96 protein-coding genes and 1 tRNA gene (2 of these 97 only partly in view) are annotated in these 115,343 nt (G+C 45.7%); 36 read left to right on the forward strand and 61 right to left on the reverse strand.

Annotation, left to right across the window (positions count from 1 at the left end):
• The 4 genes from AACS90_RS08505 to AACS90_RS08520 form a co-directional block, all read right to left on the reverse strand.
• Positions 1-336 carry the start of a UvrD-helicase domain-containing protein gene (locus AACS90_RS08505; protein WP_099120281.1) on the reverse strand. It extends 1,635 nt beyond the left edge of the window, so 336 of the gene's 1,971 nt are visible here — the first part of the coding sequence; its start codon is at positions 334-336; its stop codon lies off the left edge, out of view.
• A complete protein-coding gene (locus AACS90_RS08510; RefSeq protein ID WP_099120282.1) occupies positions 329-2,071 on the reverse strand; it encodes a DEAD/DEAH box helicase in 1,743 nt (580 codons plus the stop codon). Before AACS90_RS08510 ends, AACS90_RS08505 begins: the two co-directional genes overlap by 8 nt.
• A 257-nt stretch (positions 2,072-2,328) precedes the next feature.
• Positions 2,329-3,681, reverse strand: a complete 1,353-nt coding sequence (gene gorA, locus AACS90_RS08515) for a glutathione-disulfide reductase (protein ID WP_099120283.1) — start codon at positions 3,679-3,681, stop codon at positions 2,329-2,331.
• A gap of 165 nt (positions 3,682-3,846) precedes the next feature.
• The gene (locus tag AACS90_RS08520) at positions 3,847-4,689 is read right to left on the reverse strand and encodes a 23S rRNA (adenine(2030)-N(6))-methyltransferase RlmJ (RefSeq protein ID WP_099109429.1); all 843 of its coding nucleotides are present in this window, start codon (positions 4,687-4,689) and stop codon (positions 3,847-3,849) included.
• A gap of 211 nt (positions 4,690-4,900) precedes the next feature.
• On the opposite strand from AACS90_RS08520, the gene AACS90_RS08525 reads away from it, so the two are divergent.
• Entirely contained in the window at positions 4,901-5,257 is a 357-nt protein-coding gene (locus tag AACS90_RS08525) for a DUF1090 family protein (protein WP_099120284.1), read from the forward strand.
• A 38-nt stretch (positions 5,258-5,295) separates the two neighbouring features.
• Here AACS90_RS08525 and AACS90_RS08530 read toward each other — a convergent pair whose 3' ends face one another.
• The 3 genes from AACS90_RS08530 to AACS90_RS08540 all read right to left on the reverse strand — a co-directional run bounded on the left by AACS90_RS08530 (position 5,296) and on the right by AACS90_RS08540 (position 7,714).
• The gene (locus tag AACS90_RS08530) at positions 5,296-5,841 is read right to left on the reverse strand and encodes a hypothetical protein (RefSeq protein ID WP_241538164.1); all 546 of its coding nucleotides are present in this window, start codon (positions 5,839-5,841) and stop codon (positions 5,296-5,298) included.
• A gap of 613 nt (positions 5,842-6,454) precedes the next feature.
• On the reverse strand, positions 6,455-6,811 hold the full coding sequence (locus AACS90_RS08535; protein ID WP_099120286.1) for a hypothetical protein: 357 nt from the start codon (positions 6,809-6,811) through the stop codon (positions 6,455-6,457).
• A 39-nt stretch (positions 6,812-6,850) separates the two neighbouring features.
• The gene (locus AACS90_RS08540; RefSeq protein ID WP_099120287.1) at positions 6,851-7,714 is read right to left on the reverse strand and encodes an NAD(P)H-hydrate dehydratase; all 864 of its coding nucleotides are present in this window, start codon (positions 7,712-7,714) and stop codon (positions 6,851-6,853) included.
• 218 nt (positions 7,715-7,932) lie between these two features.
• On the opposite strand from AACS90_RS08540, the gene AACS90_RS08545 reads away from it, so the two are divergent.
• Entirely contained in the window at positions 7,933-8,136 is a 204-nt protein-coding gene (locus AACS90_RS08545) for a SymE family type I addiction module toxin (RefSeq protein WP_099120288.1), read from the forward strand.
• A gap of 123 nt (positions 8,137-8,259) precedes the next feature.
• Here the strand turns inward: AACS90_RS08545 and AACS90_RS08550 are convergent, their stop codons facing one another.
• On the reverse strand, positions 8,260-8,712 hold the full coding sequence (locus AACS90_RS08550; protein ID WP_099120289.1) for a hypothetical protein: 453 nt from the start codon (positions 8,710-8,712) through the stop codon (positions 8,260-8,262).
• Positions 8,713-8,723: 11 nt separating this feature from the next.
• The gene (locus tag AACS90_RS08555; RefSeq protein ID WP_099120290.1) at positions 8,724-9,839 is read right to left on the reverse strand and encodes an RHS repeat-associated core domain-containing protein; all 1,116 of its coding nucleotides are present in this window, start codon (positions 9,837-9,839) and stop codon (positions 8,724-8,726) included.
• 460 nt (positions 9,840-10,299) lie between these two features.
• Here AACS90_RS08555 and AACS90_RS08560 point away from each other — a divergent pair, with 460 nt between their 5' ends.
• Positions 10,300-10,488, forward strand: a complete 189-nt coding sequence (locus AACS90_RS08560; protein ID WP_153043633.1) for a hypothetical protein — start codon at positions 10,300-10,302, stop codon at positions 10,486-10,488.
• Between the two features lie 263 nt (positions 10,489-10,751).
• Here the strand turns inward: AACS90_RS08560 and AACS90_RS08565 are convergent, their stop codons facing one another.
• From AACS90_RS08565 to AACS90_RS08575, 3 genes are all read right to left on the reverse strand, one after another.
• On the reverse strand, positions 10,752-10,955 hold the full coding sequence (locus AACS90_RS08565; RefSeq protein WP_339373614.1) for a hypothetical protein: 204 nt from the start codon (positions 10,953-10,955) through the stop codon (positions 10,752-10,754).
• A 16-nt stretch (positions 10,956-10,971) separates the two neighbouring features.
• Complete coding sequence (gene xerC, locus AACS90_RS08570; RefSeq protein WP_099120293.1) at positions 10,972-11,997, reverse strand: site-specific tyrosine recombinase XerC; 1,026 nt, start codon at positions 11,995-11,997, stop codon at positions 10,972-10,974.
• 232 nt (positions 11,998-12,229) lie between these two features.
• A complete protein-coding gene (locus AACS90_RS08575; RefSeq protein ID WP_099120294.1) occupies positions 12,230-14,953 on the reverse strand; it encodes a CHC2 zinc finger domain-containing protein in 2,724 nt (907 codons plus the stop codon).
• A gap of 130 nt (positions 14,954-15,083) precedes the next feature.
• Between AACS90_RS08575 and AACS90_RS08580 the strand changes: the two genes are divergently transcribed.
• Both AACS90_RS08580 and AACS90_RS08585 read left to right on the forward strand, forming a co-directional pair.
• Positions 15,084-15,425 (forward strand): helix-turn-helix domain-containing protein, encoded by a 342-nt coding sequence (locus AACS90_RS08580; protein ID WP_305847165.1) that lies wholly within the window; start codon positions 15,084-15,086, stop codon positions 15,423-15,425.
• A 75-nt stretch (positions 15,426-15,500) separates the two neighbouring features.
• Positions 15,501-15,821 carry a SymE family type I addiction module toxin gene (locus AACS90_RS08585; RefSeq protein WP_099120296.1) on the forward strand — a complete coding sequence of 107 codons (321 nt, stop codon included), beginning with the start codon at positions 15,501-15,503 and terminating at the stop codon, positions 15,819-15,821.
• 78 nt (positions 15,822-15,899) lie between these two features.
• Here AACS90_RS08585 and AACS90_RS08590 read toward each other — a convergent pair whose 3' ends face one another.
• From AACS90_RS08590 to tssB, 19 genes are all read right to left on the reverse strand, one after another.
• Entirely contained in the window at positions 15,900-16,301 is a 402-nt protein-coding gene (locus AACS90_RS08590; protein ID WP_099120297.1) for an immunity 22 family protein, read from the reverse strand.
• Positions 16,298-20,941, reverse strand: a complete 4,644-nt coding sequence (locus AACS90_RS08595) for an RHS repeat-associated core domain-containing protein (protein WP_241538165.1) — start codon at positions 20,939-20,941, stop codon at positions 16,298-16,300. The genes AACS90_RS08590 and AACS90_RS08595 overlap by 4 nt, the downstream gene beginning before the upstream one ends.
• 13 nt (positions 20,942-20,954) lie before the next feature.
• Positions 20,955-21,374, reverse strand: coding sequence for a DUF1795 domain-containing protein (locus AACS90_RS08600; protein WP_099120298.1), 420 nt, complete (start codon positions 21,372-21,374; stop codon positions 20,955-20,957).
• Between the two features lie 54 nt (positions 21,375-21,428).
• The gene (locus AACS90_RS08605) at positions 21,429-23,546 is read right to left on the reverse strand and encodes a type VI secretion system Vgr family protein (protein WP_099120299.1); all 2,118 of its coding nucleotides are present in this window, start codon (positions 23,544-23,546) and stop codon (positions 21,429-21,431) included.
• Between the two features lie 26 nt (positions 23,547-23,572).
• Entirely contained in the window at positions 23,573-24,934 is a 1,362-nt protein-coding gene (locus AACS90_RS08610; protein ID WP_099120300.1) for a VasL domain-containing protein, read from the reverse strand.
• 78 nt (positions 24,935-25,012) lie between these two features.
• Entirely contained in the window at positions 25,013-28,546 is a 3,534-nt protein-coding gene (tssM, locus tag AACS90_RS08615; protein WP_193757124.1) for a type VI secretion system membrane subunit TssM, read from the reverse strand.
• Between the two features lie 68 nt (positions 28,547-28,614).
• Positions 28,615-30,093, reverse strand: coding sequence for a type VI secretion system protein TssA (gene tssA / locus AACS90_RS08620; RefSeq protein ID WP_099120302.1), 1,479 nt, complete (start codon positions 30,091-30,093; stop codon positions 28,615-28,617).
• A gap of 5 nt (positions 30,094-30,098) precedes the next feature.
• Positions 30,099-30,788 (reverse strand): type VI secretion system-associated protein VasI, encoded by a 690-nt coding sequence (gene vasI, locus AACS90_RS08625; RefSeq protein WP_099109461.1) that lies wholly within the window; start codon positions 30,786-30,788, stop codon positions 30,099-30,101.
• Positions 30,785-31,579, reverse strand: coding sequence for a Fis family transcriptional regulator (locus AACS90_RS08630; protein WP_099120303.1), 795 nt, complete (start codon positions 31,577-31,579; stop codon positions 30,785-30,787). The genes vasI and AACS90_RS08630 overlap by 4 nt, the downstream gene beginning before the upstream one ends.
• On the reverse strand, positions 31,579-34,296 hold the full coding sequence (tssH, locus tag AACS90_RS08635; RefSeq protein ID WP_099120304.1) for a type VI secretion system ATPase TssH: 2,718 nt from the start codon (positions 34,294-34,296) through the stop codon (positions 31,579-31,581). Before tssH ends, AACS90_RS08630 begins: the two co-directional genes overlap by 1 nt.
• A 9-nt stretch (positions 34,297-34,305) precedes the next feature.
• A complete protein-coding gene (gene icmH / locus AACS90_RS08640) occupies positions 34,306-35,085 on the reverse strand; it encodes a type IVB secretion system protein IcmH/DotU (RefSeq protein WP_099120305.1) in 780 nt (259 codons plus the stop codon).
• Positions 35,086-35,100: 15 nt separating this feature from the next.
• Entirely contained in the window at positions 35,101-36,453 is a 1,353-nt protein-coding gene (tssK, locus tag AACS90_RS08645; protein ID WP_099120306.1) for a type VI secretion system baseplate subunit TssK, read from the reverse strand.
• Positions 36,454-36,455: 2 nt separating this feature from the next.
• Positions 36,456-37,013 carry a type VI secretion system lipoprotein TssJ gene (gene tssJ / locus AACS90_RS08650; protein ID WP_099109466.1) on the reverse strand — a complete coding sequence of 186 codons (558 nt, stop codon included), beginning with the start codon at positions 37,011-37,013 and terminating at the stop codon, positions 36,456-36,458.
• A complete protein-coding gene (gene tagH / locus AACS90_RS08655; protein WP_099120307.1) occupies positions 36,997-38,292 on the reverse strand; it encodes a type VI secretion system-associated FHA domain protein TagH in 1,296 nt (431 codons plus the stop codon). Before tagH ends, tssJ begins: the two co-directional genes overlap by 17 nt.
• Before the next feature lie 5 nt (positions 38,293-38,297).
• Positions 38,298-39,350, reverse strand: a complete 1,053-nt coding sequence (gene tssG, locus AACS90_RS08660; protein WP_099120308.1) for a type VI secretion system baseplate subunit TssG — start codon at positions 39,348-39,350, stop codon at positions 38,298-38,300.
• Positions 39,314-41,149, reverse strand: coding sequence for a type VI secretion system baseplate subunit TssF (gene tssF / locus AACS90_RS08665; protein WP_099120309.1), 1,836 nt, complete (start codon positions 41,147-41,149; stop codon positions 39,314-39,316). Before tssF ends, tssG begins: the two co-directional genes overlap by 37 nt.
• Positions 41,150-41,590, reverse strand: a complete 441-nt coding sequence (gene tssE / locus AACS90_RS08670) for a type VI secretion system baseplate subunit TssE (RefSeq protein WP_099109470.1) — start codon at positions 41,588-41,590, stop codon at positions 41,150-41,152.
• A 2-nt stretch (positions 41,591-41,592) separates the two neighbouring features.
• Entirely contained in the window at positions 41,593-43,071 is a 1,479-nt protein-coding gene (gene tssC, locus AACS90_RS08675) for a type VI secretion system contractile sheath large subunit (protein WP_099109471.1), read from the reverse strand.
• Between the two features lie 19 nt (positions 43,072-43,090).
• On the reverse strand, positions 43,091-43,588 hold the full coding sequence (gene tssB / locus AACS90_RS08680; protein ID WP_099120310.1) for a type VI secretion system contractile sheath small subunit: 498 nt from the start codon (positions 43,586-43,588) through the stop codon (positions 43,091-43,093).
• A 932-nt stretch (positions 43,589-44,520) separates the two neighbouring features.
• On the opposite strand from tssB, the gene AACS90_RS08685 reads away from it, so the two are divergent.
• From AACS90_RS08685 to AACS90_RS08725, 9 genes are all read left to right on the forward strand, one after another.
• Positions 44,521-45,039, forward strand: coding sequence for an Hcp family type VI secretion system effector (locus AACS90_RS08685; RefSeq protein ID WP_086954674.1), 519 nt, complete (start codon positions 44,521-44,523; stop codon positions 45,037-45,039).
• Between the two features lie 586 nt (positions 45,040-45,625).
• Complete coding sequence (locus AACS90_RS08690; protein WP_099120311.1) at positions 45,626-47,299, forward strand: ShlB/FhaC/HecB family hemolysin secretion/activation protein; 1,674 nt, start codon at positions 45,626-45,628, stop codon at positions 47,297-47,299.
• Between the two features lie 100 nt (positions 47,300-47,399).
• Positions 47,400-51,815, forward strand: a complete 4,416-nt coding sequence (locus tag AACS90_RS08695) for a hemagglutinin repeat-containing protein (RefSeq protein WP_099120312.1) — start codon at positions 47,400-47,402, stop codon at positions 51,813-51,815.
• 242 nt (positions 51,816-52,057) lie between these two features.
• Complete coding sequence (locus AACS90_RS08700; protein ID WP_099120313.1) at positions 52,058-52,615, forward strand: hypothetical protein; 558 nt, start codon at positions 52,058-52,060, stop codon at positions 52,613-52,615.
• A gap of 53 nt (positions 52,616-52,668) precedes the next feature.
• On the forward strand, positions 52,669-53,640 hold the full coding sequence (gene yhjD, locus AACS90_RS08705) for an inner membrane protein YhjD (protein ID WP_099120314.1): 972 nt from the start codon (positions 52,669-52,671) through the stop codon (positions 53,638-53,640).
• Positions 53,641-53,695: 55 nt separating this feature from the next.
• Positions 53,696-53,902: a 2-hydroxymuconate tautomerase family protein gene (locus tag AACS90_RS08710; RefSeq protein ID WP_099109478.1), complete on the forward strand. Its 207-nt coding sequence runs from the start codon at positions 53,696-53,698 to the stop codon at positions 53,900-53,902.
• A gap of 132 nt (positions 53,903-54,034) precedes the next feature.
• Entirely contained in the window at positions 54,035-54,532 is a 498-nt protein-coding gene (locus AACS90_RS08715; RefSeq protein WP_099120315.1) for a CPCC family cysteine-rich protein, read from the forward strand.
• A 470-nt stretch (positions 54,533-55,002) separates the two neighbouring features.
• The gene (locus tag AACS90_RS08720) at positions 55,003-55,362 is read left to right on the forward strand and encodes a hypothetical protein (RefSeq protein ID WP_099120316.1); all 360 of its coding nucleotides are present in this window, start codon (positions 55,003-55,005) and stop codon (positions 55,360-55,362) included.
• A 111-nt stretch (positions 55,363-55,473) separates the two neighbouring features.
• Positions 55,474-56,205, forward strand: a complete 732-nt coding sequence (locus AACS90_RS08725; RefSeq protein ID WP_099120317.1) for a hypothetical protein — start codon at positions 55,474-55,476, stop codon at positions 56,203-56,205.
• A gap of 98 nt (positions 56,206-56,303) precedes the next feature.
• Here the strand turns inward: AACS90_RS08725 and AACS90_RS08730 are convergent, their stop codons facing one another.
• From AACS90_RS08730 to dppA, 7 genes are all read right to left on the reverse strand, one after another.
• Positions 56,304-57,773, reverse strand: a complete 1,470-nt coding sequence (locus AACS90_RS08730) for an insulinase family protein (protein ID WP_099120318.1) — start codon at positions 57,771-57,773, stop codon at positions 56,304-56,306.
• A 93-nt stretch (positions 57,774-57,866) separates the two neighbouring features.
• On the reverse strand, positions 57,867-58,568 hold the full coding sequence (locus tag AACS90_RS08735) for a HAMP domain-containing protein (RefSeq protein ID WP_099120319.1): 702 nt from the start codon (positions 58,566-58,568) through the stop codon (positions 57,867-57,869).
• Between the two features lie 315 nt (positions 58,569-58,883).
• The gene (gene dppF, locus AACS90_RS08740) at positions 58,884-59,909 is read right to left on the reverse strand and encodes a dipeptide ABC transporter ATP-binding subunit DppF (RefSeq protein ID WP_099120460.1); all 1,026 of its coding nucleotides are present in this window, start codon (positions 59,907-59,909) and stop codon (positions 58,884-58,886) included.
• Between the two features lie 17 nt (positions 59,910-59,926).
• Entirely contained in the window at positions 59,927-60,907 is a 981-nt protein-coding gene (gene dppD, locus AACS90_RS08745; protein WP_099120320.1) for a dipeptide ABC transporter ATP-binding protein, read from the reverse strand.
• Between the two features lie 9 nt (positions 60,908-60,916).
• Complete coding sequence (dppC, locus tag AACS90_RS08750; protein WP_099120321.1) at positions 60,917-61,840, reverse strand: dipeptide ABC transporter permease DppC; 924 nt, start codon at positions 61,838-61,840, stop codon at positions 60,917-60,919.
• Between the two features lie 10 nt (positions 61,841-61,850).
• Positions 61,851-62,870 (reverse strand): dipeptide ABC transporter permease DppB, encoded by a 1,020-nt coding sequence (gene dppB / locus AACS90_RS08755; RefSeq protein WP_099120322.1) that lies wholly within the window; start codon positions 62,868-62,870, stop codon positions 61,851-61,853.
• Between the two features lie 140 nt (positions 62,871-63,010).
• On the reverse strand, positions 63,011-64,621 hold the full coding sequence (gene dppA, locus AACS90_RS08760; protein ID WP_099120323.1) for a dipeptide ABC transporter periplasmic-binding protein DppA: 1,611 nt from the start codon (positions 64,619-64,621) through the stop codon (positions 63,011-63,013).
• Positions 64,622-65,161: 540 nt separating this feature from the next.
• Between dppA and AACS90_RS08765 the strand changes: the two genes are divergently transcribed.
• Positions 65,162-65,395 carry a type II toxin-antitoxin system Phd/YefM family antitoxin gene (locus tag AACS90_RS08765; RefSeq protein WP_193757114.1) on the forward strand — a complete coding sequence of 78 codons (234 nt, stop codon included), beginning with the start codon at positions 65,162-65,164 and terminating at the stop codon, positions 65,393-65,395.
• A complete protein-coding gene (locus AACS90_RS08770) occupies positions 65,392-65,778 on the forward strand; it encodes a type II toxin-antitoxin system VapC family toxin (protein ID WP_099120324.1) in 387 nt (128 codons plus the stop codon). The genes AACS90_RS08765 and AACS90_RS08770 overlap by 4 nt, the downstream gene beginning before the upstream one ends.
• Before the next feature lie 75 nt (positions 65,779-65,853).
• Here the strand turns inward: AACS90_RS08770 and AACS90_RS08775 are convergent.
• The 3 genes from AACS90_RS08775 to glyQ form a co-directional block, all read right to left on the reverse strand.
• A tRNA-Pro gene (locus tag AACS90_RS08775) sits at positions 65,854-65,930 on the reverse strand.
• 191 nt (positions 65,931-66,121) lie between these two features.
• The gene (gene glyS / locus AACS90_RS08780) at positions 66,122-68,191 is read right to left on the reverse strand and encodes a glycine--tRNA ligase subunit beta (protein WP_099120325.1); all 2,070 of its coding nucleotides are present in this window, start codon (positions 68,189-68,191) and stop codon (positions 66,122-66,124) included.
• A 9-nt stretch (positions 68,192-68,200) separates the two neighbouring features.
• Positions 68,201-69,124, reverse strand: a complete 924-nt coding sequence (glyQ, locus tag AACS90_RS08785; RefSeq protein WP_099120326.1) for a glycine--tRNA ligase subunit alpha — start codon at positions 69,122-69,124, stop codon at positions 68,201-68,203.
• A 335-nt stretch (positions 69,125-69,459) separates the two neighbouring features.
• Here glyQ and AACS90_RS08790 point away from each other — a divergent pair, with 335 nt between their 5' ends.
• From AACS90_RS08790 to AACS90_RS08800, 3 genes are all read left to right on the forward strand, one after another.
• Complete coding sequence (locus AACS90_RS08790; protein ID WP_099120327.1) at positions 69,460-70,023, forward strand: DNA-3-methyladenine glycosylase I; 564 nt, start codon at positions 69,460-69,462, stop codon at positions 70,021-70,023.
• A 156-nt stretch (positions 70,024-70,179) separates the two neighbouring features.
• Positions 70,180-71,436, forward strand: a complete 1,257-nt coding sequence (locus AACS90_RS08795) for a valine--pyruvate transaminase (RefSeq protein WP_099120328.1) — start codon at positions 70,180-70,182, stop codon at positions 71,434-71,436.
• Positions 71,437-72,170: 734 nt separating this feature from the next.
• Complete coding sequence (locus AACS90_RS08800) at positions 72,171-72,521, forward strand: YceK/YidQ family lipoprotein (protein ID WP_193757126.1); 351 nt, start codon at positions 72,171-72,173, stop codon at positions 72,519-72,521.
• 58 nt (positions 72,522-72,579) lie between these two features.
• Here AACS90_RS08800 and AACS90_RS08805 read toward each other — a convergent pair whose 3' ends face one another.
• Positions 72,580-73,875, reverse strand: a complete 1,296-nt coding sequence (locus tag AACS90_RS08805) for a DUF3748 domain-containing protein (protein ID WP_099120330.1) — start codon at positions 73,873-73,875, stop codon at positions 72,580-72,582.
• A gap of 136 nt (positions 73,876-74,011) precedes the next feature.
• On the opposite strand from AACS90_RS08805, the gene AACS90_RS08810 reads away from it, so the two are divergent.
• Positions 74,012-74,629 (forward strand): trimeric intracellular cation channel family protein, encoded by a 618-nt coding sequence (locus tag AACS90_RS08810; protein WP_099120331.1) that lies wholly within the window; start codon positions 74,012-74,014, stop codon positions 74,627-74,629.
• A 97-nt stretch (positions 74,630-74,726) separates the two neighbouring features.
• Here AACS90_RS08810 and ligB read toward each other — a convergent pair whose 3' ends face one another.
• Positions 74,727-76,400, reverse strand: a complete 1,674-nt coding sequence (gene ligB / locus AACS90_RS08815; RefSeq protein ID WP_099120332.1) for an NAD-dependent DNA ligase LigB — start codon at positions 76,398-76,400, stop codon at positions 74,727-74,729.
• Between the two features lie 306 nt (positions 76,401-76,706).
• On the opposite strand from ligB, the gene gmk reads away from it, so the two are divergent.
• The 5 genes from gmk to recG are packed head-to-tail and all read left to right on the forward strand — an operon-like array spanning position 76,707 to position 82,684.
• The gene (gene gmk, locus AACS90_RS08820) at positions 76,707-77,330 is read left to right on the forward strand and encodes a guanylate kinase (RefSeq protein ID WP_099120333.1); all 624 of its coding nucleotides are present in this window, start codon (positions 76,707-76,709) and stop codon (positions 77,328-77,330) included.
• Between the two features lie 54 nt (positions 77,331-77,384).
• On the forward strand, positions 77,385-77,660 hold the full coding sequence (gene rpoZ / locus AACS90_RS08825) for a DNA-directed RNA polymerase subunit omega (protein WP_086954696.1): 276 nt from the start codon (positions 77,385-77,387) through the stop codon (positions 77,658-77,660).
• Between the two features lie 18 nt (positions 77,661-77,678).
• Positions 77,679-79,835, forward strand: a complete 2,157-nt coding sequence (spoT, locus tag AACS90_RS08830) for a bifunctional GTP diphosphokinase/guanosine-3',5'-bis pyrophosphate 3'-pyrophosphohydrolase (RefSeq protein ID WP_099120334.1) — start codon at positions 77,679-77,681, stop codon at positions 79,833-79,835.
• A 5-nt stretch (positions 79,836-79,840) separates the two neighbouring features.
• The gene (gene trmH / locus AACS90_RS08835; RefSeq protein WP_099120335.1) at positions 79,841-80,548 is read left to right on the forward strand and encodes a tRNA (guanosine(18)-2'-O)-methyltransferase TrmH; all 708 of its coding nucleotides are present in this window, start codon (positions 79,841-79,843) and stop codon (positions 80,546-80,548) included.
• Between the two features lie 54 nt (positions 80,549-80,602).
• Entirely contained in the window at positions 80,603-82,684 is a 2,082-nt protein-coding gene (recG, locus tag AACS90_RS08840; RefSeq protein ID WP_099120336.1) for an ATP-dependent DNA helicase RecG, read from the forward strand.
• An 86-nt stretch (positions 82,685-82,770) separates the two neighbouring features.
• Here the strand turns inward: recG and gltS are convergent, their stop codons facing one another.
• Positions 82,771-83,982: a sodium/glutamate symporter gene (gene gltS / locus AACS90_RS08845; protein ID WP_099120337.1), complete on the reverse strand. Its 1,212-nt coding sequence runs from the start codon at positions 83,980-83,982 to the stop codon at positions 82,771-82,773.
• A 239-nt stretch (positions 83,983-84,221) separates the two neighbouring features.
• On the opposite strand from gltS, the gene AACS90_RS08850 reads away from it, so the two are divergent.
• Together AACS90_RS08850 and AACS90_RS08855 are read left to right on the forward strand one after the other, a co-directional pair.
• Positions 84,222-85,607 carry a nucleobase:cation symporter-2 family protein gene (locus tag AACS90_RS08850; protein WP_099120338.1) on the forward strand — a complete coding sequence of 462 codons (1,386 nt, stop codon included), beginning with the start codon at positions 84,222-84,224 and terminating at the stop codon, positions 85,605-85,607.
• Between the two features lie 227 nt (positions 85,608-85,834).
• Positions 85,835-87,610 (forward strand): AsmA family protein, encoded by a 1,776-nt coding sequence (locus AACS90_RS08855; RefSeq protein WP_193757115.1) that lies wholly within the window; start codon positions 85,835-85,837, stop codon positions 87,608-87,610.
• 53 nt (positions 87,611-87,663) lie between these two features.
• On the opposite strand, the gene fabY is transcribed toward AACS90_RS08855, so the two are convergent.
• From fabY to typA, 4 genes are all read right to left on the reverse strand, one after another.
• Positions 87,664-88,581 (reverse strand): fatty acid biosynthesis protein FabY, encoded by a 918-nt coding sequence (fabY, locus tag AACS90_RS08860; protein WP_099120339.1) that lies wholly within the window; start codon positions 88,579-88,581, stop codon positions 87,664-87,666.
• A gap of 81 nt (positions 88,582-88,662) precedes the next feature.
• Complete coding sequence (gene dtd / locus AACS90_RS08865) at positions 88,663-89,100, reverse strand: D-aminoacyl-tRNA deacylase (RefSeq protein ID WP_099109503.1); 438 nt, start codon at positions 89,098-89,100, stop codon at positions 88,663-88,665.
• 249 nt (positions 89,101-89,349) lie between these two features.
• Entirely contained in the window at positions 89,350-89,967 is a 618-nt protein-coding gene (gene yihX / locus AACS90_RS08870; RefSeq protein WP_099120341.1) for a glucose-1-phosphatase, read from the reverse strand.
• Between the two features lie 240 nt (positions 89,968-90,207).
• Positions 90,208-92,031 (reverse strand): ribosome-dependent GTPase TypA, encoded by a 1,824-nt coding sequence (gene typA, locus AACS90_RS08875; RefSeq protein WP_099120342.1) that lies wholly within the window; start codon positions 92,029-92,031, stop codon positions 90,208-90,210.
• A 565-nt stretch (positions 92,032-92,596) separates the two neighbouring features.
• Between typA and glnA the strand changes: the two genes are divergently transcribed.
• From glnA to AACS90_RS08895, 4 genes are all read left to right on the forward strand, one after another.
• A complete protein-coding gene (gene glnA, locus AACS90_RS08880) occupies positions 92,597-94,006 on the forward strand; it encodes a glutamate--ammonia ligase (RefSeq protein WP_099120343.1) in 1,410 nt (469 codons plus the stop codon).
• Positions 94,007-94,180: 174 nt separating this feature from the next.
• Positions 94,181-95,230, forward strand: a complete 1,050-nt coding sequence (glnL, locus tag AACS90_RS08885) for a nitrogen regulation protein NR(II) (RefSeq protein WP_193757116.1) — start codon at positions 94,181-94,183, stop codon at positions 95,228-95,230.
• An 8-nt stretch (positions 95,231-95,238) separates the two neighbouring features.
• Entirely contained in the window at positions 95,239-96,669 is a 1,431-nt protein-coding gene (gene glnG, locus AACS90_RS08890) for a nitrogen regulation protein NR(I) (protein WP_099120345.1), read from the forward strand.
• A gap of 170 nt (positions 96,670-96,839) precedes the next feature.
• The gene (locus AACS90_RS08895; RefSeq protein ID WP_099120346.1) at positions 96,840-97,517 is read left to right on the forward strand and encodes a hypothetical protein; all 678 of its coding nucleotides are present in this window, start codon (positions 96,840-96,842) and stop codon (positions 97,515-97,517) included.
• A 104-nt stretch (positions 97,518-97,621) separates the two neighbouring features.
• Here the strand turns inward: AACS90_RS08895 and hemN are convergent, their stop codons facing one another.
• Entirely contained in the window at positions 97,622-98,995 is a 1,374-nt protein-coding gene (hemN, locus tag AACS90_RS08900) for an oxygen-independent coproporphyrinogen III oxidase (RefSeq protein ID WP_099120347.1), read from the reverse strand.
• A gap of 283 nt (positions 98,996-99,278) precedes the next feature.
• Complete coding sequence (gene yihI, locus AACS90_RS08905; RefSeq protein WP_099120462.1) at positions 99,279-99,794, reverse strand: Der GTPase-activating protein YihI; 516 nt, start codon at positions 99,792-99,794, stop codon at positions 99,279-99,281.
• Positions 99,795-99,941: 147 nt separating this feature from the next.
• On the opposite strand from yihI, the gene AACS90_RS08910 reads away from it, so the two are divergent.
• Positions 99,942-101,408, forward strand: a complete 1,467-nt coding sequence (locus AACS90_RS08910; RefSeq protein WP_099120348.1) for a glycosyltransferase family 39 protein — start codon at positions 99,942-99,944, stop codon at positions 101,406-101,408.
• Positions 101,409-101,509: 101 nt separating this feature from the next.
• Here AACS90_RS08910 and AACS90_RS08915 read toward each other — a convergent pair whose 3' ends face one another.
• Together AACS90_RS08915 and AACS90_RS08920 are read right to left on the reverse strand one after the other, a co-directional pair.
• Positions 101,510-102,844: an NCS2 family permease gene (locus AACS90_RS08915; RefSeq protein WP_099120349.1), complete on the reverse strand. Its 1,335-nt coding sequence runs from the start codon at positions 102,842-102,844 to the stop codon at positions 101,510-101,512.
• Positions 102,845-103,007: 163 nt separating this feature from the next.
• Positions 103,008-103,559, reverse strand: a complete 552-nt coding sequence (locus AACS90_RS08920; protein WP_099120350.1) for a TetR/AcrR family transcriptional regulator — start codon at positions 103,557-103,559, stop codon at positions 103,008-103,010.
• A gap of 105 nt (positions 103,560-103,664) precedes the next feature.
• Between AACS90_RS08920 and AACS90_RS08925 the strand changes: the two genes are divergently transcribed.
• The 3 genes from AACS90_RS08925 to AACS90_RS08935 all read left to right on the forward strand — a co-directional run bounded on the left by AACS90_RS08925 (position 103,665) and on the right by AACS90_RS08935 (position 107,237).
• Positions 103,665-105,158 (forward strand): MFS transporter, encoded by a 1,494-nt coding sequence (locus AACS90_RS08925; protein ID WP_099120351.1) that lies wholly within the window; start codon positions 103,665-103,667, stop codon positions 105,156-105,158.
• Positions 105,159-105,535: 377 nt separating this feature from the next.
• On the forward strand, positions 105,536-106,651 hold the full coding sequence (locus AACS90_RS08930; protein WP_193757117.1) for an acyltransferase family protein: 1,116 nt from the start codon (positions 105,536-105,538) through the stop codon (positions 106,649-106,651).
• A gap of 199 nt (positions 106,652-106,850) precedes the next feature.
• Positions 106,851-107,237 carry a cupin domain-containing protein gene (locus AACS90_RS08935; RefSeq protein ID WP_099120353.1) on the forward strand — a complete coding sequence of 129 codons (387 nt, stop codon included), beginning with the start codon at positions 106,851-106,853 and terminating at the stop codon, positions 107,235-107,237.
• On the opposite strand, the gene AACS90_RS08940 is transcribed toward AACS90_RS08935, so the two are convergent.
• Positions 107,238-107,927, reverse strand: a complete 690-nt coding sequence (locus tag AACS90_RS08940; RefSeq protein ID WP_099120354.1) for a helix-turn-helix transcriptional regulator — start codon at positions 107,925-107,927, stop codon at positions 107,238-107,240. It lies immediately after the preceding gene.
• Between the two features lie 197 nt (positions 107,928-108,124).
• Between AACS90_RS08940 and AACS90_RS08945 the strand changes: the two genes are divergently transcribed.
• Positions 108,125-108,988 (forward strand): alpha/beta hydrolase family protein, encoded by an 864-nt coding sequence (locus AACS90_RS08945; protein WP_099120355.1) that lies wholly within the window; start codon positions 108,125-108,127, stop codon positions 108,986-108,988.
• A 66-nt stretch (positions 108,989-109,054) separates the two neighbouring features.
• Here AACS90_RS08945 and AACS90_RS08950 read toward each other — a convergent pair whose 3' ends face one another.
• The 8 genes from AACS90_RS08950 to pstS form a co-directional block, all read right to left on the reverse strand.
• The gene (locus AACS90_RS08950) at positions 109,055-109,828 is read right to left on the reverse strand and encodes an amino acid ABC transporter permease (protein WP_241538166.1); all 774 of its coding nucleotides are present in this window, start codon (positions 109,826-109,828) and stop codon (positions 109,055-109,057) included.
• Between the two features lies 1 nt (position 109,829).
• Entirely contained in the window at positions 109,830-110,567 is a 738-nt protein-coding gene (locus AACS90_RS08955) for an amino acid ABC transporter permease (protein ID WP_099120356.1), read from the reverse strand.
• 200 nt (positions 110,568-110,767) lie between these two features.
• Complete coding sequence (locus AACS90_RS08960) at positions 110,768-111,628, reverse strand: ABC transporter substrate-binding protein (protein ID WP_099120357.1); 861 nt, start codon at positions 111,626-111,628, stop codon at positions 110,768-110,770.
• A 110-nt stretch (positions 111,629-111,738) separates the two neighbouring features.
• Positions 111,739-112,455, reverse strand: coding sequence for a phosphate signaling complex protein PhoU (gene phoU / locus AACS90_RS08965; protein ID WP_099120358.1), 717 nt, complete (start codon positions 112,453-112,455; stop codon positions 111,739-111,741).
• Between the two features lie 26 nt (positions 112,456-112,481).
• Positions 112,482-113,261: a phosphate ABC transporter ATP-binding protein PstB gene (gene pstB / locus AACS90_RS08970; RefSeq protein ID WP_099120359.1), complete on the reverse strand. Its 780-nt coding sequence runs from the start codon at positions 113,259-113,261 to the stop codon at positions 112,482-112,484.
• Positions 113,262-113,282: 21 nt separating this feature from the next.
• Entirely contained in the window at positions 113,283-114,197 is a 915-nt protein-coding gene (pstA, locus tag AACS90_RS08975; RefSeq protein WP_099120360.1) for a phosphate ABC transporter permease PstA, read from the reverse strand.
• 5 nt (positions 114,198-114,202) lie between these two features.
• Entirely contained in the window at positions 114,203-115,177 is a 975-nt protein-coding gene (pstC, locus tag AACS90_RS08980; RefSeq protein ID WP_371635093.1) for a phosphate ABC transporter permease PstC, read from the reverse strand.
• A 30-nt stretch (positions 115,178-115,207) separates the two neighbouring features.
• Positions 115,208-115,343 carry the final stretch of a phosphate ABC transporter substrate-binding protein PstS gene (gene pstS, locus AACS90_RS08985; RefSeq protein ID WP_099120361.1) on the reverse strand. 905 nt of this gene lie beyond the right edge of the window, so the window shows 136 of its 1,041 coding nt (coding positions 906-1,041); its start codon lies beyond the right edge, outside the window — the gene reads right to left on this strand; it ends in the stop codon at positions 115,208-115,210.

A 115,343-nucleotide genomic window follows, 5' to 3' on the forward strand; every position in this document is an offset into this window, starting at 1 on the left:
AATAAGCTCTATGTAAGTAGGCCAATTATCACCATCAGGAATCGATTCATCCAGTTCTTCTACAACAGCCAAGTATTTAATATTTGAAGCCATTTTAGATTCTAACTTATTGTTAAAACTAATGACCTTATCTAACTCACTCAGTGTCGGCCGTCTAGCATGCCAGCCAATAAATACCCAGCTATAAACTGGTCCTTCGACAACGATAGGAGCAACTTTGATGTGGTCTAACAATGGCTCTCGGATAAAAAATTCTTCATTCAATCTTGCAAATACTTTTTTAAAATGTCGCCTAATTTTACGCTCTAACCCTGTAATAGTATCTATATTAGCCATTATTCATCTGTTCCACATAATAACCGTGACAAATCAAAGAGCGATAGTCCTCTATATTTTTACGTAGCTCTTCATCATCTGTTTCAGAAAGGAAATATTCCGGTAAGTCAGGACCAACCAGGATCAATTTTGTCTGGGCTCGTGTAATCGCTACATTTAACCGTTCTGGCTGAAAGAAAAATGATGCAATAGCACTAATATACTGTGGGTCTGAAGAACAAAGAGAAATAATCATCATCTCTCGCTCTTGCCCTTGCATTCTCTCTACTGTATCCGTCACGATTGATTTGGATGCAAAAATTCCTAGTTTATTGGCCAAACATGATTTTAATATCTTCGCATGACTACGAAATGGAGTAACAACACCGATCTCTTCTGCACTTAACCCAGCTTCAATTGTAATTCCAATTAATTCAGCAACTAACTTAGCCTCTGCTAGATTTGCACTTTTAGCATTGATGCCGGGAGTTTTTATAAAAACAAACGGGTGTTTACTGGATAATATATCCATATATTTTTGAGGCTGATGCGGAAGGTTGAAAATACTCTTATTTATTGCTCGCTCAGATGTCAACTTTCCGTTGTAATAACAATTACTGGGCCACTCTGTAAGTTCCTGAGACATACGATACGTTTGATCAAGAAGAGTCGAAACCTCTTGATTTTTCGATATCATTCGTGAAAACGCTGAACAATCCGATAGCACAGATTCGGATAAGATTACAGGCGGCAATTGCTTGTGGTCACCAACAAAGACAAACCTTCTTCCTTTTCTCATTGCTATTAATGCAAGTGGCAAAGTTATCTGGCTCGCTTCATCAAAAATAATAGTGTCAAAATCATATTCCTCTAATCGTTGGCTACACGTAGCAAATGGCGTTGCCCCAATAACGTAGCCCGAATCAGGCATTTCTTTCCAATTAGATGCATATTCATGATGGCCTACAGTATTACTCAATGCTTTCGTCCCACCCTTTCCACATACTTTTATAACAGGGATATTTTCTTCAGCAATTTTATTTAGAGCATTATTGATCGCCATATGAGTATGTGAAGTCATAAATACTCTTTGACCAGACTCCACTAATAGTTTAGCTATGATACTAATTACTTTAGTTTTTCCTGTTCCCGGTGGACCCTGAATACAAGCTAAATACTTAGCTGCAACACCTTTCCCTACAGCATCACTTTGTTGCTCATTTAATTTTCGCTCTTGTGCATAATCCGCCGCATCGTCATAGTCATTTTCGAAAATGAAATCTGTATTTAGTTGTCCAGATAATAGTGGCAAGATAATTTCTCGTCCAAATTTAGACTCAGTAATTTCATCCAGAGCTTTGTCATAGAAAGGTGTTAAATCCATAGAATCCGGATCCGCGTAACAACCGCCCAATATTTCGGATAGCATTTCTTCGTTTAATTTATCAACTCGCAGTAACCAACTGTTATCATTTTCTGCTTCAATCGTGGCTTGCTGGATATGCCTATTAATATGAGCTTCACCAAGATGTAAACAAAGCATATCTCCTTCACGAAATCGGGAGTCATTGTTTCCTAGAACAACTTCAAGATAATTACTGTCAACTTGTTTAACAGATTTTATGATTTGCGTTTCACCTTTACTCAGCTTCTCATGTAGAGTCTTTACCCAAGTTTCCATTAATTTTTCAAGGTTAGCTTCACGTTCTGCATATACAAATTCTTTGAGTTCTTTTAAAACTGATTTGAGCTCCATCTAATAACCATCGATATGTATATAAGGAGAAATTTATAATATTCATCTAAACTAGTGGTTCGAAGATAAAGTTTAGAGCACTATCACGTCAATTAGTCCTTTAATAAGCTGATAGTTACGTCACGATTCCACTAATAGGAAACCTCATAAATATGAAAGCAGGAGTTGAAACACCAATAAAAAAGGCCAGATACTATTCTGGCCTTAATTGAGTGTCTTCTATAATTTAAAAATACGAAAAAGACTTTTGCGACTATCTATCTCATCGTAACAAACTCTTCCGCCGCAGTCGGATGAATAGCCACTGTATTATCAAAGTCTTTTTTCGTCGCTCCCATTTTCAGGGCAACGGCAAAGCCTTGCAGGATTTCATCCATACCAAAGCCTATTCCATGAATACCGACAATCTTCTCATTTTCACCAGCACAAACTAGTTTCATACGGCATGGCTGACGGTGCTGCGTCACTGCGGTATACATTGCGGTAAAGGACGAAGTATAAACTTTAACCTGATCATCACCGTATTGAGCTTTTGCCTGTGGCTCCGTCAGGCCGATTGTACCGATTGGCGGATGGCTGAAGACCACTGTTGGCACATTGGTATAATCCAGATGTTCATCCGGCTTATTGTTAAACAGACGCTCTGATAAACGGCGACCTGCCGCTACCGCAACGGGTGTCAGCTCTACAGCACCTGTATTATCGCCCACAGCATAAATACCTTTTACATTGGTATTCTGATACTTATCAACCTGAATATAGCCTGATTCATTCAATGCCACACCAGAAGCGGACAAATTCAGATTATCTGTCGCAGGCTCGCGCCCAATCGCCCAAATCAGAGTATCAACCGTCTGTTCTCTGCCATCCTGTAATTGCAAAGTCAGGCTGCCATCAGCATTTTTTATCACAGCCTTTGGTACAGCTTCCGTATGCAGAGTCGGCCCTTCATTGTTGATAACTTCCAGCAACGTATTTACGATCAACGGATCAAAAGAACGTAATGGTGCATGTTTGCGTACAAACAGGTGCGTTTCACTACCTAATGCATTCAAAACACCGGCAATTTCCACCGCAATATAACCCGCACCGACGACAGCAACACGCTTAGGCATTTCATCCAGCTCAAAAAAGCCATCCGAGTCAATACCGTATTCCGCACCGGGAATAGCCGGATTTTTAGGGCGGCCGCCAGTCGCAATCAATATATGATCTGCGGTAATTATTTCGCCGTTCACTTCAACAGTCTTTGCATCAACAAAACGGGCAAAACCCTGAATAACATCAACATTATTGTTACCCAGCACACGCTCATACGAAGAATGGATACGGTCAATATAGGATGTACGGCTGGCAATCAGTTTTTTCCAGTCAAAACGATTGATAGTGGCATCAAAACCATAATCAGAGCCATATTGATGAATAGATTCCGCAATCTGGGCAGCGTGCCACATCACTTTCTTCGGTACACAACCCACATTAACACATGTTCCACCCAGTGCTTTAGCTTCAATAAGGGCACATTTCTGCCCATACATGGCCGCACGGTTAATGGAGGCAATACCACCGCTGCCGCCACCAATTGCAATATAATCGTAATGTTTACTCATCTTAGGCACTTCCGTCTAATCAATTAACCTACTGACTACAATTTAATCGTAACGTATATTATGACAAAAAGTTATCATTATGCATGATGATTGTGGCTTTCGTTGTCATAGGCTAGAGCTATCAAATTGATGCTCCATGCTGCAATATCACGCTGAAAAATAGTCTTATTCCGGTACAATCCACTCTACTGAGTTATGCCCTGTGCCTTCAGGGATCAGTACCTGCTGTAACCAAGGCAGCACAGCTTTCATCTGCTGTTCCAGCTTCCACGGCGGGTTGATCACAATCATGCCAGATGCTGTCATACCGCGCTGATCACTATCCGGACGCACGCCAAGCTCAATCTGCAAAATTTTGCGGATCCCGGTTTTTTCCAAATCTTTAACTAAGCGCTTAATCTGCTGGCGGAGCACAACCGGATACCACAACGCATAAGTACCCGTCGCAAAACGTTTGTACCCTTCCAGAATGCCCTTAACCACATTCTGATAATCCGATTTCAGCTCATAAGGAGGGTCTATCAGCACCAACCCACGGCGAGTTTTAGGAGGTAATTTTGATTTCAGCTGTTGATAGCCATCTTCACGCAGAACACGGGCGCGTCTGTCACGGGAAAACTCACTACGCAATAAAGGAAAATCACTTGGATGCAGTTCACTCAGGTTAAGTTCATCATATTCGCGCAATAAATGACGGGCAATTAATGGAGAGCCGGGGTAATAGCGCAAAACACCATGCTGGTTCAGAGCCTTTACAACTTTCATATAGCCTGACAATTCTTGAGGAATATCATCACGCTGCCAAATACGGGCAATCCCTTCCAGATACTCGCCAGTACGTTCAGCATGTTCGCCACTGAGCTGATAACGACCTGCGCCTGCGTGGGTATCCAGATAAAGGAAAGGCTTCTCTTTTTCCTTAAGTGACTCAATGATAAGGCTTTGGACAGTGTGTTTTAGCACATCAGCATGATTGCCTGCATGGAAGCTATGACGATAACTAAGCATTCGATTTTCAAACCCCGGGAGAGAAATATTGATAACTTGCCTGATGGCTGATCAGACAACAAAAAAGCATTATGCCTCATTCTCGCGAAAAAAGATAAAAGCCTCCATTTTGCCCCTCGTCAGTTGTAACTAACGTCTAATTTTCAGGAACAAATCCCGATCAGCATATAAAATTTTGAATAAGCATTTCAAATCAGACTAGGAATAGTTCATGACGTCGAAAACTATGCTCTTGGCTGTATTAGTCGTTTTCAGTATGAATATTGCCTATGCAAAACCAACTAAAGCGGAGTGCGAAAACAAACAGAAAACATTAGAGAAACAGCTCCAATATGCAAAAAATGACATGGATGAAAGATTAATTTCCGGGTTAACCAGAACACTGGAAAGCCTGAATTCAGCCTGCGAGTGGGAAAGACGCCTGAAAGTTGCACAAGAGCAACATTCCAAACCGCAAAATAATCCCACCTCTGCTGCTAAGCCTGCATCCCAAAAAAGTTCACAAGCCCGTTCAGAACAAAAAGGAAAAAATAAAATTAAAAAAGTGCAGGCCAAAAAGAAGAAGTAGACCTGCACTGAAGCACCAACCAATAGCCGGATATATATTTACAAATTTTTCTCTTTCACCTGCTGTGAATTAGAAGGCGATAACTTATAGTAGACTTTATCGTCATCTGTGAGTGGTTTATTCTCAATCTTCATTGAAAGGATCGCATTATCTTTGGAGATCGCATAATAGTTGAAATAATTTTCTTTACCATCATAAGGATACTGAAAGTCTGGTTTCAATAGTTTTTTTTCATAAGATCTTATATAGGGATCATATTCATCTTCATAAACTACCTGTTTGTTTCTGACAAAGATAATCTTATAAAAAAGACTAGCTTTTCCTTTAAATGCAGCTCCAATAATATCCTCAATATCCTGATGCCCCATCCCTTTATCAATAATATACATTTTATCCCAATCAAAAGGGGCGATTTTATTCATATCAATTAGACAAGCAGTGTTTTTCTGGCAATGTCTATCAGCATAATCGATAATACCCAATTTACTGTTATTATATGATAAAGAAAAAAAGAAAACGACAACACCCAATATTAACGAAAGTGCAACAATATTATTCTTGTTGATAACGTGGAAAAGCATCATTCCCCCTTCATAACCAAATCAGATATGAGAAAACAGTTTTTAAATTCCTATTTTTATAATCAACCAGTTAAATTTATATATAAATCTCATCGTAGCATCACAATTCCATAATTAATCTCATTTATTGATAAAAGTAGTAAAAACATTCCTATCTGCTCTCAATCAGCAGCTTTTTTAGTAAATGCATAATGATGTTATCAGGATCTAACTTTATTTGTGGATATGGATCCACATCACTCATAGTAAGCGACTACGCCACACTGCTATTTCATGTTTTCACTGAGGATTGAATAAAGTCACCAACCTCTTTTTTTATTATTTTCAGCATAAAAAGCACTATGCAGGGGGTGCTTTATGCAAGGGAATAGTATATTAAGTTTACTGACAATTTTTTAGGTTTCAAATAGAAAAATTTGATAAACAAATCATAAATGAGACGAATTGTCGCTAATATAATTTAGTGGTAACCCTTAATCCGTTAATTTGATTATACTTTTTAGTTAGGGGGTTCTCAAAAAACCATTATACAAAACAAAAGTAATAAGCAACATCACAAATTAAACTTATGATGTTTATAATATACATTAACCATCATAGTTAATAACACCAAAAATCAATAATTAAATACACCTTCCTCTGAAAAAACCAACTTTCCATTTTTTGAAATATATAAAATACCTTGTTGGAAAATGGTATATTTCATATTTTTATTAGTAAAACTATATCCATAGAAAGAACAGCTCCCTGTGTCACAATCTCTATTCATAGTGTGTCCTTTTATTGTCAGTGAAGTATGATCTTTCTTATTTGTTATAACAGACTCCACATCCTCGCAACTTACATATCCTTCAGGGCAAAAACTATAAATAGCAACGTGATAAGTCTTTGTCTCAAAAATAGTTGCATCATCTGCAAATGATACCTGTGAAAATATGAAGAGCATAAAAGCTAACAGTATTGATTTCATCATTGTCACCCGCTCCTTAATAGTCAGTTTTTAATTCAGCCATCATGTATCGTGATTAGTTATTTGGTTTCTTATTTTTCTGACATAATCAATAATCTCATGGGCTGTCAGACCTATCGGACCGATACCATCCGCAACCAGCATATCAGCCGCTTTACCATGTAACCAAACCCCTGCTCGTACCGCTTCCTCAAATGGAATACCCTGAGCCAGCAGACTACCGATAATACCGGAAAGTACATCCCCACTACCAGCAGTCGCCAAGCCACTATTCCCTGTTTCATTTACCCACGTTCGCCCATCCGGTGCAGCAATTACGGTACGATGACCTTTAAGTACCACCCAGCAACCATATCGGGCACTCAAGGCTAGTGCCGAACCCAGCCTGTCAGACTGGATAGATTGAGAGTCTGTCTGTAACAGCCTTGATGCTTCTTTCGCATGAGGAGTAATAACAGTTTTGTCCGAAAGCGCAATTTTGCTTGGAAATTTTGCCAAAATATTTAAACCATCAGCATCAACCAGTACTTTTTCACCTTGATGGATATAGTTGATCATTTTCTGTATAAAACGAACCGCCTCAGCAGAAGTCCCTAACCCACAACCAATTACCCACGCAGATGGCAGTTCGCCTTCAAAAAGCTGGCTTGCTTTATTCAATATCAATTCCGGTACAGTATCTATCAGTTGGACAGCAAGGGGCTCCTGATTAAAACCGATAATAACCTTCCCACACCCGCTCTTTAATGCAGCTGTACCAGAAAGAACACAAGCGCCGCTCATGGTTTCAGCCCCGCCGATAATATTCAGAGTCCCGAAAGTACCTTTGTGACTATCTTCAGGCCTAGGTAATATTAGTGTTGGAAACCAGCCAGATACTTGCTTTTTTTCATCCTGAGTTATCATTCATGCACCTCTCAATTTTATGTTCACTTGTTGACTCTCGACCCAATGTAATTGTATGAACAAATAGCTCTTGTTATCTGCTATTTTTAATGAGTGTAATGTGATTGATATCCATTTTTCAGAGGGAAACAGAGCATCTTTTGCCTGATGTGCTGGGTTTGAGGAAATGTTTTATGAGTGAAACGCAGGGAAAAGGCTAGAAATGTGTTCGAAACTTCTTGACCGCAACAAAAGATCAATGGCTTAAGCAGGCCGGGTTCGATGTTGGTGGCACCCTCACCGTCAAGATTATGGACGGCTGTCTGGTGCTCATTCCTGACAGCGACGATACCCGCAATATCAGGCAACAATACGAACGCCAGCAAGATCAGCTCAGTGAGATTAAGCTGCGGATGCTAATTGGGGATTATCAGGCGAGATAGAAAATTTTATTTCAAAAAACCGGAAGTTCAATGGCATACTTCCGGTCTAATAATAAAAATAGTAAATGGGAACAGCTTATTTTAATTTAGTAATTCACTAAAATATTTCGCTTGATCTCATTTTCAATCATCGTCAATACCCAACAGTTCATAGAATTCCCGATAATCAACATCATCACTCGATATCCACGGTATATGTGAAGGCTTTTGCATCGGATTCTCAAGAAACTCCATAACAAGAATATGGGCTTCATTCAAATTGACACAACTACCTAATGGAACCAAGTTCTCATCATGTGCATCGATAAATTTATTAATTAGGTCAGGGTTAGCTAAAGCAAAATACCCATCCTGACCATTAATATTATATGACATCGAGACAGTTGAATTATCAAAACAATATATATACGCCAACTTGAAAAGGCCTTTATCAGGAGATTGATAACATATGTATCCTTCAGGTAATTGTTTCCACAAAGAAACATCCCCAGACAAAAATAATTTATCAAACTGCTCGATTGAGGGTGAATCATAAATCTGGCGGCTACCAGGGTATCTAATTTCAAATCCTTCCATCTTATTAATCTCTATTTTGCATGCAAAACTACTGAAGCACCATTTTTGGAGAATAGCTTCATTTGCTCAATGCCCATTTCTTTCATCAAGGCAGGTAAAAAACGTTCACAATGACCACAAGTCTGTCGATCAACATACATCGTGATTTCTTTTGGCATTACACCACCGGACTTTTCATAAGCTCGCATTAAGGCATGCCCTTCAGCATGGAAAGCTGAGGTTCCTTTCTCATCTTTAGATAAATAGTCAATCTTTTCATTCCATTTTTTACCTAATGCTTTATCCTTTTTTATCAATGTCCCAGAGTTTACACCAAATATCCGGCGGCCATTCATTTCAAAAAAGGCAACCGTCCCCATGTTATCTCCCGGAGTTGGTATATGATCCCCTAAAGGTTCCATCTTGTTTTTCGAGCGCCTGAAACGATCGACTATTTTCCATGGATCTTCACACCCAGCCAAACCCAGCGGATCAACCGCTTTGGTCGGGTTGCCAACATAAGCATACGGCTTTTCACCTCCAGCCAGACCAATCGGATCAGGCGTCAGATAACAACTGGCAACAGGCGAGTAATACCTGTGCCGATTGTAGACCAGCCCGCTCTCTTCATCCAGCCATTGACCGGCGAACTTCAGGCTCGGATTTAATTCGGGATTTTCCCCCAACACCCCCAGACGCAGCCCGTACAGGCTCTGCGGCGGCTGTCGCCAGACCCGGTGCCCGGCTTCATCAAATAAGGCCAGCGGCTCCCCGGTCGGGGCACACACGGCATACTGCGTCTGCACTTTTCCGGCAATCAGTTCATGGCGGTTTTCCGGGTTCAGGCTAAAAAACTGCACCTGCTGGGCCAGCAACTGCCAGCCCTCGAACACCAGATGACGAATACTGTACAAGCGATTGTGCCGGTACTCGCGGATTTCCGCCGGCACATCGCCGTCCCACAGGTAAGTGGTGCGCTGGCCTGACTGTTCACACGCTTTCTCGGTGCGCCGCCCAAAGGCATCATAGCGATAATCCCATTGCTGGCCGCCCGGCGTCTGTACCCCGGTAAGCTGGTTCTGGCTGTTCCAGCGGAACTTGGTCAGCTGCGGGCGGTGGCCTGCCTGCCAGAGCTGCATCGCGGTCATCCGCCCCGCATCATCATACTCCAACAGATGCTGGCCGAGCTGGCGTAACCGGTGCCCTTTCTGGTACAGCCGCTCCCCGTCTATCTCGTTGAGGCCATCCTCAGACGGGTCCGGGTGCAGTCATACTTTTTTACGTGATTTTTACCTTGATTATCAGCTTATTAAAGAACTGTTTTTACCCGTTTCGCCCACCGCCGCGAACTGAAAACGCCGAGGTGCGTTTTTGCCCTGTGACCACCGTCAGCCGTTGTGCAGTATAGCGTCACTTTTTCTTTGTGATGGGCTGGACAGATTGATTTTGTGAGGCTTTTCACTTCTGGCAACGGGCGAACGCCGACCAACTTGTTTGGGCGGTGGGCGCACGTTCTGCGGGAGCGGGTGGCAGAGAACCCGCAAGCGGCGCATTGCGACGCTCTCAGGCACTGAAGCTCAGGATCTAGCTCGGTTTTGATGATGATGCTTGACTCAAGGGAAGCCCCCCGCGGGGGCTGCACGGGGCGGAGATGGCGAGCACGGTAACGAGCAAGGAGCACAGCGACTGCGAGCCGGGCGCAGCCAGTGCAGCGGGGGCGGGGCGGGGGAGGTAAACCAGCGGAGGCCGCAGGCCGACCTGCCTTCAGGGGGTGTTAGCCTGAGCCACTCATGGTAACTGAAGTAATTTGGCAATATGTAGGTATGTTGCACGGTTAGTTTGATGATGAACACTGGCAGCATGTGGGAACGCTGCACGGTTTATTTGATAATGCGCTCTGTTGCCATGAATAACAGCGTTTTGGCTGATATTTGACAATATGTAGGTATGTTGCACGGTATTTGCCGATGACTGGCTCCGGTGCTGACAGCAGAAGGCGCAGCCTTGTGCGGCGGCACCCCTGCGAGGCTGAACAGCGGGGGCGCCAGACATAATGTGTATTATACGCTGCGAACCGCTGTACGGTGTTGATTCGGGGAGCGGAGCCGCCCGGTGAGTGGCGTATAATTCCCCGACATTATGTTGAGTGGACTTTGGACGGCCTGCACATTCTTAACGGGGACACGACAGCACAGGCCGGCCATTGCCCACGTACCCCCGCAGACACTGAGGCTGACGGGCAGTCCGGCACGGTCTGCCCCCACGCCGATCCCAGCAGACTCAACGGGGATTATCGGGCTGTCCGGTATACCGGGGTTTCGGTTGGCTATCCGGGGTTTTTGTCTCCGTGCCCGAGGGTTCCTGCTCAGCCGGATGGGTCTGCTGGTGCACGGTCTTTAAGTGTCCGATAGCGACCCGCGTATAAATCTGGGTGGTCTCCAGCCGTTCATGCCCCAGTATCGCTTGTATGTGCCGGGTGTCGGCGCCGTTGTCCAGCATTTGGGTGGCCATCGAATGGCGGAACAGGTGACAGGCGCCGGGTTTGTCGAGCTGCGCCTGCTCACGGATAACCCGGCCGACCAGTTGGCTTAAGTAGTCACACGACAGGCCGCGCCCCCGGTCGGAGATAAACAGGTAGCCACTGTCCCGACTCGCCGCCAGTCGCGGGCGGACCTGCATCAGATAGCGTTTCAGCCAGTCCAGCGCCCGGCTGCCGATAGGCACCACCCGGTCTTTCTGCCCCTTGCCCTGACGCACACAGAGCACCCCGCGCCCCCGGTCAATGTCCCCCAGACGCAGGTTCGCCAGTTCCATCCGGCGAATGCCGCTGCTCCAGAGCACTTCCAGCATCACCCGGTTGCGGAAGCCGTGCAGCGTCCCGCTGTCCAGACTAGCGAGCACCTGCCCGATTTCAGCCACATTCATCACCTGTGCGGGCAGGCGCTTTTCTTTTTTCGGCAGCACGAGCTGTTCCGCCGGATTGTATAAAATCTGGTGGCGGTGCAGCAGCGCACGGAACCACAACCGCAGGGCATTGAGCCGTTCACGCTGACCGTTGTTGCGGTAAGGCTGCCCGTCTGCTTTGCGGTAAGCACGCAGGTAACGCTGCCAGCTTTCCAGCACCGACAGCGAGACCTGTGGCGCGGTGCGGATTGCCCGTTGTTCGCACCAGTCCACGAACGGCACTAAATAGGCACGGTAGGCCACCCGGGTCTGCGGGCTTTTCCCCTGTGCGGTCAGGGTGTCCAGCCAGTTATCCAGTTGCTGGCGTAAGGTCATTACGGTGAAGTCCTGCGCATTTGGCATCAGTCAGCTCCTTGTATTTTTTTACGGGAAAGCAAAGCGATAACAGTACGATGTGATGGGCTTGTCTTCAGTGGCCGGAACAGTGATTTTGCTTTCTTCCCAACTTGCGAGCGATAAACCCTGTCTGGCTGCTGCCTTAAGCCTGATTTCAGATCCCCAACTTGGCACCAACTTGAACCCAACTTGGGGGCAACTTACGATAATTTCAGTCCAACTTGCGAACATCATAGCGTTATGTGAGCGCGACATTGGGCGTATCAGGAATATCAATCAGGCCACACAGATAGTGGCCTTCCGCGCTGTCGCCGTCCCAGAGCAGTTCGTACTGCAACAGATGTCCCCGACTGCCGCCGTGTACCAGCAGGTATTCCATCTCACTCAGTCGCTGGCAATGGACCTTGAGCTGGTTATCACTCCAGTGGGTAAAGTCACGGATATCCCGCCGGGTAAAGCGCACTTCACGCAACGTTCTTTGTTCGCTCACGGCCCTGTCTTGCGCCATCTGCTGTATCAGCAGCAGTAACTTGCGGGTCTGTGGCGGCATTTCGTCGAGCGTCCGGCCTAAGATTTCATGCGCAAGCTGGTTGGCTAATTTGATATCGTCTTTGCTGACTTCGATATATTCAAGCCGCTTGCCACGATGCTCAGCGGTTTTGATGTCCCGCTGGTGCTGGTGCAGCAACGCGATACTCTGGATCAACGTCAGATATTTCATATGGTCACGGCGGGTGCGGGTTTTGTCTGACATAAAGGTGAGCTGGCTGGCATACGGATTGACCACATTCAGCGGCTTAAGCAACCGCTGGGCGTTCTGGTGCAACGTGGTGAGATAGTCCCGTTCGTTCTCAGCCAGCAGGCCTTCGAGCGTTTGCTTCTGACGTTGCAATGTATGGATCGCTTCCGTCTGTTCGCGGGATTCATTGACCGTCAGCACCAGACAGCGGTTCAGCAGCTCTTCATCCACATCAATGGCGGTCGTGGTCAACATCAGCATCACCGGGCCTTTGACGGTGTAGCTTTTGGTGACCAGATTTCCGGTCGCTTCGTCTTTGCCCGTGCTCGCCATCGTTAACTCGCCGTCTGACTGCAACAGCTTCAGCGCATAGGCCGCCTGCCGCACCCCCTCTTCTTCGGCAATGGCGAGGATTTTATGCTGGAGATTGGTTTCACCGAGGTAAAACAGGCTCTGGCCGGTCATGGCGCTGTACTGGATACGTTCTTCTTCGGGGATCAGGTTCAGGACGGCATCCATCAGGCTGCTCTTGCCGGCGGCGCTGCTGCTCTGGATCAGGACGGCTAAGGGTTTAGGCAACTTACGACTCACCGCCGCCAGATACCCCGCTAACAGATTGGTCGATTCACCAACGACACCACAGGCGGCTAAATCAGTGACGATACGACTGACCAGCGTCGGATCTCGCAGCAGTGCTCGTGCCGCTTCCCGCTCCGCGTCGGTCAGCGCAGGCGTGGCCGCTGACGGGGTTTTCGCCTGCGGCTGCCACTGCTCCACCGCCAGTAAGACTTGCCCCAATGCCCGCCGGATATCCCCCTCCACCAGTCCCAGCTCGGTCGCCGCCTGCCTCGCATAACTGTTCCGGCTGCGGGCACTCATCAGATCAACCCCATCCGCGAACAGCACCCCGCTTTGCCTGTCCAGCACCTGCGCATTGAGTTTCAGGGCGGCGGCACCGGCTTTGAGGGCGCTCATGCCCCGCAGACACCATTGCAGTGTGCCGACCGAGATCAGCAGTTCGCCATGGTCGCCGGGTTCACAGACCACCCCCGGTGTGGTGTTGGGCACGGTTTCAGCCACTAAAGCAGAAGCCGATTCGGGCACCGTGACGGGTTCAGTCGCAACTCTGTCGGCCACATCCTGCATCGGCACCGCACTGTCAAGCAGCAGGCCGAAGGCGACTTCCGGCTCCGCCACCTGACATAGATACCCATTAGCATCCATTTCCGGTGGGAACATCACCCGCAACGGGGTGATCCCTTTGGCGGCCAGCGCTTCTGCCAGTTTCACCGCCGCCGCATTACCGGCGCTGTCATTGTCGAAGGCGATCAGTACCTGCTTAATGCCGTAGTGTTCAAAAGCCTGCCAGTGGTCAGCCGTGACCCCGTTCACCCCGTAAGCGGCGGTGACATGGCGATGACCGGCAACCCAGAACGACAGCGCATCAATCAGCGATTCACACAGGATCAGGCTTTTCGAGGCTACCAGTGCCGCTTCATTCCAGACGCCGTGATGTGCCCCCGGCAGGTAACTATGCTTCGGTGTGCCTGCCCGCAAGCGGTCAATGATTTTGCGGCCATACATTTCCTGCACCTCGCCATTGAGACCGATCACCGGAACGACCAGCGAGCCGCTGAAGTGTTCATGCCCGCTCTCGCGCATTAACCCCACCGCCTGAAGCCGGGCACGGATCTCAGCACCTGCTTTGATTTTTTTCTCCGGCAAACGATAGCCGAGTGTGCGGTTGGCAAAGCCGAGCTTAAAGTGGCTGACCAGCTCAGGATGATCAAGGCGGCGTTTTTTCAGGTACTGATGGGCTTCCGGCGCATTCAGCAACGTCTGGTGATAGAACTCAACCACCCGTAATAACAGCGCCTGTTGCCCGACCGCATCACGGATCAACTCCGAGGAATCAACCAGCGGCTCCACCGCCGGATTACTGCCGAGCATCGCCCGCAACCGTTCACAGGCATGGCGCAGACTTAAATTCTCAGTCTTCATCACCCAGTCCAGCACCGATCCGCCTGCATCGCAGCCAAAACAGTGATAGAGATTTTTCGACGGCGTGATCACCATCGACGGTGTTTTTTCCTGATGGAACGGGCACAACACGATCATATCTTTACCGCGCGGGATCAACTTCCTCCCCTGCTGCTCAAGGACGACGACTAAAGGAACCGCGGCTTTCAGGTGCTGCAACTCTGATTCGGGAATGCGAGCCATATCATGATCTCCATAAAACACGTCAAGAATCCATTGCTCTTTTATTTAGTATCCGATAGGATACCAATATAAAGCAAGCACTTTTTAGGGGGATAGAATGGCGGCAAATTTCTCTGACTGGTTTAACTCAATGAGTATTGCTCACAGACTCATCACCCTGCGTAAGCAAAAAGGCCTATCACAACAGGCATTGGCGGACGCTATCGGCATTCATGTGACACAGGTAAAACGCTATGAAGGCGGGATTTCGTTACCATCACTGGAAGCGATTAAGAAGATAGCGCAGACACTGCGGGTCACTACGGATTCATTAATCTTTGAAGAAGATGAGCTACAGCCTGATAGCGATTTGGCTCTACAGTTTCAGGCGATCAGCAACATGCAGCCGGAACAGCGGCAGGTGATCAAAGAGCTGCTGGAAGGGATGATTATTAAGTATGAAGCGGAACGCTGGTCTTCCAAGATGAAGTAAAACACCTAACGCAGCGTATTCGGGCGGGCACCCGAATACGTTGCTCACCACAAGCAACTGACAAGGAGTTGAATGATGGCTAAGGCGCATTCTAAGCAAAACCGCGCGGTAAATAAAGCCGCCAAAACAGAACGTTATTACACCGTGGGATACGTGCCGCAAAACGACAAGGCCAATTCCCCGCCTGCGATCCACCTGAAAGGGCAGTGGCTTAAGCAGGCCGGATTTGAGATTGGTGGCACCCTCACCGTCAAGATTATGGACGGCTGTCTGGTGCTCATTCCTGATAGTGATGATACCCGCACCATCAGGCAACAGTACCAGCGCCAGCAAAACCAGCTCAGTGAGATTAAACTGCGGATGCGGGAACTGATTGGGGACTATCAGGCAGAATGATGATAAAAAAGCCGGAAGATCACAGGGATCTTTCCGGCTTTAGTTTTAGATATAAGATATCAATTTATTATAAATAAACTAATCACCCTCAAATAATCCTATATATTTTAATCCATTGTATTGTTCTTTATATGGAGGGTATATGTGTAGTTCTGAATCCTGATACCAAAAGATAGCATTGGCTTCTTTTATTCCTAATCTGTCACATATGTCTTTTATTGATTGAAATTCATCTTGATCAACAGCAGCATCAACTAAAATTTCATCTATAGAGACACTTTCATCGCGGCGTGGAATTATTCCTATAAAATCCTCATCGTACCATTGAAGACCAACATCTTTACAAAACTGACAAAGTTTATAATTAGGATCATCAAAATTACCTTCAACAGAATAATCTAGCTCAAAATATTTTATATATTCGTCTTCAGAGGAAAAATTATTTCCAATCCATAAATGTACTCTATTTTCAATTGTCATTTTCCACACTTCCCACTATATATCATATGTTTACGATGATGCCTGACCATTATTTTCTTAGCGTCAAATTTACTTTTAGCATTTTTCAGGTCTGCAATTAATTTATTATGAAAATGCCTACCTGCTCTACTTCCATGATGCCCGCCGTCTGGTACAGGATTTCCTTTGGCGTCTGTTACATTGGTGAACGTAATTTTATCTGTATCTACAACATATTTTTTTAGTTCTTCTGCTGTAAAACCTAATTCTTTTGCTTTAGCGGCTAAAGAAACAGGAAACATCTCATGCTTTCCTCCATCCCCCCTCAAAGCGGCAGAAACAGATTTTTTATTATCAATAATGTCTTGAACTGAAGCGTTATTAAACCACTCATTAAACTTACCAAAGTCCCATTCAGCCCATCCTAAAGGGTCAATCTGCCTTGTAGGATTATGAACGTAAGCATAAGGATTTTCACCCCCCAATAACCCAATGGGATCCGGCGTCAGATACTGCCCCGCCACCGGCGAGTAATACCGGAACCGGTTGTAGACCAGCCCGCTCTCTTCATCCAGCCACTGACCGGCAAACATCAAGCCCGGGTTCAATTCGGCATTTTCCCCCAACACCCCCAGACGTAGCCCGTACAGGCTTTGCGGCGGCTGGCGCCAGACCCGGTGCCCGGCGGTATCGAACAACGCCAGCGGTTCGCCCGTGGGGGCACAGACCGCGTACTGCGTCTGCACTTTTCCGGCCATCAGTTCATGGCGGTTTTCCGGGTTCAGGCTAAAAAACTGCACCTGCTGTGCCAGCAACTGCCAGCCATCAAACACCAAATGGCGGATGCTGTACAGCCGGTTGTGCCGGTATTCCCGGATTTCCGCCGGCACATCGCCATCCCACAGGTAGGTGGTGCGCAGGCCTGACCGTTCACACGCTTTTTCCGTTCGCCGCCCGAAGGCATCATAGCGGTAGTCCCACTGCTGGCCGCCCGGCGTCTGCACCCCAATCAGCTGGTTCTGGCTGTTCCAGCGGAACTTGGTCAGCTGCGGGCGATGGCCTTCCTGCCAGAGCTGCATGGCGGTCATGCGCCCCGCATCGTCATACTCAAACAGGTGCTGCCCAAGCTGACGTAACCGGTGGCCTTTCTGGTACAGCCGTTCCCCGTCTATCTCGTTGAGGCCATCAAAACGGCGAGAAGGATAGCCAGAAGCATCATACTGATAATGCTCTCGCAGCCGTTCGCCTTCACTGACGGAGGTTACTTGTCCATTACCGTTGACAACATAACGCAAACATTCCCGCTCATCATTCGCTGCCACCAGATTCAGTGCAGCATCATAGCGATATTCTCTGTCCAATCCAGCTAGCGTTGGCTGGGGAATATCTGCCACCTCATGAGCTTCAAAGAATTCGGTATTACGCCCAGCACGTTGTGTGGTCAGCTGCCCCATCAAGGAGTGTTCTTGGTGCAGGATAAAGCCTTTGTTCGAGGAGCGGCGGCATTCATTCGCCTCCACATCCCGTTCAATGTTCAGGTGATGATCACCGCTTATCCTGAGCCGTTTCAGTTCTCCGGCCTTGTTGACCCCCATCTCAGTCTGCCATTCCTGCCCATCCTGCACTAACACAATGCGCTGATGAGTAAAGGCATCAGGATACTCATGACTGATTTGCCCGTACGCCTGATATTCCTTCACGAGTCGTCCCTGCTCGTCATATTCAAAGCGCAGGGGGGTGGTACCCAGTGCTGCTACTTCCAGCAGCCTTCCCATCGGATCATAGCACCATGTTGTAGTACCTTCCGGAGTTTCCATCTCCGTCAGTTTACCATTATCATCATATAGATAGCGGGTTATTTGCCCTAGAGCATCGCGCTTCTCCGTGCAGTTGCCGTTACCATCATAAGCGTAATGCCACTGAGTATCTGAGTAATCAGTCTCTGTTATCACCCGCCCATCGGCATCTAATGTATAACGGTAGCGTTCACCCAGCGGATTAATCACTTCAATCAATTGTAGGCTATTTTTGTCGTAGCGATACTCCCAGCGGTGACCTTCACCATCTACCCGTGCCACAGGCAGGTCAAAGGGGCCGTATTCCAAATTCCACGCAACTCCACGTGCATCTGTCCACGTTGTTAGATTGCCGTGGCGATCATGGCGTAAGCGCTCTCGGCTGCTGTTGGGACGGTGACTCAGGGATATACGGTGGTGACGATCATATTCCCAACTCCACTGTGCCCCACCGCCTGTTTTGAGGTGCTGTAACCGATCCTGACGGTCATATCCCAGTGTCAGATTGCGGTTATCTTCGTCGAACAAGACACTTAGCCTGTGATTGGTATCATATTCCTGAGTACGTTTGCGTCCATCACTGTCTTCAATGGCAGTTACTAGCCCAAACTCATTACGGGTCAGCGTCGTCTCACTACCATCCGGTGCAACAAAGCGTGCGGGCTGGCCTTGGTCATCGTAATGTTGCATCCATTTCTGACCAGATGGTGCCATGACTTGTACCAGCCGATCCCGCTCATCATAGTCATATTCCCACTTGGCTCCCATTGCATCGGTGAAAGCCGTCACCAGCCCAGTATCCGCCAGATACTCCAGCGTAAAAGTCTGGCCTTCCGGTAGGATCTTACGCGTTAGGTTACCCCAATTATCGTATTCATAACGGGTGATGTAGCCACAGGGGGAGATTTCCTTGGTAACCAATTGCTCTGCATTGTAGTGCCAAGTAGTAACATACCCGTCCGGATCAATAACCCGGGTGATCCCCGGCTCATATTCAAATCGTCCCGGATAATAACCGCCGCTGCCCACGGTATAAATACAACGTCCCTGCGCATCATACTGATACTCGACTGCAGTTTGGTCACCATCCGACCAACGACTGATAAGCCCCTGCTCATTGTATTCATAGAACAGATGAAAATGCTGAGTACTGTCAGCATCTGCCAACCAACCGTTGTCATGGTAGCCATAGCGTACCATTACTTCATCCTGTTCGTTATCACTGCGGCGTATCTCTTTCAGCTTACCGTCTTCACGATACAGCAGCATCAGCTCAGGGCCGTCACTGTGAGTAACACTGACCAAACGATTTTCGTTACTATAGTGGAACTGGATCTGGTTACCGTATACATCTTTCAAGGCACCCAGTTGCCATTGAATCCCACCTTCTTCGGTCGGTACCGGTACAGTAAAGTGCTGACTAACCGGATTGTTACGTTCCTGCAAACAAAATCCTGCCCCCTCGCGACTTAGCATGAAGGCCGGATGCTCTGGATTTCGGCTACGCTGTTCATGAGGCATCAGAACAAAGTAAAGGCATGCGCCTTCAGTAGTGCGTATGGCTATCTGATCACTATTAACTATTGCACTACCAGAAAAAGTGTCAGTCCAGTTTTCACCCAATAACCCTCGTTCACCCGGTGACCAACTGCGCATAAAAGTGAGTGGAATGGTTTGCCCCAATTCGATATCAATGCGCTGGTCAAACAACATGCCGGTTGTTACATCAATAGGGTCTTTACAGAAGAAACGCTTGGTGGCCTCTAGATAACGTTTTGCACCCTGTGTCTCATTGTAACCGCGCCTCGCACTCTGATAGCGTTCGGATAAGTTATTTTTGACTGACTTTCCTGCTGTCGTGGCTCCTTTTTTTGTGCCATTCAATACCTTAGCTGAACCATTTTTCATGCTACGTCCGGCATTGCTGATACGGTTTCCAGCCTGCTTGACACGATTTTTGGCGTTTGCAGCCACCTGTTTTACATGATTTTTTGCCGCACTAGCTGCTACTTTTGCTCCAGCTTTAGCCCCTTTTGCCGCACTTTGAGCGGCCCATTTAGGGTTTTTGACCGCTTTTTGTGCCCACGCTTTCGCGTTCTTCGCTGCAAGTTTAGCTCCAGCCACTACCGCCTTCGCATCACGGACAGTGTTTTTAGCCTCTTTCACTGCCAGCCTGAATAGCGCTTTTCGTCCTCCTTTGGTCATCAGCTTTAAGCCGGCTTTCAGCAGACCCCGCTGGGGCGGCACTATAAACTCTACCGCCACCAGCAGTGCTCTTTGCCAGGGCGAGAACTCTTCTTCTACTTCTATGTAAGTGCCCTGCCCGGATCCAATAAGAACGGTACTCGCACCGCCCTTTATGGTCGCCCCGCACACCAATTTATCCCCCTCGCGTGCTGCAGCCTGACTGTTGATAAACACGGTTTCGCTACCTTGTGCAATCAACACTCTGAGATGTTTACTGCAACCTGATGTATCAACTTCAGCACGAGCCGCGTCTTTTCCCTCGATTTTGACGTTTTCTGATCCCGACGTCAGCACCCCATCCGGAGAACAGACGCTATCGCACATTCGTGTCACAGCAGCGCTTGCACTGGCGATAGTTCCGGCCATTTTTGCAACAAGATAACCACCGACGAGTAAACCGCCGATCGGCCCTAACAAAAGACCAACAGCCCCGATAACCGCAGCCGCAATAAGGGCACCGGCGACGACTCCCGCTAATGCGGCCAGAAAACTGCTATGCTGGATTGGGTCACCGATACGGGCCGCTTTCGGTCCATTGCCGCCCTTGGCTGATGCAGTGCCAGCTCGAACTGCCGCCATCCGAGCGGCTCGAACAGCCGCTCCTTCCAATAGTCCCATGGCTGACCCCCTGTCAGACAGCGTTAAAACTGCTCACCACTTGCAGCAGAGTATTACGCCGACTTTCGTTAAACGGCTGCGTTGACGTCAAATTAAAAGCCAACAATTGATCTCCCCGAATTTGTAACACCACGATCTGGTGCATCTCTCCTTCCGGGCTCTGCCAATGGTAATCCAGCCGCCATGCCAGCTCGCCGCTCAGTTCCATTTGCGAACGACCCTGCTCCTGATACCCCGGTAAGTGAGTGACAAATTGACTCAGTGTCTCTTCATAAAAACTGGCATGATCGACTCCTTCAGGCACCGGCGTACGGTTAATCACTAGATTCGCTCCGCTTTCGTCGGGCAGGACAAACACATGCATTGACTCATCTCGCCAGTCAGCTGGGATCATCAGGGTGCCTTCTTTCATTGGGTAAGCTTGTGCGTTCATGGAGTTTCCTTTTTCTCTTTATTTATTAGTGATAATAGCGGGGTAAATCCACCGTTAATTCAATGTGATAAGCGTGCCATTGATAAACACCCCTTCGGCATTCATCAAAATCGTGTTGTTGTTAAAGGCCAGCGCGATCCCTTCAGTATCCAGCTGAATCTGACTGCTCCCAACCATCAGGGTGATCGCATTAGTCGCTTTATAAAACTGAGTTCCCGGCTCTTCCCCTTTCGTTCCTTCCGTCACAACAACAACCGAACTGGCTTCTGTACTACGAGTCTGGCAAACTTCTTCCGACAGATTGCCTTCTTCCACCCTTTTAGCATCATGGCCTTTCTGAATCGTCAGCGTCCTATTGCCCTTTTCCACTACCAGACTCTGGTTGTCTTTCACCAGCGTGCTCATATCTTTCTGCGCATGCATAGAAAGCAGTTCACTGCCTTTTGCATCTTCAAACAGCAGTTCGTTATAGCCTTCACCTTTGTGGGTTTTGGAGCGGAATGCCATCTGGGTTTTACTGCCCGGTAGGCCGCCCGGCGGGATGTTGCTGGCGTGGTAGGTACGACCGGTGACGATGGGCTGATCCGGGTCGCCGTGCAGGAAGTCCACGACGACTTCCTGTCCGATGCGCGGGATCGCCAGCATTCCCCAGCCCTGTCCTGCCCACGGTTGGGTCACCCTGATCCAGCAAGAGCTTTGATCGTCGCTGCGTCCGTAACGATCCCACGGGAACTGGAGGCGAATGCGACCGTATTGGTCACAGAAGATTTCTTCCCCTGCCGGGCCGACGACTTTGGCAATCTGCGGGCCGTCAATCACGGGTTTTGGTAATGGAGTCGGACGCCAGCTCTGGTTGTGACGGATAAAGTGGAAGTGACTGTGCAGGGTTGTACCCGTATCGCCAGTTGCTGTTTCCCGTGCTTGCGGCTGGCTACCTGAATGGCTCGCCCCCACAACCTGCCACGGTTGGTTAAGATCAGGACGCGGGTGGTTATACAGAGTGAATAAACGGCCCGGCTGGATGGCGATAGCGTTGCCACTGCCCTGTCCCATCACGGCATCGTTACGCAGAGCTTCAAGACGGTAGCGGGTAAAGGCTTCACCGTGTGTTTCATCTTTAAAACGACCGGGATAGTCATAATGCTCGTAATACATCTCCTGTAAGGTGTCTTCCTTCATCTCTGCCCGGAATTCAGCAGGCCATGCCGGGTTTTTGAAGGTGTAGTCTTTCAGTTGCACCTGTGCCGGTCGTACCTGTGCGCTACATGTCAGGCTGCCAATAGCAGGTTCTCCAATGGTGCTGACTCCACCGGGCTGATAAGGAAGGACGATGCCCGGCGGTACAGAACCGGCATCATCAGCAAAGACCAGCGTATTACGGCCATTACCGCACTCGAAGAAGTAGAAAATGCCTTCTTCTGCGGTTAAGCGCTGTAGAAAATTAAAGTCACTTTCCTGATATTGAACACAGAATTCGCGCTCAGGGTGAGGATGACGCAGGCTGAATATAACGTCACGGATACCGTGCTCTTTCAGGATGGTGGTGATAATGGTCTGAATATCTAACTGCTGGAAAATGCGCGAGTTCTGTCTCAGTGTCGTGCGCCACAGGTCAGGGCGGATACTCATCTGGTAAGTGGTCTGGTGCAACCCGGTATCACCCTGCTCGAAGCGGGAAACGATCCCTGTAATACTGCGTTGTTCAACGCCATCCTGCAAAATGGTCAGCGTGGCGGTGCGATCCAGCACTGTCGGAAAGTCGATAGCTGGATCGGCACTCGCCAGTCCGACACTCAGACTGAATGGCTGGGAAAAACTTTCATTCAGTGCGAAATCGGTGACAACAAAAGTCTGCGGCGGTAATCCTCCGGCGGTTAACGTAAATTGCAGGCCACTGGGGTCACTGCCTCCGCCACCCAGTAATGCGCTGGCTTGTTGCAAGGCTTTAGCCGCTGCGTTATGACCACTTGCTGCCTGCTTAGCTAATCCCTGACCACCTGATGTTCCCTGTCCGCCGGTAATTCCCTGAGTATGCGGAAGAGCCTGACCACTACTTTGTCCGCTACCCCCCAACATGCCCGCAGCTTGCTTGGCCATTTGAGCGGCCTGTTGCCCCTGTTGCACAAGGGCCTGTCCTTTCTGCAATTTAGCTATGCTCTTCTTAATTGACATGATATGTCTCCCTGATTGTTCGCCACTTACATGTTTGTATGTTTGGTGGCACGGTCACGCTGTTCAGTTACATGACGCAGGCGGTCATAACGGCCGAGCAGCGCGTTAAAACGGTCATCAATTTCTTTCATCAGCACAGGAGAAACAGCTTCGCCTTTTTCCGCATGAACATTCAGTTGGCGCAGCAACTCCTCCAGCGGAACTTCGCTGCCGTGGTTGCGCTGAATGTCATAAATGGCGGTTTTGAGGTAAGAAAGGGTGAAGCTGCCACGCGTGCGTTCCTGCAACAGAATTTTGTCTGCCAGTTGCTGGAGTTGATCGCGGGTGCTGTACCAGCTGCCTTTTAACGGCACGCTGTCGATGCGGATGGTCATCTGCTGTTGCCAATTACGGGTAGCGTTAACTTGTTCCGCTAATTGTGGCCACTGTTTTTCTGCTGTTGCGGTCAGTGTTCGTGCAGCATCCCATGTTGCCAGTGGAGGCGTTTCCGCCAGGCGATCAAGCTGGGATGCGTAGTTTGCCAGTGTCGGCTGATACAACCATGCCAGCCGTGAACCCGTGGGCTGTTCTGTTATGGCGTTCAGTTGCTGTTGCAGAGGTTTATAGAATAAGAGCCAGCTCCCTATCAGCACCAACAATCCCAGAAATGCCCCAATGCCAAAGCCCTGCCATGCGGTCAGCCCGCGTTGTGGCTGTTCTGGAAACTGTACTCTGACCCGTTGCTGGCTTTCTTCCGGTGCAATTTCGGGTTGCGGCTGTGGTGGCGGGGAAGGTGGTGGCGTTTCCGGCTCAGATTCAGATTTAGACAGGTAAACCAACGGCGGCATTTTCACCGGCTGTTGTGCGGGTTTCGCAGCCTGACGCGGCTTCTCCAGTTTTTTCGCTGCATTCTGGAAGAACCACAGCAGGTTTTCTACTCTCGGCAAACGTTTCAAATCAGATTGTTGTAGCTGATCAATGATGAGCTGAAGTGCCCGCTCGGCGCGATAAATCATCCGTAGATCGCTGGCGGCAAAATCCAGCTGACGCAGGACACTCCCCGTCCGGGTGTGGAACCATTCCAGCAAATCAGTGCGTACCTGTGGTTGTGACGGCCACAAGGCATCCCATTCACTGACGATAACTCCTGCCAGCAGTTCACAGCCTTCAGTAAATCCAGCCAGACCATTCAGATGCATTCGGGCTAAGGTGTAATAAATCGCTGTCTGTAAATCGACGCCGTTGGTTTTGAACAAGGTCAACGACAGGGATTCCACCAGCATCCAGTTGACTTCTGGTTGTGATGGATGGCTGGTTTTGTTGATTTCGTCACGGATAACAGCGAATTCTGGCAGGTTCAGCGGGCTGCCTCCCGCCCGGATAATGAGGTTTTCAGGGTGTCCGCTCATATCTTTTTTCTCCTTAAAAAAACCCCTGCCCGAAGGCAGGGGAAGGTTTTACTTTCAAAACTAACCCACACCTTCGCCTCAATAGAGTGTGTCCGGTAGTTTGAAATGACTGAACAGCCCACCGGCAAATGGGTTGTCTGATTCGTCCACGTAGATGCGATAGGTCATCTCGCCGCCATCCACGCTGAAGCGCACATCAAAAGAACCGGATTGAATGTTGGTCAGTTTGCCGCTGTTAATCAGCCGCAATTGTGCCCACGGTCCCATATAGCTGATAGAGCGCGGAGCCAGATTACTTCTGTCCGGCATCAGGGTCAGCTTGCTTTCTGTGCCTGCACGCATCGAGTTCGGCCATATCAGACGTGCAACGTTGCTGCGTCCGTGGGTGTAATCCACCAGCTGTCCATCAAGGTTCAGCAAGGCGCGGCGTTTGTTACCGGTCAGGCTGACTGGCTCAATGGCAAACTGTGTGCCCAGCCCGTTCTGTGGTGAGAAGAAAGTGGCACGGATACGATTAGCATTTTCCAGCTGTTTCAGCACATCCGGACGGATAAGCGTACGACCGTCAGTACCCATCGTCAGTTTGTGTTCCACAAATGGTTTCAGGCTCTGTTTGTAGAAGGCATCAAGTGTGCCGTCCGGGCGGAAGAATCGCTCAAACTCGCTTAGCGGGACTTCTTCTTTAGCATTAGGATTGAACGGATAACGGCCTGCCAGATAGGTGTTGTACTGTTTAACAACCGTATCCTGCCATTCCACTTCCAGCGAGCGGACAGCTTCCATCATGACGACGCGCCACGCCTGATTCGCCAGTTCTCCGACCCAGCGATTCAGGGGTTCAGGCAGGTTTTTCGCCATCTGCTGGACTTCAAAAATCGCATCGCTGTTATTCTTATCCAGACGCATCTGCACAGCCTGAAGTGCTGATTTACCCGGTGTTGGTGAGTTTTGGATAGACAGCAGATAACGATGCAGTGCCATCAGTTTCTGGTAGACGCTTTGCAGCGTACTGCCTTTATCACCATGTTCGATCAATACGCCGGTTTCCTGGGCAAAACCACGGCTGATATCAGTCAGGAGTGTGTAATCCTGCTTATCTAACAACGCCTTTCTTTCCGTATTACTCAATGAGCTATCGAGCATCGGAGGGTTGGTGTTATCACTCAGGATTTGTAACGCACGTTTGATAGGCTGCTCACCGCTAATCACCTGTTCAATGGCATTGATAGCCTGTGGTAAATCCTCAAAGTCACGGATTTCGAGGTTATTCATTGCGGCACGCCATGTTGCGGTGTAATCCGCCAGATACAGCTCCGTGATTTCGCGCTCGATACGCTCCCGATCCGGTTCACTGTAATTGTCTTTACGTGGTGCCGATTCAGGTTCTTTGTACAGACCTTTATTCTTCGCTAAGTTCAGTACCCAGCTATCCATTCCGGTCAGCTCGACCAACTCGCCGCTCTGCTGAATAAAGTAGTCCGTCAGACCCTGACGGGTCAGGAACTGAGGTACCACCAATCGTTTTTCGTTACTGGCGACAAATACGCTGTCAAAACTCGGGCCAATCTGATCACGCAGGTTGATAGGTGCTGGCAGAGTATCCTGAGCCTTGATACGCAGGTTTTGGTAAACACGCTGTTTGACGGAGAGCTTGCTCAGCTCCAGCTGTGCTTCCCGGATAGGTTTCGCAAACGGCGCAAAACTATCAATCGCTTCCTGATCACCGGCATCACGTTTCTCTTTCCAGTCGGTACGATCCAGTGCGTAATTCAGATGGCTCAGCAGCGCATCCTGTACATCACGCTGACCGTAGAAGGCTTTACTCCAGCGCTCACGCATATACTGTGCAACCAGCCCTGCATTACGTTTGCTTTTATCTTCCATCATGCGCATCACACGCAGGATTTCGAGTTTTTCCTCACTACCGGCAGGTGCTTGATTCAGGTCATCCAGCAGTACGTGCATCAGGGATGGCAGGAATTTTTGCTCCAGCAGATTCAGGTAAGTGTTTTCCACTTTTTTCCCTACCAGACCGCCCTGATATAACCCCATATCTGTCAGGAAAGATTTTTTCTCATGGTAGTTACCGTAAGCCAGTGTTGCGTCACGGATCGGGTTCAACAGTGGCAACTGGAGGCTACCGTAATTGTCATCCCCTGTCGGAGCCGGTACGGAGAGGAATTTTTTCGCCTCTGCCAGTACTTCTTCTCCGGCACGGTAGTTTTTCTGATAGAAGTAATGCCAGCCACCCCACATTGCCAGTACGACCAGCGCACTCATGGTGGAGAAGGTGTATAACTGGCGACGGTTGCGACTCAGCCAGATACGGTTTTCAGCAGCCAGATTCGGCTCCGCCAGTAACACGTCTTCGAACAGGGTCTGGGTAAAGAAAGGCAGAGTGTCTCCCGCAGGCCATGTCGGAAATGCCTGGGAACCGAGGTGATATTGCGCCGAGGCCGACTGAGTGAACATGTCATCCATCTGCCCGACCTGATGGGCGGAAGTCAGGTACACACCGCGCAGCATTGGGCGGTGGTTTTCATCGTTGTACAGAATGTCTTCCAGCATCTGTACGATATAGCTGTACAGCCCCTGAATCTGACGGGTAAAACTGAACAGGGCGCTACGCTGATTAGCATCAACGCCGTTCAGCATCATATCCGGCATGGCTCCGTTCAGGTTGTTCATCCACTGTTGCCAGAACTGTTCCAGCTCACTGCGCCACGCTTTTTCGTCGCGATTGTTGAGGCTGAAAGTGACACCCAGAATTTGGTCACGCAGTTTGCGATCCAGTGACTGATACATCGCTTCAAAACCGTGCAACAAGTCAATCTTGGTCATCACCAGATAGATAGGCAACTGGCTGTGGAAAGTCAGGCGAATTTCCTGCAAACGATGGTGAATTTCCCGCACGTAACGCTCACGCTGTTCGCGGTTATCCGTCATCAGACGCAGGGTATCCACGGTCAGAATGATCCCGTTAAGCGGCTGACGCTGGCGGTTTTCTGACAGCCAGTTCAGCAGGGCTTCCCACAGACGACTGTTGATCTGAGGTTTGTCACTGTTCAGCGGAACAGGCTGGTCGATCAGGCGGCCTTTCGGGTCGATGATGACGGCTTTTTCGCCCAGCCAGCAACGTAATAACAGGGAGATATCCCCATCCTGACGCAAATATTCCGGCGCCGCGATTTCAGACAGCTTATAACCTTCTTTGATCAGCGAGGTTTTACCGCTCAACTGGCTGCCGATCACCATGTACCACGGGCGTTCGTATAAATAGTTGTAAGAATCCAGATGGCGCTGTAACTGAGATTTCCAGTGGTCAAGGTAACGATCCTGATATTCAATATCCATGCGAACTGGATCAACCACTTTTAATTCAACATCAAGGTTCAGTTTTTCAAGCTGACGCAGACGACGCCACGCTTTCACACCGATCCAGCCCAGTACTCCCATAATGATGAGGGCTGTCGCCAGCCAGCGGGCGGCAAGGCTTTCCAGCGGATAATCCTCACGGATTTTCAGGTCAGGCCCCCACCACCAGACTGCGATAAGCAGTACGCAGGGAATAAGCGCCAGAATGAGCGCTATCGCTGCCTTAAAACGCGGCATGGATTTAAATTTTCCCACCGCCGGCAGCACCGATTTCAATTGAGCGATTGATGACAAAGAGGGCCATTTCATAGGTTAACGCTCCTGTTTGAAGCAGTATCCTTATCAAGCGAAGGGATTTTTTCAGCGCCTGTTTTTTCAGCGCCTATCTTTTCAATTAACTGCGTCAGCAGGCTGGGTTCCCATTGGGTCAGTAACATGTGTTGTCCCGTGTGTAACAAGTTCCGGTAATGCTGTTGTGCCAGTGCTGTCATGCCCGCTTCTTCAAGCAGTTGAGCATTGAGCAACTGACCATAGAATTGATCACGAGGCTCCGTGAGCTGCTGCTGATGCTCTTCCAGCATTTTCAGGGCGGCTTCCAGCCCCTGTTGCTGGAAACATTGCCAGATGGCTTCCTGATCAGCAGAAACCGAACCGCCTCCCGTTGATGAAGAAGGTTCAGGTGCCAGCCAGTCCAGAGTCTCTGAAGAAATAAACGGACTCATGTCAGAAAAACTTAACGTTTTTAACACGGGCAGCCGTTCCAGAAACGCATTCAGTTCGTGGCGAATGGACTGGGCAACATTCTTGTAGCCCAGTTGTGCTGCTGCCTGAGCTGCAATGGCATGACCATCCAGCCAATAAGGAGCAAGCGCCAGACTCTGTTCAATTTGCACCAGCAGTTTGTTATCTGCGGTCGGCAGCCTTGCCAGATAATCGGCTGTGCGATCCGCTGAGGTTGGTGCCAGCGGTGTCTTTCCCGCATTCGCCATCGGCGCTGTGGTGATGGTGTGCCAGACAGCATGGCGGCGCAGACAATAACCGACCGGTGATTCCGGGTAGCGTTCACAAAGCAGATCAGAAACCGTCATCAGGGTCTGTTTCCACGCCTTATCACTGGAACTGTTAACGTCTACTTCCGGCATCGGCGCAACCGCATTTTCCTGCGTAGTTCCCTGAGAAGATTGCGGTTCAGCCGGAGTCTGAGATGTTGCCGCTGCGACAGGCTGTGAAGGTGCTGTTCCGGCTTCTGGCTGACGGTTATAGCGGGTGCGCAGCTGGTCGATTTCTTTTGCCAGCTCCGGCTCACTGCTATGCCAGCACTGTGCAAGATGGGCCAGTACTCCCTGCGCATCATCCCGCTGACCTTTACTGGATTTCTCGGTAAAACTCATCTGGGCAGAATCAAAGCGCTTGATCACCTGCTGCGCAAGACGGCGCTTCAACACAGGTTTATTCGGCCATGCTTTTTCCCAGTAGTTTTTTACGTATTCCGTCAGCAACTCCATCGCCAAAAGCAGTTCAGCCGGCTGACCGGCATGTTGCAGAGTACGCAACAAATGCACCATCAGCCGGAAGTCCTTACTGGTTTCGCTGAAAAGTTGCAGTGCCTGCCGCTGGATCTCTTCAACATCCAGCGAACCGTGTGACAGCGAGCCGAATTTAATCATCTCGCCATCGATAAATTCCCATGAGGGATCATTGTCTCCCAGTGCTTTACCTGTCTGTTCGTCGGACAGCGGGGCCAGCAGAGAGCCGAACCAGTCAAATTGTGTTCTGATGTCCATGTCGATTACCAACGACAGGCTTCGCGCAATGGTTTCGCGGCCTGCTCCAACTGAGAAATGTTAAAAGTGATCTGACTGCCTTGTTCTGGGGTGATGGTCATATGTTCGCTGCCCATTAAGCGTTTGATTTCATCAATCCCCGGCAGACCACGGCTGGATTCCCATAAGTAACCACTCTCCCGCAGGAACCATTCGGTTTTGAACAGAGTTTTGTTCGTCGTGACAGTCACCGCGCCGGATTCCGCAGGCTTAGGCAAAGCAACCTGCAAACGGGTGATGCGGTCAATACAGCTGAGCATCAGAACAGGGCGCGGAGGGGGAACCCCAACAGCGGGGGTTGTCAGAATGATCCGGGTTGTGCCGTTTTCTCCCCGCGAGACAATGAAGCCAGTCGAATGGTCAGTTCGCTGCATCTCCTGCTCCATCGCCTGTCGCCACATAGGCCCCATATTTTCCAGCGTAACTGGCACAGTACCGATTTTAAGGTTATCGAATTCCCGGTCATAACATGCCAGTCGGATAAGAGGGGAGCGCTCAAAGCGACATTTTTGCAGCTCATCCAATTGTTTTTCCTGTTGTAAAACCACTTCCTGTGGTTTGGACGCTGCGGTTTTCTGTGCTTCTGCTATCTCCGCAAGTGTGGGACTGCCTGCCAATGACACCAGTAATGAACTGATAATTAAAGAAATATTCATAATCTACACCCGTATTTAGCCAGTTTGTAAACCAACGTCCGCTGGGCGATTCCCAGACTTTGCGCGATCAGTCTGGTATCGTTGCCAAACTGGCGCTGACGTTGAACTAACACGGCACTTTCAAATTCTTCTATGGCCTTTGGCAGATTATCGATGTGACTGTAATCCACGGAGATACTGCCTGCTCCTGCGTTTTTGGATTCACTCAGGGAAGCAAGCAGTTCATCCAGTTGTTTTTCTTTTTGACGCTGAACCTGAAATACCTGACGGATTTGACGTAATTGCCCACGCAGCTGTTCGAGTTCCTGCAACTTTTTAAGTCGGTGCTGCATAACGTGGCAATAAATGCCGAACATGTTTTCATTGTTAGTAAAATAACTGACATTTTCGGCAAAAATGGCAATAACACCGCAGGCCTGCCCGTTGCAGTCAAACAGTGGAATGCCATACAGCCCGCAGTTATGCGGTAACTCGGCAATGAATGTACGGAAGTGAGGATCGTCAATGCGCGCACCGTGATTCAGGGAATCCCACACTGTGGGCGTTCCCTTGCGCATTACCTGTATCAGCGGGTTATTGACGTCATCAATATCCAGATACAATCGGCGTGAGCTGATTTCATCAGGTTCTGGCAAATTACAGCATTCCAGCCTGTTTTCATGGATGTTGAGCAAGAAAACCAACAGGGCATCAAAACGCGAGTTTTGGCTCACCAGCAAAAAGTGGTCAACCAGTTGTTCAATAGTGTCATCTTCCAATAACGCTAACGCGCTTTTCAGCCGCTGTTTCATTATTCTGCCTCCTCAACCTCTGCCTGAAACTCATGTTCTGCTACGGTTAAACGAATGGCACTGATCGCGGTGCCTGCGGCCATTTTCTGCAACAGCAGTAATGAAACCGGCGGTAACAGCGCGCCATCAATAATCGACTCCAGCATACGGGCACCGTTTTCAGCGCGGGTAGCGCGCAGCAGGATCTCTTCTGATACGTCATCGCTGATGGTGACTTCGGCGTTGAAGCGTTGAGTCAGCAGTTTATCCAGTCGGGCCAGTTTGCCCTGAATGATGGTTTTCAGTGTTTCATGGCCCAGTGGCAGATAAGGGATCACTTCCATACGTGCCAGCAATGCCGGTTTGAAGAAGGCGGCCAGTTCAGGATAAAGCTGATCGTTGATCTGCTCAGGCTGCTCGGCATAATCCACAATGGTCTGGTAACCCAGATTGGAGGTCAGGAAGAACACAACGTTTTTACAGTCGATGATGCGCCCTTCACCGTCTGCCAGTTCACCTTTATCAAAGGCCTGATAGAACAGGTTCAGTACGTCCGGGTGCGCTTTTTCCACTTCATCCAGCAGAACGACGGAATAAGGTTTCTGACGAATTGCTTCGGTCAGTACACCGCCTTCGCCATAACCCACATAACCCGGAGGAGAACCGATCAGGCGTGAAACGGTGTGTTTCTCCTGAAACTCCGACATATTGATGGTGGTGAGGTACTGACGGCCACCAAACATCAGTTCGGAAATTTGCAGTACAGTTTCGGTTTTACCGACACCACTTGGCCCTACCAGCAGGAAGGCACCCAGAGGACGACCCGGACGGCGTAAATCAGCACGGGCAGTCAACAGATGTTTATGCAGGCACTGAATGGCAACATCCTGACCTTTAATGCTCTGCCCCAGATGAACAGGCAACTCAGTCACAATTGACAGCTCGCTCTGTGACAGGCGGTTCAGCGGAACGCCCGTCCATTCAGCGATAACACCGGCAATCTGAGTTTTGTCGACATGTGGGGAAACCAATGTTTGTTTTTTCTGAAGTTCTGCCAGCTGTTCATTGAGTTCAGCCAGTTTTTCGATCAGAGATTTCACATCAGCCGGTTCAGTGACCGTTTCTTCCTGTACTTCTTCTTGCTCAGTCGCATCATGTTCTGAGTTGTCAGAAACTTCATCCGCAGCCTGTTTTTCTCTATCGGCATTCTGACTGGCTTCTTTATCATCAGACAGAAGCTGACTGCGCAGTTCGATTATCTGCTTCACCAGTTCCTGCTGCTGTTGCCAGTCGCTTTCCAGAGCGGTCAGCTGTTCCTGAGTTTCCTGCTGCTGGTTTTGCAGTTCTTCCAGTCGTTCTGAATGCTCGTTCAGACCCATCCGCTGCTCTCTTTCCAGCACGTCGATTTCCATCTGCATCTGATGCAGTTCGGTTGTCAGTGAGGAGATCTGGCGTGGTGGCGATGTCAGGTTAATGGCTACGCGGGCACAGGCGGTATCCAGTACGTCAATGGCTTTATCCGGTAGCTGGCGGCCGGAGAGATAACGGTCACTCAGTACCGCCGAGGCTTTCAGTGCTTCATCATCAATCAGGACACCGTGTGCCTGCTCGTAAATGGCTCGCAGGCCACGCATGATGACAGTCGCTTCTTCCGCACTTGGTTCAGAAACTTTGACCAGCTGGAAACGACGGGACAGAGCCGCATCTTTTTCGAAGTATTTTTTGTACTCGCTCCATGTGGTCGCGGCGATGGTTTTCAGTTCGCCACGTGCCAGTGCAGGTTTCAGCAGGTTGGAGATATCCAGTCCGCCAGCCTGATTACCTGCGCCAATCAGCGTATGGGCTTCATCGATAAACAGAATGATCGGTTTTGGTGATTGAATCACTTCAGCCATAATGCCTTTGAAGCGTTTTTCAAACTCACCTTTAACTGCCGCACCAGCCTGCAATGCCCCCAGATCCAGTGTCATTAATTCACTGTTACGCAGTTTTTCCGGAACGCGATCGTTGATGATGCGCAGTGCCAGACCTTCAATCAAAGCACTTTTACCGACACCTGCCTCACCCACCACAATCGGGTTGTTCTTACGGCGACGGCAGAGAATGTCGATCATCAGGTCAATTTCATTATCACGGCACAGTACCGGATCGAGTTTGCCCTGACGCGCCTGCTCCGTCATATTCTGGGTAAAACGGGCCAGCAGGCTGTCGCTGTTTGCCGGATGAACGCCCTGCCCTTCTTTATCATCGGTACTGAAAGGCTGTTCGGCAGAGCCATTTGTCCATTCAGCGAAATTCTGACGCAGCAGCTCACGGTTAATACCCGCCAGCAGGCGCGCAGACTGCGGAGCCAGATAACGCAGCGGGCTGAACAATAATGCGATCAGCAGTACACCACTGCGCAGTTCGGTATGCTGCATTTCAGTGGAAGCCAGCAGCCAGCTATCCTGCAACCATTCCACCAGCATCGGGGAGAAGTTAGGGTAAGTCTGTACAATCGACTGATGATGAGTCATCACCTGATCGAGTTGTTCTTTCAGCAGATCTTTATCGATCTCTGCTTTGTTCAGGATCAGACGCACGTCACTGAGTGGTGTTTCGATCATCTGAAGCAGCAGTTGAGCCACAGTAATCTCTGGCTGTTGCTGACTGACGCAGGATGCCGCCGCCGCTTCCAGTGCATGGCGGGTCATCGGGTTTAAACGGTTTACAAGAGTGGGCAGATCAATCTGAATCATGGCGACTTCCTATCTTAATAATTTATTTAGCTGCTCTAATATGTACTGGGTCTGATCACCGAGGCGTATGGCATAAAAACTATAAATAGCAATCAGCAGACCTATGCCTATCGCAAACAGATGTTTGATCTTCCAACGCCGGATCAGGCGATAACTTGCATCGCGCTCGTTGACGTTGACATACAGCGTGGTCGGCGGAGCATCTCCACGCAATGAGTGAAGCTGTTGCTGCAAGCGGCGGAACAGGCGATCAAAGTCATCACTTTTCTGGGTGCTGACTTTGTAACGCCCGCGGTAGCCAAGACAGAGGCAGAGGTAAATAAACTCCAGCAGATGCTGGTAGCGCTGAGCCTCTCCCATCAGGCGTTCAAGCAATACAAAGACTTTTTCTCCCCCCCATGTTTCATTGTGGAAGTGCACCAACAGTGATTGCTTCAACCAGCCATTCTGGCTATTCCAGCCGTGCCCCAATGCGGTTTCATCAATGAAGGTGCACAGTACGTAACGGAATGAAACAATCGCACCGGGTTCATAGCCCTTGGTTTGCAGAAGCTGCTCAATAGCACGAATGTCAGTAACAACCTGTTGGTAAAGCTTATCTGGCAGCGCCTGATCACTCATGTCCTGCAAACGCAAAACCATCCCCAGTAAAGGGGTGGCGGCATCGATCATCGGGTTGAGGCTTTCACCACGCAACGGGAGCTGGTACTGGCGCTGAAACGTTTTCAGTGTTTCAGCCTGTTTTTCAAATTTTTCCAGTGACGGACTGTCAACATTGATATCACTCATGCCTAATCCTCATAACTAGTCCTTACCGCCCCTGATAGCCCAGAGCTGCATATCCAGGTCAGGGAAATCCCCTGAGACGTGGAATGCAATGGAGTTACCCTGTTGGATCTCTTTCCATGCCGGGCTCTTCTGATCCAGACGGAAGTAGGTATATCCGGAGTGATATGGCAACTGACGAGGAGCTGCGGACAGTGCAATCAGTGGTACACCCGGCAACTGGACGCTGACCAGATCGCGGATACGCTCCATTGAGGTGACTTTGGTCTGCTGGACGAACTGACGACGCAGCTGTTCCTGCGGAGTGCTGGCGCTGATCGCCAGAACAAATTCAGCTTTGCGCAGCAGGTCGTTATCGTGCAGCGTGGCAACGCGAATTCCACCTTCGTTCTGTTTCAGGGCAATCGATGTTGCGCGCGGTGTCAGAACAACGTTCAGTGCATCACGGATGGCATGCATGGCATCCTGAAAGGTATCGGTCAGGTTATTGTGGTCATAGGCCAGAATATTGCCCGGCAGACGGCTCGCATCGGTAAAGGTTCTCAGCTCACCGCAGGTCTGGATCAGCTGGGTGTACAGATGCAGCGGATGCAGAACGCTTTGCTTAGCATAATGGTTGTACAGCGGCTGAACGCGGTTCAACAGCTGGAGCATCATAAACTCAGCCACATCTGCAATCCCCTGCTGGCCCGGCGAACCGATACGCTTCGCTAATGTTCTTGAGCGCTCTGTCAGCAGACCATCGATTTCCACCATGAAGCGCTTGAGTTTGTCAGCAACGAAAATGGACAGGCAGGTCGGGATAAATTCATTATCCAGCACGATAGTGCCATCTTTCTGTTTTTCTTTAATGCGGCACAGCGGAATCGCGGTGTAAGCACTCATATCCTCAGAGCCCTGCATCAAGACTGGTGTCAGCTGAGCAAGATTCAGGATGGAAGAGTCACCGCCTTTGGTATGTAAGTCACGGACATCACCCGGCAGCTCGCGATAACGCACTGCGCTCTGGGTTTCAGCATCCCGATCAGCCACTTCACGAATGGTGTCGCTCGACATGGGTAATGCCAGATAGATATCCTTACTTTTCAGGTCATTGATGTTTTCGATATCCAGCGGTTTTGGCAACAGATCCTGACTGGGTGCTGCGAATATTGTGCCGTCCGGCATAATACCGCTGGCTTCGGTAATACCGATGCGCCCCAGCTTGAGCAAATCATCATTGATGCTCATGGAGCTGAAACCATGACCGTATGCTGTCAGTACAGAGACGAGGCTGTGGGCCAGATAATCATTATGTTTTTGTTGTTGTTGGAAATGCTGTGGCTTGATGAATAATCCTTCGTGCCAAATCACCCGATTCTTTCCTGGCATGATTACTCCTCCTCCTCTTTTCTAAGTTCGACGTCGTTATTTCTGACATGCACCAAGATGTTGTAATGGCGTCCCATGTCTTTTACCCGGATGATCTTTTTCCATTCAGACTGATTGACATCTGCATAGTGGACGATGACACCGATATAACGGTTTTTCTTTTCTAATGTGATCACTTCCAGCGGCTTGTATTGCCCCGGCAGCAGGGTGTAATCCTGATGATCGATGTAGTTTTTCCCCAGCGCCTTTTCGAGTTTGTCACTTTCAAGCTGGTCATAATCGGCAGCCAGAAAACGTGAATCCTCACTGAGATAAACCAGATTCATCTCAACAGGTGCCGGTTCACCACTTTCATTGGGGTTAATGTTGGGTTCAGCCAGTAACGTGATATTGGCAACAGAAGCCTGATCACTCGGCCTTCCTACCGGCGTGGAAGGATCCCAGATGACCTGACCGACTTTTTTGGTTGCGTTCCATGCACTGCTACAGCCGTTCAGTAACATCGCTGACAGTAATAAAATCCCTACCGACCATATGCGCTGACTACCGGAACGTTTCATCACTGGCGTCCTCTAAGCCCTGACGCAATGCGCGGTCATAAGCCTGCTCGTACACCTCACGGAAGAGCTTTTCAAACCCCTGCTGGCGGCTGGAAGCTAATTCACGGTAGTAGTTGGTATACATTTCCCACGCCCATGAAGCATCTTTGTTTCTGGCGTCACTGCTGCGGCGATAGTGTGAAAACCGGCGGAGCAACTGCTCAGGAGAAAAGGCTTCCAGCATGGTATCCAGCGCCGCAGAGATCGCTTCCCGGTTGGCCTGATAATGCAGTTGCAGGTTATGCAGGCTTTCTGCGACAGCAGCGGGAGCTGACAGGTGAACCGGGCTTTTCTGCTCGGAGAACATCACCTGCATCGTGGTGTCGTAATCCATATTCAGGCGCAGTGGGTTGTCTTCGATCGGACGAAGTTGCTTATCACGCAGCCCGTGCTGTTCACGCTGGAGAGCCAGTAATCCTTCGATTGCCGCTTTCATGGTTTTACCCATTTCCTGCAAGAAATCGTTGGCCTGCTGCGTGTCGTGCAGAGGCAACTGCGTATCCAGCCCGCGCATCAAAGGCGTAATCGCGACATGGTCAACATCCATATCTTCATAGTGCTGCTCGGAAACGATATCCGGTAAATCAAGGAACTCCTGATCCATAACACTGCCTCGGTTATCAGAAATAGGGTTAGCAAATGGAGGGGATTGATAATGATCCGGAGGCAGAAGCTGCTCGGTATCATCAGCGTCAACCTGCTGTTTCAATGTGGTCAGGCTTTCACTGTCCAGTACCCGGAGAGGGTCATCGCTGAAACGGTGCATCACCGTCGGAGCAACGCTGTCATCTTTGGCAAATGCAGACTTTTGCAGCGACACACCTTCCATCATGGCATCCAGCGGGTTGCTGTAACTGGAAACCAGCGATTCAGGTGATACCGTCGAAGGATCGACCCGATCTGACTCAGAGAAGCTGATGTGGATCTTGATCGACAACTTGCCGACTTTAATCTGATCGCCCTGCTGTAAACGGATCAGGCTGGACTGCGGTGTTAATGTGGCATTATTGATCTGCACGGCATCAGACAGCACTTGCAGGCAGAATGCACCATCACGCCACTGAATAGAGAATTGTGACGGGTGGATATTGCCCTGACTGTCCTGAACAGACCACAGGTGACTTTCACTGCTGCCGACCGTACCGCCCTGTGGCGAAAACTGGCAGCTGGCGGCTCGGCCACTCTCCAGTTGCTCACTGTTGATAACCCGCAATGAAAGGGTTGGTTGATGTTTTTCCATAGTCGTTATTCCATAACTGAAATTGTGACAGAGGGTTTCTTTTCCGGCTCACCGAGAAAACTGGTCCATCCCAGATGGTTATGCTGTTGTGCCCCCAGAACCATGCCGCCAACCTGATTTTCCGCCAGCCCGAGACGCAGCTCCCACGCAAACTGACTACGCATGACGAAGGAAATGAACATGACTAACGGGAGATAGTTTTTTCCGTCCGGCAGGAATGACAGGAACCGATCACGGGGCAGATTGTTGATACTGAGCAGGAATTTCCCGCTGTAGTCCCCGATCCATGAACCGATGGTGAAGTTTTGTCCTAATACTGACAGCTCGGTATCACCAATCGTTTGCCCCTTATTGGTGCCACCCAGACGATTTTGTTGATCAACCGGGATCGTGACTTTTCTGAACTGCCAGCCGTGCAGGGTGACATCCTGTAAGTCAAAACAGTGGGAAACCAGGCTGCATATCACTTCCGGTGAGCGGCCGGGACTTGCCAGCAACCCGGCATAGGCCAGCATTTTGCTGTGATTGATATTCAGCATCCGACGGTTAACGTCACTGCCTAACCCCACCAGCGAGAACATGCGCTGGGAAAAACCGTCTTCCCCGCCTTTCTTAAAGCAGATGTAATAGCGGTACTTCCGCCAAATCTGGTGCAGGAGCGTGATTAAACGATGGTTAAACAGGTTGAGAAAATCCGTCAGCCGGTTTTCACCCTGAGCGTCTTCCCATGCCAGTGAATCCAGGTAATAACCCGGCATCGGGGACTGGCTGCCATGTAGCCCCATAAAAGAGACTTCCAGCTCAAAATACCCCTGTTTGGACTGCGTCAGTGAAACCACATCACGGGTAGGAAATGCCAGACTAGCGCTGGATTTGAAGCGGACAGATTCACGTTCAGGCCGATCCGTCTCTCCGGTTTTTTCCCACGCTACCGCCAGCTGATTGAGCAGCTCAACCAACTGGTAAAAGTTGTAGCGCGAGATGTCCAATTCCAGCGCTTTGGCAGGACTCTGCGCTGTGATTACATCAACGAGTGTTGACCTATCTGTACCGGCCATTCATAACATTCCTGATTATCTAGATTGATTACCTTCAACATATGAAAAGCGTTGACGCTGGCATACAGTGAGAAAAACCGTGACAAAATCGTACTGAACAAATAAAGCTCACCTTCTGAGCTGAATGCCTGCTGCCGGATATACAAAGTAGAGCGCAAACCACGTACCGGCTGGCCCCGGAACAGACGATCCGTCGGCTCTGTCTCGATTTTTTCAATAGCATCAAGCCGTTTCTGTGATGATCGTTTAGACTGTCGGTTGTGAATACTCGGGAAATCGTAAGTACGCAGCACCTGTTTCAGTGCATCTCTATCCAGCAGTGACATGTAGTTCAGCGACATGTTCGACAACAGCGACCAGTGCAGTCCGCCGTCCAACAACGGGTAAAGCGGCACGGACGGGCGTGTGATATTGCGGAATGTCGCAAATGACGGGCTGCCGATAGACGGGTAATTAATGTCTCCGACACGGAGTTCCAGCGGCAATTCACGGTTGGTACACGTCAGGCTGACGGAAACATTCTCTTTCAGTCTGAGCCGCAGCAGATCAGATTCATCACCACGGACAAATGAGATGAAATGTTCCAGCCCTCTGCGGAAAGGTGACTCTTTCACCCGCAGACGGTAGTAACGCATTGAGCGTTCATCTTCGTTATCAATCTGGTGATTGAAACTTTCAAACGGGGTATAAACCCGCTCACCGACACGTGCCCGGCTGCGCTCACCATTCTCTCCCGTCAGCCAGCTTTCTACGCCGTCGATAGAGAAAATATCGTAGTTATCCGGGAAGCTATAACTGGCCTTCAGCGGGTATTCCGTCTGGCTACCATTAAGTTCAATCGCTTCGCTGTCCATCGGGAACAAATTAATCGCCGGTGTACAGTGCAAACGGAAAGTGTCATGGCGGATCTTAGCTTCGGGTGGCAGTGCCTGAGAAAAATGTAAATTCAGTTTGAAATCTTTTGTCTTGAGATCTTCAGGCAGTTCCGGCAAACCCTTCACGTCAAAAAACAGGAAGCTTTCCGCAAAACAGAAATATTCCTGCAAAATGCGATAACCCATGTAAGCATTTTTAGGGTAAGGCAGCAGTGCATCTTCCCGCTCAAACCCAACCGGTACAAAGTCAAAATCCGGCAAAGGGATCACCTTATCACCGATCACCAGTTCCGCTTTTCTGAAGTAGTAACAGAGCCAGAAATAGAGTTGCGAAGTGGTATAGTCATCACCACTGAGGTAAAAGCGTAATTTATCCAGTTCCAGTTCATGGAGATTCAGTTCCGTTTTTGAGGCAAAGTTCAGGCCAATGATCCCCTGCTCATTACTGTTATTAACGGAAATATCCTGAATAGAAAGTGGGAAAAGCCAGACATCACGGCATAAGGTGAAAGTACAGCGGCTGTGATCATCCCTTTTGCCATTCGACTGCTTTTCATTCGAGTAAATATCATCATGAGCTGCCAGCGCATTACTCATAATCTGTGTGCCACGTTTAACCTGTGTCGCTTTTGTCACCACACTCTCATCAGGGGTATATTCGATGATGGTCATGCTGGGAGTCGGACGCAGATAATTAGGCCAAAGCATATTAAGCAGGCCATGAGTCAGTTCAGGGAACTGATCATCAATTTTTGCCCGCAGATTGCCTGTCAGGAATGCAAAACCTTCAAGCAAACGCTCAACGTCAGGATCTGAGCCTTGTTCAGACAGAAAAGCGGCAAGATGAGGACGCTCAACTGCGGCTTCTTTCCCCAGTTGTCGCAAATAGTTCAGCTCATCTCTGAAATATTTTTCAAATGACATTTATTGAGTTCGCTCCAGGCAATAGCGCCGGTTGTTGTCCAACTGGATGCTGAATTCCACAACATCGTTGATATCATCCAGGGAAACTTCCGCACTGATATGAAAGCTCAATAACAACGGATCTGACTCATCATTGATGGCGCTGACTGACACCGCTGATATTCTGGGCTCATAATTTCTGATGCACTCTTCTATCGCCCATTCGATACTTTGCTTGAAATCCACTGAGGTTGCAGTTGCGTCATTAAGGTCAATGACACCCAGTTCAATGGCACTCTGGCAGGCACCAGGGCGCGAATTAAGCACTTCATTCAAATGTTTCTTTATAGAATCAAGCAGAGCACGCATCCTTGACTGACGGGAAGAGCCGGAGCTCTTCCCTTGAATGCGCTCGAACAGACTGGCAGAGCTGCCTCTGTTCCAACTGTACAGCGCAGCCATGATTATTCCTTATCCAAACGTCCGACCAGCGACAGTTCGAAACTCGCACCCATGTATTTGAAGTGTGGGCGAACCTGCATCGCAACCTGATACCAGCCTGGATCGCCTTCAACGTCCAGAACCTTGATTTCAGCAGCACGCAGTGGGCGACGGCTACGAACGTCAGTTGGTGGGTTTTCCTGATCAGCAATGTACTGTTTCAGCCACATGTTCAGTTCACGTTCCAGATCCTGACGCTCTTTCCAAGAGCCGATCTGCTCACGCTGCAACACTTTGATGTAGTGAGCCAGACGGTTGATGATGAACATGTATGGCAGCTGAGTACCCAGCTTGTAGTTAGTTTCCGCAATGTTGCCTTCACGGGTGTTCGGGAACACTTTTGGTTTCTGCACAGAGTTTGCAGAGAAGAATGCTGCGTTATCGCTGCCCTTACGCATGGTCAGGGTGATAAAGCCTTCTTCTGCCAGTTCAAATTCACGGCGGTCAGTGATCAGAACTTCTGTTGGGATCTTCGCCTGTACCTGACCCATCGCTTCATACAGATGAACCGGCAGATCATTCACCGCACCACCACTTTGTGGACCGATGATATTCGGGCACCAGCGGTATTTAGCGAAGCTGTCTGTCAGGCAGCTTGCCAGCAGATAAGCGGTGTTACCCCACAGATAGTGCTCGTGGTCACGGCTGACATTTTCCTGATAGTTGAAGTTTTTGATTGGGTTTTCAACGGAGGAATATGGCAGACGCAGCAGGAAACGAGGTGCAGTCAGACCCAGATAACGGGAATCTTCAGATTCACGCAGTGCACGCCATTTGGTGTGTGAAGGGCCTTCGAAGACAGATTTCAGATCTTTGATAGCTGGCAGATCAGTAAACTGGTTCACACCGAAGAATTCAGGTGAAACAGAGGAGAGGAATGGAGAGTGAGCCATTGCTCCCACTGAGCTGACATACTGCATCAGTTTGATATCAGGCGTAGTGTTGTTGAAAGCGTAGTTACCGATGACAGCAGCAACAGGCTCACCACCGAACTGGCCGTAACCTGTAGAGTAAACATGCTTATAGAAACCGGACTGAATAATTTCTGGAGAGAACTCGAAGTCTTCCAGCAATTCGTCTTTAGTCGCATGGATGATGTTGATTTTGATGTTTTCACGGAAATCAGTGCGATCAACCAGCATTTTCAGTGAGCGCCAGGAAGATTCCAGCTCCTGAAATTGCTTAGCGTGCATGATTTCATCCATCTGCTCACTCAGCTTTTTATCAAGCTCGACAATCATTTTATCAACGAGGAGCTTATTGATAGGTTCTTCGTTAGAACCTGTATCCAGAATGCTGCCGATAAAAGCGGCAACACCCTGTTTTGCAATGTAGTAGCCGTCATTTTCAGGAGTCATTCTCGCTTGAGACATAATTTCATCAAGCAGAGAAGTGGTTGCGCCAGAAGCAAGTGCTGTGCTGTTTTCTTCGTGCTGAGCCATTTAGAATTCCTTTAACGAGTTATTTTTTATTGATGATTTCAAGTTCTTTCAGGAGTTGTTCACGAACGGATTCATCATCCAGCAGTGACTGCAGGCGAGCGCGAAATGCGGGGATATTTCCCAGAGGGCCTTTTAATGCAACTAATGCTTCACGTAGTTCCAGAAGTTTATTCAGCTCTGGTACTTTCTTGGCGATATTATCCGGTGAGAAATCACTTAGGGATTTTATTTCCAGATTAACTGGTAAATCTTCTTCACTTTTTTCATCGAGGCGATTAGGGACGTTAAAAGTCAGGTTGATATTCGCCTCATTCATTACGGCATTGAAGTTATTTTTATTAACAGAAACTGTTGGTCTTTCTTCAATTGGCGTATCTTCTGTTTTGCCTTTCAGGTCACCTACAACCAGAAGATTCAGTGGTAATTCAACTTCTGCTGTCTGATCACCGGTATTTGGAACATATTTAATATTAATTCTTTCTTTAGGAGCTACGCTACCAGGACTATTTTTACTCATATTTCAACCCTTTGGCTAATACAACCATGAACTGTCTAACAACCCATTATTGGTAAGATAATAATTACAATGTTATCCATATAACAAATACAGCAGAGCTTCCTAAAAAATAGGCATAGGAAAACAACTGTATTTGCAGACATAAGTAGACTTTTATATATCACCATATAGATAAATATAAGAAAGACTCTAACCAGTCGTGGAAATAACATCGATATAAAAAATCGTCAATAGTGAGTTTGACACTTTATTTTTTTGATGTAAAGCCAAAACACTAATTGATAACACCCTCTATTCTGGCTTTTAATACTTTTATTGTAGTTCTTGAAAATTTATAATTATTTTTCTCTTACTAAATAGATAAAAGTTTGGTTTTACTCTTTATAGGTGTATATAGACCGATTACCTATCAATTGTATAAAAAGAAATATTTTTCGTATGTTATGAATAAAATATAATCACCAAATTAGTGACCTTAGATTATCATAAAGTTCATTTTTTATTTCATTCCGATTAATTATCCCCCATAAAAACCCTTTCTGAATTCATTTTTTTGACACCCGTCACACTTTATTAATGATCATGAAAAATAAATAATTTAAAAATAAAAAATCATTATTTATCAATCTATTATAAAAAGCGAAAACTTGGAGATTAAATTTCACACAGGAATATAAGCTTACCGTTTATAAAAAATCAGCCATAAATCTCATAACAGCAATGATTATAAAATTTTTATTTGTCATTGAATTTAAGCTCGTCTTGCAATTTATAAATAACTTTGCATCAGAGAAATTCGGCCTTATTATTCGCTCCGAGTGTTCGGCATCGCTAATTTTATTTCATTTAGTGGGCATCATTTAGTGAATGGAATAATCACGCAAGGAATGAGCACTTACACTTATATTGGTAAATTTTTATAGGATATTCATATGCCAACTCCATGTTATATTTCCATCAATGGAAAAACTCAGGGTCACATTACTGCTGGCGCATTTACCGCTGAGTCAGTAGGTAATATCTTTGTTCAGGGCCATGAAGACGAAATGCTGGTTCAGGAATTTGACCACATCGTTACTGTTCCGACTGACCCACAGTCAGGCCAGCCTTCTGGTCAACGTGCACATAAGCCATTCCGCTTCACTGTTGCACTGAACAAAGCCGTTCCACTGATGTACAACGCACTGGCTTCCGGTGAAATGTTACCTACAGTAGAACTGAAGTGGTACCGTACTTCTATCGAAGGCAAACAAGAGCACTTCTTCTCTACTAAACTGGTAGACGCAACTATCGTTGACATCGACTGCAAAATGCCACACTGCCAGGATCCAGCAAAAGCTGAATTCACTCAGTTGGTTCGTGTTTCTCTGGCTTACCGTAAAATCGAGTGGGAACACACTACTGCTGGTACTTCTGGTGCTGACGACTGGCGTGCGCCAATTGTTGCTTAAGATCTTATTTATCAGATTTTAGATAATAAGTTTTAAGTAATAAATATTCAGCCAATGGGTATTATCCATTGGCTGAATTATATTCCCCAAATGAACCCCCTCCTGTTAATTTGATTTAAATCTCCTTTTTCTCATTTATATTTTATTTTTTGCTTTTTTCTGCAAGAAAGATTTTTAAATAGTGATTGTTTTTATAATAAATAAAAATATATAAATTAATAATTGCATGACTTATTAATAACCAATGTCACTTTCTGTCGAACCTATCTTTATAAAAAACAGTCTATATCCCCCTCATTAATTATTTGAAATTTTAGTTAATTCTCACCACTAATTTGAGTTAATTCCAAACCACCCAACAAAACATAACCAAAATGGGTTATGGTAAATAATTAAGTTAAATATATAACTATAAATAATCAAATGGAACGAACGACAACCAGTAATCAGAGCAAAATAAAATAATTTATATGCTTTAATGATTAATTAGTAAACCAGAATAACTATATATACCTAAGGGTTTTTCAGAAATAACCAGAAAGACGAAAGGTATGCGCAACTCAACCATAGCCATTTGGGTGCTACGATGTTCAAAAGGACGGCAGTTTTTATTTTATTATCTGTATCCCTTCAGGCCAGCGCACTGCCAGAAGCACCTGATGCTGTATTATCTATAGACGAAGCCAGAAGAACCTTACAGGATAGTTCACGGGAAATAGATCAGCTCATTGAACAGCGTCGCTACCGGGGATTTATCGAACGCTCTGATACCCTTTCACCCGAAACAGTTTCCCCAGTGCTAACTGAAGCCCCCGCATGTCTGGATATCAGCGGAGTGTATCTTCAGGGCATTACCCTGCTTTCTCTGGCGGAACTGGATACACTCAGTGCGCTGCCGGAACAGTGTATTACCAGCAATGACATTAATAGACTGACAGCAGAAATCACTAATCTGTATATCGCCAAAGGCTACATTACTGCCCGGGTGCAATTCATTCCCCCTAGTTATAATAGGGAGTTAGGGCTCAGTGTCATTGAAGGTTTCGTCGAAGCCATCGAAGGTGGTGACCGCTGGGTTAATAGCCGGATGTTATTCCCCGGGCTTATTAATCAGCCACTCAACCTGAATCAGCTGGATCAAGGGCTGGATCAGTCAAATCGTCTGCAATCGAATAAAACAACACTCGATATTCTGCCCGGCACAGTAAGCGGCGGCTCTATCGTCAGGCTGCATAACCGGCATTCCACACCGTGGCATCTCTCTGCAATAACGGATAACTACGGGCAAAAAAGTACAGGTAAATGGATCAGCAGACTGAATGCCAGCTTTGACAGTCCACTCGGGCTATCAGATTTTGTCAGCGTCAATGGAGTCAGCACCATTGATAAACCCAGCACCCAATATAATCGGGCGGCGACATTGTTCTATTCGCTGCCTTATGGTGCTGTCACTTTCAGCGGTTTTACCAGCTATTCCCAATATAAAAATCAGCTAAAGTTGCAACGCAACTCATTCAAACTGAGCGGAAACTCTCAGCAATCCGGTATGCGCATAGACTGGCTCTTTCACCGCAGTCAGTCACAGATTTCGACGCTCAACACTCAATTCGTTTACAAGGATTCCAACACCTATTTCAATGAATCCAAATTCAACGTCAGTAGTCAGAAACTAGCGGTGCTATCACTGGGAATAAGCCACTTACAAATTATTCCAAATGGACTTATCACTTTTGACACCGGCATTGAGCAGGGAACACCGTGGCTCGGTGCCCAGACAGCCACTCATAACCTGAATGAGCGATTCACCAAAGGAAAGCTGTCTGTCAATTTACACCAGAATTTCAAACTGTTTACTGTGCCATACCGCCTTAGCAGCCAGTTTTATACCCAATACAGCCCAAATGGACTCCCGGGCGTTGAGTGGCTCAATATTACCGATCGCAATGCGGTACGCGGGTTCAGCAAAAATACTCTCTCCGCTGATAACGGCTGGTATCTGAGAAACACCTTATCTTACGCAATACCGTTGCCTGAAAGTTCACTGACTTTGCGTGTCGGAGCCGATGTCGGCCAGGTTAAAAGCCATAACCGGCAGGAAGCATCGTGGAGCAGCAACGCAGGGGTCAGTGTCGGAGCGGCCTTACGCCATCAACACTTTCTGGCGGATATTGAGGTGAGCCGTGGCAAAACATTATCTCATCAGGACAGGGATAAAAGTGAGCCTATACAGCTATTAACCCGCTTTTCTTATTTATTTTAACCACCTGAATAATAACTATTTTTAACCGCAGCCAATCAGGGAGAACTTCTCCCCGGGATGCTGCACATTCACATGACAGAAAGTAAATAGAGGTAATAGTATGAAAAGAAAAATATTCAGATTATCTCCTACGGGAAAACTTGCGGCATCAATGGCGATAATTCTGGCTACCTGTTCAACCAGCTTTGCCAGTGGCATCACTCCCGGTGGTGATGCAGCTCATCGGCCGGACGTCAGCATTGCTGAAACAGGCGCCACGGTAATCAATATCGTGGCGCCTTCCGAATCAGGGCTATCACATAACCAGTATCAGGATTTTAACGTCAACCAAATGGGGGCGGTGTTAAATAACTCACTGGCTAATGGACAGTCAGAATTAGCCGGACAATTATCGGCTAACAGTAATTTGAACGGACAGGCCGCCAGCGTCATTCTGAATGAAGTGATCAGCCGTAACCCTTCACTCTTACTCGGCAAACAGGAAGTTTTCGGCATGGCTGCCGACTATATACTGGCAAACCCCAACGGTATTACCTGTAACGGCTGCGGCTTTATCAACACCAATCAGGCTTCTCTGGTGGTCGGCAATCCGTTGGTTGAGAATGGCATTCTGCAAGGGTTCAATAACTTCAACAATAAAAATGCCCTGAATATCAGAAATGCCGGTCTGACTCATAATGATGTCCTGAACCTTATCGCGCCCCGCATCGATATCAGAGGAAGAGTTATCACACCCAAATCGCTCAATATTACCACCGGAAATAACCAGATTGCCGCAGATGGCAGAATATTGGATTCAAGACAGCCTGGTGCTGGAGCGCTCGACAGCTATTACTTCGGTAGTATGCAGGCAGGGCGTATCCGTCTGGTGAATACCGCAGAAGGCAGTGGCGTCAATCTACGGGGCAGGATGCAAGCCGGTGACGATATTTATATTGCCTCCCACGGTGATGTGGAATTAGAAGCGGCAAACTTGCAGGGCGGCGATATCACATTACAGGGCAAAAACTTGCGGGCGCAGGGATACCTCAACCGATCATCATTACAAAAAACAGGAGAAGGTAATCACCAAAGTACTTTTAGCGGTGCACATACCTCTCAGGAACAGATTAATGAGTCCATTGCCCGTACTCAATTGACCGGTAAAAACATCACACTGGTTGCCCGCAAAGATAATCAGATAATGGCAACCGATATTGATGGGGATAACATCAAACTGACTGGCGCTAATCTGAAACTGAACGGTCAGCAGCTACACCAACGTGATCAAAACACCGATAACAACTGGCAGTTATCCTGGCAGAAGGATGTCACCAATGAGAGTGAAAAGTATCAGTATGAAGGCAATACTCTCAATGCACGGAACAATGTTCACCTGACAGCCAGTGAAGGCAATGCAGAAATATTGGGCAGTAAAGTCACCGCAGGCAACCAGATTTCAGTTTCTGCTAAGCAGGATGTAAAACTGGCTGGTTTAGTCGAATCAGAAAGAAAACTCGAAAAGGGTTACAGAAAGAACGATGGAATGGGATTACAAACCGGCGATTGGGCAACTATCGACACAACCCAAAGACTTGTCAGCAGTGAACTGAATGCAGGCGGCGATTTAGGAATCAACGCGGGTGCCAATGCTGAAATTATCGGCTCTAAAGTACATTCAGGCAAAAACATGATTGTTTCGGCGGGGCAACAGACAAAAGTAACTGTGCAATCCCTCGTTGATGACCATGTGATTGAGAAAAATAAGCGTAAGTGGGGTGGACTTGCCGGTGGCAGCAACAAAGACAACCACGATAAAGTAGAAACACACCATGCTTCTGATCTCAGCGCAGACGGGCATTTACTGCTGAGTGGAATAGATGGCGTCACCATTACTGGCAGCAAGGTAAAAGCTCGACAGGGTGCCTATGTTGAAGCTAATGACGGTGACTTAACCATCGATAACTCCGTCAGTAATACCTATAAAAAAGTGGATGAAAGAAAAGGTACCATCTTTAACATCACCAAAAATTCCAATCAGGAACAAACAAACCAGCAAACCAGCACCGGTAGCCAGTTAATCTCTGATGCTGACCTGAAATTAATCAGTGATAAAGATATCAATGTCATCGGCAGTCTGGCGAAAAGTGCTGGAGAGCTGAACATCAATACATCCGGCAATATCAACGTGCTTGCCTATGGTGAACAAAGTGAACACCAACAGGAGAAAAACAACCTTGACTGGCAGTATTACGCTCATGACACAAAAGACAAACAATACCGTGCGGGCGCAGGTTTTGAGCATACCCTTGATAACCAAAAAAACCATACCACCACACAGCAGCAAGCTGAGTTAAATGGCCGCACAATTACCATTAATTCAGGTAAAAATGTCACTATTGATGGTGGCAGAGTGGTAACAACGCAGGGTGATGCCAGAATTGCAGGTAACAACATTGCTCTGACAGCAGCAGAAAACAGAACAGCTACCGATAACTCTCAGGCTAAAGTGCGTGGCGGTGTCTTTGCCACTGGTGGTATGGATAAATTCGGCGGTGGGGTTGAAGGTGGTTATTCTGATAATGGTCATTCCCGGAACCGCACTACTGTGGTGGTTTCAGAAGCACGAATTAATGGCAACCTTGAACTAAATGCTCAGGGAGAACTGAAACAACAAGGCACTCAATATCAGGTACAGGGAACTTATCAGGCGAATGCTGGCAGCATCCGAAATGTAGCAACAGCCAACACCGAATCAGACTCCACAAGACAAATGCAGGTTGGTGGTGAAATCAGCGGTTCAGCCGATTACAGCGCCACAACCCGCCCTATGGAAAAAACGGCGAAAGCAGCAACAAACGGAAAGCTGGATACTTCTGTTGCAAAAACCGGATTACCGAATGTCGGGCTTGAACTGGAGATGAACGGGAAAAGTCATTACTCCAGCAACCATCAATCAAACGCTGTCGTCACTACCGTTAAAGCCGGCGATATTAGGATCAACACCAACGGCGATCTTTACGATCAAGGGACGAAATATCAGGCCAATAAAGGTAATGCATCCCTGACTGCCGGTAGCCATACCAGTGAAGCCGCCTACAACCAGCAAAGCAGCAGTTCATCAAATACGGTTGGCGATGCCCGTATGCGCGTTTACACCAGCACCGGCAGCGATCTTTCTGTCAACGGTAAAGGAAGTGGCAGCTATCAGGCAGAATCCACCCATAATAGAAACGCGGTTGGCAGTGAAATCAACGCCCAGAATGGCATTAACGTTCAAGTCACCAGAAACGCACATTATCAGGGCACTTCCATGAACGGTGGTAATGGTCAGACAAACGTGAATTCCGGCGGAAATATTCAGTTCGAACAGGCCACCAACCGTGAGGAAAAAAACAGTTATGGTTATAACGGAGAGCTTTCTCTGACTGTAGGAACTAACCCGGATGGCAAAAACTTCAGTGGCAGTGCAGGTGCCGGCTATAACACCAGCCAGCAGAATAGAAATATCGCTCAAACCGGCACAATTACAGGCGGACAGAATGTAAACCTGAATGCTGCGAATAACCTGACTCTGCAAGGCACGAACGTTTCTGGCAAGCAGGTCGATCTGACGGCACAACGTGGCAGGATTGAACTGGCCTCAGCTCATGATGCAGTCAACAACAATGGCTGGAACTTTGGCGCTAAAGGCAAAGGCGGTATGGCTAACACAGTGCGTAATAATGAAGGCGGCGATGGTAACGCCGGCAATGGAGAAGCCGGTAACAGCATCATCGATAACAAATACAATATAGGCGGTGAAGTTAAATTCGGTGTTGATCGACTGAATAAAGTGACTTACCACAACAATCAGGTTTCTGGTGGTAACGTCACACTGACCAGTGCTCGGGATACCTCACTCAAAGGCAGCAACATCAACGCAGATCAGGTCACGGGTAATATTGGTGGCAACCTCAACGTTGAAAGTCTGAAAAATAAAACCGATAGCCTGAATATCGGTTTAGATAGCGGATTAGGTTATAGCAGAACAGTCAAAGGTGATAACAGCCATAAAGCGACATTACCAATCGCTGACAATAACTCTACGGAAATCGCTGCAACTAACGATGATAAAACAAACACGGAAGCACCAAACCTGACAGATCGTCTGACTGCTGCTTTTAAAGATTACAACGGAAAACTGAAGAGTAATTACGACACACTTGATCAGGAAACCGTTGGTGAGCAATCAACCCTGAACGGTGCTAACGGGGTTAATCTGAATGTCGCGGGCAGAACCTATCTGGCTGGTAGCCGAGTTGACAGTACTCAAGGAACAGTCTCCATGAATACGCAGCAAATCACTCACCAATCCATAACTGGTCACGACAGAGGTAAAAACATGGGAGTTAACTTACCTGACTCAATCGCAGATTTCACCGGAGCAGCTCAGAAAGATGTTTTTTCGGGTAAAATTCCTTTCGTGAAAAACGAAACTCACAATACAGAAACCCCGGTCACATATAGTGGAATCAAAGGACATCAGTTGGATTAATTGATCACACTCTGAGTTATATTCACGAATCTTAATACAAACGGCATCATAAACATGATGCCGATTATCATAAAAAACAAAAAATATACAATAGAGGGATAGATGATGAAAGTTAGCCTGAGAAAAATAATAGGAAACTGGACACTGGGATACCGGTGCTACAATGGAAGCAGCCTGCAATGCACTTTCGAGCTATAGTAAGGTTAAGAGCTTTTATGTCGCAACATTGATTTGGAGGTAAAATGACAACCGTTTTTATCGCTGGATCTATCACAATCAAAAACCTCGACCCACTCGTTACAGAGCGCATACGGAAAATTGTGAACTCCCGCTACAACGTTGTTGTGGGCGATGCCAACGGCGCAGATTCCTCTATTCAGAAACTGCTACTAGAGATGGGAAGCCATCAAACAACCGTATTCAGCAGCAGCAATACACCACGGAATAATCTGGGCTCTTGGCCTGTTCGTGTCATAGATTCAGCGCATGCAAAAGGAACGCGTTCGTTCTTTACGGCGAAAGATCTGAAAATGGCGGAAGAGGCCGATTATGGTCTGATGGTATGGGATACGAAGAGCACAGGTACTCTGAGTAACGTGATTGAATTACTGTCACAGAATAAATTCAGTGCAGTATTCATCAATAAAGCAAAGAAGTTTGAGGTCATTAAAAAAACGAAAGATCTTGAAACACTGATCGCATATATGTCTCCGATAGCATTGGAAAAAGCTGAGCAAAAGATAAAACTCCGCTATAAATTGGCATCACTAAATAATAGCCAGTACCAAATGCCATTGTGAATGAAAAGGATATTATGGCATATATCAAATACGACCAGAATTAAGAGGATGTAATGCCCACTGACTTAAAAAAAAGGGAAAATATCAATAAGGAAACTATCAGCACACCATTACAGAAGGGGCTGGATGGTGGAAAAAAAGCACTTTCAGTGACGATCCGCCTTGGCAACTATATCCGTCATATCCCATTCATTGCCCACTTGATCCGGGCAGCACAGCGTTTCAACGACAGAATGGGCAGCCAGTTTGGTGCTGCTATTACCTACTTTTCCTTTCTGTCACTGATTCCGATACTGATGCTCTCTTTCGCCATCGCGGGTTTTGTGCTGGCTTCCAACCCCGACTTGCTAACAAGACTCATCAATGGAATTGCCAATAGTATCAATGATCCATCACTGGCAAATACGCTGAAAAACAGCGTGGATACCGCCATAAGGCAAAGAACAACCGTTGGGTTAACAGGTCTGGCAATTGCGCTCTATTCCGGCGTGAACTGGGTCGGCAATCTGCGTGAAGCAATCCGTGCCCAGTCCCGCGAGGTCTGGGAACGCACTCATGAAGATAAAGAGAAAATCTACTTTCAATATATCCGTGACGTTTTCTCCCTGTTTGGCTTGCTATTTGCCTTAGTCATTACACTTTCCCTGAATTCCATTGCCGGATCTGCGCAGGCAAGCATAGTTCATGCCCTTGGCTTAGAGAATATAGAATGGCTTCGCCCAGCATGGACATCCATTGGCATGTTCATTTCCATTTCAGCCAATTATCTGTTATTCCTGTGGATATTGTGGATCCTGCCACGCCATCAGCCCGAACGGAAAGCGCTGTTTCAGGGAACCTTAATGGCTGCTATCGGGTTTGAGATCATTAAGTCGATTATGACAATGATGCTACCACGCCTTGCCAGCTCACCTTCTGGCGCTGCTTTTGGTTCTGTTATTGGCCTGATGGCATTTTTCTATTTTTTTGCCCGACTGACCCTATTCTGTGCTGCGTGGATAGCCACCGCAGAGAAAAAAGAGTGACAAAACGAGACTGCTTCACCAGAAGCACTTTATAAAAAACTAAAAGGAGTCATATATGCCATTCGTAAACATCAAAATCACCCGCGAAGGGGCAACTGCTGAACAGAAAAAACAACTGATTGAAGGTGCAACCCAGCTGCTGGTGGATGTACTTGGCAAAAACCCGGCCACCACTTTTGTCATCATTGATGAAGTAGAAACGGATAACTGGGGAGTTGGCGGAAAAAGCGTAACAGAAGTGCGAGCCGCCGCGAAGAAATAACGTATTTCTTGAAAAGAGAAATCAGCGATTAGGGCGAATATATCGCCCTTTTTATTTTAATTGGGTAAGGAGTCATGTTATGCTATCAATAAGTTTATTTGGTAATCTAAGGAGTAAAAAGCAGGTTAATTTATGAAGAAGATTGAATTTTCATACTCCCAAGTAATGGACTTTTTGAACGTTTATTCTTTATTTAAGGAAGGCATAGATGAACGGGCTAGAATACTTATTGAAGCAGGAGAAATAGAAGATAAACTACCATCAGAAGCAATAAAACAAAAATACAATCTTATCATATTGAATAATATCCTATACTCAAAGTTACTAAAAAATAGTTTTTTGGAAAAAACAGTCAAGGAAATTACAGGAAATGATATATCCATTATAGACCGTGATAATAGCTTAATTAGTGGCACTCATTGCCCAGCTTGTAATTATATTGTATTTGAAAGTAAAGAAGATTCATTCTATGAAATTTGTCCTGTGTGTATGTGGCAAAATGATGGCACCATCGGTGATAATTATAGTAGCTGCAATCATAGCACCATAAATGAATACACAAAAAAAGATTCGTTTAAACTAAGATTAATTATAGGAAATGAAAAATATATGAAATTTGACAATCAATAATCGGAGATAAATTATTACCAATAAAGCAGGAAAGTTCCCTACGATCTTCCGGCGTTAGTCTTTCAGTAGTTGCTGACTTGCTAGTGATTGGAATTATCATTTTGTGGCAATATCCCATTGTAATAATGTTCTGTTTTATCGGCTTTACTTATTGCCCATTGCCGAATAGAATCGGAGTACAACATCAGTCTGTTAAATGAATCACTGCCTCTATAATTTACCGATGGTTACTGCTCCAAAAGTGCATCGAGGCATATAGATAAGAATATCAAAATATTATATCTGTGTTTTGAATTCACAGAAGTAAGCGAAACAGGTAAAACAGTCTTTTAATAAAAAGACATTGAAAGATAAAATCACTAAAAAAGTATTAGAACTTCCACAACTGTCCACAACTGTGTCATGACACAAATCACACAGTAACAATAACCGCTATGGCTATAATAATTAGTAAAATAGAGTGATTTTTCATGGCTAGATTAATAGCGAACGTCAAAATTAATTGGGTTTCTGAAACTCAAGGTGGTAAATCAACTCTACCACTTAATGAATTATATTATGTTATTACTGACCCAATAAAAGGAAAATTTGGAGAATCAATTTCTTGGAGTTTAGTATTAGACATAAATAATAACTATTATGATGTTATAATAGGAAGCAGAATAGGATTAGGGAGAGCTTATTTTCTAGTTGATGAGGCTCCTCACTTTTTGCTTTATGAAGGGTTTACTTTAAATGTATATGAAGGACCTCACTTTGTTGCCGTAGTAGAAGTAAAAAGTCTTACATCCTATTACAGCGACAATCATACAGATCTCAATGATCCCTGAATTAAAACTGTATAATTTTTTGCACCCTTGTTAACCTGATAAGATAAATACTTATCCATAACTAAACTTTATAATAAATACCTCATGGATATTCAATAAAATGGTACCACGATGATCCTTAGTCAATATTACATATATGTCAATGATGAAAAACTTGCTATAGCTGACAACATCGACCTACTTCACCTAAAGACTTATGGTAACGATGAATTCGAATTGATTTTATTGCAATCGAGAGAAATTACAATATTTAATGACATTAAAATCAGACAAGATGATCTTGTTACCATATCTTATTATATTAATAATACGTGTATTTGTGAGTTTTTTGGAAATATCATAGAAAAAGAATATACTCTAACAAACTGTCAGAAATTTTCATTGTTAATAAAAACTTCTGATGAGCCACCTATTACAATCATGACTATTTTGAAAGAGTGGACTCAAGGAAATGATTTTCTATACTGGAAAAATAACAAATGCAAAGAATCGAAAAAATTATGGCTAACTGCATGCTTATACTGGCAACAAATTTTTCTACCAAAGTCTGAAAAAACAATCCATGCTTCACTATATTTAGATGGAGTTAAAAATTACCTTGATTTCTTTTGTATGCTTGGGGAGGCATTTTTTGGTAAAAGAGGATACATAGGTAAAGATTTTCATGGATTCGATGATTTATTGAGTGATTTAAGTTATAAAAAATCAGAAATTAATATTTACACTAAGAACGTTAAAAAATTAAAACTATTTTTAGAGAGGATTAGCCCTCCCGAACATAATTATTATGATATATTTATAGATATATTGATAAATAGAAATTGTAATCTTATCGAGAAATAAGGAAATAACTAAAACTGTATACGAAGCAATCATCACCTCCTATGGAGGTGATTTAAAATTTACAATAAAAAAGCAGTTTGGGTCCTCTTGGGATAAGGTTAGTCTGCTTTTATTATCGCTTCAGTTGTCTTCGGTTCTTCCGGCAATGGGCCCGGGCGCATAATCTGGTTAAAGCTGTCCCTGAGCTGATTCACATCAATAACCGCTTCCCCTTTTGGCTGCACCAGAATAAATGAAGTTTCCTGAGATAACATCTCTTGCAGTTTTTTGTTTAACACTTGCGGTGTGAGGGAAGATAAAAATATCTGTCTCAGTCTGCTGTATTGCTCAGGTGCAATATCGATCACATTGTTCTGTTGGGAAATCAGGCGCTGGTTAATGAGTACGTCTGTGTCTGTGCGAGCATATACGGCGAAAAGATGCTGAAGTTGAATGCGCTTCTGCTTGTACAGTTCATCAAACTGCTCTTGTGGTAAACCGCTTTCACGTAGTGATGCCAAGGCAGAAGCCAGATAAAGTGTGGAATCAGTCAGTTTGCCTGATGAGGCGTTCAGATTTAAGTAGCAGTTTGCCCGTTGATACACAACCCGACAATCCAAATCCAGTTTGGCGTTATTTTGATTTTCTTCCAGCTTCAGTTGCAAATAATGGTAAAGAGCCTCACGGGCAAGTTCATTAGACCAGTGCTGAAATAGTGTCTGAGAATCATTAATCGGCTGCCAGTTCAGGTTCCATGCTAAAGAAAGCCTGTCCTGTGTAGCCTTCTCACTTTCTACTCCCAGTGTTTCTGTTTTTAATGGCAGCAGTATAGGAACCGCAACAGGGGTCTGACGTTTACCTTCTAATGATGAAAATACCTGATTAAGGCGCTCTGGTAATATCCGGCTATCCACATTGCCCGCAATATATAAAGTCATTGCATCCGGCGTATACCACTGCCGATAAAATGCTTCGACTTTTTTGACATCGACAGGGATTGATACATTCACTCCGGGATCATGACCAATCAGAGTTGAGCCCTGTAATCGTATACGCCATGCAGGATCATGTATGTCTGATGGCAGAGTTGATACCAGATGCTCCGATGTTTTCATCGCCGGCGTTAACGTTTGAGGTGTGAATACAGCACCGCCAGCAATATCGGATAGCCAGATCAGTGCATCCTGCAATAATTCAGGCTTATTATTCGGTAAGCTAAGGCTATAAAGGGTGAAATCATAGGAAACTATGGCTGGCGGGAAAGGATTTTTGCTATCAACTGCGTTGTGCCACAGGTTTTCCAGTTTTTGTGAGGATAAATCTTTACTGGAGGAGAGAACGATTTTGGGTATGAGATAAGTATAACCCTGCTGATAGCTTTTCTCCGCCAGAGATCCGGTTTTCACCATTAAGCGCAACTGTATTCGGTCGTTCGGCCGTTGTGGGGTTTGCAGGATTTGCCAGCTGAACCCATTTTCCAGTTTTCCCTGTTGCCAGGCAGGATCAGGCTGTAAAGTCTCTGCCTGAGCAAAGTAAGTTGTAGCCAGAATGGTGCCACCAATAAGATATCCGATTTTTTTGCATTGCATTCTCACTTACCCCTACCTGTTTAATTTTATCCTTGTCTGAACCAATAAAGATCGCAAACTGTTAGACCTTTATTCACCTTGTAAGGTTTCATTTCATCGAGATTTTTGCTTACTTATTTGGCGATTATAACCTTTTACCAGCAGACCCAATTCATCATCCTGATGACCTTTGGGGCAGGTCATGGAAGCTGGCGGTTGTTCTTCATTCAGTTCTCTCGTGATGTCACGCAACGGATGTATGATGATACGATTTACACACCAACTTACTGACACCGTAATAATAAGCGCGAGCAATAAGTAAGTGGTCAACATTAACGCAAGTGTATTTAATGCAAAGCGATACACACGATTGGAATCAACCTGTAGGATGAGATGCCCCTGTGACGCCAAGTCTTTCGATGAAATACCATAGACATGTAAAGGAATATTGATCTCTACAGGGATGCCGAAAACTCGCTTTGCCAGTTCTGGTATAGGCCGATAGGTTGCGAAATCCAGACTCATAATCCGGGAGTCATCTCTGGATATCAGTTCAGCCCGCCCTAAAATACCCGATGTTTTCAGCCCAATCAGTAATGTTTTCGCTGTATTGAGATCAGACCTCAATAAAGCATCTGTCAGGGGAGTTTGAATCTGAGCAGCCGCATTATGGAGTTGGTTAATATAATCATCTTTTCGCTGCTGCAACAAATGCGATAATTGGATAGTAATGAAAATAGCAAGAGTGACCAAAGTAACTCCAGTCACTGCCGCCATCTGTTTAATAGTTAACGAACGTTTGACACGCGATTTCATTTTATCCAAACCAGTAATTAACCAAAGACGGGCTATAACGCCTTATTAATGCGGCTGAGTATACTTGATTTTTATTCTTATCGTCTCGTTTATACACTTCGTCTTTAAAATTGCCTCTTTGTTGGCTGCGCTCACTCACCCCGGTCACATAGTTAGCTATGCTCCCGGGGATGAGTTTCCTTGCCGCCGCGATTCATCTTGAAATCCATTGTGTATAGATGAAAACCCCGCCGTAATTGGCGGGGTATTAGAGACTAAATGGTCAAATCAGCTACTGCGTAGACATTTGATACGTTATGCTACGGCCCGTGGCAATTACGCCGGTGGATTTTGATTCTGTTCTACTGCAAAGCAAGCAACAAGCCGCTCGCCGTATTGCTTTAGTTTAGGCTGGAGCTGAGTACATGGGCCAAAAGCATGGCGGCAACGGGCGGCAAAAGCACAGCCCGGAGGCGGATTCATCGGGCTGGGCAGTTCTCCTGTTAATTTGATGCGTTCACGACGGAGTTCAGGATTTAAACGCGGTGTTGCAGACAACAGTGCCTGAGTGTAAGGGTGGCTCGGGTTATTGAAAATCGTATGTTTGTCGCCCTTTTCAACACAGCGCCCCAAATACATGACCATCACTTCATCCGCAATATGTTCAACGACAGAGAGGTCATGAGAAATAAATACGTATGACAGACCCAGTTCTTGTTGCAAATCCATCATCAGATTCAGAACTTGCGCCCGTACCGAAACATCCAGCGCGGAAACAGGTTCGTCTGCAATAACGACATCAGGATTCAGCATTAATCCACGGGCAATGGCAATACGCTGGCGCTGCCCCCCAGAAAACATATGAGGATAACGCTGGTAATGTTCAGGTTTTAGCCCTACTTTCTCCATCATTTGCAGAACTTTTTCTCTGCGCTCTTCTGATGTCAGTGTTGTATTGATAAGTAAAGGCTCTTCCAGAATCTGCCCCACTTTTTTTCGTGGATTCAGTGATGCATAAGGGTTCTGGAATACAATCTGGATTTTCTGACGTCGCAGTTTTTCGGCTTCTTTATCTGGCAGCAATAAATCCTGCCCCAGATAATACAGTTCCCCTTCTGTCGGCTTTTCTATCATAGTCAGCAGGCGCCCTAACGTGGATTTTCCACAGCCAGATTCACCGACAACAGCTAGCGTTTTGCCTTTTTCCAGTTCAAATGAGACACCATCTAATGCTTTCACCATACTCTCAGGTGAAAATACCCCCGTTTTAACCGGATAATATTTTTTTAACTCAGTCGCTTTCAGCAAAGGAACGGAAGCTTTTTCCTGCCCACTCGCGTTGTGAACAGCCTGTTTGTGCATCACCGTTTCTTGAATACTCATATCGTCGGCCTCCCCTTATCATCCAGCGGCATATGGCATTTAACCTGACGTTCTCCAACCAATTGCAATGCAGGCTCTACCTGATAGCAACGTTCAGTGGCATAAGGGCAGCGCGGATTAAGTAAACACCCGACAGGACGATCATATTTACCCGGAACAACACCCGGCAACGAGGCCAGACGAGCCTTGTCTACCGCAAATTCCGGTAATGCCCGCAATAATGCCTGCGTATAAGGATGACGGGGTGCTTTGAATATTTCAGTTGCCTTCCCGGCTTCCACTACCTGACCTGCGTACATCACAATAATATGCTGTGCGGCTTCGGCAACCAGCGCCAAATCATGAGTGATCAGGATCAGCGCCATATTCTCCTGCTGCTGTAACTCAAGCAACAATTCAATGATTTGAGCCTGAATAGTGACGTCCAGTGCTGTTGTCGGTTCATCCGCAATCAGTAGTTTTGGCCGACAGGCAATTGCCATCGCAATCATCACACGCTGGCTCATTCCGCCCGATAACTGATGCGGATAAACATCTAAACGGGAAGCGGGGTCTGGAATACCCACCAGAGTCAGCAAATCAATCGCCCGCTGATAACGGGTTTTGCGGCTGCCACCCTGATGGACTTTCAACGCTTCCATGATCTGATAGCCTACGGTATAGCAGGGATTCAGGCTGGTCATCGGATCCTGAAAAATCATCGAAACTTCCGCACCAATCAACTGGCGTCGTTCTTTTTCAGAAATTTTTGTCAGATCACAACCATCAAACTCCAGTTTTCCGGCCATCACTTTGCCCGGATAATCTATCAGCCCCATAATCGCCAGTGAACTGACAGACTTACCCGAACCTGACTCTCCGACAATACCGACAACCTGCCCCTGCTCAACGCTGTAGCTGATACGGTCAACGGCGCGGAATGGTGCATCTTCATCTCCGAAGTGCACCGATAATTGGTCTATATTCAACAATGCCATTCCATACCCCTACTGCTTGAGCTTAGGATCGAGCGCGTCACGCAGCCCGTCTCCCATCAGGTTAAATGCCAGTACTGTCAACAGGATCGCCAGCCCCGGAAAAGTAACTACCCACCAGGCACTCTGAGCGAATTGCAATACATCTGACAACATGGTTCCCCATTCTGGTGTAGGCGGCTGTGCCCCCATCCCCAGAAAACCCAAAGCCGCCATATCGAGAATGGCATTCGAAAATCCCAATGATGCCTGCACAATCAGAGGAGCAAGGCAGTTAGGCAAAATATTGACAAACATCTGACGCATTGCGCCTGCTCCGGCAACCTGAGACGCAATCACATAATCACGGTTGACTTCCACCAGCACTGCCGCCCTTGTCAGACGGATATAGTGGGGCAGGGCAACAAATGTCAGAGCCAGAGAAGCGTTCACAATAGACGGGCCGAAGATAGCCACCAGAACCAGTGCCAACAGCAGGCTGGGCAAGGCCAGCATAATATCGACTATCCGCATAATGGCTGCGTCAACCGCACCGCCAAAATAACCGGATAACAGACCCAGAATAATCCCCATCACCAGCGACATCACAACAACCAGACACCCCACCAACAGGGAAAGACGTGCGCCATACATCAGGCGGGAAAGGATATCTCGCCCGACATCGTCAGTACCGAGAATAAAGTGCCAGCTCCCTCCGTCCTGCCACACCGGTGGCAACAGTAGAGAATCGCGGAACTGTTCAGCAGGGCCATGTGGCGCCAGTAGGCCTGCAAACAACGCGATCAATAACATCAGAATGATATAGGCAAGGCCAATGACTGCCCCTTTATTGCGTTTAAAGTAATGCCAGAATTCCTGTATCGGCGTCATCATTTTTGGCGCACCTGATACTGTTTGCTCAGCACTTGATGCTGATTGTTCAGTAAGTTGAGTCATCATGCGCTCCTTATTTCTTATGCCGGATACGTGGGTTGACAATGCCATACAGCAGATCAACCGCAAAGTTGACCAAAATGATCATGGTTGCCACCAGCAAAACTCCACCCTGTACCACCGGATAATCACGGCGCTGAAGTGCATCAATCAACCAACGCCCCAGCCCCGGCCATGAAAAAATCGTTTCGGTCAGAATCGCGCCCGCCAACATAACCCCCACTTGCAGACCAATCACCGTGACCACCGGCAACAAAGCATTACGTAACGCATGAATGATAATGACACGCAAACGGCTCAGGCCTTTTGCCCGCGCAGTACGAATATAATCTTCGCCCAAAACTTCCAGCATGGAAGAGCGGGTCATACGCACAATGACCGCTAGCGGGATAGTTCCTAGCACAACGGCCGGAAGGATCATGTGCATCACAGCATCGGCGAAATCACCGTCTTCTCCCCAAAACAAGGTGTCTATCAGCATAAAACCTGTCAGGGGATGGCTGTCATCAAGAAACACGCTATCGCTTATGCGACCGGAAACAGGAGTCAGGTTCCAATGAACAGAAACCAGCATGATGAGCATAATGCCCCACCAGAAAATGGGCATTGAATAGCCGGTCAGTGCCAGACCAACAGCGGTATGATCAAAGACAGAGCCACGTTTGACCGCCGCCAGCACTCCAACTGGAATACCGACAGAAATGGCAAATAACATGGCACAGATGCCTAATTCCAGAGTGGCCTGAAATCGGGGGACAAATTCATCCCATACGGGAATGCGGCTCTTCAGGGAGGAACCCAAATCACCATGTAGTATGCCATTGATGTAATGAATATATTGCTCCCAAAGAGGCTTATCCAGCCCCATTGCTGCCATCAGTTCAGCATGACGTTCAGCTGAAATACCACGCTCTCCCGCCATAATCAGTACCGGATCACCGGGGATCATATGCACAAAAGCGAAAGTCAGCAGAGTAATACCAATAAACGTCGGGATCACTAGCCCCAGACGCCGGAGGATAAATTGCAGCATATCCTGAATTCTCTTTTTAATTATTAATTACAGCTCTCAGGCTGTTTATGTATTACACAGACCTGCTTGCCTACCAGAGAAGAGTAACCATCCCCCAGAGAAATTCGGGGGATGGTAGTCATAACAAATGAAAAACAGAATTATTCGAGGTCTACGTTGTAAAAGAGGTGCTTGCCAAGTGGATCAACCACATAGCCTTTCACTTCCTTACGAATAGGTTCATAAACCGTAGAGTGGGCAATCAGCAATGCCGGAGCTTGTTCATGCATCACCACTTGTGCTTGTTTATAAAGTTCGGTGCGCTTATTGATATCAGTGATTTCACGGGCTGCGACGATAAGGTCTTCAAATGGCTGGTAGCACCATTTTGCATAGTTAGAACCCCGTTCTTTGGCTGTGCAACTAAACTGAGTGGTAAAGAAGTTATCAGGATCACCGTTATCTCCTGTCCATCCCAGCATGACAGTTTTCGGCTCTCCATCTGCGGCTCGTTTTATGTACTCACCCCACTCATAGGTGACAATCTTGGCTTTCACACCAATTTTGGCCCAATCCGCCTGAATCATTTCTGCCATACGGCGCGCATTCGGGTTATAAGGGCGTTGTACCGGCATTGCCCAAAGATCGGTTTCGAAACCATTCGCAAAGCCAGCTTCTTTCAGCAGTTCTTTAGCCTTCACCGGATCATAAGCATAGTCTTTTATATCATCATTATAGCTCCACATTGTAGGTGGGATCAGGTTCTTCGCTTTCTGGCCCGCGCCCTGATATACCGCCTCAATAATGGCATCTTTGTTCACCGCCATCGTCAATGCCTGACGCACTTTGAGGTTATCTAGTGGCTTTTTAGTGACGTTATAAAAGAGATAACCAGAATTCAGCCCTGCCTGCTCTTTCAGGACAATATCTTTGTTCTGCTTCATACTCGCAATATCCGCAGGATTCGGATATGGCATGACCTGACATTCATTTTTCTGCAATTTTGCATAACGCACAGAAGCATCAGGGGTAATGGAGAAGACCAGACGATCAATTTTCGCCGGTCCTTCCCAATAATCTTTAAATGCTTTATAGAGAATGCGAGAATCTTTCTGGTACTGTACTAACTGGAATGGCCCTGTGCCAATTGGGTTCAGGTCGACTTTTTCCGGTGTACCCGCTTTCATCATGGCATCCGCATATTCTTTGGAAAGAATTGAGGCGAAATCCATTGCCAGATTGGCTATGAAAGGAGCTTCGGGGCGGGACAACACAAAGCGGACAGTATGGTCATCCACCTTTTCTACTTTATTGATGAGAGTCTCCATATCCATGCCGATAAAGTATTCATAGGTGCCACCGGATACTTGATGATATGGGTTATTCTTATCCTTCTGCCTCATAAAGGTAAAGATGACATCATCAGCATTGAAATCACGCGTTGGTTTGAAATCTTTACTGCTATGCCACTTCACACCCTTACGCAAATGGAACGTATAGGTTTTACCATCATCACTGATTTCCCACCGTTCAGACAAACTGGGAATAACCTCTGTCGTACCTAATTTGAAATCCACCAGACGGTTATAAATTGGTCTGGCACTGGCATCAAAAGTGGTACCAGTCGTGAATAACTGCGGGTTAAAACCTTCAGGTGAACCTTCTGAGCAATAGACCAGTGTTTTTGCCTGCACACCAGCAGCTACAGCCAAAGAAACAAGACCAATACCCAATTTCAGTAAACCGGGCTTTTTCTTTTTGGAGAGAATCATTACATAAGCTCCGTTTGTGGTGTTTATTGTGCCTTCGCCAAGCCCAGAATTTCCTGCCTGAATATCACTGTCCCGGCTTGCGTTATTGTTTTCGATTATCAATTAAACAATTGTTATGCCTGACGTCAATATAAACTCAGCAAAATATGAAACAACAGAAGAACATAAATGAAAAAAAATATTAACAAAAATAGTTAAAAACTATGACGAGAGGCACGATACACGATAAAAATACTAAAAATATCACTTATACAAGCAATTACATCCTATGGTTTATAATTTTAAATTTGTGACCGGTTACTTAAATAATGAGCAAAAAGAGTTATCAGGAAAGTAAGCGAGGTAAGAGGCTAAAACGAATAAAGAAAAAGAAAAGCTTTAAATTCACCCTATTCAGATGGAATTAATAGCATTATCAATTAAATTGAAAAGTTAAGACCAAATTTCTACTCATACAAGAAATGGAACTTATTGATGAAATTATACGCAAGTAGAGTATAATTCATACTTAGCTAACCTAGCTAATTTAACGGAGGGAACATGACTATTCAGGCAAATATGCACGAGGCAAAAACTCATTTGAGCCAGCTGGCAGATAAAGCAGTTGATGGTGAAGTGGTCATTATTGCTAAAGCGGGAAAACCTTATGTTCAATTAGTTCCTATCTGCCAAATAGATAGAACTCCTGGTGGTTTTGAAAATGAAATCAGTATAAATGAACGATTTTATGAAGCTGACGATGACATACAAAAAATGTTTGAAGGATCTTTATGAAACGACTTCTGCTGGATACCCACGTACTCATTTGGTGGGTAACCAACGATCCATCTTTAGGCAACTTAGCCAAAAGCATGATCATGAAAGGAACAAATAGCGTCTTTGTCAGCGCAGTAACTCCCTGGGAGATATCCATAAAACGCGCATTAGGCAAACTGGAATTCAAAGCTGATTTTGATTTGATTATGGAAAGAAATAATTTTATCCCTTTAGCTATAACACATCTTCATGCAGAGAATGCCGGGGATTTACCACGCCATCATGGTGACCCGTTTGACAGAATACTTATTGTACAATCTCAAATGGAAGGATTAACGCTGATTTCAGCTGATAGTGTTTTTTCAGAATATGGTATTCGATTGATCAATGCCCGACTGTGAATTCAGAGAGTAGAGTTTGTTTTTCATTTGCCATATACGAAAAAACCCCGCTCAAAGAGCGGGGTTTCAGAATGCTGGTCGGCGAGAGAGGATTCGAACCTCCGACCCACTGGTCCCAAACCAGTTGCGCTACCAAGCTGCGCTACTCGCCGAAAACGAAGCGCATCTTACTGCCTACATCGCAGATCGTCAATAGCTTTTTAAAGACAAGTGGTTGTTTGACTAGAATACAACCAAATATTGCACTGTAGCTTGTTCGAGTGTTCAATATTTCAGCAGTAAAAAGCCCCGCACAAAGCGAGGCTTTAAGATGGGCGATCCGATTATATTTATCGGATATTGCTTACTGTAGCAGTGAAATATCCGCAACCCGCAGGAACAGATCACGCAGTTCACTCAGCAATGTCAGACGATTTACCCGCACTTGCAGATCTTCATCCATAACCATCACATTATCGAAGAACGCATCCACAACTTCACGCAGGGAAGCCAGTTCGACCAGTGCATCTTGATAATTGCTTTCAGCAAACAGAGGAGCCAGTTTTTCTTTCAGGACGACAAGATGGGTCGCCAGCTGGATCTCTTCCGCTGCTTTCAATACCGAAGCCTGAACTGCATCACTCAGTTTCTCTTCTGATTTCGCCAGAATGTTGGAAACACGCTTATTAGCCGCTGCCAGAGAAACAGCCTCATCCAGCGTACGGAAATGCGTTACCGCTTTCATACGGGCATCAAAATCGGCTGGTTGTGTCGGACGACGCGCCAGAACTGCCTGAATGGTATCAACGCTGTAACCCAGCTCCTGATACCAGGTGCGGAAGCGGCCGAGCATAAACTCAACAACATCATCCACAACTTTTGCATTGGTCAGTTTATCGCCATACAGACGAACAGCTTCTTCTGCCAGAGTCTGAAGATCAAGAGGTAATTTTTTCTCAACAATAATACGCAGTACACCCAGTGCAGCACGACGCAAAGCAAATGGGTCTTTATCCCCTTTCGGATGCTGACCGATGCCAAAAATGCCTGCCAGCGTATCCATTTTATCGGCAATCGCGACTGCGCAAGAAACGCCGGTTGATGGCAGTTCATCACCAGAGAAACGTGGCTGATACTGTTCGTTCAGAGCCAGCGCCACATCTTCAGCTTCTCCGTCATGACGGGCATAGTGCATACCCATCACACCCTGCGTATCAGTGAATTCAAAGACCATGTTGGTCATTAAGTCACACTTGGACAGCAAACCTGCGCGGGTTGCATGAGTAACATCCGCCCCGATCTTTTCAGCAATCCAGCCAGCCAGAGCCTGAATGCGGTCTGTTTTATCACGCAGTGTACCCAGCTGCTTCTGGAACAAAACAGTCTCCAGACGCGGCAAATTATCTTCCAGACGCTGTTTACGGTCAGTCTTAAAAAAGAATTCGGCATCTGCCAGACGCGGACGGACTACTTTTTCATTACCTGAGATAATCTGCTGCGGATCAGAAGATTCAATATTGGTAACAAAAATAAAGTTTGCCATCAATTTGCCGGATTTATCGTAAACCGGAAAATATTTCTGATCCCCTTTCATGGTATAAACCAGTGCTTCCGCCGGTACTTCGAGGAATTTTTCTTCGAATTTTGCCGTCAGAACCACAGGCCATTCCACCAGAGAAGTCACTTCTTCCAGCAGGCTGTCGGTCAAATCTGCCACACCACCAAGCTGGGTCGCGGCCTGTTCTGCATCACGCTTAATCAGGGTCTTACGCGTTTCATAATCTGCAATAACCCGACCACGCTCCTGCAAAATTACCGGATACTGTTCTGCGTTATCAATGGTGAACTCCGCTTCACCCATAAAACGATGACCACGGATAATACGATCAGATTTGATACCCAGAATTTCGCCTTCAATCACCTCACTGCCCAGCAGCATAGTGACGGTATGAACAGGACGGACGAACTGAGTTTCTTTATCACCCCAGCGCATCAGTTTAGGGATAGGCAGTTTAGCCAATGAACTGCTTACCATACCTGCCAGCAACTCTTTGGCTTCACAGCCTTTAACCTGTGCCCGATACAGCAGCCATTCGCCTTTATCGGTTACCAGACGCTCTGCCTGATCAACAGTGATCCCACAACCTCGCGCCCAGCCTTCTGCTGCTTTGGTTGGTTTTCCTTCCGCATCAAACGCCTGAGAAATGGCCGGACCACGTTTTTCTACTTCACGATCAGCCTGTGCCGCCGCCAGATTAGCCACCTTCAGCGCCAGACGACGCGGAGCAGCAAACCAGCGAACTTCACCATGACCCAGATTAGCGTTGTTCAATTCTGTTTCAAAATTGGCTGCAAAGGATTCAGCCAGTGAACGCAGCGCCTTTGGTGGCAACTCTTCTGTGCCGATTTCCACAAGGAAAGTCTGTTGAGTCATGATGGCCTCTTAATTTTCTGTTACACCGTTTTTGTTACACATCGGGAAGCCAAGCGCCTCGCGGGAAGCATAGTAAGCTTCAGCAACTGCTTTGGTCAGAGTGCGGATACGCAAGATATAACGCTGACGTTCAGTCACGGAAATCGCTTTACGGGCATCCAGCAGGTTAAATGTATGACCCGCTTTCAGAATGCGCTCATAAGCAGGCAATGGCAGAGGTGTTTCCAGTGCCAGCAACTCCTGCGCTTCTTTTTCATACTGTTCGAAACAGGTGAACAGAAAATCCACATCTGCGTGTTCAAAGTTGTAAGTGGACTGCTCAACTTCATTCTGATGATAAATATCACCATAAGTCGTTTTACCCAGCGGGCCATCACTCCACACCAGATCATAAACACTGTCTACACCCTGAATATACATGGCGAGACGTTCCAGACCGTAAGTGATTTCACCGGTAACAGGCTTACACTCAAGACCACCAACCTGCTGGAAATAAGTGAACTGAGTCACTTCCATGCCGTTCAGCCAGACTTCCCAGCCCAGACCCCATGCACCCAGAGTCGGGTTTTCCCAGTTATCTTCAACAAAGCGGATATCGTGAATGGTAGGATCAAGCCCCAGCTCTTTCAGTGAACCAAGATAAAGTTCCTGAATATTATCTGGAGAGGGTTTGATGATAACCTGAAATTGGTAGTAATGCTGAAGACGGTTCGGGTTTTCACCGTAGCGCCCATCAGTCGGACGACGGGAGGGCTGCACATAAGCAGCAGCAATAGGCTCCGGCCCCAAAGCACGCAGGCAGGTAATAGGATGAGAGGTTCCTGCGCCGACTTCCATATCCAATGGTTGGACAATGGTGCAGCCTTGACGCGCCCAGTAATCCTGTAGTGTCAGGATAATTCCCTGAAAGGTTTTGGTATCAAACTTTTGCATGTTGAATCCGCACGCGATACTTATACACAATGAATTTCAAGGTGCATCGCGGCGGCAAGGGAGTTCATCCCCAGGAGCATAGATAACCGTATGTTTATAAGAACGGTGACCGGGGTGAGCGAACAAAGCCAACAAAGAGGCAACTTGAAAGACGAAGTGTATATGAATTTAAACGAAAGGAGTCAGTATACCCTTTGACCGTAAGATATACAGCACTGATCACCCCCCAATTTTGTCACAACATAAAAAAATCTTATCCGAATCACTTTACATGGATATTCATACAGCTAAACTTGGTGCGATTATTCACCAATTCCTACGGAGATGTGCAATTCATGAATAAAGAAATAACTCGCTGCGGCTGGGTTACCTCAGATCCTGATTATCTGGCCTACCATGACAATGAGTGGGGGAAGCCATTAAAGGATAGCCAAAAGCTTTTTGAATTGATTTGTCTTGAAGGACAACAGGCGGGTTTATCGTGGTTCACCATTTTGAAAAAGCGGGAAGGTTACAGAAAATGTTTCCACCAGTTTGATCCGGCAAAAGTTGCTGAAATGGGTGAAAATGACGTCGAGAAATTAATACAGGATCCTGCCATCGTCCGCCACCGTGCAAAAATTAACGCCATTATTGATAATGCCCGTGCTTATCTGAAAATGGCTGAGCAGGGCGAAAATTTCAGTGAGTTTATCTGGCAATTTGTTGACGGCGCTCCACAAATAAATCATTGGGAAACATTGGCAAAAGTGCCTGCCAAAACTGATCTTTCTGATGCTCTTTCAAAGGCACTGAAAAAACGTGGCTTTAAATTTATCGGTAGCACCACCTGCTATGCTTTTATGCAGGCTGCGGGTTTAGTGGATGATCACATCGCAAACTGTTTATGTCGGAAATAATCGATACAGAAAAACTGAAAATCAGCGCATATTCTCTCAACAAAGAGATAACTTGAAAGACAAAGCGTAAAAATAGATGACAATATAACAAGACGCGAGTTATGGTGTCTTCTTACCATACTCCTACAAAATACAAACAAAGACGCAACAGCCGTTATGAAATTCTCTCAATTCGGAAACAAATTCACACAAGAGTCAGGTATCACGCGCCTGATGAATGATCTCAACCAGGGTCTGAGAACACCCGGAGCGATTATGCTTGGTGGTGGCAACCCTGCCCATATTCCTGAAATGGATGAGTATTTCCAGCAACTATTGGCAGATATGGCGTTAAATGGCCAATTAACTGAAACTCTGTGTAATTACGATGGTCCACAGGGAAAAAATACGTTAATTGCTGCACTGGCACAGGAATTACAGGAAAAACTCGGTTGGGATATTAATCCACAAAATATTGCCCTGACTAATGGTAGTCAAAGTGCTTTTTTCTACCTGTTTAATTTATTAGCAGGACGTGATGAAAATGGTTCAATAAAACGGGTTCTGTTTCCGCTTGCTCCTGAATATATTGGCTATTCTGATTCTGGTCTGGATGAAGGTTTATTTGTTGCTAATAAACCCAATATTGAATTATTGCCTAATGGGCAGTTTAAATATCATGTTGATTTTGACCACCTGAATATTTCTGAAGATATCAGCCTGATCTGTGTTTCCCGCCCAACCAACCCAACGGGTAATGTTGTCACTGACGAAGAATTACTACGTTTGGATGCATTGGCTCAAAAACATCAAATCCCTCTGCTGATCGATAATGCCTATGGCGTGCCATTCCCGGGTATTATTTTTAGTGAAGCGACTCCTCTGTGGAACCCGAATATTATCTTATGTATGAGCCTGTCCAAACTTGGGCTACCGGGTGCTCGCTGTGGGATCATCGTTGCTAATGAAAAGATTATTCGGGCAGTCAGTAACATGAATGGTGTGATTAGTCTGGCTCCGGGAGGCATCGGGCCTGCCATGACGCTGGAAATGATCCGCCGTAATGACCTGTTCCGTTTATCCCAAAATGTAATCCAGCCATTTTATAAAAAACGGGTAGAGCAAGTCATTGAGATCATTCGTCGCTATCTGCCAGAAGAATACTGTCTTATCCATAAACCAGAAGGAGCAATATTCCTCTGGCTCTGGTTCAAAAATCTACCGATTACAACTGAAGTCCTTTATCAGCGCTTAAAAAAGCGGAAGGTATTAATGGTACCGGGTCATTATTTCTTCCCTGGTCTGGAACACAACTGGCCTCATGCTCATCAATGTATGCGCATGAACTATGTGCCTGATCTGGCAAAAATAGAAGAAGGTATCCGTATTTTGTCCGAAGAAATCGAGATTGCCCATCAAGAAGTGGAATGTTAATCGGGCTATAAAAAAAGCTCCCTCATTTAAAGTGAGGGAGTAAGATGATAACGAGGACTTTTTACCTGAGAACAGGACAGTAGTTATTAGAATCCCAAAAGAATTCTTCACACACAGTAGGAAAGGAAAACAATCCTTGTTTATGCACTTTCCCTGAACTCGGTATATTTAACCAGAAAACAAAAAAGATAATGGTCTGAATAGACAGGTTTTTTTCACTTTAAATTGCCTCTACTATGTGAAATTAAGACAATTACCCCATATTGTGTGATCTAAAGCACACTTAATGAATCAAACACATATACTTAATTATTCAACGCTGTTTTCAATCTTCCTCTCCGCTAGAAAATAATATCTACTAACAGTCTCCAGATTCAGTAACGGTCAGTATTAATAGGCATGCTCGCTTGTTAGCCGGACAAATTCGCTCCCGACGAGAATTTGCCCGGACTTTTCCGCTACGGCTCAACACAAAATACAAGAGTATAAATTCAAATGAAATAATTTACTTTTAAATTTATTTCAAAATAAAACTATCGAGGGGAATTAAAGAAGTCTATCGAAAAAAATTATTGGATTTAACAATAAGTGCTATAGCAAACTGAATATTACCTAACTATAGTAAATAGTATTAAAAAGTTATTTTTATGCTTACTCATGAAAAAATCATACTAGGTATAAATATAACTTCTGGATATTGGCAATTAACTCATTGAGCTCAAGGAATGGAAATGATGAAAAACTATAAACTGCTTCTATTACCTTCTACTATTATTGGGGGGCTTTTGCTAACAGGCTGCTCCAGTATCATGACTCACAGTGGCCCTAATCAAGGGTATTATTCGGGAGCACAAGCCAATATTAATATGTTAAAAGATGACAAGACAGGATGGTTCCTAAAACCCCTGATCGTAGTCGATCTCCCATTATCAGCCTTCTTAGATACCCTTTTACTCCCCTACGATTATGCTCACTCTAATCAGGATCAAACGGAGCAATCCCCTAAACTTCGTATTGAAAAACTGGAAGAAAGTACAAACAGCACACAATCGATATTAGAAAACTCGATGAATAATGAACCCTAATTTTACCAATACCGATTAGGCTAAAGATTATCTTATCTCTACTATTTTTCAGGCATTGTTATTGTACAACGATGCCTGTTTCAACAATGAAAAGCTGACGATATCCATTAATATCCCGCATAAATGCAATATATCGGCCATCAGGTGAAAACACGATTGCATCAGCACAGGGAGCATCGTCAGTACGAGCTGTTAACCGTTTGGTTTGCCCACTCTGACTGTCACAAAGCATGACACTGTTATCGCAAACAAAAGCAATAAACCGCCCCCGACTATCCCAGTTAAATGCGGATTGTATGTCATGAATATTATCTGTGATCTGTACCGGCTCGCCTCCATTTGGAGATATATACCATAACTGAATAACACCATTGCCATCTCTCATCAGAAAACAAATTTTACTGCCATCTGGTGATGCTCTGAGCCAATGCCGGGGAACATTGACTACTCCCGGATAACAATTCTGATGGGTGAAAGTTAATCGTTTTTGTTTAACTCCAGCGGGCGGCGCAGGTAATGCCGTTTTGGTTCCGGCTAATGGCTGGCAACCTTCTAGTGCATAATCCTCATCATGTTCAGGCAGGTCAACAAGATAAATTTCAGGGATCTTTTCACCATTTTCATCACACGTATCACCAATAAAAGCCAGTGCCCAACGCTGCCATTGCCCATTCTCTTTAAGATATCCCTGTTGTCCAACCCACCCTTCTTCATATGCACGATTGATCTCATCACTGCCGGAGTGTGGATGCGTTGTGGTTTGGCTAACAACGACTGAAAAATAACGACCATCGTATTCTCTCGGGTGTTTTTTCGCTGAAATCACAGCTCTTAGTGGAACAGCCACAGCAACATTACGCAAATCAAGAGCAGGATCTAACTCATGCATAACATGGTCATTATAGGTAAAACTCAAACGACTACTGTCAGGACTGAAAACATGCACATGTGTACCACCTCGCAAGGCTCCGGCTGTATAAGGAGGAGTGATATCCAGTGCATCAATATTGAACGCAACGTTTGGTTCGCTGTCGGAAACAATCACCCCACAGCGATGATGAAAATCATATTGCCAGTGATTATCCGGGTGCTCCGGGCCATGAATAAATGCGTAACGTACCGGCTCTTGTGGGCTAACAGTAACAACCCCAACATGTGCCCCATCTTTTGCCTGATAAATAATCTCTGTCTGGCCGTTATTGATATGAATTTTTTCTATCGTCAGGCCGGAAAAAGATGCTCCGTTAGGACGTACATCATAAACCAGCCACTGGCTATCAGGAGTCCAGATATTTATATTAGTTATCTGATGGCTACGGTTATCAAATGTAATCTGGCGTTCCTTGAAAATCATTTTTTTCCACCTTAATATGCGGGAATTCGGATAATAAAAACTAACTTTATGTAAATTTAACTAAAAATTTTCAATCGAGGCGTTATTATTTCCGCATTACTCTTACTTCTTCATTATCTTTCATCTGACTAAATTTATGCTACTCAGTGTCCTTTATATCATTGGTATCACGGCTGAAGCCATGACGGGTGCTTTAGCCGCAGGTCGCCGAAAAATGGATGTCTTCGGCGTGATTATTATCGCTTCTGTAACAGCCATCGGTGGTGGCTCCGTTCGTGACATGATTCTGGGCCATTACCCACTTGGCTGGGTTCAAAACCCGGAGTATATCGTGACTGTTGCCTGTGCTGCTGTTTTCACAATTTGGATTGCTCCAATGATGAAACACCTACGTCGTTTGTTTCTGATTCTGGATGCAATCGGCCTGATTGTTTTTTCAATTATTGGTGCACAAATAGCACTGGATATGGACTACAGCCCAATCATTGCCGCCATTGCTGCTGTTATTACCGGCGTTTTTGGTGGCGTGCTGCGCGATATGTTTTGTAATACCATCCCGCTGGTGTTTCAGAAAGAAATTTACGCTGGAGTCTCCTTTGCTGCTGCCTGGTTATATATCGCCTTATTGCATACTCCACTACACCCCAACAGCGTCATTATCATAACCCTTATTGCTGGCCTCGCTGCCCGCCTAATTGCTATTCGCTATCGTCTTGGATTACCCATCTTTAATTACGATGGTGCTGATCACTGATATTAATCTGAGCGTTTGAAGCAAACTTTTGCTCCTACGCTCTCATTCGACTCCCCAGTTTTATTTCCCTTATCTCCAATGAATATAAAGGATATTTCTACAGATCAATGCCCTGTAAAGTTAGTGCTTCCATTAATTCTTTAACGTCAGGATACTGAAAAAATCTCTCAATTTTTGCTCTTTGTTTAACGGATAAAGCACTATATTTTTGTATTTCTACTTCGGGTAACTGCATTTTTCCGAACCAAGCTATTTTATTTGTAAATTTATTGGCATAAGGCATTCCTATCGCTTCGCGCCATAATGAGGCTGGCTGCCGCTTTGATTGCTGGAATTGACTGAAAATTGATTCAGCACGCTTAGTTCCGATATTTGGTATTTCAGCTAGTTGTCTGACATCCAATGCTAACCAATCTGTCAGGTTCTTGATCTTTTTACTCGTGACTAAAATCATCCATGTGCCTTGACTCACTCCCCTCATTTTCAATTTTTCGCCCATCCATGTCAGACGTGCGATAAACTGCTGTTGGCATTCATCATTATTCAATACAAAACAACTGAGTGAATGAAATTGTTCTGCATCAGGAGGATTAAGATGTTTGCGTTCAGCGATACGCCAAACCACCTTATCAAGTTTTGGTATACCATGCCCTGCCAGTGCTATTGTTACTTTATCTCCCGGATAAACGTCCCAATGCTTCCAACGCGTCACCGAGCCAATATGAACGCGGCTAATTTGCCTGTCATCTAATTGAATCTTTTCCAGCTCCAGTAATACGGAAATTTTCCCTGTGCGGCCTACCCTGAATTGAATATCGCTTACTGTGGTGACTTGTTGCTGTAGAGGATACTTCCATGCAACAGCCCAACTGTTTGAACCTGAACGCCATTGCCTGCCGACTGGCTCAGTCTCTTGCCTTAATACAACACCATCAGTAGCAAAAGGAAGGGGATGGGTAAAATACATTTTCCATTTTTTCTCTGCCTCTTCTGCATTGGAAATAGGGTGACTAAATTGTTGTGTAGCCGGAAAGCCCATGGAAGCCAGTTGTTCAAGCTTAGCAGTCATTTCATCCGGCCCATCCGGCCAGCTCCATACAAATATCCCTATTTGACTGAGTTCTGCTGAATGGGCCTTACGCATCATCAAACCCGCAACCTTGCTGCGCGCGCCCTGACTACCAGCAACCGACTGGCGGTGATTATTCTGTCGCCAAAAAAGCTCGCCTTGTAACACCATATGTTCCGGTGCATTTTTTATCTGTTGGGGAATACTGGATATAAATTTGCTTTTATCCAGCCAGTCTGTGCCTTCTGTTCCATTCCCACGACTGATTAACCCTGTCAACAGCCCCTTCTGATAAACCAGTGTTACCGCAACACCATCAATTTTGGGCTGTAACCAGACTTTCGAGCGCCCTTGTACCCATTTCCGCACTTCCTCCAGACCTTTCAGTTTACGCAACCCTGTATGCTGGACAGGATGAGTCTGTTTTCCATTATCCGGAATGGCTATGACAACGTTATTATTCTGTGTCTGATTCAGACAATGCTGCCAGTGTGTCAGGGATTCCAATAGCTGATCGTAAATTTCATCATCTATTTCACTAATCCCCTGCTGGCGATACAACTGCTCCCATCGCGCTACCTGTGGTGTTAGGTGTTCAATTTCAAGCTGAAGTTTTTCCTTTGACCAAACGGGACAATCTGCTGCGAGTGCTATCGGCACCCCACATAACAACATCAATATCATAATGAGAAAATTAAGCATCCTTGCTCCACACGTTCCTTAAATGCAGGCAAAGAATAATAAAGAAATTTGGCTATACCAATGAGGAAAAAGAGTGTTTGCGATGAGTCTCGAAAAATTATTAGCTTGTTTCTGCAACCTATTATTTTATCTGGAATTGTTTTGCAAAAAATCGCTTTAATCTTCGTTTGTTAATAAAAAATTTTGTTGAATCACTCGTAGGCATGTATTGTAACGCTGCATGGATTAACGTATCCGTGTATACTATGTGGGATTTTATATTCCTACGCTTGCATTTATTAATACCCAACCAGTCAAGAAATCAGCATGAGCCAAGGAACGTTATATATTGTTTCTGCACCGAGTGGAGCAGGCAAATCAAGCCTTATTCAGGCTTTATTAAACACCCAGCCTTTGTATGACACTCAGGTTTCTGTTTCACATACAACCCGCCCGGCACGCCCAGGCGAAAATCATGGTGAACATTATTTTTTCGTCACAACCGATGAATTCCAAAATATGATTAGCCATGATGAATTTTTGGAACATGCCTGTGTTTTCGGTAATTATTACGGCACTTCCCGTAAAATAATCGAAGATACTCTCGCCAGTGGGGTTGACGTCTTTCTTGATATTGACTGGCAGGGTGCGCAACAAATCCGTCAGAAAATGCCTGCGGCCCGTAGTATTTTTATTCTTCCGCCTTCAAGGGAAGAATTACTCCGCCGCCTGCGCGGGCGCGGTCAGGACAGCGAAGAGGTCATAGCTAAACGCATGTCTCAAGCTGTCGCTGAAATGGAGCATCATGGCGAGTATGATTACGTCATCATCAATGATGATTTCAATACTGCTCTGGCCGATTTACAATCGGTTATTCGTTCAGAACGCCTGCGTTTAGAAAGGCAGGCTCAACGGCATGATGCGTTAATCAGCAAATTATTGGCAGACTGAACTAAGTTTCAGTATCATGTCCGGTCACTTATTTATCTGTGGAGTAGCACACATATGGCACGCGTAACTGTTCAAGACGCAGTAGAAAAAATTGGTAACCGTTTTGACCTGGTGTTGGTCGCTGCTCGCCGAGCACGCCAATTGCAGTCAGGCGGAAAAGATCCTCTGGTTCCGGAAGAAAACGATAAGATGACGGTTATCGCTCTGCGTGAAATCGAGCAGGGTCTTATCAATAATAAAATTCTTGATGTTCGTGAACGTCAGGAACAACAGGAGCAGGAAGCTGCAGAAATCAACGCTGTTTCTGCTATCGCCGACGGTCGTCGTTAATTTTACGGTAGGTCTGCCTTGTACCTGTTTGAAAGCCTGAATCAGCTTGTTCTTAAATATTTGCCTGAAGATCAGATTGGTCTGTTGAAGCAGGCTTATATCGTAGCTAGGGATGCCCATGAAGGGCAGACCCGCTCCAGCGGTGAGCCATATATTACTCATCCGGTCGCCGTTGCCTGTATTCTGGCTGAAATGCGCCTTGATCATGAAACACTGATGGCTGCACTTCTGCATGATGTCATAGAGGATACACCAACGACATTTCAGGATATCGAGCAACTATTCGGGACAGCTGTCGCCGGATTAGTTGAGGGTGTCTCTAAGCTGGACAAACTGAACTTCCGTGATAAGAAAGAAGCTCAGGCAGAAAACTTTCGCAAAATGGTCATGGCAATGGTACAGGATATCCGTGTCATTCTGATCAAACTGGCAGACCGTACACATAACATGCGAACCCTTGGTTCCCTGCGCCCTGATAAACGGCGGCGCATCGCCAGGGAAACGCTGGAAATTTACAGTCCGTTAGCCCATCGATTGGGTATCCATCACCTGAAAACAGAACTGGAAGAGCTGGGTTTTGAAGCTCTGTATCCGAACCGTTACCGGGTGATTAAAGAGGTAGTTAAAGCTGCTCGCGGCAACCGTAAGGAGATGATCCAGAAAATTCTGTCAGAAATTGAGGGCAGATTAACGGATGCCGGCATCAAATGTACCGTCAATGGGCGGGAAAAACACCTCTACTCTATCTATCGTAAGATGCACCTGAAAGAACAACGTTTTCATTCCATCATGGATATTTACGCGTTCCGTGTCATCGTCGATAACCTTGATACCTGTTACCGTGTTCTGGGGCAAATGCACAGCCTGTATAAACCCCGTCCCGGTAAAGTAAAAGATTATATTGCCATTCCCAAAGCCAACGGCTATCAGTCCCTGCATACTTCTCTTATCGGCCCACATGGAGTCCCGGTTGAAGTGCAAATCCGTACTGAAGATATGGATCAAATGGCTGAAATGGGGGTTGCTGCACACTGGGCTTATAAAGAGCAGGGTGAATCAGGTACGACGGCTCAGGTTCGCGCTCAGCGCTGGATGCAAAGCCTGCTGGAGCTTCAGCAAAGTGCCGGTAGCTCTTTCGAATTCATTGAAAGCGTCAAATCTGATCTATTCCCTGATGAGATCTACGTTTTTACTCCTGAAGGGCGTATTGTCGAATTGCCGGCAGGGGCAACACCTGTCGATTTTGCCTATGCCGTTCACACCGATATTGGTCACGCCTGTGTCGGGGCCCGTGTTGATCGTCAGCCTTATCCACTGTCTCAAACCCTCAGCAGTGGGCAAACCGTCGAAATCATTACCGCACCAAGTGCCCGCCCTAATGCCGCATGGCTGAACTTTGTCGTCAGCTCTAAAGCACGCGCTAAGATCCGTCAGCTATTGAAAAACCTAAAACGGGATGATTCAGTCAGTCTGGGGCGGCGTCTGCTTAATCATGCACTCGGCAACGGCCTGAAAGTTGCCGATATTCCGGAAGAAAACATTGCCAGAGAACTGGCAAGAATGAAACTGACTTCACTGGATGATCTGCTGGCAGAAATAGGCTTAGGTAATGCAATGAGTGTCGTTGTTGCTCATAATCTGTTGGGCGAGAAAGAAAAAATGCCAGACAGTAATAGTGGCAATAATAACAACGGCAACAATAACAGTAACAACAATATTAGTAATAATAGCCGTAAACTGCCCATCAAAGGCGCCGATGGTATCCTGATTACCTTTGCCAAATGTTGCCGTCCTATCCCCGGTGACCCGATTATTTCTCATATCAGCCCGGGCAAAGGTCTGGTTATCCATCACGAATCCTGCCGTAATATTCGTGGCTACCAGAAAGAACCGGAAAAATTCATGCCTGTTGAGTGGGATAAAGATGTCAACAGCGATTTTATTGCCGAGATCAAAGTTGACATGTTTAATCATCAGGGCGCACTGGCAAATCTGACAGCCGCCATTAATGATGCGAACTCCAATATCCAAAGCATGAATACCGAAGAAAAAGATGGCCGCGTTTATTGTGCTTTCATTAGGCTGACTGCCAAAGATCGTATCCAGCTGGCAAATATCATGCGCAAGATACGTGTCATGCCGGATGTACTACGAGTCAGCCGTAACCGAAATTAGAGGTTATGAATCCTAAACGTTATGCACGTATTTGTCAGATGATGGCAATGCGTCAGCCTGACCTGACAATTTGTTTAGAAGAAGTACACAAACCCCATAATGTATCTGCAGTGATTCGTACTGCGGATGCAGTTGGTATTCACCAAATCCACGCCGTCTGGCCTACTCAACAATTACGAACTCAACTATCTTCCGCCGCAGGCAGTAACAGCTGGGTTCAGGTAAAAACTCATTCATCCGTTGAGCAGGCTATCAACCAGTTTAAAACTGCCGGAATGCAGGTATTAGCGACCAATCTTTCTGATAAAGCCGTCGATTTCCGTCAGATTGATTACACTAAACCTACCTGCATCATTATGGGGCAGGAAAAGAAAGGCATTTCCAAACAGGCTGTTGCTCTGGCAGATCATGACATTGTCATTCCGATGGTAGGCATGGTTCAGTCACTGAATGTCTCCGTTGCTTCTGCGCTGATCCTGTATGAAGCCCAGAGACAACGCCAGCTTGCTGGTATGTATCAGCGAGAAGAAAGCACGCTGTCTGAGGAAGATCAGCAAAAATTGCTGTTTGAAGGGGGATACCCCGTTTTAGCGGCAGTTTCACACCGTAAAGGGCTGGAACAACCTTTGATTGATAAGCAAGGGCAAATCATAGCAAGTGAATCCTGGTGGGCGGCAATGCAGGCAACGACAACACCATCAGCAGGGAAATAAATCACACTGACGAAAAACCGGATTGATGGAGAACTGGATTAATGGAGAATAGATATGAAAGGCCGATTACTTGATGCCATCCCGTTAACAACTTTACGGGGTGTTGGTGCCAGTCAGGTAGGTAAGCTTGCCAAACTGGGGTTGGTCAATCTACAGGATCTATTACTGCATTTGCCTCTCCGCTATGAGGATCAAACCCGGCTATACCCCATCAATGAAGTGTTGCCCGGTATTTATGCGACAGTGACAGGCGAAATTTTACGTACCAATGTCGTTTTTGGGCGGCGGCGTATGATGACCTGCCAAATCAGTGACGGCACTGGCGTGTTAACCCTGCGCTTTTTTAATTTCACTGCCTCCATGAAGAACAGTCTGGCAGAAGGTAAACATATCATCGCTTATGGTGAAATACGTCGGGGTTCTCAGGGTGCTGAAATTATCCATCCGGAATACAAAATTCAGCAACACGTCGAGCGTATCCATTTGCAGGAAACCTTAACCCCTGTCTACCCTACGACAGAGGGAGTACGCCAGACTACGCTGCGTAAATTAATCGAACAGGCTTTGGAGCTGCTGGATACCTGCGCCGTTAATGAGCTATTACCGGAGCAGTTCAGCCGGAAGATTATCAGCCTCTCAAATGCCCTGCATACGTTACACCGCCCACCGCCTGACATTTCCTTAGCTGATTTGGAAAGTGGCAGACATCCGGCTCAACGCCGCCTGATTCTGGAAGAATTACTGGCTCATCATTTAAGTATGCTGGCAGTCAGAGCGGGAGCGCAACGCTTTCAGGCCCAGCCTCTCACAGCAGATAATTCATTAAAGCAGCGGTTACTGGCTCTGCTCCCCTTTTCACCGACTCGTGCACAAGATCGCGTGGTGGCAGAAATAGAGCATGATCTGGAAAAAGAAGTTCCGATGATGAGGCTGATTCAGGGGGATGTCGGTTCCGGAAAAACACTGGTTGCAGCACTGGCGGCAGTCCGTGCCATGGTTCATGGTAAACAGGTTGCATTGATGGCACCCACTGAACTCCTTGCTGAGCAACATGCCAACACTTTTCGCCAGTGGCTCGAACCACTCGGCATTCAGGTAGGCTGGCTGGCTGGAAAACAAAAGGGCAAGGCTCGGCAGGCACAACAGGAAGCTATTGCCAGCGGGCAGGTAAGTATGGTCGTCGGCACGCATGCTATGTTTCAGGAACAGGTTAAATTTGCCGGGCTGGCATTAGTAATTATTGATGAACAGCATCGCTTCGGTGTTCATCAGCGCCTGGCTCTGTGGGAAAAAGGACATGAACAGGGCTTTCATCCACATCAATTAATCATGACTGCCACGCCAATCCCACGGACACTGGCAATGACAGCTTATGCCGATTTGGACACATCCGTTATTGATGAACTTCCTCCGGGGAGAACACCGGTAACAACTGTCGCCATTCCCGATACCCGTCGAAATGAGATTATCCAGCGAGTTAAAAATGCCTGCTTAGATGAAGGGCGTCAGGCTTATTGGGTGTGTACTCTGATTGAAGACTCTGAAGTTCTGGAGGCACAGGCGGCTCAGGTTACCAGTGAAGAACTGGCTCTGGCATTGCCTGAATTGAAAATCGGTTTAGTTCATGGACGGATGAAGCCAGCAGAAAAGCAAACCATCATGGAGGCTTTTAAACGTGGTGAACTACAATTATTGGTTGCGACAACGGTCATTGAGGTTGGTGTTGATGTTCCCAATGCCAGCCTGATGATCATCGATAATCCGGAACGACTAGGGCTCGCTCAGCTACACCAGCTTCGTGGTCGTGTCGGGCGTGGAGCAATAGCCTCGCATTGTGTTCTGCTTTATAAAACACCGCTGACCAATACCGCCAGAATCCGTTTGCAGGTTCTGCGGGACAGTAATGATGGTTTCGTCATCGCCCAAAAAGATTTAGAGATCCGGGGGCCGGGTGAACTTCTTGGTACGCGCCAAACCGGTAATGTCGAATTCAAAATTGCCGATTTATTACGGGACCAAAGTATGCTCCCTGAAGTTCAGCGTATTGCCCACTATATCCACCAGCATTATCCGGAAAACGCGAAGGCACTGATTGAGCGCTGGCTTTCCGACCGCTCTCAGTATAGCCACGCCTGAGTAATAGAATAGGATTTCACAAAAATAAAAAAATGCCGCTGAAATCTTCCAGCGGCACATCTACAAGAACAAAAAGCTAAGTTAAATTAACCTGTAACAGATGGGAATATAGGTAACATCAGGTAAATTTTGATAATTGCTGCGTTAACGATATCAATAAAGAAAGCACCTACCATCGGTACAAGCAAGAATGCTACATGGGATGGTCCGAAACGGTCAGTAATTGCCTGCATATTTGCAATAGCCGTAGGTGTCGCACCCAGCCCGAATCCACAGTGACCGGCTGACAGTACCGCGGCATCATAATTTTTACCCATGACTCTGTAAGTCACGAATATTGCGTACAATGCCATCACTACCGCCTGTACAGCGAGGATCACCAGCATCGGCAGGGCAAGGGAAGCCAGTTGCCACAGTTTGAGACTCATCAGTGCCATTGCCAGGAAGAGTGACAAGCTGACGTTACCCAGTACTGATACAGCCCGATCAAATACCCGGTAAAAGCCGAGCAGAGACAGGCCATTACTCAGTATCACACCGGTAAACAGAACGCAGACAAACGTTGGCAAAAAGAGCGTATCTTCCAGAACTTTCTCAAGATAGTTACCGACCAACAGGCAGATAGAGATTAATGCGATGGTTTCCAGCATGACCAATGGCGTTATCAGGCGGCCGGTATAAGGTTTTTCAAATGCAGATGGAACTTCAGCATCATCATTCTCCAGACCCGGTGTTTTGTCATTTCTCACCAGCAAGCGGGCAACAGGCCCACCAATCAGGCCTCCGAGAATCAAACCAAATGTCGCACAAGCCATTGCCACTTCAGTCGCATTCTCAAAACCGTAGCGTTCAGTAAATACCTTACCCCATGCTGCACCCGTGCCGTGCCCTCCCGAAAGGGTCACAGACCCTGCCAATAGCCCCATCAATGGGTCAAGGCCGAGCATTTTCGCCAGTGCAATACCGACTGTGTTTTGTACCAACAGCAGGCCTACAACGGCGACAACAAAGATTAAGAGAAGTTTTCCGCCTGCTCTCAGGCTAGCGAGGTTAGCATTCAGGCCAACTGTGGCGAAAAATGCCAACATAAGGGGGTCTTTGAGGGATAGGTCAAAGCTGACTTCCCAGCCCGTAGACTGTTTAACTGCCAGCAGAACAAAAGCAACCAGCAAGCCACCTGCGACTGGCTCTGGAATTGTATACTTTTCAAGAAATGAAATTGACTGTACGAGCTTTCTTCCCAGTAGCAAAACAAGTGTGGCCGCAACGAGCGTGCCATAAATATCCAGATGATACATTTATGTACCCCATCTAATTGTTAAAATTATGTTAATTTAATGCGACGTTATAATCATCCTATAAAAACGCCAAGAGCAGGTAAGGATTGGATTAGAAAAAAAATTCCTAATAAACACAAGTTAAAACATTTAAAAGTGTGACGAAATAAGGTTATAAGCCATAGGCAAAATTTCACGCAAACGATTGCTTTTATAATCTAGATCAATAAAATGTGTTTTTTTCACTCGAAACTACACTCATGGCCACCTCAACACGCGAAAATCCAGCACTGGAAACTCTCAAAAAATCAGACAGCGAATTAATTTACCGTCTGGAAGATAAACCCCATCTTCCGCACGCTGTATTTGCCGCCTTTCAGCATCTGCTGGCAATGTTCGTTGCCGTTATCACGCCGGCTATGTTGATCTGTCAGGCGCTTGGACTTCCGGCAGAAGATACCCAACGCATCATCAGTATGTCTCTGTTTGCCTCCGGTCTGGCATCACTGATTCAAATCCGCTCCTGGGGACCTGTTGGCTCTGGTTTACTTTCTATTCAGGGTACCAGCTTTAATTTTGTCACTCCTCTCATCATGGGTGGCTTGTCCCTGAAAAACGGTGGTGCTGATGTGCCGACCATGATGGCTGCTCTGTTTGGTACGTTGATGCTTGCAGCAACGACTGAAATATTGCTTTCCCGTGTACTTCATCTGGCTAAAATGCTCATCACCCCTTTAGTTTCCGGCATTGTTGTGATGATTATTGGTCTGTCACTTATTCAGGTCGGACTGACTTCTATCGGTGGTGGCTATTCTGCTATTCAGCAAGGTACATTCGGCGCCCCTGAAAATCTTTTTCTGGCCGGAATTGTTCTTGCCATCATCGTACTGCTGAACCGCCAGCATAATCCCTATCTGCGGGTTGCTTCTCTGGTTATTGCCATGACAGTAGGTTATCTGGCCGCCTGGTACATGGACATGCTACCCCACTGCGCCACAACAAAAGACAAACCAATTATCACTGTGCCAGCCCCGCTGTATTACGGGCTTTCTATTGACTGGCATTTACTCATCCCATTAATCCTGATTTTTATGGTGACATCACTGGAAACGATTGGGGATATTACAGCTACTTCAGATGTTTCCGAGCAGCCTGTCTGCGGCCCGTTATATATGAAGCGAATTAAGGGTGGTGTACTGGCAAATGGCGTCAATTCGATGATTTCTGCTGTATTTAATACATTCCCGAATTCCTGTTTTGGTCAGAATAACGGAGTAATCCAATTAACTGGGGTTGCCAGCCGTTATGTTGGTTACCTTATTGCTTCTATGTTGATCCTGATGGGGTTATTTCCGGCAGTGGCCGGTTTTGTCCAGCATATTCCAGAGCCGGTATTAGGTGGAGCGACGATTGTCATGTTCGGCACGATTGCAGCATCCGGTGTCAGAATTGTTTCCCGGGAGCCGTTAAATCGCCGTGCCATTATGATCATTGCATTATCACTGGCTATGGGGCTTGGCGTTGCACAACAACCCCTTATTTTACAGTTTGCACCTGAGTGGATAAGGAATCTGTTTTCTTCCGGTATTGCAGCGGGTGGCCTGACTGCAATCCTGCTTAATCTGATTTTTCCTCAGGAAAAATAAACTATCGCGTTTCAATCTAAGATTTTCACCTTCGTTTTCGCCTTAGTTTTCGCATTGATAGTTATATTATCCCGCTCTAATCGCGGGATTTTTTTTATATTTTGCGTAACCTTTCGCAATATTCTGCCCTAAATGGTGGAATTAAAGGTTTTTCAGCATTGTCTATTGAGTGATGCTCTTTTTTACGGCATAAAAGGATTTTTTCAGGAAGATTATATTGGGGTGAGATGATGAAGTGGTTAGGGAAAGGCTTTGCTGTTCTGCTGTTATTACTGATTCTGGCAATTATTGCTGTTTATTTTGTTGCCCAGACACACTGGGGAGCAAAGAAAATAAGCAGATGGATTAATAAACAAGGTCATTATCAGGTTAATATTGAAAATATCAGTCACAGCTGGCTCCAGCCTATGACCTTAATGCTCAATAATGTGAGTCTCAGTGATAAGCAAGGCTCTTTCTCACTCAATGCCAATACTGTCGATCTGGATTTTAAATGGCAGGCCCCGACAAAATTAACAAATCTGCGTAAGTTGACCTTACAAGATGGAAAACTGATACTTTCAGGCTCTGAGTTTACCCGAGCCTTGAAAGCCGATGTTTTGCAACTGAATAAAATGGATGTTCAGCTAACAACCCCCAATTCACACATTCAGGGCAAAAATATTGTCGGCGGTATTACTCCCTGGTCTCCTGATAAGAATACCCCTTTTGGCTCAGGGCAATACCAGTTCAGTGCCAATAACATCAACATAAATGGCCTGTCATTTGATAAGGTCGTCATGCAGGGTAGCTATCAGAATAACAATCTGGTTATAAATTCCTTTGGTGCTGAGTTCCTACAGGGTCTGATCTCTGGGAATGGGCAACAATTAGCTGATGGCAGCTGGAACTTAGAGAATATCCTGATCAACGACATACGCTGGCAGTCACCCATGACTCTGGCTGCGCTGACAGAAAAAACCCGCCATCTTCCCGCTATCCACATTAAAGATCTCAATCTTACTAACGCCAAATTACAGGGAAAAGATTGGTCTGCTGATTATCTTAATACTAGCATCAAAGGCTTAGGGCTGGTTAACGGACAATGGCAGGCAGAAGACGGTCTGATTGACTTTAATGCCATGAATATGGCCTTCAACGAAGCTCAGTTCAAAGATATATTAGGCCAGTTCAGTTTTTCCGGTGATATTTTTACCATCGCTAATCTGACTACCCATTATCAGAAGGGCTTATTTAATATTAAAGCGCAGTGGAATCGGCAAAATCACCAGTTAACCCTCAATGACAGCTCTGTAACCGGTCTGATTTACTCCTTACCTCCAGAGTGGCGCAACTATATTAAAAATCCAGCACCTGAATGGATTTCAGCACTGAAGTTAAATAATGTCAGTATCAACAATACGCTCCTGATTGATACCAACCCTGATTTTCCATTTCAGCTCACCACTTTATCGGGATATGTCGATACTCTGGATATCCTGAAAGATGGTCACTGGGGATTATGGAATGGGAAAGCTTCATTGCAGGCCATGAGTGGCACATTCAATAAAGTTGAAATAGTGCGGCCTTACCTGCAACTACATGCCACAGATGATAAGGTTATTATTGATAAAATGAACACCTTTTCAGGTGACGGCATACTCCAGTTTAACGGCTTCCTTGAACAGCTTGCTGCCCAAAAACCCTTCCAGCTCAATGTAAAAGGAATGAGTGTGAATTTGGGAGTTTTGCCACAATGGGGCTGGACACCACTTCACCTGCATGGTGAGGGGAATTTCTCACTGGCTATCACTGGGAACCTTGCTGACGATAATCTGAAAAGCACGATCAATGGAACACTGACAGCTGAAGATAAGACATCCAATAAAGAGTCACAATCCATTAAGCAAGGCGTGATTTCTACTGATAACTGCCCAGCCGGGCAATCTGGTACAGAACAATCTGGTGAGGCTGGGCAACCGAATGGTGATCAAAGCAAAACCTGTGCAACTGTCGTATTGTAACAAATTCAGTATGTAGAAAAGCCAAATATTTCAGCAACTCAGGTTGTAATAGCTTATGCTGCCGCTGCCCGCTCAGCGGGTAAGACAATATAAGTACCGGTGAACACACTTCCGAGTCCCTGTTCACCGCTGACATGAACTTCCAGTTTTACACGTGCTTTATTACCACGGGCAAGACGGGCTAAATCACCGCTCATATTGTTGAGGTCGGCAACAGCACTAGGACGACCAACAATAGGTTTTTGGTAACGAATATTCGCATCCACCAGAATGATCTCTCCTCCTAGTTGACGCTCCTGCAAGAGCAACCAAATCAGACCCCATGCGGTTAATGTCGATTGAGAAAATAGACTGCCAGCAAAAATAGTATGATGAGGGTTTTGGTTTCCCGCTTCCGGCATAGTAGTAATAAAGCGCTGCCCCGTATATTGAGTAATACGCACACCCATCTTTTCACTCAGGGGGATATGTTTGTACCATGCCTGCTGCAATTGAGCACACCAGTCCGGACGATGCAGAATATCATCAAGACTCATAATGGGTTTAATCATCAAAAAATGATTAATAGGAGATGAGTTAGCACCGTTGATAAGCCCACGATTTTGAAATCCCAGCTTATTAAAGAAATCAACCGCATCCTCACGCGCACTGCAAACTATCCGCTTCACACCTTCCTGCCGGGCAACAGATTCCAGTGCCATTGCAACCAGGGTGCCCAGCCCTTTTTGCTGCTCATTCGGATCAACAGCCAGAAAACGGATAGCACCTTCACTGTCCGCATTGATATATAAACGTCCGACAGCGACTGGCCTGCCCTTCTCATCAACCACCATTTGATGGTGAGCCATTGAGTCATAAGCATCTTTTTCTGAGCCGACAGGCTGATGAAGTGGTTTACGCAGCATCTCCCAACGGAATTGGTAATAAGTTTCCAGCTCTTGTTCGGTTTGAGGTACTCTGAGGTGATACATAGAAACAGCCCCTTCTTTGCGTGTTGTCGTGTGTAGTCGGGGAGCATGCATGCTTTTAACATTATATTTCTAATCAGAAAGTCATACTTGTAACCAGAAAGTCACTGGCCCGTCATTTGTCAGACTCACTTTCATGTCCGCAGCAAATTGCCCCATTTCTGTTTTTACACCAGTTGCACGGCACTGTTCAACAAAATAGCGATAAAGTTCATCTGCTTTTTTGGGTTCAGCGCCTCCAGAAAAGCTTGGTCTTAAACCTTTTTGGGTGTCCGCTGCCAGAGTGAATTGAGAGATAACCAATAGGCTACCATTGGCTTGCTGGACGTTGAGATTCATTTTTCCATTTTCATCACTGAATACGCGATAACCCATTACCTTTTCACACAGGCGTTGCACTTTTTGCTGGTCATCTTCTTTTTCAACCCCCAGAAAAACAAGCAGCCCCTGTTCAATTTCACCTATAGTCTGACTATCAACAACTACTTTTGCCTGTGTTACGCGTTGAATTAATGCAATCATTTTTCTTATGTATGATCCGTATCGGTAGATTAACCTGTAAGGGTGGAGCCTCGCTTGCCAAGATGCCACCCTATTTAGAACTTGTTGAATGTTATACCCTTCGTCTTTCAAGTTGCCTCTTTGTTGGCTACGCTCGCTCACCCCAGTCACCGTTTTTATAAACATACGGTTATCTATGCTCTTGGGGATTCCCTCCCTTGCCGCCGCGATGCAACTCGAAATCCATTGGGTATACATGAAGATCAGAAATTATGTTACGGTGAGAGGTGAAAAGTCATGTGTCTTAAAATAATCCGGGATAGTATCCCTGCCGCTTACATGAATAGCATTGAAGCCTAATCTTTTGGCTGCTTCAACATTTTCCTGAACATCATCAAAAAAAACCGCCTGCTCAGCAGCTACACCTTCTTTTTCCAGTAAATATTTAAAGATGTCCTGATTAGGTTTACGTATCCCCAGATCCTGAGACAGGTATAAATGATCTGCTGATGTAGTGACTTCAGGGTATTGTTGCGGCCAATACTGAAAATGTAGGTTATTTGTGTTGGATAACACCACAACCCGATGCCCTTGCTCACGCAGTTTATTCATCAACGCAATAACTTCCTGCCTGACACCAACGAAAATCGCATTCCAGCCTTCAGAAAACTGCTCAAAGCTAAGAGAAACCTCCATTTCATCGCATAGCGTTTCGGCAAATTCTGCATCTGTAATTTGGCCACACTCGTGCTTTTCAAATGCTTCGCCCAGAGCAAATTTGGGAGCCAGAATTGCAAGTGGTGTCCCGCTCAGGTTACTCCAAACCGCCAGTACCCTTCTAAAATCAATATCAATAATCACATTACCCATATCGAAAATATACAGCATACTCCCTCCTGACTGAGGTATATCGTTTTGTACTTTTATCATAATGTCATCAAGAAAAAAGGTGAAGCGACAAAAAATAGACAAATTACGCTGATAATCAACCCACACAAAGAATCAATCTTAGTTGAAAAATAAGAAATTGAGTGAGGTTGCAAGACTGGCAGGTTATTGATAGAAGAGTTCGGATTAAGCAGGTCATGAAACTCAGGGTGCCGAAGCACCCTAAGCTATCGGGAGAAATTAAGCTTCTTTGCTACGGCTTGCGCGGCGACGCTCATTCTCAGTCAGGTGGCGTTTACGCAGACGAATTGACTCAGGAGTCACTTCTACCAGTTCGTCATCATCAATAAACTCCAGTGCCTGCTCCAGTGTTTTCTTGATATGCGGAGACAAGGTTGTCGCTTCATCAGTACCTGAAGCACGAACGTTGGTCAGCTTTTTACCTGTCAGACAGTTTACTGTCAGGTCATTAGAGCGGGAGTGAATACCGATGATCTGGCCTTCATAAACTTCTGTACCATGACCAAGGAACAGCTTACCGCGCTCCTGCAAACCATACAGAGCATAAGCAACCGCTTTACCCTGACCGTTGGAAATCAGTACACCGTTCTGACGACGGCCAATTTCACCCGGACGGATGTCATCATAGTGGCTGAATGTTGCATACAGCAGACCTGTACCGGAAGTCATAGTCATGAATTCAGTACGGAAGCCAATCAGACCACGGCTTGGAATAACGTAATCCAGACGTACGCGACCTTTGCCATCTGGCAGCATATCACGCATCTCACCTTTACGTTCACCCAGTGCCTGCATCACATCACCCTGATGCTGCTCTTCGATATCCAGAGTTACCTGTTCAAAAGGTTCCTGCTTACGGCCATCAATTTCACGGAAAATAACTTTCGGACGAGAAACTCCCATCTCGAAGCCTTCACGACGCATGTTTTCAATCAGAACAGAAAGGTGCAATTCACCACGACCGGAAACACGGAAAGCATCTGGATCTTCCGTTTCTTCAACGCGCAGAGCCACGTTATGAACCAGTTCTTTTCTCAGACGATCAAGGATCTGGCGGGATGTTACGTATTTACCTTCACGACCACAGAAAGGTGAAGTGTTAACACAAAAGTACATGCTAACGGTAGGCTCATCAACAGCCAGCGCTGGCAGAGCTTCAACAGCATTAACTTCACACAGCGTGTCAGAGATGTTCAGATCGCCCAGACCGGTAATCGCGATGATGTCGCCCGCTTCAACTTTATCTGACTCGATACGATCCAGACCCAAATGGCTGAATACTTTACCAACTTTACCGTTACGAGTTTTACCTTCGCTATCGATAAGCGTGATGTTCTGGTTTGGTTTTACGGTTCCGCGCTTAATACGGCCGATACCGATAACACCCACGTAGTTGTTGTAGTCCAGCTGGGAAATCTGCATCTGGAACGGGCCATCCAGATCAACTTTAGGTGGCTCAACATGCTCAACGATTGCCTGATACAGCGGAGTCATATCTTCTGCCATCTCAGTATGCTCGTTGCCTGCGATACCCATCAATGCAGAAGCATAAACGATAGGGAAATCCAGCTGCTCATCAGTTGCACCCAGGTTTACGAACAGGTCAAATACCTGATCAACAACCCAGTCAGGACGCGCGCCCGGACGGTCAACTTTGTTGATAACAACGATTGGCTTCAAACCATGAGCGAAGGCTTTCTGGGTTACGAAGCGAGTCTGTGGCATCGGGCCATCCATCGCATCGACCAGCAGTAAAACACTGTCGACCATTGACATTACACGCTCTACTTCGCCACCGAAGTCGGCGTGGCCTGGGGTATCCACGATATTGATACGGTAGTCATTCCATTTGATGGCAGTATTTTTTGCAAGGATGGTGATACCACGTTCTTTTTCCAGATCATTGGAATCCATCACACGCTCAGCTGTTGCAGCACGTTCACCAAATGTACCGGATTGCTGTAAGAGTTTATCAACCAGCGTTGTTTTGCCATGGTCAACGTGAGCGATAATGGCAATGTTTCTTAAATTATTAATTGACAAGTATTTTTACCGTTTTAGCTATTTGAAGAAATATTAAATGGGTACAGCATGCAGGGTGCGATGCTACCCTCATTCAACACAAATATGGTGCTATTTTACACGTTATAACCACAGAGTGAAATAAATGTGAGACGCATCACTTTTGAAGTTTATCTGTTTTTTTGCATATAAACACGACATAACCTGAAATAACATTAATAACCATCATGATAACAACCGTGATAACAATCACAATTATAGTAATTCACCTATATTTTATAGCGGCTCCGGCAATTCACCATAACAGTGCAGTGCTTTACCCCAATGCACCAATTAAGTGCAAAAACCCTCGAAAATTCCTCGCCCTTTCTATCAATTCTCTATAATTTTTCTCCAGTTATGTACGGATATATCAGGATTAAAGCTTTTTTAAAAATTGGCACGCTTTTCGCATTAGTTTTCACATTAGAGTTTAGCATTGAAAATTGCCACGAATTGTCTGTATACAAAGACAGCATCAGCTGCTTAAGATAAAGGCGGCGTTTCTGACAACGCATCCGGCTGACGTAAACCAGGAGAACTTAGTATGTCCGTTGAACATGTTTTATCCATGATTGAAGAACATCAGGTGAAGTTTATTGACTTACGTTTTACTGACACTAAAGGTAAAGAACAGCACATCACTATTCCTGCCCACCAGATTGATGAAGACTTCTTCGAAGATGGTAAAATGTTTGACGGTTCATCTATCAAGGGCTGGAAAGGTATCAATGAATCTGACATGGTGTTAATGCCCGACCCTTCTACAGCCATGCTTGATCCTTTCTTTGATGATGCCACTCTGATTATTCGTTGCGATATTCTGGAACCCGGCACCATGCAGGGTTATGGTCGTGACCCCCGTTCCATTGCAAAACGTGCAGAAGATTTCCTGCGTTCCAGTGATATTGCTGACACAGTTCTATTCGGGCCAGAGCCAGAATTTTTCCTGTTCGATGATGTTCGTTTCGGCAGCTCTATTTCAGGCTCTTATTACCATATTGATGATACCGAAGCGGCATGGAACAGCGGAACGCGCTACGAAGGTGGTAACAAAGGCCATCGTCCCGGTATCAAAGGCGGCTATTTCCCGGTTCCCCCGGTAGACTCTTCTCAGGATCTGCGCTCAGCTATGTGTCTGACGATGGAAGAGATGGGGCTGGTTGTGGAGGCTCATCACCATGAAGTTGCAACCGCAGGCCAGAACGAAGTCGCCACCCGCTTCAATACCATGACCAAAAAAGCGGATGAAACCCAGATTTACAAATATGTTGTACATAATGTCGCCCATGCTTTCGGTAAAACCGCCACATTTATGCCGAAACCATTAGTTGGGGATAACGGTTCAGGCATGCACTGTCATATGTCACTGTCCAAAGGTGGTGTTAACCTGTTCGCAGGAGACAAATACGGTGGTTTGTCCGAAATGGCACTTTATTATATCGGCGGTATTATCAAACATGCCCGTGCCCTGAATGCCTTTACCAATCCAACCACCAACTCATACAAACGTCTGGTGCCGGGTTTTGAAGCTCCAGTGATGCTGGCCTATTCTGCCCGTAACCGCTCAGCTTCTATCCGTATTCCGGTTGTTGCCAGCAGTAAAGCCCGTCGGATTGAAGTCCGCTTCCCTGATCCGGCTGCAAACCCTTATCTGGCGTTCTCAGCTCTGCTGATGGCGGGTCTTGATGGGATCATCAATAAAATACATCCGGGTGATTCAATGGATAAAAACCTGTATGACCTGCCAGCCGAAGAAGCACAAGAAATCCCAACTGTGGCCTCTTCTTTGGAAGAAGCACTGGCTGCTCTGGATGCAGACCGTGAATTCCTGACACGCGGCGGTGTTTTCACTGATGATGCAATTGATGCTTATATCGGTGTACTGACTGGTGAAATTGAACGCGTCCGCATGACACCACACCCTCTGGAGTTTGAACTGTATTACAGCGTGTAATGCTTCAAAGCGTTACTGCCGTTCTTGATTAGTTTTGTTGCCGTGAAACTTTTGGCCCATTTTCGAATGGGTCCTTTTCCTTCTGACCTTTCCCTCCGATATCTCAGATATAAAGAGGGGTACTCAATTTATGATTAAATAAGATACAATGCACCAAAAAAGTGCAAAGGTTGAATGGCAATGGCTGATTTTCCCAAAGCAGAACAAATTCTTGATTCATTGATAAATAGTGTATTAGTGCTGGATAACGATTTGATTATCCACTATGCCAATCATTCCGCTATGCAACTTCTGGCACAAAGTACACGTAAATTATTCGGCACTCCGCTTCCGGTTTTATTCAGCTATATCTCGCTGGATACGGAATTTATGCGATCCAGCCTGATACGCGGGCATGGTTTTACAGATAACGAAGTGATATTGGTGATCAATAATCACTCGCATGTTATGTCGCTCAGTGCCCAGCCAATTTCCGAACAGTTTATTCTGCTGGAACTCGCTCCTATGGATAGTCAGCGACGTTTAAGCCAAGAGCAGATACAACAGGCACAGCAGATAGCTGCACGGGAATTGGTTCGGGGGCTGGCACATGAAATTAAAAATCCGCTGGGTGGTTTACGGGGAGCGGCTCAATTACTGGCAAAAACATTGCCGGATCCCTCTTTGCGGGAATATACACAAGTCATTATTGAACAGGCTGACAGGCTTCGTACTCTCGTCGATCGATTATTAGGGCCTCAACATCCGGGGGCTCAGATTAGCCAGAGTATCCACCATGTTGTCGAGCGGGTTTATCAGTTGGTATCACTGGAAATGCCCAGTAATATTACTCTGGTCAAAGATTACGACCCCAGCCTGCCGGAGCTGTCTCATTACCCTGATCAGATTGAGCAGGTTTTATTAAACATCACCCGCAATGCGCTACAGGCATTGGGTGATCAAAAAGGCACTATTACTTTACGTACCCGAACCGCCTTCCAGATTACCTTGCACGGTGAACGTTACCGCTTGGCAGCCCGGATTGATATTGAAGATAATGGGCCGGGCATTCCTCCGAATATTCAGGATATGCTATTTTATCCAATGGTGAGTGGGCATGAAGGCGGAACCGGGCTTGGGTTATCTATTGTCCGAAACCTGATTGATCAGCACACTGGAAAAATCGAATTTACTAGCTGGCCGGGGCATACGGAATTTTCCATTTACCTGCCTATCAAGAAATAGGGGATATCATGCAACGAGGAAAAATCTGGATCGTTGATGACGACAGTTCTATCCGCTGGGTACTTGAACGGGCGCTGAGCGGCGCAGGTATGGATTGTGTCAGTTTTGAAAATGCAGATTCCGTATTGGCTGCATTATCACAAAACAGCCCTGAAGTATTGCTGTCAGACATCCGCATGCCGGGGCTCGATGGGTTAAGTTTACTCAATCAAATCAGGCAGAATCACCCCCAGCTTCCGGTCATCATTATGACCGCCCATTCTGATTTAGATGCAGCTGTCAGCGCCTATCAGCACGGAGCATTCGATTATCTGCCAAAGCCGTTTGATATCGATGAAACGGTCGCACTGGTTGAACGGGCATTAAGCCATTCACGTGAACAACAACAAACTTCCCGCAGCCCGAAAATAGCCTCATCGGTTTCTGAAATAATCGGAGAGGCTCCTGCCATGCAGGAGGTATACCGGATTATCGGACGACTTTCCCGCTCTTCCATCAGCGTGTTAATCAATGGTGAATCAGGAACAGGAAAAGAGCTGGTAGCTCATGCCCTGCATCGCCATAGCCCAAGAGCCTCCGCGCCTTTTATTGCCCTGAACATGGCGGCGATCCCAAAAGATTTAATTGAATCAGAGTTATTCGGCCATGAAAAAGGGGCTTTCACCGGAGCTAATCAGGTTCGTCATGGGCGCTTCGAACAAGCCAATGGCGGTTCACTATTTCTGGACGAAATCGGCGATATGCCACTGGATATCCAGACGCGCCTGTTACGGGTTCTGGCAGAAGGGCAGTTTTATCGGGTTGGCGGCTATGCACCGGTAAAAGTTGATGTCCGTATTATTGCCGCCACTCATCAGAACCTTGAACAACGGGTCGAAGAAGGTAAGTTCAGAGAAGACCTTTACCATCGCCTGAATGTCATTCGCTTGCAGCTCCCTCCATTACGGGATCGTGTGGAAGATATTCCCCGCATCGCCCAACATTTCCTGCAACAGACCGCTAAAGAGCTGGGAATTGAGGCTAAAGTACTGCATCCCGATACCGAAAAAGCCCTGATGAATCTATCATGGTCCGGGAATGTCCGTCAGCTGGAAAATGTCTGCCGCTGGCTGACGGTGATGGCTGTCAGTAAAGAAATTCTGGTACAGGATCTACCAACTGATTTAATTGAAAGTCAGCCCGTTGAGCAAACAGATAATGTTCCTGTTTCCGGTTTTTCAGCATCAGAAGAATGGTCACAACAATTAGCGACATGGGCAGAAAATGCCTTACAAGCCGGCAAGGCGGATCTTCTTTCTGACGCGTTACCATTATTGGAGCGTACCTTACTTAACTGCGCATTAACGCATACTAATGGACATAAGCAGGAAGCAGCCCGTTTACTTGGCTGGGGAAGAAATACAATAACCCGGAAATTGAAGGAATTGGGGTTGGAGTGATTATGTTCTGAATATTGGTAGTGGAATGTCAGGGACAATCCGAAATCCAGAAAATATAATTACATCAGGTAAATATATTATTGGTACTATTCATTCTATAACTTATGAAAATCCAGCAAGTTATTTACCAAAGTGATTTTAATAACTCTATACATTAAGAAAGCAATACCATGAAAACAAAAGAATTTATTTTTAATGTGGGATTTAAAAAACTCTTAAATGAAACGAAAGAGTTAGAAGAAAAACTGAAAAAATCCGATCCAGAATTGGAAAATATAACTTTAGATGATCAAAGTTATAAAAGGTATTTTTATTTCCCTGTTAGATTTAAGATAGTACTTGTCTTTCTTTTTGTCATATTAATTCACCTCTCTTTTTTCTTCGGTCTTACTAAAATAATACCTGATTTTTTAACAGACAATCCGAATGATAAGATAAAATCAGTATCTTTCATTTCATCATTAATTTTAGGAATGACAATTACATTTTTCAGTGTTAGTTTTACTTTGAGTGGGTTTTATTATGGCATCATTATCCAAAAGAATTTAAACACGATCATATTCTTTTCCAGTTTATTTATTTGTTATTTAAAATTCATTAACAATCATGATTATATTTACTTTTTTTTCATAACATTATGCTGCATATTAATCAAATTCATATTAAACAGTCAATATTACGCTGGATTTATATTATCCAGAATATATATCAGAATTGGAAACATTACTTTCAAAAGGGAATTAAAAAAAATACAAGGATTTAACAAAAAAGAATTAAGAGAATATTCAAGAGAGCTAAAATTAAAAAAACGCAAAAATATAAGGGATAAAAAAAGAACAATTGAATAACTAAATGTGACCTATTAATTGTCATAAATATTCCTTGACCATTTATTTTAAATAACGAGAAGAACGTGCTAAAATAATCAGCATGTTCATCTCTTTCCTAAAATTCATATCACCCGTGAAAACTGCCGCTGGCGCATTTGGTTACGCAGGTAATGATCAAAACACATGCAAATATTCCGGATTAATAAACGCCCTTTTGGTGATACCCGAATCTGCTTTTCACTCACTTCAACCAGACCGTCTTGCGCCAACGGTGCCAATAATTGCAGATCTTCGGCGAAATAATCGGTGAAACTCACGCCATAAACGCGTTCAATATCAGCAAAATTTAACCGGAAGTTACAAATCAGTGCCTTGATCACATCACGACGGATGCAATCATCTTGCGTCAGCGCTAAACCCCGCCATAACGCATGCCCCTGTGTGTTTACCCCAGCATAGTAGGTTTTGAGATCTTTTTGGTTCTGTACATAACAGTCGCCCAACATACTGATAGCCGAAACGCCTATGCCCAATAAGTCACACTCACCTTGGGTGGTGTATCCCTGAAAATTGCGATGCAGTACACCTTCTCTTTGGGCAACCGCTAATTCATCATCAGGGCGAGCGAAGTGATCCATGCCAATAAACTGATAGCCGTTACCTGTTAAAGTCGCGACAGTTTGCTGCAAAATATCCAGTTTCTGTGCCGCACTCGGTAAATCACTCTCTTTAATTTTGCGTTGTGCTGCAAACAAATTCGGCATGTGAGCATAATTGAACACACTCAGACGATCCGGCGATAACGCCAGTACACGCTGCAATGTGAAAGCAAAACTTTCCGGTGTCTGCTTGGGTAGACCATAAATCAAATCAATACTGGTTGATGTAAAACCCGTCTCGCGGGCACGATTGACCAGTTCGAAGATAAAATCCTCGTCCTGTTCACGATTGACCAGACACTGAACTTCCTTATCGAAATCCTGCACCCCCATACTCAGCCGGTTAAAACCCTCATTGCGCAGATGATCAATGACATCCAGCTCAATTTCACGCGGATCAATTTCAATGGAAATTTCAGCCTCGGGCAGAAAACAGAAGTGACTACGCAACATCGACATCAATCGGCTAATCTGCACCTTATCGAGATACGTCGGCGTTCCTCCACCCCAATGCATCTGACTGACTTTCCGATGAGGAAATAACTTTGCTCTTGTTGCTATCTCTTGTTCCAGAACAGCCAGATAATCATCCGCCTTATGTTTCTGCCGCGTAACCAGCTTATTGCAGCCGCAGAAATAACAAAGCTTGTGGCAAAACGGGATATGAATATAAAGGGAAAGAGGACGCTCAGGGTAACGCGCTGCGGCCTGTATAAACGCTGCATTATCATACTGCTGGTTAAACTCCAGCGCTGTTGGGTATGAAGTATAACGAGGCCCTGAATAATTATATTTTTGGATCAAAGGCAGATCCCAGACAATGGCTTGCTCTGACATGCTTATCTCTTCCGCTGTTCTGGCCTATCAAATGGGCTGCTATAGTTTACCCAATCAGCACAGCAAATACCATATTAAAAGTATGGGTATATACACAATGAATTTCAAGATGAGTCGCAGCGGCGAGAGAGTAAGTCCCCGGGGACATAGATAACTATGTGACCGGGGTGAACGAGCGCAGTCAACAAAGAGGCAACCTGAAAAACGAATGTATACCGCCTTTGATGATCAAGATAATTTATGCATGAATGGCTAGCTATTCAGAGCTGTTAACCTTCGGGAATTATTTACCTTTCAGCAACTGCATAATGTCGTCTTGTTTTTCTTCTTCGCTGTCGTCCTCTTCCAGATCAATACCCAGCTCTTCCATCAGAACATCAATGCGGTCGAGCATTTTATCGACATAGACATTATCTTCTTCGGAAAGGTTTTCACCCTGCTCAAGACGTGCCAGCAAATCATCCAGACGTTCATCATTTTCCAGCATTTCCAGCTCTTCCCGCGCTGACAAGCGAGGTTTTTCTAGCGCTTTAGGCTGTTTTACGACTGGCTTAGCGACTGCTTTTTCACCAACAATCAACGGAACCGCGACTTTACTCCCGATACGAGGATCCTTCTCTTGTTTAGCACCAGTTTGTTTTTTCTGGTTACTTTCCTGATGGCGATTACCGGATGGATTACCACGATGTTTTTTCTGGCGCTTACGCTCGCGCCCTTCTGCGTTTAATTCTTCACGGCTTTTTCTTTTGTGCTTACCCGCAGAGGCTCTTGCAGGGGATTTTTTCTTTAACTGATTCATAGCGTGTGACTCAACTCGTGTTATCAAGATATTTTCGGCGGAATCTAACAGAATCCACATATAACATCCAATGTCATTCACTTATTCTTTCAAGTTCAGCTACTATTTTGAGTTACCTTAACTCAAATAATATAAGCCTTAGCAACTATGCGTTTCTTTGATATTTCTTATAGAACTTCATTGTATCTTTGGTGTATTGGTTATGCTGTCTTATGGATGTTAGTAAGTTATTACCTTGATCCGACTGTTCCCTATGATGCTTTAGAAGCCCTGAACTGGGGCATAAACGGTGAATGGGGTTCCCCGAAAAACCCATGGCTGGTGGGTGTTGTAATGTTACCAGCTATTCATATCAGCCATATTTCTCTCAGTTTTTATTGGTATTTCATCCATTTTGCTGCCATTGCTGTAGGTATGATGGGTGTCTGGCAGCTTGCTTTGCGCTTAACAGGCAAAACTGAACTGGCATGGCTGGCTATGCTGACTCTCAATCTGTCTGGCATCATCAATTTCGATATCATTCCGTATAATGACAATTATCTGTTGGTAATGTTGTGGTCGTGGTCACTATTGTTCTTCCTGAAGGCCATCGATGATCATCCCAAATGGTGGCTGGCGTTCGCGTTAGCTACAGGGCTGGCAACAATGAGTAAGTACTCTTCACTCTCGATTGTTGGCTCAGTCTTTTTACTTTCCCTGTTTGTTCCCAAAGTACGGCGACATTATCGGCAGCCACTGTTTTATCTGGCGCTCGCGCTATGGCTGATGTTGGTATTACCCAATATCTGGTGGCTGGCAAATAACGACTTTTCTGCCTTCAAATGGGTAGACTCGCAAATCAAGCACGGATTTAATCTGCACACCACACGCTCTCTGTTTTCAGTTTTCTATCCTCTCATTATCGTCAGTGCCATTATTTATCTATTAGGCGGAAAAATTGGCTGGCCAAAACAGCAATCGAATCAACTGACCAATATTGTCATTCTGCTGCCTCTGCTGATTATTTATGGCTGGTTTTCCTTCAATGAAGGCGGGCGAATGACTGAATGGCTCCAGCCTTTCATGGCAGTAGCTCCAGCGCTGCTAGTCGGCTCGATAACTGTAAACCCTCATAAATCCTTAACGGGGACGCTGCGAGGTCTGGCTGTGTTTGCTGTCGTAGTTCTCATTGCCTATGCCAGTATTATGATGACAAATGTCCGTGGTGCGGGAGAAAAATTTGCAGGGATAAAAATCTTTTCCAGCCAGCTGGATCAGCGCTGGGAAGAATTGTATTCAACACCATTACATTATGTTGGAGGTGAATACCTGCATCAATGGCTGACGTTCTACAGTCACTATCGCCCCCAAACCATACAGCCGTGGGAAACCGGTAACGGTGCGCCGCCCAATATTTATAATCGCCATATAAAAGAGAGTGATATTGTCAAATATGGAGCGTTACTGGTGGGAAAAAGAGGAAAGAATTGTTCACAGGAGCATTTCCGGTCCACATTGGCGACATGGCCTGCATTAACTCTCAGCCATAAGGAAGATTTCACTTTTCAGGCACAGCCCGGCGCGGAATCTGAAGTAATTTGCATCGGTTTTATTGCACCAGAAAGCCGCCATTAATCTTCTTTTAGAAAAATATTCCATATAATTTCCATAAAAAAGCCTGATTCATCAGGCTTTTTTATATTGCTCGGTACTCAGTTTAGCTGAGATTATAATTATCAAGCATCGACAAATACCATTTTCAGCACAAACAGCAACGTGACAACAATAACGCACGGGCCTATCTCCCGCCATTTTCCTGTTCCCAGTTTCATCACGCAATAAGCCATAAAGCCCAGTGCAATACCTTCAGTAATTGAGAAGCTGAATGGCATCATAACAGCGGTGATAAATGCCGGAACGGATTCCGTCAGATCATCCCATTTCACCCGTGTCAGGCTGGATGTCATCAAAACGCCGACATAAACCAGCGCACCCGCCGTAGCATAAGCCGGAACCATACTGGCCAGTGGAGAAATAAACATCACCAGCAGGAACAAAATACCAACGACTACAGCAGTTAATCCAGTGCGGCCACCCACTGAGACACCTGAAGAACTTTCCACAAAAGCGGTTACCGAAGAAGTACCGATGTAAGAACCTGCCACTGAGCTGATGCTGTCAACATACAGAGCCTGCTTCATCTGCGGAAATTTACCGTTACTGTCAGCAAGGCCTGCTTTATCGGTCACACCAATCAGCGTACCGGATGAATCAAACAGGTTCACCAACATAAAAGAAAAGATAATCCCGACTAATGCGATATCCAGCGCACCCTTCACATCTACCTGCCCGACAACGCTCATGACACTGGGTGGCAAATCAAAAATACCCTGATATTCCACATATCCCAGCATAAACCCGATCCCCGTCGTTATTACGATGGACAGCAATACTGCGGCATGGAAATTACGGGCTGCTAAAATAGCAATGATAAAAAAGCCCAAAGCGCCCAGCAGGACGTTATGAGCAGTAAAGTTACCAATAGAAACGATCGTATCTGGATTCGGTACAATAATACCGGCATTTTTCAGCCCCATCATGGCAATAAAAAGCCCGATACCGCTAGTGATACCGACCCGTAACCCCACGGGGATATTCGCTATCATCCAGTAACGGATGCGGAAAATCGTCAGGATCAGCAGCCCTACAGCACCCCAGAAAATTGCGCCCATCGCAACCTGCCACGAAACACCCATAGCACCAACAACAACGAAGGCAAAAAATGCATTCAGACCCATAGCAGGCGCAACCGCAACAGGTAAATTAGCCACTATTCCCATCATAATGCTGCCAAGTGCGGCAATTAAGCAGGTTGTGACAAATACAGCTTTAATATCCATTCCGGCAACAGACAGAATTTGTGGGTTCACGAAGACGATATAAACCATCGTCAGAAAGGTCGTCAGCCCCGCAATCATCTCGGTGCGAACTGTTGTTCCATGCTCTTCCAGTTTAAACACGCGCTGAAGTAAGCCCTGACTATTTGCAGAGCCTGAATTGAGTGTACTCATTAATGTTTTATTCCTAAACAGATGAAGTTTTCGATTCATCCTACAGGAAATCAAAATAAATCGTTATCCTAAAAGATCAAAAAAGAAAACGATTGCTATGAGCACAATCAATAAGTTATATCACAAAGTGATTATTAACGAACTGCACTAATGGACGCTGTTTTTATTCACTATTTTCAGAAGGTGCCATCTCCAGAATATCGCTGAAAATATCCGCCCATTCATCCTTACCAATATCCATCAAGCCGAAGAAGCGTAAAATAAATACACCTTCTGTCGCCAAAAAAGCTAAACGCGCCCGACGACCTTCTGCTGTTGTTGTATCCAGATTAGCGATGCGCTCACGATACCAGTCACGGGTTGATTCCAGATGTTCCGGTGTTTGCAGTAACGATGCCATCAGTCCTGCCGCTTTCGCCGATGACACTTCATCGGAACATTGACTTGCTTCAATGTGCGCACGTATTGCAGTCAGTGGCTCGGGAGCTTCTCCGGCTATTTTATGGAATTGTTCCTCGTAGCTAAGCCCCCAACGCTCAAACATCGCCTCAATAAGTGCATCTTTCGTATTAAAACTGTATTGAACCCCGCCCTTAGTGATCCCAACGGCTTTTGCTACCGCATCAATGGTAAGCGCCGCTGCCCCATGTGTGGTGACAATTTGTTCTGCTGCATCCAGCAGAATGTTCCGGTCAATTGTTTTACGTCGTCCCATTATTACTCTCTTTTAATTCAATACGTATGTATTTATAATGTGCGCAATTTGTACCGTCAAGGGTTGGCGATACAGGATCCCTAAACCACACTGATGAGTTCTTTCATGAAATCAAATACTCGCTGGCTTGTGCTGGCTGTTATTTCCAGTGCACTTTTGCTGATTGTCATCGACATGACAGTCCTCTATACAGCTTTACCACGTTTAACATACGATTTACGAGCATCTTCCACTGAGAAGTTATGGATCATGAATGCTTATTCATTAACCATTGCAGGCCTGCTTCCCGGAGCGGGTGCTCTAAGTGATCGCTTTGGTGCCAAGAAATTGTTTACTACCGGATTAGCCGTGTTCGGTATTGCCTCAATGATGGCAGCATTCTCTCCGAATACCAGTATGTTGATCAGCGCACGAGTGATACTTGCTATCGGTGCCGCAATGATGATGCCGGCCACACTCGCAATAATCCGTCAGGCTTTCGAAGAACCCGGAGAACGCGCTCTTGCCATCGGTATCTGGTCAGCTGTTGCTGCCGGGGGGGCGGCACTCGGTCCCGTCATCGGAGGAATACTGCTGGAATATTTCTGGTGGGGTTCCGTTTTCCTGATCAACGTCCCTATCGTCATTATTGCGTTGATATTCGCCCTATTCACTATTACGAAAAGCCAGAGTAATCCACAACGCAAATTCGACCTGCTGGCCTCCGTCCAAATTATGATCGGGCTGATTGGCATTACTTTTGCTATCAAAGAAATCAGCAAACAAGCCCCATCAATGGGAACTGCCATTATAGCCAGTACAATCGGGATGATATTCACGATGATGTTCGTTTATCGGCAACGTCGTTCACCTGCACCGATCATAGACTTTACTTTATTAAAATCCTATGGTTTTGCTACAGGTGTCGCGACCGCTTTTGTTAGCACCGCAGCCCTGATGGGAGTTGAATTAATAGTCAGTCAGCGACTGCAACTTGTTGCTGGTTTATCGCCTTTACAGGCAGGATTATTTATCCTACCTATCCCACTCGCTTCTTTCGTTGCCGGGCCATTAGCGGGTCTTGCCATACCCAAATTGGGTTCAGGAAGAATTATATGGCTTTCACTTTTTCTGGCGGGATTAGGTATTTTTGGCTATCTCATTGGCTTCCGGTCCGGAGTGTTGGTACAAATCACAACATTCTCCATGATTGGATTCGGTGTCGGTGCTGCGATGACGGCAGCTTCTACCTCCATCATGTTCAGCGCCCCCGAGCATAGCGCAGGTACAGCAGCTTCAATTGAAGAAATCGCCTATGAACTTGGTGGCCTGATTGGAGTTGCAGTACTCGGTAGCCTGTTGGTGGCAATTTATACAGCAGCATTTACCCTGCCAGCCGATATCGCTGTATCAGAATCAGTCAGTAGTGCATTGCAGAATAGTATTGATGAAGCGATTATCGTCGCAGAAGGGCTAAAAGGCGATATGGCTTTATCATTGCTTCAGGCAGCAAAACTGGCCTTTGATAGCGCATTCCTGTCCGTTTTAACCATAGCAGGTGCATTGTTGTTGTTAAGCGCTACCATAATTGCGCTGTTTACCCCGAAAAAGCGCAGCTAACTTATCTTAAAAAGTGGCGTAAACAATCATTTCTGAGGACGCCACTTTCAAATTATTTCGAATAATCATATAGAACCGTCACCCAAAAAAATTCATTAAATTAATTCAAATATAAATCATAGTTATTGCCATAAAATGAAACTTGACCATATCGAAAATTTGTGGGCATTATGCAGATATTGGTTTCAATGCCTATTTAGGCTGTCACACACTAACGATAAAAAATATTAAGATAAAAGATAACTCCGGCCACTTTTTTATAGCGGTGATTAATCTCCTTTTTACATACTATGAAGTCACTAAATATATTAATTTTATTAAAAAATAATTATTTTTAATTGTACATAGTTAAAATTTACATATTGAATGAGATGGATATGATGAAGCGATTTGAATCTTTGGATGCAGTCAGAGGAATCGGAGCTTTAATTGTTGTGACTGGTCATTTACATATTGTCGGTGCATTTACTGAACTTCACTTTTTTCGTACCTGTTATATTATTGTAGAACTTTTCTTTGTACTCAGTGGGTTTGTGCTGACACATACCTATGCATATAGAGATGTAAAATTTACTCCATATATATCTTCCCGTTTTTTCAGGATATTCCCTCTTCACATATTAATGTTATTGATATTTATATTTCTGGAATTTTGTCGATTATTGATTCAAAAAAATTCTGGTATTCATTTTGATGCAACACCATTTACCGGAAGAACTGCCCCCTCCGGGATTTTACCCAATCTCTTTTTAATTCAATCATGGACTCCCACAACAGATTATCTTAATCTGACCTTTAATTACCCTACGTGGAGTCTCAGTGTCGAATTCTATACATATATTATACTGTATTTAACAATTATTACTTTTAGAAAAATGAATATCGCCCCGATAATATGGCTATTAATATCTGTAACCACTTTATGGCTGCTTGTCAGTGGCAACCATATGTTACAACAAGCTGTTACACGAGGAGTATCAAGTTTTTTTGCTGGAGCATTTACCTATAGTATTTTCAGGATTTTCTCTGATATAAAAATAAGCACTATTACGGCAACTATTTTAGAAATTCTCTGTGTGGCGCTTCTCATTTATTTTGTCAATTCCCAATATGAAGCCAAGCAAATAATCTGCACTGTTATTTATTGCCTTACTATTTTCACCCTGGCATATCAAAGAGGTATTATTTCCTCTTTTTTCCTTAATAAATACATGCAGCATTTAGGTAAAATATCTTATTCTCTTTATATGGTTCATGTGGCAATAATATTAATTATTACAACAATAATGTTTATTATCCAGAAAAAAACGGGTATAGAGTTAACTCAACTCATCGCAGGAAGGCGAAACTTGACTACCGGAAATATTTTCCTCAATAATTTATTGGCATTAAGTATCTATCTTATCGTCATCGTTACCGCAACCATAACATACAATAATATTGAAGCAAGATTTATGAAATATAAAATCAAACCTTCATCTAATAGCCAATAACATTGGCATATATTACTACCAATTCTGAAAAAACACCCCATCACCCAATATAGGTAAAAATAGCAAAATCTTTAATATAAATGAGACATGATTCTGATAATTAAAAAAATTTATTTTTTTACATATGAGTAAATGTTAAATTTTTATACTCAATCAAAAAAGAGTAAAAAGATCTCATTTTAAATATAAGGATGTAATTGTGATAGATTTTGCTAGCTTTTCTACAGAAGATGCCATCAAAGATGATGCAGTGGGTATTTCTGTCAGGCATATGATAAAAAAAGAAGGCTTAAATGCTTATGCTACGTCTATCAATGCAGGTAAAAAAGTTGGGTGCCATAACCACAGTATTGGAGATGAATGGTACATAATACTTTCTGGTGAAGGCGAAATCTGGACAGGTGAGGTAGTAAATAATGATATTAATGATGTCCAAAAAAAGCGCTTCTCCCAAGGATCTATTTTCTGTATTTATCCGAATACAGCACATCAACTTGTCGCTCATGAGAAAGTGGAATTAATATTTTTATGCCCAGAATCCCACCTGTCCCATGATAGAGTATGCTTTTCAGACATATGTGAATAATTATTTTTCAAAAGTAATAGACTGTGATTCCCTGAAAAAACTTTCAGGGATATAGTTAGCAATGTTATTTTCATAACAATATGCCACTAAATCTTTTTTACATTTTATCCCTGTTTTTCTATATACATTTTGAATATGATTCGCGATTGTTCTGGCAGAGAGTCGTAGCCTTTCAGCTATATCATTAGTGGAAAAATCTTGCAGAATATAAAATACTATTTCCCATTCTCTTTTACTAAAAAACTCAGATGGAGGCGTAAATACTAATGATGCTGGCATATCTATTTTGTTGAGTTTTTCCAGTGTCATTGTATCTACAGGTCTGCCATGGAAAATAGTGCCCCTGCATATCCCATTTCCATCAATTATCGGATACTTATCGAAATACCATGGTTGAAGGTAAGGAAGATTTTGGAAAGGATGAATTTCAATAGAAGTAACTCTATCTAATAAAATTTCAACTTTTCTGTCATGTAGCTGAAATTCTTCCTGAAAATTAGCAGTAGGTGCTGGGAGTTCCCCATCAAAACGCCCTGTTACATCATAGCCTTTAGGTAAAGAAAGTAATTCGTAATATTTTTTATTGGCATATATAAATTTTGATGTGTGATCTTTCGCGCCCCATGGCTCGTCACTGATTTCCCAAAAATTTATCAGCGGTTTGATCAAATTTTCTACCGAACAATTCATATGCTACCTTCTGAAAATTATCCTGTGATTTTTTATTTTCCATATTTATAACTTCAAATATGAATTATATTACTATAGCTTTCCCCGGTTTCGCTGAATAAGGTTAACTGCTTAGATAGATAAGTTAAATAATAATCAGTTAGATCAAAATAGCTCATTATGAGTATTTTTTAAATTTTAAGGAGATAAGATAGTTTATGAAAAAAATAGGGTATATAAATAGTAAAGTGTACGATAATAAACAAAGTACATTTATACCAATTCACTTTTTTTATCCAACAACAGAAAAAGAGAAAACAGAAAAGTTCGGACTTTATAATATCTCCGTAGCAATAAACGCCCCAATTCACGGAGATAAAATACCTTTGATTGTTTTATCTCACGGCAGTGGCAGCTCATCCCTAACTCACCGAGATCTTATATGCTCACTTGTTAAAGCTGGATATGCGGTATTAGCACCAGAACATCCGGGAAATTGTCATTTTGATAACTCTCTGGCCGAAACATTGGTCAATTTAGAAAACAGACCACGACATATTAAATTAGTTATTGATCATATCGTTAGTAATGAATCAATAAGCAATCACTTATTAAAAGACAAGATAACATTTATTGGACATTCAATGGGAGGCTATACGGGCCTTGCTGTTAGTGGAGGCATACCGGCTAGACCACCGGAGAAAACAGAAAGTCCATCAATTGAAAAAATTACCGTTCCATACGATAACCGCATTTGTTCACTGATATTACTGGCTCCGGCATGTGGGTGGTTTAATTACAAAGGTTCCTTAAATAATATCAATATTCCAATACTTTTGTTTACAGCGGAAAAAGATTATTTATCGGATATATTATGTACATCAGTTCTCGAAGATAATCACAATGTTCAGCACAAAATCGTTGAAAATGCAGGACATCACTCTTTTCAAAGCCCATTCCCACCACATATGAGCAATATTAACTTCCCGCCATCTCAAGATCCTGCTGGATTTGATAGGCTAAAATACCAGCCCACACTATGTGCTGAAATAAAAGAATTTATTTTTAATATATATCATTAGTCAATGCCCCAACTAATATAATTTAGTTGGGACACTTATTTCCAGCCAGTATAGTCCTAACTGTAACTAACAATTTTCTGAAGAACGATTCATTTTCTGTCTGAATGCCATCCGAAGACTGTCAGTGATTCCCCAAAACCACATAGCCCCCTTTCTCTCACGTTTCACTGAGAAACGACGAGCCACATAGTTTGCTGTTAATTCCAGTGATAAACACATCACGAAATACACTAATGCGACAAATAAAAAGACTTCCATCGGATAAACCATACTGCGGTTATTAACCTGTGTTGCCAGAAATGACAGTTCTGCCACGCCGACAATATAAGCCAGTGAGGTATCTTTGATTAATGCAATCCACTGGTTGATAAACGAAGGCACCATCATGCGCAAAGCCTGTGGTAAAACGATATGCCACAACACTTCCCAGCGATTAAAGCCCAAAGACAACCCTGCTCGCCATTGGCCTTCTCCGATTGCCAGAATACCTGCTTTAACACCGTGAGCCAGATAAGAAGAGGTGATCAGAGCCAGTGCGCAGACAACCGTTGTAATTTCGGGAATTTCCATTCCCAATACCACCGGCAACAGGAAGTAAGTCCAGAAAATCAGCATAATAACCGGTATAGCACGGAAAAACCCCAACACCGCCGCCAGCAGGTTTACCCAGAAACCGCGCAGCATTGCCAGTGCAACGCCTGACACAATTCCCAAAACAATGGAGATTGCTCCGGCCATCAGGCTGATTATCAGTGTTAATGCGGCTCCTTCCAGTGGCCCGTCAGGAAATGTGCCCAGCAGCAGGTAGCGCCAGTTTTCAGCGATAACAGTAAAATCCATATCAATGCCCTCTCGCCAGTATTCTCTGCTGACGCCACTGCCCCCAGCCTTCCATCACCGCAATAATCGCGATGTAAAGCACTGTCGCAACACCAAACGCTTCAAATGTTTTCAGGGATTGTGTTTCTACCTGACGGGAAGCATAGGAAAGTTCAGCCACACCAATCGCCATCGTTAATGATGAGTTCTTAACGATAGTCATGTACTGCCCTAACAGGGGCGGCATAGCAATTTTCAGTGCTTGTGGCAGCACAACATAGCGCATCGCCTGCCAGCCAGTTAAGCCCAGAGCCTGAGCCGCATATTTTTGCCCACGCCCAATCCCCTGCATGCCTGCTCTCAGCTCTTCCGCAACAAAAGGCGCTGAATAGAGCGTCAGACCGATAAACCCCGCCAGAAATTCAAATGAAGGCCATTCCAGTGTTAAACCTGCCAGTGTGATTTCATGGGAAGTATTCAGCCAGATCATAGCGGCCTGATGCAAAATCTGGCCGGAGGCGAAATACCAGAAAAATAGTTGTACCAACAGTGGCGTATTACGGAATATCGAGGCATAGGCTGTAACCAGCCAACGCAATGGCTGGATCTGGCTGTCCCGTGCAGCCGCAATGACAAAACCTAATAAGGTAGAAGAAGCAATAGTACAAGCAGAGATCCACAACGTAATCAGAAACCCTTGCCAGAGCCATTGCAGATATTCAGGAGCCAGTAAGTGCTCGCCAAGAAATTGCTCAAACATAACGCGTTCACCATATTAATAATATTCACCCTATACCCTATGGATTTCGAGTTGCATCGCAGCGGCAAGGGAACTCGGGGTGAGTGAGCGTAGCCAACAAAGAAAAGAGGCAACCTGAAAGACGACGGGCAACTCAACAAAACGGCACAGCCCCGTGCAAAGACGGGGCTGGCTTTCGCTGTCATTTCAGGTGCTATCTATTACTCTGCCTGATTGTTTAACGGAGCGAATCTGAAATCACCGCGCGGCTGAGCCGATTTTGTTTCAGGGCCAAACCAGCGGTTATAAATTTTTTCGGCTGCGCCTTCTTTTTCCAGTTTCAGCAATGTCTGGTTTACAGAGTCAACCAAACGGGTTTCTCCTTTTGAAACCGCTACTGCCTGATATTCACGGGTAATGCTGAACGGAGAGATTTCAAAATCTGCTTTTTGCGCCTCAGGCACATTGGCCAGCAGGCCAACTAATTTGGCATCATCCTGCGTGATCGCCTGAACATTACCATTTCTCAATGCAGCAAATGCCAGCGGAGTATCGTCATAAGAGATAACCTTGGTCGTTGGATAACGTTCACGCAGCGTAATTTCCTGTACTGTCCCTTTATCTGCCCCGATACGCAGTTTAGCGATATCGTCCGGGTTAGTCAGAACGCCTTTACGTGCAATAAATTTTTGCCCTGTGGCAAAGTAAGGAATGGAGAAATCCACCTGTTTTGCGCGTTCATCGGTAATCGTGAAGTTCGCAGCAATTAAATCAATTTTTTTGGATGAAAGGAGTGGAATACGGTTAGCGGGATTGGTCGGGCGCAGTTCCAGTTTTACACCCAGATCGTTGGCAATGGCATTGGCGATATCCACATCATAACCTGCCAGTTTTTTTGTTTGAGGATCGATAAAACCAAAAGGTGGGTTACTATCAAATACCGCAATACGAACTGTGCCTGCTTTTTTTATATCATCAAGTTTATCTGCCTTAGCGACACCTGAAGCCAATACCAGACTGGTCAGTAATGCAGTCAGTGCTATTCGGGATTGATTACGCCGAGATTGATTGCGGTATTTCATTGGACACCCCTGTTATCAATAATTGTTCATTGTTTAACAAAAGCTATCAATTTCGGCATAGCACATGAAATAATATAAAATACTATATTTATATTATTTTGGAATAAAAATCACTCATCTTTTGTCAGCAGCTCTTCCAGTTTATCGCCACCAATATGACGAAAATCCTGCCCCTTTACGTAATAGAAAATAAACTCACAAATGTTCTGACAGCGATCGCCGATACGCTCAATAGAGCGGGCACAGAAGAGTGCGGTCATGATGCTTGGGATGGTACGCGGATCTTCCATCATATAGGTCATTAACTGGCGGACAATGCCTTCATATTCCTGATCCACTTTTTTATCTTCACGATAGATACGAATGGCTTCTGCCAAATCCATGCGAGCAAAGGCGTCCAGTACATCATGCAGCATTCGGATGGTATGCCAGCCCAAAGATTCCAGACTGACCAGCAACGGTTGATGCTGCTGAGAAAAACGCTCCAGCGCGGTCTGACAGATTTTATTCGCTCCATCACCAATGCGCTCAAGCTCCGCAATGGTTTTTGAGATAACCATAATCAGGCGCAGATCACTGGCAGTCGGCTGACGCTTGGCAATAATTCGAACACAGGCTTCATCTATTGCCACTTCCATCATATTCACTTTTTCATCGTCTTCAATGACCTGCTGAGCCAGCTCTCTATCCTGATTGTGCATCGCCAGAATCGCTTTACTCAGCTGCTCCTCCACTAATCCACCCATCGCCATAAGTTCAGTACGGATATGTTCCAGTTCAGCGTTGAACTGGCCTGAGATATGCCTGCCGAAATTCAGATTGTCCATCTTTAGCTACCCCATTTCTGCCTGTATCAACCGTAACGACCGGTAATGTAATCTTCGGTCTGCTTCATTTTGGGTGTGGTGAACAAAATATCAGTGTCACTGAATTCAATCAGCTCACCCAAGTACATAAAAGCCGTATAATCAGAACAACGCGCTGCCTGCTGCATATTATGAGTCACGATCACAACGGTATATTCCGCTTTCAGTTCACTGATAAGCTCTTCAATACGCCCCGTAGAAATCGGGTCGAGGGCCGAGCAGGGTTCATCCAGCAATAACACTTCCGGACGAATGGCAATACCTCGGGCAATACACAAACGCTGCTGCTGGCCTCCTGACAGGCTATAACCGCTCTGATGCAGTTTATCTTTTGTTTCGTTCCACAATGCCGCTTTTGTCAGTGCCCATCGCACCCGTTCATCCATTTCAGCTCTTGAGAGTTTTTCAAACAAACGGATTCCAAACGCAATATTGTCGTAAATCGACATCGGAAAAGGTGTCGGTTTCTGGAAAACCATTCCCACCTTAGCCCGCAGTAAGGCGATATTCTGTTTATCGGCCAGAATATTCGTCCCATCAAGCAGGATTTCACCTTCTGCTCTCTGTTCTCCGTACAGTTCATACATTTTGTTAAAGGTGCGCAGCAATGTTGACTTGCCACACCCTGAAGGGCCGATAAAAGCGGTCACTTTATTCTGCGCAATATCTAACGTCACATTTTTCAGGGCATGAAATTTGCCATAATAGAAGTTCAGATCACGTACCTGAATTTTACTCCCTGCCACATCATTATTAACCTTATTCATCAACAGCTTCTCTCTTCAGTTTCAGAATTTCTTATCGGCAAATTTCTTTTTGGCAAACAAAACCCGAGCCAAAATATTAATCAACAGTACACACAGGGTAATCAGCAAAACACCGGCCCATGCCAGCTGCTGCCAGTCCGAAAATGGACTCATGGCAAATTTGAAAATGGTGACGGGCAGGTTAGCAATGGGTTGGCTGAGGTCTGTGCTCCAGAATTGGTTAGAAAGGGAAGTAAACAACAAAGGCGCAGTTTCACCGGCAATACGGGCAATAGCCAGCAGGACACCGGTAATAATGCCGGATATGGAGGCTTTTAACGTGATCGCCGTGATCATTTTCCATTTCGGTGTTCCCAGTGCATAAGCGGCTTCACGTAAGTTATTCGGCACCAGTTTCAGCATATTTTCCGTTGTGCGGATAACAATGGGAATTTGTAACAAAGCCAGCGCAATAATCCCTGCCCAACCGGAGAAATGCTGCATCTTCATGACCACTATGGTGTAAACAAATAGCCCTACCACAATAGAGGGGGCCGAAAGAAGGATATCGTTAATAAAACGAACCATTTCAGCCAGCAAAGAGCGACGGCCATATTCAGCCAGATAGATCCCCGCCATAATTCCCAAAGGTGTGCCAAATACCGTTGCCCAGAAAATCAGTAGCCCGCTGCCGACGATAGCATTTGCCAGCCCGCCTCCCTCGCTGTTAGGTGGTGGCGTCATTTCAGTGAATAACGCCACAGACATGCCATCAATGCCTTTGGTGATTGTAGAAATTAAAATCCAGACCAGCCAGAACAGACCAAATGCCATTGTTGCCATAGACAGAAACAGGGCGAGGCGGTTTTTCTGACGCCGCCAAACTTGCCTTCGGTTGCGGCTGGCATGGCTTTCTGAGCCAGCACTACCATTTTTTCGTTTATCAGTAATCGCCATTTTATTTAGCGCCCCTCATTTCTGGACAGACGCATAATCATCAGTTTTGACAACGCGAGAACAATAAAAGTGATCACAAATAAAATCAGCCCCAGCTCCATCAGAGCAGAGGTATGCAGGCCCGGCTCAGCTTCGGCAAATTCGTTTGCCAGCGCAGAAGTGATACTGTTTCCCGGCATATAAAGCGAAAAATTATCCAGTTGGTAGGTATTACCGATAATGAAAGTCACCGCCATCGTTTCCCCTAATGCCCGTCCCAGCCCCAACATAACACCACCGATGACACCATTTTTGGTGTAAGGCAGGACGATATGCCAGATCACTTCCCATGTTGTGCAGCCAACGCCGTAAGCCGACTCTTTCATCATGACAGGAGTCTGTTCAAAGACATCACGCATCACAGAAGCAATATAGGGAATAATCATAATGGCAAGAATGATCCCCGCAGCCAGAATACCGATACCGAAAGCCGGGCCGGAAAACAGTTCCCCTACAATGGGAATACCCGACAACACTGCACCGACAGGCTGCTGAAAATAGGTGGCAAAAAGCGGGGCAAACACGAACAGCCCCCACATGCCATAAACAATACTGGGAATGGCCGCCAGTAACTCAATTGCCACTCCAAGTGGCCGTTTCAGCCAGTTTGGTGCCAGTTCTGTCAAAAACAGAGCGATACCAAAACTAACCGGAACGGCAATAATCAGGGCAATGAGCGAGGTGACTAATGTGCCGTAAATCGGCACCAGAGCACCAAAGATCTCTGCCGGCGCATCCCAGTCTTTCTGCCACAGGAAAGCAATTCCAAACTGCTGCATACTCGGCCAGGAAGCAACAAACAACGAAATGATAATGCCTCCCAGCAGGAATAACGTCATCAGCGCAGCCAGCCTGACCAGTACACTGAAAATGATATCGCCATACCTGCCCGGAGCTTTTTGTAAACTGGCTTTATGTTTTGCCATGCGTTCAATTCCCATTTGAGTTATCAGTTTCCACCCGATAAGGAGCTAGTACAGGGCGTTGCCGTGCTTATCCTTTATGTTGCTTTTCCATGCTGCCCGTACCTGTTTGATAACATCCGGCGGCAACACGGCATAATCCAGCTCTTTCGCCTGTCGGCCTCCTTTCTCATAAGCCCAGTCG

This window comes from Xenorhabdus sp. KK7.4 (assembly GCF_963876465.1).
GTDB classification, from domain to species: domain Bacteria; phylum Pseudomonadota; class Gammaproteobacteria; order Enterobacterales; family Enterobacteriaceae; genus Xenorhabdus; species Xenorhabdus stockiae.

What these genes read in the sequence shown, in the direction of transcription:
- yihI (WP_099120462.1), bottom strand. Translation starts at nt 99,794, where the DNA reads ATGAATCAGTTAAAGAAAAAATCCCCTGCAAGAGCCTCTGCGGGTAAG.
- vasI (WP_099109461.1), bottom strand. Translation starts at nt 30,788, where the DNA reads ATGAATATTTCTTTAATTATCAGTTCATTACTGGTGTCATTGGCAGGC.
- tssJ (WP_099109466.1), bottom strand. Translation starts at nt 37,013, where the DNA reads ATGAAACGTTCCGGTAGTCAGCGCATATGGTCGGTAGGGATTTTATTA.
- AACS90_RS08895 (WP_099120346.1), top strand. Translation starts at nt 96,840, where the DNA reads ATGAAAACAAAAGAATTTATTTTTAATGTGGGATTTAAAAAACTCTTA.
- AACS90_RS08795 (WP_099120328.1), top strand. Translation starts at nt 70,180, where the DNA reads ATGAAATTCTCTCAATTCGGAAACAAATTCACACAAGAGTCAGGTATC.
- AACS90_RS08800 (WP_193757126.1), top strand. Translation starts at nt 72,171, where the DNA reads ATGAAAAACTATAAACTGCTTCTATTACCTTCTACTATTATTGGGGGG.
- AACS90_RS08805 (WP_099120330.1), bottom strand. Translation starts at nt 73,875, where the DNA reads ATGATTTTCAAGGAACGCCAGATTACATTTGATAACCGTAGCCATCAG.
- AACS90_RS08595 (WP_241538165.1), bottom strand. Translation starts at nt 20,941, where the DNA reads ATGGGACTATTGGAAGGAGCGGCTGTTCGAGCCGCTCGGATGGCGGCA.
- glnL (WP_193757116.1), top strand. Translation starts at nt 94,181, where the DNA reads ATGGCAATGGCTGATTTTCCCAAAGCAGAACAAATTCTTGATTCATTG.
- tssK (WP_099120306.1), bottom strand. Translation starts at nt 36,453, where the DNA reads ATGCCAGGAAAGAATCGGGTGATTTGGCACGAAGGATTATTCATCAAG.
- AACS90_RS08520 (WP_099109429.1), bottom strand. Translation starts at nt 4,689, where the DNA reads ATGCTTAGTTATCGTCATAGCTTCCATGCAGGCAATCATGCTGATGTG.
- dppA (WP_099120323.1), bottom strand. Translation starts at nt 64,621, where the DNA reads ATGATTCTCTCCAAAAAGAAAAAGCCCGGTTTACTGAAATTGGGTATT.
- tssC (WP_099109471.1), bottom strand. Translation starts at nt 43,071, where the DNA reads ATGGCTCAGCACGAAGAAAACAGCACAGCACTTGCTTCTGGCGCAACC.
- recG (WP_099120336.1), top strand. Translation starts at nt 80,603, where the DNA reads ATGAAAGGCCGATTACTTGATGCCATCCCGTTAACAACTTTACGGGGT.
- dppF (WP_099120460.1), bottom strand. Translation starts at nt 59,909, where the DNA reads ATGCACAAACAGGCTGTTCACAACGCGAGTGGGCAGGAAAAAGCTTCC.
- pstC (WP_371635093.1), bottom strand. Translation starts at nt 115,177, where the DNA reads ATGGGAATTGAACGCATGGCAAAACATAAAGCCAGTTTACAAAAAGCT.
- AACS90_RS08930 (WP_193757117.1), top strand. Translation starts at nt 105,536, where the DNA reads ATGATGAAGCGATTTGAATCTTTGGATGCAGTCAGAGGAATCGGAGCT.
- AACS90_RS08535 (WP_099120286.1), bottom strand. Translation starts at nt 6,811, where the DNA reads ATGATGAAATCAATACTGTTAGCTTTTATGCTCTTCATATTTTCACAG.
- AACS90_RS08610 (WP_099120300.1), bottom strand. Translation starts at nt 24,934, where the DNA reads ATGAGCGGACACCCTGAAAACCTCATTATCCGGGCGGGAGGCAGCCCG.
- AACS90_RS08555 (WP_099120290.1), bottom strand. Translation starts at nt 9,839, where the DNA reads ATGACCGCGATGCAGCTCTGGCAGGCAGGCCACCGCCCGCAGCTGACC.
- AACS90_RS08955 (WP_099120356.1), bottom strand. Translation starts at nt 110,567, where the DNA reads ATGTTTGAGCAATTTCTTGGCGAGCACTTACTGGCTCCTGAATATCTG.
- AACS90_RS08715 (WP_099120315.1), top strand. Translation starts at nt 54,035, where the DNA reads ATGAAGAAGATTGAATTTTCATACTCCCAAGTAATGGACTTTTTGAAC.
- tssF (WP_099120309.1), bottom strand. Translation starts at nt 41,149, where the DNA reads ATGTCATTTGAAAAATATTTCAGAGATGAGCTGAACTATTTGCGACAA.
- glyQ (WP_099120326.1), bottom strand. Translation starts at nt 69,124, where the DNA reads ATGCAAAAGTTTGATACCAAAACCTTTCAGGGAATTATCCTGACACTA.
- AACS90_RS08910 (WP_099120348.1), top strand. Translation starts at nt 99,942, where the DNA reads ATGCGTTTCTTTGATATTTCTTATAGAACTTCATTGTATCTTTGGTGT.
- gltS (WP_099120337.1), bottom strand. Translation starts at nt 83,982, where the DNA reads ATGTATCATCTGGATATTTATGGCACGCTCGTTGCGGCCACACTTGTT.
- ligB (WP_099120332.1), bottom strand. Translation starts at nt 76,400, where the DNA reads ATGCTTAATTTTCTCATTATGATATTGATGTTGTTATGTGGGGTGCCG.
- AACS90_RS08950 (WP_241538166.1), bottom strand. Translation starts at nt 109,828, where the DNA reads ATGGATTTTACTGTTATCGCTGAAAACTGGCGCTACCTGCTGCTGGGC.
- AACS90_RS08725 (WP_099120317.1), top strand. Translation starts at nt 55,474, where the DNA reads ATGATCCTTAGTCAATATTACATATATGTCAATGATGAAAAACTTGCT.
- AACS90_RS08690 (WP_099120311.1), top strand. Translation starts at nt 45,626, where the DNA reads ATGTTCAAAAGGACGGCAGTTTTTATTTTATTATCTGTATCCCTTCAG.
- AACS90_RS08770 (WP_099120324.1), top strand. Translation starts at nt 65,392, where the DNA reads ATGAAACGACTTCTGCTGGATACCCACGTACTCATTTGGTGGGTAACC.
- AACS90_RS08590 (WP_099120297.1), bottom strand. Translation starts at nt 16,301, where the DNA reads ATGACAATTGAAAATAGAGTACATTTATGGATTGGAAATAATTTTTCC.
- AACS90_RS08730 (WP_099120318.1), bottom strand. Translation starts at nt 57,773, where the DNA reads ATGCAATGCAAAAAAATCGGATATCTTATTGGTGGCACCATTCTGGCT.
- AACS90_RS08925 (WP_099120351.1), top strand. Translation starts at nt 103,665, where the DNA reads ATGAAATCAAATACTCGCTGGCTTGTGCTGGCTGTTATTTCCAGTGCA.
- AACS90_RS08510 (WP_099120282.1), bottom strand. Translation starts at nt 2,071, where the DNA reads ATGGAGCTCAAATCAGTTTTAAAAGAACTCAAAGAATTTGTATATGCA.
- tagH (WP_099120307.1), bottom strand. Translation starts at nt 38,292, where the DNA reads ATGGAAAAACATCAACCAACCCTTTCATTGCGGGTTATCAACAGTGAG.
- yhjD (WP_099120314.1), top strand. Translation starts at nt 52,669, where the DNA reads ATGCCCACTGACTTAAAAAAAAGGGAAAATATCAATAAGGAAACTATC.
- gorA (WP_099120283.1), bottom strand. Translation starts at nt 3,681, where the DNA reads ATGAGTAAACATTACGATTATATTGCAATTGGTGGCGGCAGCGGTGGT.
- icmH (WP_099120305.1), bottom strand. Translation starts at nt 35,085, where the DNA reads ATGAGTGATATCAATGTTGACAGTCCGTCACTGGAAAAATTTGAAAAA.
- yihX (WP_099120341.1), bottom strand. Translation starts at nt 89,967, where the DNA reads ATGCTGTATATTTTCGATATGGGTAATGTGATTATTGATATTGATTTT.
- AACS90_RS08765 (WP_193757114.1), top strand. Translation starts at nt 65,162, where the DNA reads ATGACTATTCAGGCAAATATGCACGAGGCAAAAACTCATTTGAGCCAG.
- glnG (WP_099120345.1), top strand. Translation starts at nt 95,239, where the DNA reads ATGCAACGAGGAAAAATCTGGATCGTTGATGACGACAGTTCTATCCGC.
- tssH (WP_099120304.1), bottom strand. Translation starts at nt 34,296, where the DNA reads ATGATTCAGATTGATCTGCCCACTCTTGTAAACCGTTTAAACCCGATG.
- tssB (WP_099120310.1), bottom strand. Translation starts at nt 43,588, where the DNA reads ATGAGTAAAAATAGTCCTGGTAGCGTAGCTCCTAAAGAAAGAATTAAT.
- AACS90_RS08605 (WP_099120299.1), bottom strand. Translation starts at nt 23,546, where the DNA reads ATGTCAATTAAGAAGAGCATAGCTAAATTGCAGAAAGGACAGGCCCTT.
- AACS90_RS08580 (WP_305847165.1), top strand. Translation starts at nt 15,084, where the DNA reads ATGAGTATTGCTCACAGACTCATCACCCTGCGTAAGCAAAAAGGCCTA.
- AACS90_RS08790 (WP_099120327.1), top strand. Translation starts at nt 69,460, where the DNA reads ATGAATAAAGAAATAACTCGCTGCGGCTGGGTTACCTCAGATCCTGAT.
- dppD (WP_099120320.1), bottom strand. Translation starts at nt 60,907, where the DNA reads ATGGCATTGTTGAATATAGACCAATTATCGGTGCACTTCGGAGATGAA.
- AACS90_RS08525 (WP_099120284.1), top strand. Translation starts at nt 4,901, where the DNA reads ATGACGTCGAAAACTATGCTCTTGGCTGTATTAGTCGTTTTCAGTATG.
- AACS90_RS08945 (WP_099120355.1), top strand. Translation starts at nt 108,125, where the DNA reads ATGAAAAAAATAGGGTATATAAATAGTAAAGTGTACGATAATAAACAA.
- AACS90_RS08575 (WP_099120294.1), bottom strand. Translation starts at nt 14,953, where the DNA reads ATGGCTCGCATTCCCGAATCAGAGTTGCAGCACCTGAAAGCCGCGGTT.
- AACS90_RS08585 (WP_099120296.1), top strand. Translation starts at nt 15,501, where the DNA reads ATGGCTAAGGCGCATTCTAAGCAAAACCGCGCGGTAAATAAAGCCGCC.
- glnA (WP_099120343.1), top strand. Translation starts at nt 92,597, where the DNA reads ATGTCCGTTGAACATGTTTTATCCATGATTGAAGAACATCAGGTGAAG.
- AACS90_RS08960 (WP_099120357.1), bottom strand. Translation starts at nt 111,628, where the DNA reads ATGAAATACCGCAATCAATCTCGGCGTAATCAATCCCGAATAGCACTG.
- AACS90_RS08530 (WP_241538164.1), bottom strand. Translation starts at nt 5,841, where the DNA reads ATGATGCTTTTCCACGTTATCAACAAGAATAATATTGTTGCACTTTCG.
- tssG (WP_099120308.1), bottom strand. Translation starts at nt 39,350, where the DNA reads ATGGCCGGTACAGATAGGTCAACACTCGTTGATGTAATCACAGCGCAG.
- AACS90_RS08940 (WP_099120354.1), bottom strand. Translation starts at nt 107,927, where the DNA reads ATGAATTGTTCGGTAGAAAATTTGATCAAACCGCTGATAAATTTTTGG.
- AACS90_RS08695 (WP_099120312.1), top strand. Translation starts at nt 47,400, where the DNA reads ATGAAAAGAAAAATATTCAGATTATCTCCTACGGGAAAACTTGCGGCA.
- tssM (WP_193757124.1), bottom strand. Translation starts at nt 28,546, where the DNA reads ATGCCGCGTTTTAAGGCAGCGATAGCGCTCATTCTGGCGCTTATTCCC.
- AACS90_RS08685 (WP_086954674.1), top strand. Translation starts at nt 44,521, where the DNA reads ATGCCAACTCCATGTTATATTTCCATCAATGGAAAAACTCAGGGTCAC.
- AACS90_RS08855 (WP_193757115.1), top strand. Translation starts at nt 85,835, where the DNA reads ATGATGAAGTGGTTAGGGAAAGGCTTTGCTGTTCTGCTGTTATTACTG.
- AACS90_RS08720 (WP_099120316.1), top strand. Translation starts at nt 55,003, where the DNA reads ATGGCTAGATTAATAGCGAACGTCAAAATTAATTGGGTTTCTGAAACT.
- dtd (WP_099109503.1), bottom strand. Translation starts at nt 89,100, where the DNA reads ATGATTGCATTAATTCAACGCGTAACACAGGCAAAAGTAGTTGTTGAT.
- AACS90_RS08915 (WP_099120349.1), bottom strand. Translation starts at nt 102,844, where the DNA reads ATGAGTACACTCAATTCAGGCTCTGCAAATAGTCAGGGCTTACTTCAG.
- AACS90_RS08735 (WP_099120319.1), bottom strand. Translation starts at nt 58,568, where the DNA reads ATGAAATCGCGTGTCAAACGTTCGTTAACTATTAAACAGATGGCGGCA.
- xerC (WP_099120293.1), bottom strand. Translation starts at nt 11,997, where the DNA reads ATGCCAAATGCGCAGGACTTCACCGTAATGACCTTACGCCAGCAACTG.
- AACS90_RS08700 (WP_099120313.1), top strand. Translation starts at nt 52,058, where the DNA reads ATGACAACCGTTTTTATCGCTGGATCTATCACAATCAAAAACCTCGAC.
- AACS90_RS08600 (WP_099120298.1), bottom strand. Translation starts at nt 21,374, where the DNA reads ATGAACGCACAAGCTTACCCAATGAAAGAAGGCACCCTGATGATCCCA.
- pstA (WP_099120360.1), bottom strand. Translation starts at nt 114,197, where the DNA reads ATGGCGATTACTGATAAACGAAAAAATGGTAGTGCTGGCTCAGAAAGC.
- trmH (WP_099120335.1), top strand. Translation starts at nt 79,841, where the DNA reads ATGAATCCTAAACGTTATGCACGTATTTGTCAGATGATGGCAATGCGT.
- hemN (WP_099120347.1), bottom strand. Translation starts at nt 98,995, where the DNA reads ATGTCAGAGCAAGCCATTGTCTGGGATCTGCCTTTGATCCAAAAATAT.
- AACS90_RS08540 (WP_099120287.1), bottom strand. Translation starts at nt 7,714, where the DNA reads ATGATAACTCAGGATGAAAAAAAGCAAGTATCTGGCTGGTTTCCAACA.
- fabY (WP_099120339.1), bottom strand. Translation starts at nt 88,581, where the DNA reads ATGTATCACCTCAGAGTACCTCAAACCGAACAAGAGCTGGAAACTTAT.
- pstB (WP_099120359.1), bottom strand. Translation starts at nt 113,261, where the DNA reads ATGAATAAGGTTAATAATGATGTGGCAGGGAGTAAAATTCAGGTACGT.
- tssA (WP_099120302.1), bottom strand. Translation starts at nt 30,093, where the DNA reads ATGGACATCAGAACACAATTTGACTGGTTCGGCTCTCTGCTGGCCCCG.
- AACS90_RS08710 (WP_099109478.1), top strand. Translation starts at nt 53,696, where the DNA reads ATGCCATTCGTAAACATCAAAATCACCCGCGAAGGGGCAACTGCTGAA.
- AACS90_RS08920 (WP_099120350.1), bottom strand. Translation starts at nt 103,559, where the DNA reads ATGGGACGACGTAAAACAATTGACCGGAACATTCTGCTGGATGCAGCA.
- dppC (WP_099120321.1), bottom strand. Translation starts at nt 61,840, where the DNA reads ATGACTCAACTTACTGAACAATCAGCATCAAGTGCTGAGCAAACAGTA.
- phoU (WP_099120358.1), bottom strand. Translation starts at nt 112,455, where the DNA reads ATGGACAATCTGAATTTCGGCAGGCATATCTCAGGCCAGTTCAACGCT.
- AACS90_RS08550 (WP_099120289.1), bottom strand. Translation starts at nt 8,712, where the DNA reads ATGGAAGGATTTGAAATTAGATACCCTGGTAGCCGCCAGATTTATGAT.
- rpoZ (WP_086954696.1), top strand. Translation starts at nt 77,385, where the DNA reads ATGGCACGCGTAACTGTTCAAGACGCAGTAGAAAAAATTGGTAACCGT.
- tssE (WP_099109470.1), bottom strand. Translation starts at nt 41,590, where the DNA reads ATGGCTGCGCTGTACAGTTGGAACAGAGGCAGCTCTGCCAGTCTGTTC.
- glyS (WP_099120325.1), bottom strand. Translation starts at nt 68,191, where the DNA reads ATGACTCAACAGACTTTCCTTGTGGAAATCGGCACAGAAGAGTTGCCA.
- AACS90_RS08810 (WP_099120331.1), top strand. Translation starts at nt 74,012, where the DNA reads ATGCTACTCAGTGTCCTTTATATCATTGGTATCACGGCTGAAGCCATG.
- AACS90_RS08850 (WP_099120338.1), top strand. Translation starts at nt 84,222, where the DNA reads ATGGCCACCTCAACACGCGAAAATCCAGCACTGGAAACTCTCAAAAAA.
- AACS90_RS08630 (WP_099120303.1), bottom strand. Translation starts at nt 31,579, where the DNA reads ATGAAACAGCGGCTGAAAAGCGCGTTAGCGTTATTGGAAGATGACACT.
- gmk (WP_099120333.1), top strand. Translation starts at nt 76,707, where the DNA reads ATGAGCCAAGGAACGTTATATATTGTTTCTGCACCGAGTGGAGCAGGC.
- dppB (WP_099120322.1), bottom strand. Translation starts at nt 62,870, where the DNA reads ATGCTGCAATTTATCCTCCGGCGTCTGGGGCTAGTGATCCCGACGTTT.